The sequence below is a fragment of the Mesorhizobium sp. WSM3868 genome, from assembly GCF_002294785.1.
Classification (GTDB): domain Bacteria; phylum Pseudomonadota; class Alphaproteobacteria; order Rhizobiales; family Rhizobiaceae; genus Mesorhizobium.
Genome location: NZ_NSGB01000016.1, coordinates 1 through 111,825 on the forward strand (window position 1 = coordinate 1; position 111,825 = coordinate 111,825).

The window sequence follows — 111,825 nt, forward strand, 5'->3', positions numbered from 1 at the left end:
ATCCGCAGGCTCGCCCAAAACATCTTGGCTGCCCATCCCCTCGACAAACCAATCGCCAGCAAGATGCGCAGGGCCAATTGGAGCAAAGACTTCTTCTATGAACTCTTTACTCATATGCGATAGCCCTGCCGTTCTACGGGGAGTGTAGCCGGCGGGTGAGGGGCAGCGCCAGCTTGCGCGATTTAGTTCAGACGCTGCCTGAGGTTCGGGAGCCAGAGCCAATTGTGAGGCGCTTGCACTGCCCCGCCCTTCGGGCACCTTCTCCCCGTGTAACAGGGAGAAGGGAAGACGCTCACCCCTTCGACCGCAGCGCGTCGTTCAATCCCCACATGTCCTTTTCCTCCGGTGCGGTCTCCAAGTTCAGCACCGGCACCTGCCTGCGCAGATGGCCGTGGTGGGTGCGCACGCCATATTCGAGGTCGGAGAGGTAGAAGCCCCCGAACGCCTCGGAGAGCATGGATTCGTTCGACCAGACGGAGAGCTGGACATCCTCGTTCATGGTGTCGCGGTCGATGCGGTAGGCAAGGTAGCGCGCCGCCGCCTGCTCCCGCGTCTCGTCCTTGTAGCGATAGATCGCGCCGCGCAGCAGCGTCTCGCCGGTGGACAGCGGGAACTCCTGATAGAACTGCACCGATTCCGGCATGATCGACAGCGCGTTGTTGGGGAAGATGCCGTAATAGATCCAGGCTTTGCGCAGATGCTCCGGCAGGTGCGTCGGCTCGGGCGCTATTTTGATGTACTGGTTGACGCTCCAGCGCCGCCCGGCATGCGGGTTGTAGGTGGCGAAGGACCGCGACACGCCGTTGACGAAGGGTTCGTCGAAATAGGTCGCGCCGTAGAGGTCCTGCAGCGCCGGATGCGCCATGGCGACGTGATAGCCCTCATTGTCGACGTCGCGCACCGATTTCCAGTTGACCGGTGATTTCTGGGTCCAGATGCCCAAGCACGGCACCATGTCGGCAACATTGTAATGGGCGATCTCCGCCTCGATCGGCTTCAAGAGTTCAGCCACGGAAGGCTGCGGGCCACCGTTGCGGAAGCGGATGAAGATGAAGCCCATCCAGACTTCGAGATCGAGCGGCATCAGCCCGAACTCGGTCTTGTCGAGTTCCGGGAAGGAGCGCGGACGGGCAGCCCCCCGCAGCGTGCCGTCGAGATTGTAGACCCAGCCGTGGAACGGGCAGATCAGCGCGTTCTTGCAGGTGCCCTGGCTGTCGGCGACGACGCGGCTGCCGCGATGACGGCACATGTTGTTGAAGGCACGCACGACGCCGTCCTTGCCGCGCACGACCAGCGCCCGCTCGCCAATGACGTCCATGGTCAGATAGTCGCCCGGATTTGGCACGTCGGAGACATGGCCGGCGATCTGCCAGTGATTGCGGAAGACGTATTCCTTCTCAAGCTCGAGAAGGGCGTTGGAGTGGTAACTCCACCCCGGCAGACCCCGCCGGTCCCAATCGTTGGGGATGGCCACGTCACGCAGGTGCGGGTTCATAAGAATGCTCTCGTTTTGTTGAATGCTCATTCAATAAAAGCATATTTTCCATTAAAATGCAATGGCTTGTGAAAATATGGAAATATCATGGCGACCGGCTTACAGTCATCCGAGCCAAGAAAATCCCGGAAAATCCGAGCCTTAACCAGGAGTGCAACACGGCGGTTCCAGCTTCGGATCCGCAGTTTGTGAGGGCACCGTTTCGACGCGCTTCGCGCATCGGACGATCGCGAGAGCCATGCCAATTCTGCGCCTGTGTGAGGTCGGTTACAGTCCGCCGCATCCGACAGGAGCAAAAGGAACAGAACGATCCCCGTTTCAGTCCTGTTACATGGGCCATCGCGCCCTATCATTCGGCTGTTACGTGGTGCGGTTAAGTTCGTTTCAAGGAAAAAAGAAAGATAACGAAGGGAACAGCCGATGTTTGCTAAAGTTCGGATCGCCGATGCCAGCCGCCGCTCTTACGGTCCCGAGCGCAATGATCGCCGTCCGAAGCTGGCGTTGCGCCAGCGCGCCAGCGACCATCCGATGGCGATGTTCATGCTGCTGGGTGTTGCCGCCTTCGCCAGCATGGTGCTTGCGCCAGCCGCGGGTCCCGCTTTTGCCTCGATCAATCCTCCGGCCAATGTCGTGGAGGGCGCGCCGACGACGCTCAAAACCGCGCGCCTGCCGCAGTCGCAAGTCGAATTCGCCTGCAAAGGGCAGAGCTGGGGCGCCGAGAACGCCGAATGCCTGCGTGCCATTGCCGAGCAGTCCGGTCAGCAACGGGCCCGAGCTGTGCGTATGATCGCCAATGCCGCGCCGCTGACCGACACCCCGAACGTGTTTTAGGCTCCCCTGAGCGCACCCTCCGCGCTCCAGTCAGGCTCCCGCCGCAAAGTCGGTCGGGAGCCTCTTTTTTCGAATCCGACGATATCCAGGTGAAGCCGCAGAGGGAGCGATTTCAGATATCGGCGCCGTTGTCGGCCGCCGCGACATCGGCAACGGTCGCAAGGATGCCGCGGACGTCGAGCGTCGAGAAGGGCTTCTCCAGGATCTGCGGCCGCTGCTGCGGCGGCAGTGCCTCAATCTCGGCCTTGGCGCCGATGAGGTCGCCGGTGACCAGCACGAAACGCTGCGCCAGCCCCGGCCGTTCGGCCAGCAATTCACGGTAGATCGATATGCCGCTGGTGCCCGGCATGCGCAGGTCGGAAAACACGATGTCCGGCGGCATCTGCCCGCTCAGCACCTCGCCGGCGGACGTCCAGCTTGGCACGAGACGCGACTTGAGCCCCATGAGCTCCAATATGTCGGACAGCGAACCGGCGACGTCGGGCTCGTCGTCGATGATCAGCGCATGGCGCAGCCCGCTCGACCGCGCCGGACCCTCGCCGGCCTTTGCCGCATTGCCGACAATCGCCGGCAACTGGACGACGAAGCGTGCGCCGTGCGGCTGCACCTCTTCGAACCAGATGTTGCCGTTGTGACGCTCGACGATCGATTTCGAGATCGACAGGCCGATGCCGGTACCGACGCCGACCGGCTTGGTGGTGAAGTAGGATTCGAAAATGCGTGAGCGGATCGCATCGGGAATGCCGGGTCCGTTGTCCTCGACCGAGAAGCCGGGATTGCCGCGCTCGCTGCGAAAGGTCCGCACTTTGATGCGCCGCTCGCCGGTGATGCCGGCCAGCGCATGTTGGCTGTTGATGAGGAAGTTGGCCGCGACCTGCGTGACATGGTCGGCGTCGGCCATGGCGAGCAGCGGGCCGTTGGCGAAGTCGGTGTCGATGATGATGCCGCTGGAGCGCGCACCATAGGCGGTCACTTCGAGCGCCGAGCGCATCACCTGGTTGAGGTCGGTTTCGGCCTGCTCGGTCGGATGCAGGCGCACCATCGACAGGAAGCTCTTGACGATGCGCCCGCAGCGTTCGGCGGCCGCGCGCACCTTTTCGGCGCGCACCTTGGTCTGCGGGTCGGCCGCGAATTCATGCAGCAGGGTCGATTGCGCGACCACAACCGCCAGCGGGTTGTTGAGCTCATGCGAGACGCCGGCGAGCAGCGAGCCCATTGCCGCCATCTTCTCATTCTGGTGCAGCTTCTCGCGCTGGCGGTTGATCTCTTCTTCGGCGTGCAGCTTCTCGCGCAGGTCGCGGATCGAGCCGAAGATGAGCCGGCGGTCGGCAACCCGCATCTCCGTCGCGGTCAGCTCGATCGGAAAGATCTCGCCGGCCGCGTTCTGGGTCACTGTCTCCAGCCGCTGGCCAACCATCGGCGCGCCCCGTCCGGCCATGTACTCGGCGCCCGACGAATAACCCTTGCGGTAATAATGCGGCACGATCGTGTCGATCAGATCCTTGCCGAGGATGTCGCTGCGCTTGAAGCCGAACATCTTCTCGGCGGCCGGATTGAATTCGATGATGGAGCCGGCCTCGTCGATGACGATGATGGCGTCGAGCGAAGCCTGCAGCATGGTGCGGCGGATAACCTCGCTGGCATGCGCCTCTGAGGGCGAGCGCTCGATGGCGTCGCCGATGGCGAGCGCGATGATGTGAAGCGTCGCCTCCTCTTCATCCGTCCATTCGCGTTCGGCCGCGCAGTCATTGACCGCCAGAGTGCCCCAGAGATGGCCGTGGGCGAAGACCGACACCGAAATGAAGGATTTTATGTTCTGCTTCTCGAAGTCGGCCCGCAGGAAACCATCGAGGTCGCGCGTGTGGCCGGCGAAGACCTTGCCCTGGCGCTCATCCTCCTGCAACTGCTCCAGGAGCGGATCGGAGTTGATGATCGACTGCATGATCACGGTAGGCGATGCGAGCTCGCCGCCAAAAGCAGGGTCGATCCAATAGGAGGCCACGGACTGGGCGAAGCCCTCGCCCGGCAACTCGCGCAAACGGAAGAGAATGCCGCGCTGGCAGTCCAACGAACGGCACAGTGCCTCCAGTATGCTGTCCATCTCGCGCTGCCAGTCGCCTGCTTCGCGCAAGCGGCGAACGACATGGACGGCCGCCATCGCGGCGCCCTGGCGGGAGCCGTGCATCTCTGTCCGTGCGGCCTCAGCTGTCATCGTCGAACGTCAATCTCCGGGGCCATATCGGTAAACCATGAAATCCAGCACACAAGCCCGAAAATCGACGACGAATTTTCTGGGGTCATGCGCCGGACCGGAATGCTACAGCGTCAATTGCGTATCCGGAAGGTGCGCGGCGCCGGAGTCAGTTGCCGTCGCCAGCCGGCAGCGAGAAGATATAGCCCTCGCCACGAACCGTGCGCAGGAATTTAGGATTGGCGGGGTCCGCCTCGATCTTCTTTCTCAGACGCATGATGCGGATGTCGACAGCGCGCGACGATTCCGGGTCTTCCACGAAGCCGATCGCCTCCGAGATCGCCGCCCGCGTCAAAAGCCGGTTGGCGCGGGTGAGGAAAACTTCCAGCACGTCGAACTCGCTCTTGGCCATCTCGATGACCGCGCCATTGGCGCCGGTCACCAGCCTGCCGTCGAAATCGGCCTGGAAGCTGCCGAAATTCATGAAGCGGCGCGTGCCGGCCTCGGTCTTCGTGGCCTGCGGGGCAACCGGCTGCGGCACGCGGCGCAGCACACTGCGGACCCTCGCCAGCACTTCGCGCAACTCATAGGGCTTGACGATGTAGTCGTCGGCGCCGAGCTCCAGGCCGACGATGCGGTCGAGCGCGGTGCCGGCGGCGGTGGCGTAGATGATGCCGATCTGCGTCTTGGAGCGCAGCCAGCGGCCGAGCGACAAGCCGTCCTCGCCGGGCATGGCGATGTCGAGGATGGCGAGGTGGAAGGGTTGCGCCTCGAGCAGGCTGCGCGCCGCCGCGGCATTCTCGGCCGTGGCAACGTCATAGCCGCTGGCGCCGAGATACTCGGCGACCGCTTCCCTCAGATCCGGCTCGTCCTCGACGACAATGATGCGCGCCTTCACAATGGTCTCGCTCCCGCTTTCAGCGGAAAGTAGATTGGGTATAAACATGATGTCCAGCGCTCATCTCGAGTTGTCCGTGGCGGAGTGGAGAAAATGGCAGCACGATCCGTCGTCGCGCTTGTGTCCGTTGCCGAAGTGGTGGCCGGCGACCTGGCCGACCATCTCGAGCGGCGCGGGCACGACGTGCGTCAGGCGCGCCAGCCCTGGGAGGCGGAGTCGCTGCTTTCGGCAGGCGGCATCGACGTGGTGGTCGTCGGTGACGACGTGACCCAGGCGGAGGGGCGCGAACTGCTCAAGCGCTATAGTAGCCAAGGCGGGGGCGGCGAGGGTGGCTGCGACTTCATCCTGATCTGCCGGCCCGCCGATCTCGTCGACAAGGTGCTGGCGCTGGAGCTCGGCGCAGCCGACGTGATCGAAAGCCCGCTCAATGTGCGCGAGCTGGCGGCGCGCATCGGCCGCCTGCTGACGCGGCGCGGCCGCAACCCCCAGGAACTGATCGTGCTGGAGAATGCGACCGTCGACTTGAGGTCGGCCATGGTCATGCATCGTTCCGGCGCCGAGGATCAGCTGTCGCCGGGGCAGGTGGCGCTGTTGAGATTGTTTCTGGCGAGCCCGCGAAAGGTGCTGACGCGCGACGACATCATTGCCGCCGCGCCCGCCGAGAATGCCGACGCTTTCGACCGCTCGATCGATTCGCGCATCGTGAGGCTGCGCCGTAAGCTCGATACGGAGACCATCACCACGATCAGGGGTGCCGGTTACCGGTTCGATCCGCCGACGCCGCGCACCGACTGAGGCGAGGGCCACCAGGTCTTTTCCTCGATCTTGCATCGGATTTCCAAAACCGCTTCGCACTTTTGGATCCGACGCCGGTGCCTAGCGCACCACGAGGATCGAGGGGCCAGACGGCAATTCGGCGCTGGCGGCGATCTCGGCGTGGGCGCGCTCCTTGAGCAGCACCGTTGCAAGCGCGGCAAAGCCAAGCAGCCCCTGGGCATAAAGCAGTGCGGACAGCACCGAAGCGGCAAATTTCGTCTTCATAACTCAATCCCCAATTCGATAGTCGTCGATGCTTCAGGAGACTCCCGAAGCGCCCGCGCCGCTTACGGAGCCCCCCGCTGCGGCGCGGGCCTTCGGTCCTCTCGGCAGCAAGTAGCCGGAGGGGCCGCGCATCCCTATCAGCCGAAGACCGACCCGCCAGAGGGCCCTCAGCCGGTTGACGCGCAGGCTGGAGATGATCCAGACCGTGGCGATGAACAGTGCAGTGTGCAGTGTCGAAACCTCGCCGGAATTCATGGCGCCAAGCGCCGTCACAGGGTTCCCGGCGACAGAGCCGACAGCACCGAGGATGACTGCCGAGACGCCGATCCTGAGAAACCAGGTGCGAACTTTCGATTTCCTGCCCATTTTCGTTTGCTGATGTCTGTTCCCGTGACCTCGACATTGCCGCGGGCCTGTATCCGCATCATGCCGCGCAAGTCGCGCTTTGTTGCAATTCGGTTTCGAGATTAGGAGAAAGGCTTTCATATCAAAGCCATATACGCTTTGCCCGCCGGTTTCGGCCTGCTTGGTATTGCCGGCAGCCGGTCTAAGGGAGTGTGTTCTCTGGAATTAGGCCGTTAACTTAGAGAAACGAATTCGAAACATTAACGCATATTAAGCGAAATAGGCCTGAAACAGGTGATCGCGATAAGACGATCCATCGAAATTGCAGCCGGCCCGACCGGCATAAGAGAGAGAGGGATCGTCATGCATACCGCCATTTCAGCCAAGCTCATCCACGTCACCGCCGCCGCGCTCACCGGCGCGGCTCTGCTCTTCGGCAGCAACGCCGCTCATGCCAACCAGCTCGTCGCCCGGGTTTCGCTGTCGCAGCAGATCATGGAAGTCACGGTCGACGGCCGGCCGACGTTCACCTGGAAAGTGTCGACGGGCGACAGGGGGCACATCACGCCGACAGGGTCATTCAAGCCGACCCGCATGCATGAGATGTGGTATTCGAAGAAATACGACAATGCGCCGATGCCGCATTCGGTCTTCTTCAGCGGCGGCTATGCGGTGCATGCGACCTATGCCATCAAGCATCTTGGCCGGCCAGCCTCGCATGGCTGCGTACGCCTGCATCCCGATGCCGCGGCCGACTTCTATCAGCTCGTCGAGGCCTTCGGCCCGGGCAACACCAGCATCCTCATCGTAAAGTAACGGGTCAAGTAGCGGGCGGATTGCCGCCTTCAAGCCAGGTTCGACGCAATTCCGGACGGAAGGCCAGGCGAAGTCGCTGAGCAACCGTTCCACACTTTTCCTGGAATTGCTCTGGCGCCGAAGCCGTGGGGCGACCGCCTAAAAAAGAGGCCGGGATTTTCCGGCCTCTTTTTGTTTTTGGAGCAGTCCTGGATTGCTTCAGGTGGGCAGCGCCGGCATCAGCTTCGGATCGGGCTTCTCGGCGAGATGCGGCAGATCCTTGCTGGCGATGAAGGTGTAGAACATGGGCACGACGAACAGCGTGAACATCGTGCCGACCAGAATGCCGGTGAAGATGACGAGGCCCATCGAGTAGCGCGCCGCGGCGCCGGCGCCGCTGGAGATGATCAGCGGCACGACGCCGAGCGCCATCGCGGCCGTCGTCATCAGGATCGGCCGCAGGCGCACCTTGGCCGAGGCGATGATGGCATCGCGGCGCCGCATGCCATGGATTTCGCGCTGCTGGTTGGCGAATTCCACCAAAAGGATGCCGTGCTTGGTGATGAGGCCGATCAGGGTGATCAGTCCGACCTGCGTGTAGATGTTGAGCGTTCCGAGGCCGATATTGAGCGGCACGATGGCACCGAAGATCGAAAGCGGCACCGCCATCATGATGATCAGCGGATCGCGGAAGCTCTCGAACTGAGCGGCCAGAACCAAGTAGATCACGATCACGGCGGCCGCGAAGGCGATCAGGATGGTGTTGCCCTGCTCCTTTTCCTGCCGCGATTGGCCGGAATAGTCGATGAAGAAGGTGTCGGGCAGCGTTTCCCTGGCCAGATCCTCCAGCACTTTCAATCCGTCGCCGGTGGTCACGCCGGGCAAGGGCAGGGCGGAGATGGTGGCCGAGTTCAGCTGGTTGAACTGCTCGATCGCTGCCGGCGAGGCGTTGGTCGAGATATGCACCACCGCCGACAGCGGCACCATCTTGCCGTCGACGCTGCGCACGAAATACTCGCCGAGCTTCGCCGGATTGTCGCGGAACTCCTGCGGCACCTGTGGGATGATGTCATAGCTGTTGGAGTCGCGATCGAACTGCGCCACTTCGGCGCCGCCGACCAGCAGCGTCAGCGTGTTGCCGATGTCGGCGATGGGCAGGTTCAGCGCCGCTGCGCGCTCGCGGTCGATGGTGACGGTGACCTGCGGCGCGTCATAGGACATCGAGTTCTGCACGACGATGAAGCGGCCTGAAGCCTGCGCCTTGTTCTTGATCTTCTCGGCCTGGTCGAAGACTTCCGAGGGATCGCCGGTCGAGCGAACCACCATCGAGATCGGCAGGCCGCCGCCCGAGCCGGGCAGCGTCGGCGGCGCGAAGACGAAAGCCTCGACGCCGGCGACCTTGGCCAAGCGACCGGTGATGTCGGCCTGGATCTCCTTCGAGCTGCGCTGCCGTTCGGCCCAGTCCTTGAAGGCAAAGCCGACAAAGGCGCCGTTGGTGGCGCCGCCGAAGGCGACCGCCGAGAACTGCGCCCGCGTTTCCGGAATGTCCTTAACAAGACCGAGGATCTGGTTGACGTAGGTCTCGGTGTAGTCCGAGGTCGCGTAGCGCGGGGCGGTTACGATGGAAAGCAGGAAGCCCTGGTCTTCCTCCGGCGCCAGTTCGGTCGAGGTCTTGGTGAACATGAAGCCGGTGAGCGCGACCAGCGCGACGACGATGATAAAGGTAACCGGCCTGTTTCTGAGCGAAGCGGTCACGGCCCGCTCGTAGACACGCTCGACACGGCTGAAGGTGCCGTCGACGATGCGCTGGAAGCGGCCGTGCGCGCCAGCCTTCAAGAGGCGAGCCGACATCATCGGCGTGATGGTCACCGCAATCAGGCCGGACAGCACCACGGAGCCGGCCAACGTGACCGCGAACTCGCGGAACAGCGCGCCGGTCAGACCGCCGGTGAAGGCAAGCGGCGCAAACACGGCGGCCAGCGTAATGGTCATGGCGACGATTGCCGAGAAGATCTCGCGCATGCCGTTGAAGGCCGCCTGCATCGGCGACATGCCGTCTTCCTCCATATGGCGGTGGATGTTCTCCACCACCACGATGGCGTCGTCGACGACAAGGCCGATCGCCAGCACCATGGCAAGCAGCGACAGAAGGTTGATCGAATAGCCTACCGCAAACAGAATGAAACAGACGCCGATCAGCGACAGAGGGATGGTCACGATCGGCATCATCACCGAGCGGAAGGATCCGAGGAAGAGCAGGATGACGAGAATGACGATGGCGACAGCCTCACCGATGGTCTTGAACACCTCCTCGATCGAGGCGCTGATCTGCTCGGTGGAATCGTAGACGATCTCGATCGTCATGCCCTTCGGCAACGTATCCTGGATCACCGGCACGATCTTGTGGATCGCCTCGGCCGTCGTCAGCGGATTGGCGGCAGGCGTTGGGAAGATGGCCAGGAAGGTGCCCGGCTTGCCGTTGAAGCTCACCCTCGTGTCGGTGCTGGCGGCGCCAAGCTCGACCCGAGCCACATCGCGCAGCCGCACCACCTGGCCGTCGGTCGAGCGGATGGGGAGCTGCGCGAAGGCTTCCGGCGTCTGCAGGGTCGAGTGAACCGCGATCGAGGAAACCACATACTCGTTCTGTGTGTTGCCGGGCGCGGACAGGAAATTGGAATTGTTGATCGCAGTCAGCACGTCGGCGGCCGTGGCGCCGCGGGCTGCGAGCCTGACCGGGTCGATCCAGACCCGCATCGAATATTCCTCGGCGCCGAAGATCTGGACGTCGGCGACTCCTTCCACCGTCGAGATGCGCGGCCGCACGACGCGCTCGATGTACTCGGTCAGCTGCTCCTTCGTCATGTTCGGATTCTGCATCGAAATATACATCATCGCGAACTGCTGGCCGGTGCCCTTGACGATCACCGGATCCTTGGCGGCATCCGGCAAGGTGCCGCGCACGCCCTGAACCTTGGACAGCACCTCGGTCAACGCAACATCGGGATTGGAGCCGAGCTTCATCTGGACGGTCACCGTGCTCGAAGACGGGCGGCTCGACGAGGTGACGTAGTCGATGTTTTCCGTCGAGGCGACGGCGCGCGCGATCGGCGCGGAGATGAAGCCCTGAATCAGGTCGGCGCTGGCTCCGGGATAGGCCGTGGTGATGGTGATCGCCGTCTCGTCAACCTTCGGATACTGGCGGATCGACAGGTTGAAGATGGCCTGGAAACCCAGGAGCAGGATCATGCAGGCCAGCACCGTCGAGAGGACGGGGCGGCGAATGAAGATATCGGAAAAGCTCATTGCTGAACCTGCTTGTTTGCCGATTTGCTGGGATCAACGGTGTTGTCGACCGCAACGGACATGCCGTTGAAGAGCCGGTTCTGACCGGCGGTCACGACCTGGTCACCAGCCTTCAGGCCTTCGACGATCTCGACCATGCCGTTGTTGCGGCGGCCGAGCTTGACGAAGACCTGCGACAGAACGAGTGCCGGCTGTTGCCCGGTTTCGGCCGGCTTTTGAGCGTTCTCAGCCGGCTTCGCAGCTCTGTCGGCGGCGTTTGCCGTATCGGAGACCGGCTTCGAGGCATCGGCTTGCGGCTTGGCTGCATCGCCGGCAGGCTTCTCCGCGCCGGACTTCTGGTCTTCCGGTTTTGCTGGCGCGGCAGCGCCGGCCTCAGCGGGCTTGGGCGGCACCACCACGAAGACATAGTCGCCGTAGAGGCTCGAGGTCACCGCCGTCTGCGGCACCGAGATGACGTTGCTTTCCTCCGGCAACTCGACGCGGATTTGCACGAACTGGCCCGGGGTCAGCTTGCCCTCCGGGTTGGCGACCTCGCCGCGGATCGACACCAGCCGGCTTGCCGGGTCGATCTTGGGATCGATGCCGCGGATCGAGCCGGCAAAGGACATGTCGGCAGCATTGCTGCCGATCCGCACCGTCTGGCCGATCTTCAGCAGCGGCAGCTGCTGTTCGGGCACGGTGAAGTCGACCCGCATCGTGTCCAGATCCTGGATCGTGACGACTGAGTTGCCGGGCGCCAGATACTGGCCGATATCGATCTTAGGAATGCCGACCGTCCCGGTGAAGGGAGCTGCGAGTTGCTTTTGGTCGAGCACGGCTTGCAGCTTGTTCACTTGCGCGGCCGATGCGGTCGCCGCCGCGCGCGCGGCATCAAGCGTAGCGTCGGTGCCGACGCCACGCCGCTGCAATTCCAGCGCGCGGGTCAGCGCCGCCTGGTCGGATGCGGCCTGAGCCTTCTGCGCCACCAGATCGGCCTTCTCGACAGCATCGTCGAGCTGCAGAAGCACAGCGTCGGCCGCGACCTTCTGGTTGGCGTGGAAGAGGATGTCCTTGACGATGCCGGCCGTCTCGACGGTCAGGTCGACGCCGCGCACGGCGTTGACGGTGCCGATCGCCTCGACGCCGGGCGTCCAGTTCGAAGGCTTCGCCACGATGGTCGACACTGTCGCCGCCGGCGGTTTCATGGTGGCGAAAAACTGCTTGATCGCATTGTCGCGAAACAGGTTGAAGCCGACGATGCCGGCGCACACCACGGCGAGCAGCAGCAGAATTCCGGTGATGATGAAGAAGCGCTTCACGGATAGTTCCCCTCGAGCCGGCAACCGGCAACGTCAATTGCCGGGACACATATCGACGATAAATCCCGATTTCAAATTGCGGGCGCCTTACTGTACCGTCTGGACGGTCTTGTCAATTCCACAAGGCCTAATGTAAGGGAAGGCGTGATGAAAGCTCGCAGGGCAAACTCGCGCGACAGGATACTTGCAGCGGCAGCCGACGTGGCGCGCGAGGCGGGCCCGGGAAGCCTGTCGCTCGACGCCATCGCCAATCGGGCCGGCGTGTCGAAGGGCGGTCTGCTCTACAATTTCCCGACCAAGGCCAAGCTGATGCAGGGGCTGGTCGAGAATTACCTCAATGCTTTCGAGCAAGCGCTCGAAGAACGCACGGCCGAGGCAAGCGATGAAAGCGCGCTCGCGGCCTACATACGGCTCTCGGCCGATGATTGCGAGAAGCCGAAACCTTCGGCCTCCTGGATGTTCTCCGCGATCGCCGAGGATCCGGAATTCCTGACGCCGATCAAAGCCTTCAAGCGGCAGCTGTTCGAACGGCTGAAGGGGGAAACGGACGACCTCGGCTCGCTGCTGGTTTGTTTCCTCGCCATCGAGGGGCTGCGCAGCATGAATCTTTTCGATTCAGACGTGCTGTCGCAGCAGGAGCACAAGCTCCTGGTTTCCTCGCTTCTCAAGATAGCCGGATAGGTCGCAGGCTCACATCAGCGGCGGCAAAGACGCTGAGACAAAGACGGCGCCTTTCGCGGCGCTCTCTTCATTTGTATCCAGTGCGTGGAGCGAGCGCTCACCGGTACGCAAAAAGACCGCCGGATTTTTCCGACGGCGTGGTCATAGTTGCCGAATGAAAGATATCAGGTCGGGTCTTCGCGATGCAGGTCGTGGATGGCGACGCCTTCGACATTGGTCGGCAGCATCAGCCACTGCTTGTGGCGCAGCGTCCGTTCGGTGTCCTCGAGGCCCATCTCCCAGTGCTCGCGCATCGAGGTCCCCGAGAACTCATAGTCCTTGGCGTGGCCTTCGTAGCCTTTGTGCTGGTAGATCAGGTGGACGATGTTGACCACGCCGGCGTCGGAATAGTCGGCAATCAATTCCTTCTCGCCCTCTATCAGAAATTCCGGCGGAACGCGCTTCAGTGCATCGAGCAGCTTCATCTTCAGCGCATGGATGCGCTGGAAATTGTCGGTGTTCTGGCGCGTGCGGCTGGAATACATGATGTCCTTGTGACGCGACAGCACGTCGGCCATGCCGCGCGGCAGCACGCCGCGAGCGCTGAACAGATCGACCTGGAAGACCAGCGAGGTGCGGTCCTCTTCTTGGTCGAGCAGATATTGCAGCGGCGTGTTGGAGACGATGCCGCCGTCCCAGTAGTACTCGCCCTCGATGCGGATCGAGGGGAAGGCCGGCGGCAGCGCGCCGCTCGCCATGATGTGCTCCGGTCCGATGCGCACCTTGTCGGTGTCGAAATAGACGAAGTTGCCGGTCCTGACATTGACGGCGCCGACACTCAGCCGCTTTTTGCCGTCGTTCAGAATGTCGAAGTCGATCAGGCTTTCCAGCGTGTCCTTCAGCTCGGCGGTGTCGTAGAAGCTGGTAGCGCCTTCCGCCCCCGGCAGCTGGAACCAGGGATTGGGATGGCGTGGCTTGAAGAAGCCGGGCTGGCCCATAGTCATCGTCATCCACGAAGAAGTGCGGTTGCGGATGTCGCGATAGATGTCGCCTTCGGGCGTATAGGCCCAGATCTTGCGGCCCGAGACCGTCTGCCAGAACTGCTCCAGCCGCTGCAGGCGCCGGCTCGGCTCGTTGCCGGCGATGATCGATGCGTTGATCGCGCCGATCGAGACGCCGGACAGCCAGGTCGGCTCGCAGCCGGCGTCGGACAGCGCCTGATAGACACCGGCCTGATAAGCGCCCAGCGCGCCGCCCCCCTGGAACACCAGGGCGATGCGGTCGTATTGCGCCGTTATTTCCTCGATGGTGGCGGCTGCCGCCGTTTTTGGGGTGCGTTCAAGCACGAGCCTTCTCCGGCTGGATTGCGCTGGTCGCGGACCGGCCGGCGAGATAGTCGTGAACGACCTCGCCCAGTCCGAGCGTCAGATCGGCGGTGAAGTGGACGGCCGAAACCACCTCCAGTACCGGCAGCTTGGCGACGTCGGCCGTGACATGCGGCCGAAGGTCGAGCGCGGCCGGCGCCGTCCAGGCTTCCTTCAGCGTCACGTCGGTGAGGTAGTAACGGACCAGCTCGCAGATGCGCGTGCTGCCGTCGACATGCGGGATGACCTTGAACAGAAAGTTTGGCGCGGCGAGCGAGGCGAGCACCTGGTCGTGGTCGGCCTCGCGGTGCTTGTAGCCCATGGTGCCGGTGGCGCAGAGCACGCTGCCATAGTGGAGGGTGCCGACCACGACCTCGCCCTCATGCACGATCTTGGGGCTGGCCAGCTTCTTCGGGAATCCCCAGAGCTCGCGGCCGCCGGCGATCGGCGCGTCGTCGTCGAGATACATGGAATGGACATAGCCGCCATGTTGTCCGCCGAAGCGCACGGGGATCACCTGACCGGTCTCGGTATAGTCGCCGAAGCCGGTCGAATCCGGCATGCGGATGAACTCATACTTGACCAGCGGCTCATCGATCTCGAGTGGCTTCGGCACGACGGCTTCCAGCGCCTCGCGCGTCGTGCGGTAGGTGATGATGATGTATTCGCGGTCGAAGAAACGGTAGGGGCCTGGCGGAAAAGAAGGGTTGGTAAGCGGCATCGCATAGGCGCGCTTCACGACTTCGGCGATTTCCAAGCTGTTCACCCTTCAGGAATGACACACGCGGCTCGCACAGGGGATTATGTTGCACGGCACCATGACAGTGCCATGTACGCCCTAGGACCGCCAGCTTCCTGTCGCTCGAACTGCATCACAACATTGTAATCGCGCCGAAATACGGGCATGGCATTGTTATGTTGCGGCGCACAAACTATGTGGTCAACAGTCCCTCCCTCCACGTGCGAGATCTGCCATGGGTTCCCTTTCTTCCAAGAATGCGCTCGTCACTGGCTCGACCAGCGGCATCGGCCTTGCAATCGCCCGCGCCTTTGCCGCCGAGGGCGCCAACGTCACCATCAACGGCCTGGGCGATGCCGCGGCGATCGAAAAGGAGCGCGCCGGCATCGAGAGGGATTTCGGCGTCAAGTGCCGCTACTCCGGCGCCAACATGATGGACGGCGCGGCGGTCACCGCCATGATCCGCGAGGCCGAGGAGGCGTTCGGCAGCCTCGACATCCTGGTCAACAATGCCGGCATCCAGCATGTCGCGCCGATCGACGAGTTCCCCGACGACAAGTGGGAAGCAATCATCCGCATCAACCTGCTTGCCGCCTTCTATGCCATCAAGGCGGTGCTGCCGGGCATGAAGAGCCGCAAATGGGGCCGCATCATCAACACGGCCTCGGCGCATGCGCTGGTCGCCTCGCCGTTCAAGTCGGCCTATGTCTCGGCCAAGCACGGCATTGCCGGCCTGACCAAGACGGTGGCGCTGGAAGTCGCGCAGGATGGCATCACCGTCAATGCGATCGCGCCCGGATATGTCTGGACGCCGCTGGTCGAGAAGCAGATCCCCGACACGATGAAGGCGCGTGGCATGACCGAGGAACAGGTCAAGCACGATGTGCTGCTTGCCGCGCAGCCGACCAAGGAGTTCGTCAGCGTTGAGGAACTGGCGGCACTGGCGCTGTTCCTGTGCTCGGATGCGGCCAAGCAGATGACCGGCACAACCCTGCCGATGGATGGCGGCTGGACGGCGCAGTAGGTGGAGCTTCCAAAGAAGGTGCGGGGCCGCGCCTTCCTCGACAAGAATTCTTGACAATCGTGGGGGAGCGTTCCAGCATCCTGGCTAAGGGGTTCCCCGCGACGACCCCGTGAGGCGTCAGCCCAACGATCGCGTCCAAACTCTCTTCGTTCAGGAGGTGGACGCCATGCCGTCAACAACTCAGATCACAGTGCCGCAGCTTGCCCGACTCGTCGGCCTGCCGGATGCACCTCGCGTCGTCGACGTACGCATCGACGACGACTTTCAAGCCGATCCGCGGCTGCTGCCGGCTTCTTACCGGCGCGACTTCAGAACCGTCTCGACCTGGGCGGCCGACTTCTCCGGATCCAAGATCGTGGTCATCTGCCAGCGCGGAGAGAAGCTCTCGCAAGGCGTTGCCGCGTGGCTGCGCCACGAGGGCATTCCGGCGGAATCGTTGGAAGGCGGTTTCGCGGCCTGGGCCGCCGCCAAGGCGCCGTTAGTCGCGGCCGACGCCATTCCGCCCCGCGACGGGAAGGGTCGCACCGTATGGGTCACACGTTCCCGGCCGAAGGTCGATCGCATCGCCTGCCCCTGGCTGATCCGACGATTTGTCGATCCTGGCGCCGTGTTCCTGTTCGTCGACCCGGCCGAGGTGCCCCTGGTCGCGGACCGCTTCGCCGCGGTGCCCTTCGACATCGAAGGCGTGTTCTGGAGCCATCGCGGCGATCATTGCACCTTCGACACGATGATCGAGGAGTTCGGCCTGCGCACCGAGGCGCTCGATCGTCTGGCGCTGATCGTGCGCGGCGCGGATACAGCGCGTCTCGACCTGGTGCCGCAGGCTGCCGGGTTCCTCGCCGCGTCGCTCGGCCTGTCGCGCATGTTCCGCGACGACCTGGAACAGCTCGAAGCCGGCATGCTGCTCTATGACGCTTTCTTCCGCTGGTGCCGCGACGCCACGGACGAGACGCATAACTGGCCGGCGGGGGGTAAGCAACAATGACAGTGCTTGCCAAGGACAGCGCCGCGCAGCCGGCCGATGTCCCGGCTGTGCCGACCTTCAGTGATGCGACGCGGCTGTGGGCCAAGATCGGCCTGCTCTCTTTCGGCGGGCCGGCCGGGCAGATCGCCCTGATGCACAAGGAACTGGTCGAGGAGCGCCGCTGGATCGGCGAGGAGCGGTTCCTGCATGCTCTGAACTACTGCATGCTTCTTCCGGGTCCCGAGGCGCAGCAGCTTGCCGTCTATATCGGCTGGCTGCTGCACCGGACGGCCGGCGGCCTCGTCGCCGGGACATTGTTCGTGCTCCCGGGAGCACTGGTCATGCTTGCCCTGAGCAGTTTCTACATGCTCTATAACGACGCGCCGGTCATCGAGGCGCTGTTCTTCGGCATCAAGGCGGCGGTGCTGGCGGTCGTCGTCGAAGCGGTGATCCGCATCGGCAAGCGGGCGCTGAAGAACCGGGTCATGGTGGCCATCGCGGTGGCGGCCTTTCTCGCCATCTATGTCCTCAAGCTGCCGTTTCCGCTGATCGTGCTTGCGGCGGGACTCATTGGCTGGGTCGGCAATCGCTTTGCACCAGGGCTGTTTTCGGGCTCGGCACACGGCAAGGGCAACGCCGCCGCCGACAGAGGCGGCGTGGTCGACCTGATGTTCGAGCGCGGCGAGCTCGGCCACACCGTGCCGACCAAATGGCACGCGGCCCGGACCATCGCCATCTGGCTGCCGGTCTGGCTCGGACCGGTGGCGCTGATCGCGGTGTTGGCAGGGCCGGGGAGCGTGTGGGCGCAGATCGGCGGCTTCTTCAGCCTGATGGCGGTCGTCACCTTCGGCGGAGCCTATGCGGTTCTGGCCTATGTCGCGCAAGCCGCGGTGACCTCGTTCGGCTGGCTTTCGCCCGGAGAAATGGTCGACGGGCTCGGGCTTGCCGAGACGACGCCCGGACCGCTGATCCTGGTGCTGCAATTCGTCGGCTTCGCCGCCGCCTATCGCCATGCGGGCACGCTAGCCCCTCTGCTTGCAGGGTCGCTTGGGGCGGCGCTGACGCTCTGGGCTACCTTTGCGCCCTGCTTCTTCTGGATATTCCTCGGAGCGCCTTACATCGAGCAGCTGCGGCAGAACAAGGCGTTGTCGGCGGCGCTCGGTGCTATCACGGCAGCGGTCGTCGGCGTGGTGATGAACCTTGCGCTGTGGTTCGCGCTGCATGTCGTCTTCGGCAAAGTCGAGAGCGTCGGCTGGGGCGTCGAGGTTCCGGTCGTTTCCTCGCTCGACTGGCGCGCGGCGCTGCTGTCGGCGGCGGCGATGGTCGCCATGCTCAGGCTGAAGGCCGGCATGCTGCCGACGCTCGCGGCATCCGCGCTGGCGGGACTGGCTCTACAGGCATTGTGAATTGTTTCCAGCCGCAGCCAAGCGTGATCGAGAGCTATGTTTACAACTAACATGTCAGTATGCTACGTCTGCCCGCGGATTGATGAATGGAGAATTGCAGGTGGGTTCGCGCTTTGGTCTGTCGGTTGCGCTCACAACGCCCTTTGATGCAGCCGGGCGGATCGCCGTTCCGGTGATAACCGAGCATGCTAAGGCCTGTCTCGATGCTGGCTGCAGCAGCGTAACGCTGTTCGGCACCACCGGCGAAGGCGCTTCCGTCGGTACGGCGGAGCGGCTGGCGGTCATCGATGCCATGCTTGCGGCGGGCATATCCGCCGACCAACTCGTTGCAGGCGTGCTGGTCGATGCGGCGGAGGACGCTGCCGAGCAGTGCCGCCAGGCGTTGCAGCGCGGCGCCCGCAACGTCCTTCTGGCGCCGCCGAGCTATTTCAAGAATGTCGGTGACGATGGGTTGTTCGGCTGGTTCGGCGCCGTGTTCGCCGCGCTCGGTCCGCTGGCCCGCGGCATGCTGCTCTACAACATCCCCTCGGTCACGACGGTGCAGCTGTCGCTCGACCTGATCGGCCGGCTTCGCAAGGCGTATCCGGGCGTGGTCGCCGGGGTCAAGGATTCCGGTGGAGACTGGCGCTACAGCGAAGCGCTGCTCAAGGCGCATGGCGACCTGATCATCCTCATCGGCGACGAACGGCATCTGGCGCCGGCGGTGCGGATCGGCGGCCAGGGCGCGATTTCCGGCATGGCCAATTTCGCCGCCGGCGAACTGCGCGCCATGATCGAGAGCGGACGCGACGACTCCCGCGTGGAAAGCTTCGTCCTCGAACTGCTCCGGCATCCGGTCATCCCGGCGGTGAAGGCCATGGTGGCGCGCCAAACCGGCGACGAACGCTGGCTGACGGTTCGGCCGCCGCTCGTGCCGGTAGCCTTGCAGGAACGGCAGCAGCTTGGCGCCGCTTACGACAGGCTGTTTGCGATACAGGCAGCCTGAACCGGGGAGGGCGCTGATCGGCATGGACGACACGAGCGAACCGGCAACCCTCAGGGAGAAGGCCTATGCCAGCTTCACGCGGCATCTGCTGGCCCGCGACCTCAGGCCCGGCCAGTTCGTTTCGCAGCGCGAGCTGGTCGCCTTCACCGGCCTGCCGCTCGGAGCCATCCGCGAGATCGTGCCGCGGCTCGAGGCCGAGGGACTGCTGACCACCATACCGCAACGCGGCATGCAGATCGCGCATATCGACATCAGCCTGATCCGCGAGGCTTTCCAGTTCCGCCTGTTCATGGAGCGCGAGGCGGTCGCGCTGTTTGCCGTCAACGCGTCCGACGCCGAGATTGCGGGTCTCAGGCGCGAGCACGAGGACATGCTCGCCCAAGCGCTGGCGCAGACCCCGACCCCCGAAATGGAAGCCAAGGCCCAGAACATCGACTGGGCTATGCATGACACCTTCATCAGCGCGCTGGGCAACGAGATCATCGCCAAGGCCTATCTGGTAAATTCGGTGAAGATCCGGCTCATCCATCAGGAGCGGTTCCGCATCGACGGTCGCGTCGTGCCGGTCATGCGCGAGCATCTTGCGGTGATCGAGGCCCTGGAGAAACGCGATCCGCAGGTGGCGGTCGAGGCGATCAGCCAGCACATCGACAATGCGCGCCGGCTGGCGCTGCAGATTTGAGGAAGCAAAACCGCGCCGCAATCGTCGTGGCGTAAATCGACAACGACAACCGGGAGGAAGAAATGTCGTCCAATCCATTCAGTCCAACCAGAAGGCAGCTGCTCCAGGGAACCGCGGCTCTCGCCGCCACCGGCCTCGTCGGTCTTCGTCCGAGCTTCGCCGCGGGCGTCGACTGGAAGCGCTTTGCCGGCACGACGCTCGACGTCAACCTGGTCAAGAGCCCGCGCAGCGACACCATCCTGAAGAATCTCGCGGAGTTCGAGGAGCTGACCGGCATCAAGGTCAATGCCGAGGCGACACCCGAACAGCAGCAGCGCCAGAAGACGGTGATCGAACTCAGCTCTGGCAAGCCGAGCTTCGACGTCGTGCATCTGAGCTACCATGTGCAGAAGCGCCAGTTCGAGAAGGGCGGCTGGCTGGCCGACATTTCCGGCTTCGTTGCCGATCCGGGCCTCACCGATCCAGGCCTGACCGAAAGCGACTTCGCCGAGGCGGGCATCCAGTTCGCCAAGGACGGCCAGGGCGTGCTGCGCTCGCTGCCATTCTCGGTCGACTACTGGATCCTCTACTGGAACAAGGAGCTGTTCGACGCCAAGGGTATAAAATATCCCGAGAGCTTCGAGCAGCTGGTGGCCGCCGCTGAAGCACTGACGGATCCCTCAAGCAACACCTTCGGTTTCGTCGCACGCGGTCTCAAGAACGCCAACACGCCGGTATGGACGTCGCTGATGCTCGGCTACGACATGACGCCGCTCGGCAGCGACGGCAAGCTGCGCACCACCTCGCCGGAGGCGATCGAGGCTGCCGCCCTCTACCAGCGGCTGATGACCAAGGCCGCGCCTCCCGGCGTCACCGGCTTCAACTGGGCCGAGGCGCAATCCGCCTTCCTGCAGGGCAAGATCGGCATGTGGTTCGATGGCGTGGGCTTCGCGCCGCCAATGGAAAATCCGGAAAAATCGCGCGTCGTCGGCAAGGTCGGCTATGGCGTCATGCCGAAGGGTCCCAAGGCGCATGCCGCAGGCACGTTCGGCGACGGCATCGGTGTCACGTCCGCCAGCGCGAAGAAGGAAGCGGCCTATCTGTTCTGCCAGTGGGCGGTCTCTCCGGCCATGGGCGCGCGCCTGCTGCAGGCCGGCGCCGGCGTGCCGTTCCGCAAGTCGGTGCTGGAAGACCCCAAGGTGCGCGAAGGCGTCACCATGCCGCCGAGCTGGCTGGATGCGGTGGTCGGCTCAGGCAATATCAGCCGGCTGGCGCTGCCGGTCATCATCCCGGTCACCGAGTTCCGGGACATCTATGGCGTGGCGCTGACCAACATGATTGCCGGCGCAGATCCCGCCGACGAACTGAAGAAGGCCACCGAGCAGTTCCAGCCGGTTCTCGACAGGAGTGAGCAAGGCTGATGTCCGCCATCGCCCCGGAACGCGCAGGGGTAACGGCGCAAGCCGTCGAAGAGAGCCAGCCGATCCGGCTGGCTCCAAACTACTGGCCTTTCGTCATTCCTGCGCTCGTCGTCGTCGGCGCCGTGATCGTCTTTCCCTGGGCCTTCACGTTGTGGATGAGCGTCAACAGCTGGACGCTCGGCCAATCGCGAAGCTTTGCCGGGATGGAAAATTATATGCGCCTGGCGAGCGATCCGCGGTTTTGGGAATCGCTCTGGCATACCTTGATCTATACTTTCCTGTCGGTGGTCGCGCCGATGTTTTTCGGTACCGTCGCCGCGCTCATTTTCGACGCCAGGTTTGCCTTGCGCGGCCTGCTGCGCGGCGTCTTCGTGATGCCGATGATGGCCACACCCGTCGCCGTGGCATTGGTCTGGACCATGATGTTCCATCCGCAGCTCGGCGTGCTCAACTATCTCCTGTCGCTGGTCGGCATTCCGGCGCAGGAGTGGATCTTCAACGCCAACACCGTCATTCCTTCGCTGGTCGCGGTGGAGACCTGGCAGTGGACGCCGCTGGTGATGCTGATCGTGCTGGGTGGGCTGGCATCCGTGCCGCGCGAGCCGTTCGAAAGCGCCGAGATCGACGGCGCCAATGCCTGGCAGCAGTTCCGCTACCTCACCTTGCCGATGATCGCGCCGTTTCTGATGATCGCGGTCATCATCCGCACGATCGATGCGCTCAAGAGCTTCGATATCATCTACGCGATGACCCAAGGTGGGCCGGGCACGGCATCGGAAACAATCAACATCTATCTCTACAACACCGCCTTCTCCTATTACGACATGGGCTACGGCTCGGCCATGGCGGTGGTGTTCTTCATCGTCATCGTGGCCCTGTCCTTCATCCTCCTGATGTTGCGCCAGCGCTCGCAATGGGTCGACACGGAGGGCAAATAGGTGAGCTCGCGGCTGCTCAACAAGATAGGCCTGTTCTTCGCGGCGCTGGTGCTGGTCTCGCCGGCGATCCTGTTCTTCCTCTGGATGATCTCGCTGTCGCTGAAGTTCGAGATCGACAACGGCGCCTATCCGCCGATCCTGATCCCGGAGCGCTTCGCCTGGTCGAACTACGCAAAGGTGTTCGAGGAGAACAATTTCCTGCTCTATCTGTGGAACTCGGTGCTGGTGACCGGCACGGCGACGCTGCTGGCGCTGCTGATCGGAGTGCCGGCCGGCTATGGCATCGCCAGGCTCAAGGCGGAACGCTCGGCGATCGTAATCATGATCGCCCGCATGACGCCCGGGCTTTCCTATCTCATCCCGCTGTTCCTCCTGTTTCAGTGGCTGGGCATCCTCGGCACGCTCTGGCCGCAGATCATCATCCATCTGGTGGTGACGGTGCCGATCGTGGTCTGGGTGATGATCGGCTATTTCGAGACGACGCCGATGGAATTGGAGGAGGCCGCCAACATCGACGGCGCCAGTTCGTGGCAGGTGTTTCGCCTGGTCGCGCTGCCGATCGCCAAGCCCGGCATCGTCGTCGCCTTCATCCTGTCGATCATCTTCTCGTGGAACAACTTCGTCTTCGGCGTCGTGCTCGCCAGCCGCGAGACGCGGACACTGCCGGTCGCGGTCTACAACATGTTGTCCTACGAGCAGGTGAGCTGGGGGCCGCTCGCCGCCGCCGCGCTCGTGGTGACGCTGCCGGTGCTGGTGCTGACCATGTTCGCGCAACGGCAGATCGTCGCCGGGCTGACCGCCGGCGCGGTCAAGGGTGGCTGAGCGCCTGATCCGCTTTCATTCTTTCGGAGATACGCAATGGCATCGGTAAGCATCAACAACGTGCAGAAGGCTTTCGGAGCCACTCGGATCATCCACGATGTCAGCGTCGATATCGCCGATGGCGAGTTCGTCATCCTGGTCGGACCGTCGGGCTGCGGAAAGTCGACGCTGCTGCGCATGATCGCGGGGCTGGAAACGATCTCGGCCGGAAAGATCGCAATCGGCGAGCGCACCGTGAACAACCTCAGGGCCCGGGACCGCAACATCGCAATGGTGTTCCAGAACTACGCGCTCTACCCGCACATGACGGTGGCGGACAATATGGGCTTCGCGCTCAAGATCAAGAAAGCCGATCCGGCCGATACCGCGAGCCGGGTGAAGCGGGCAGCCGGCATTCTCGGCCTCGAGAAGCTGCTCGACCGCTATCCGCGCCAGCTTTCCGGCGGCCAGCGCCAGCGCGTCGCCATGGGCCGCGCCATCGTGCGCGACCCGCAGGTGTTTCTGTTCGACGAGCCGCTCTCCAATCTCGACGCCAAATTGCGCGTGCAGATGCGCGGCGAGATCAAGGCGCTGCATCAGCGGCTCGGCACCACCACCATCTATGTCACGCATGACCAGATCGAGGCGATGACCATGGCCGACAAGATCGTCGTGCTGCATGACGGTCTGGTCGAGCAGATCGGCGCGCCGCTCGATCTCTACGACCGGCCGGCCAATCTGTTCGTTGCCGGCTTCATCGGCTCGCCGGCCATGAACTTCATCCACGGCCACATCGAGGAGGGCATCTTCCGCAGCGCCGGTGGGCTGACTTTGCCGCTGCCGCAAGGCATCCGGCCGAGCGAGGCCGCGGGAAGGGAACTGGTTTACGGCATTCGTCCCGAGCATATCCGGGCGACCGGCCAGGGTCTCTCCGGCACAGTCACGCTCATGGAGGCGACCGGCTCGGAAATCTTCGCCACGGTCGACTGCGGCGGAGAGGTGATCTCCTGCCTTTTCCGCGAGCGGCTGGCGCTGAAGCAAGGCGAGAGCGTGCGGATCGAGATCGACCGCGCCTCGGCGCATCTGTTCGACGCCAAAACCGGCCGGCGCATCTGATTGCCCTGCCCGCGCTCTCACCGCGGCGGCCAGGGAGTGCTTGAGATTCGAGCGAACGGAAAGCAACGGGAGCCCAGTTGCAAGAAAATGCAACATGGAAGCATTGCAAAAGTCAGCCAATCCTTTGATTTAGTTGGTGATCCCGACAGGAATCGAACCTGTGACCTACAGATTAGGAATCTGCCGCTCTATCCTACTGAGCTACGGGACCACGCGGCCCGACACATAAACGCTTCGGGCCGGTTCGCCAAGAGGCGTTACCGGCCGATCGGCGGCAATCGGCCGGGAAGGTCGCCTCCGTGCAAATCGGTCAGGCGGCGAGCGCCGTCTCCGCCAGCCTCACCCAATAGCTCATGCCGTGCGGGATGACCTCGTCGTTGAAGTCATAGGCCGGATGGTGAAGGCCGGCGGTGTCGCCGTTGCCGATGAAGATGAAGGCGCCGGGGCGCGCTTCCAGCATGTAGGAAAAATCCTCACCGCCCATCACCGGCTGGATGGCGCGGTGGACATTCGCGTCGCCGGCGACGCCGGCGGCAATATCGCTGGCGAAGGCCGTCTCTTCCGGATGGTTGAAAGTGACGGGATAGTTGGGGTCGTAGTCGACCTCGATCGTCGCGCCGAAGGCTGATGCGAGGCCAGCGCAAATGGCGCGGATTTTCTCTTCCGCTTTCCTGGCCACTTCCTTTTTCAGCGTGCGCACCGTGCCGGCGATCTCGGCTTTTTCCGGTATGACGTTGTAGGCATCGCCGGCATGGAATTTGGTCACCGACACGACGACGGCCTCGACCGGATCGGTGCTGCGTGAGGCAATGGTTTGCAAAGCGCTCACCAATTGGCTGGTAATGACGATCGGGTCGATCGTGGCGTGCGGCATCGCCGCATGGCCGCCATGCCCCTTGACGGTGATGGTGAATTCGGCGGTCGCCGCCATGATCGGGCCGGGCTTGATGGCGAACTCGCCGACGGGAAGGCCGGGCATGTTATGCATGCCGAACACCTTCGAGATGCCGAAGCGGTCCATCATGCCGTCCTTGACCATTTCGTTGCCGCCGCCGCCGCCTTCCTCGGCGGGCTGGAAGATCACCGCCACGGAGCCGGCGAAATTGCGCGTTTCGGCGAGATATTTGGCTGCGCCGAGCAGCATGGCGGTGTGGCCGTCATGGCCGCAGGCATGCATTTTGCCGGGAACGCTCGACGCGTAGGGCTTGCCGGTGATCTCGTTGATCGGCAAAGCGTCCATGTCGGCGCGCAGGCCGATGGCCGGACCCTCGCCCTTGCGGCCGCGGATAATGCCGACGACGCCGGTTTTGCCGAGGCCGGTCACAACCTCGTCGCAACCGAAAGCCTGCAGCTTGGCGGTGACGAAGGCGGCGGTCTGGAAAACGTCGAAGTTCAGTTCCGGCGTCTGGTGCAGATGGCGCCGCCAGCCCGCGACTTCTTCCTGCATTTCCGCGGCACGGTTGAGAATTGGCATAATCGTTCCATTTCTTTGTTGGGGCAGGCAGTTCAGGGCCGCTGCCCGGCAAGTGTGATCGTCTGGCGCTTTGCCATTTTGACGTCACATAGGGTAAATAGCACCGCATAATGCGGCCCGGAGTCGAGGGTCGGTCCGCAGTATGCTGGCCATCGCGCAGCGAAATCTTACGGAGCCAGCGGCAACTACGGCAAGAGGCGATTTCGGAATTGATCATGCGGCAAAGGCATTTCCTCAACCTATTGCTTGCGGGGGCGCTGGCGCTGCCGATGCTTTCCGGCACTGCGCGCGCCAATCCGGTGGTGCTGTTCGACCTGAATAGCGGCAAGGTGCTGGAGCATCAGGACGCCTTCAAGCGCTGGTATCCGGCCTCGCTGAGCAAGCTGATGACGGCCTATGTGGCGTTCCGGGCGATCGCCGCCGGCGAGGTGGCGCTCGATTCGCCGATTAAGGTGACGAAACATTCGGCCGGCGAGCCGCCGAGCAAGATGGGCTTCAAGCCCGGATCGGTCATGCGGCTCGACAATGCGCTGAAGATGATGCTGGTCAAGTCGGCCAACGACATCGCCATGGCCGTCGGCGAGAACATCGGCGGATCGCAGGCCGCCTTCGCCGACCGCATGAATGCCGAGGCCGCCAGGCTCGGCATGGTCGGAACGCATTTCGTCAACCCGAATGGGCTGTTCTCGCCCGACCAGTACACGACCGCGCGCGACCTCGCCGTCCTGGTGACGGCGCTTCGCAACGACTTCCCGCAATATGCGCCGTGGTTCTCCATCGAGGGTCTTGCCGTCGGAAAGAAGGCGATCCCGAACTACAATCTGCTGATCGGGCGCTATCCCGGCGCCGACGGTATGAAAACCGGCTTCGTCTGCTCCTCGGGCTTCAACATGATCGGCTCGGCGACGCGCGATGGCCGCACACTGGTTGCCGTGGTGCTCGGCGAAAAATCCGCCATCAGCCGCGCCGAAGCGGCGGCGAAGCTGCTCGACCAGGGTTTTGACGCGCCGGCGGCCGGGTCGACGACGCTCGCGGCGCTCAAGCCATATGGCGACACGCTGTCGCCCAACGACCTGCAGGACGAGATCTGCAAGAAGAAGCCGAAGGAACAGCAGTCGGAGGCGGCGCCTGCCGTCGCCGCCAAGGACAAGGCCAAATCGCCCTATCAGGTGAAACTCGATCACCCGACGTTGATCGCGGTCGGCCTTGGCGGGGCCACCGGGCCGGCGCCCAAGGCTTTCGTCGACCAGACCGATCAGAACTATGCCGATGTGCCGCTGCCCAGCTGGCGGCCCGACAAGCCTCTGCCGGCCGGCGCCACACCCGCCGCGACCGCTGCCGCTGCAGCGCAGGGGGATCAGCCGGCCAAGGCGGCAAACTCGCCATGACCGGGCGCAGCGGCTTTCCCATACCCGTCTCGGTGCTCACCGGCTTTCTCGGGGCCGGCAAGACGACGCTGCTCAACCGGCTGCTCAAGGATCCGGCGCTTGCCGACACGGCCGTCATCATCAACGAGTTCGGCGAGGTGGCGATCGACCATCTGCTCGTCGAGCAAGCCTCAGACGGCATCATCCAGCTTTCCGACGGCTGCCTTTGCTGCACGGTGCGCGGCGAACTCGTCGATACGCTGGCCGACCTCGTCGACCGGCTGCAGACCGGACGCATCGCCAGGCTGGCGCGCGTCGTGGTCGAAACCACCGGCCTTGCCGATCCTGCACCGGTGCTGCAGTCGATCATGGCGCATCCGGCGCTGGTGCAGGCTCTCCGGCTCGACGGCGTCATCACGCTGGTCGACGGCGTCAACGGGGCGGCCACGCTCGATAACCATGTCGAGGCGGTGAAGCAGGCGGCCGTCGCCGACCGCATCGTGCTGACCAAGACCGATCTCGCCGAGGCAAGCGACGCCGAGGCCCTGCGGGCGCGACTTCATCAGATAAATCCGAGCGCGGTCCTGCTCGACGTCAATGACCCCGCTACCGGGGCAGCGTCGCTGTTCGATTGCGGCCTCTACAATCCCGAAACCAAGAGCGCCGACGTGCGGCGCTGGCTCGGAGAGGAGGCGGCGCATGATCATCATCACCACGACGATGGTCATGATCACGCCCCCCATCATCACGACCACCGCCACGACGGCCGCGTGCGCTCCCACTCGCTCGTCCATGACGGGCCGGTGCCGTTCTCGGCGATCGAGATGTTCCTCGATTTGTTGCGCTCGACGCATGGCGAGAAACTGCTGCGCATGAAGGGCGTCATCGAACTTCAGGAGGATCCGTCACGGCCGCTGGTGATCCACGGCGTGCAGAAGATCCTGCATCCGCCGGCCAGGCTGCCGTCGTGGCCGGACGGACGGCGCGGCACGCGGCTGGTGCTGATCACGCTCGACATGCCGGAAGATTATGTCCAGCGGCTGTTTTCCGCCTTCACCAACAAGCCGTCGATCGACACGCCCGACCGGGCGGCGCTCGAGGCCAATCCGCTGGCGATCGCCGGGCTGTAGTTCCAGAGGTCCGATTGGCCTATGCCGCGCCGCCGCGCTCGACCAGGAAGCGATGGCCGCCGTCGACCGCCGCCGTCTCGATCAGCTGATGGCCGGCATCGGCGCAGAAGGCCGGAATGTCGATCACGGCCAGCGGGTCGGTGGTTTCCAGCCACAGACGGCTGCCGGGCCGCATCGCGGCCAGACGCTTGCGCGCCTTCAGCACCGGCAGCGGGCAGTTCAGCCCCTTCAGATCGTAGGTAGCGGCGGACCCGGCCAAGATCGAGAAATCTCAGCCGCCGAACATGCCGAGCAGTTTCTTCTTCAGCTTCGAGACCGTGCCTTCGTCGGCACTTGCCGCCTGCTGCGTTTCCAGCGCCGGTTGCGCGGAAGCCGCCTCGACGCCTGCGGTGACCACCGGCTGCTGAGCCGCCTGCTTGGCGGCTTCCTTTTCGGCCAGGGCCTGCGCCTTGGCGGCTGCCTTTTCAGCCTGCGCTTGCGCCTTGGCGGCCTTGGCCGCCTCGATCGCCGCAAGCCGCTGCTCCTCGGCCTTGCGCTTGGCCTCCTTCTCCGCGTCGAGCGCGGCCATCTTGCGGCCGAGCGGGGAATCGATGCGGCCCATCCGCGTCGTCTCGGTTACCGAGCCGTCGGCATTCATCGACGGCGGGTCGATCGGCACACGCTCGCCGCGGGCGCGGCGCTTGGACCAGTCGGAAACGATGCTGGCTTCCTTGATGCCGGCGATGGCCGGCTTAGGCGGTAGTATGCTTCCCTTGACCGCGGAGTTGAAGGCGGCGTCGTAGCGCTTTTCGTAGTCGGCGTAGGCCGTTTTCAACGAATCAGGCTGTGTCATTGCCGGGCAGGCACCTGTCGGGTCGAAGGTGGTGCCTTCTGGCGCTACTTGATTGAAGACGTAGCGCTTCTCGCAGACGTCGACTTTCGGCGGCACCTTGGTGATCTCGAAATTGTCGTAGCCGACCTTCAGCATCTTCCAGAACTCGTAGTTCGGGTCGTTGCGGTAGCGCGCCATGTTGGCGGCGGTCATGCGAAACGGGAAGGCCTGGATCTGGAACTCGGTCTGGCCGCCCTGGAAGGCATCGCGGCCGAAAGCATAGATCTGCTCGATCTGGGCATCGGTCATCGAATAGCAGCCGGACGAGGAGCAGGCGCCGTGCACCATCAGATTGGAGCCGGTGCGGCCGTTGGCCCTGTCATAGGCGTTGGGATAGCCGATGTTGAAGGACAGATGGTAGTTCGAGCGCGGATTCATCTGCGACGGACGCACCGTGTAGAAGCCTTCAGGCGCCTGGCGGTCGCCCTCGGTGTATTTGGGGCCGAGCTTGCCCGACCATTTGCAGATGTCGTAGCTGGCGACGAGATCGTAGCGGCCGTTGGTCTTGGCCTTCCAGATCTCCAGCTTGCCTTCTTCCTTGAAGATGCGCGCCATCACCGAGGAGGTGCGCACCATGCCTTTGGCCTTCATGTCGGCGAGGATCTTATCCGGCAGGGGCTTGTTCGCCTCCGGCGCAAAATCCTTCATCGACGAATCATTGCAGCCGGCGATGCCTATCGCGGCGACAAGGACTCCGGTGCGGGCAAGCTTGGCAAACATCGATACGGCTTTGTCTTTTCTCTCAGGCCAACGGCCTCGGCATGGCCGGCCCGCAGGCTCAACACCAATGGACCGTAAGCCCGTTAACCTTGAAAATTCCTTACCGCAAGCAATAGCCAACCCCTCGCGGATATTTTCATTGAGCCGAATGCGGCGGCATTTTTGTGGCGAAAATGTTAACAGCCGCCATAGTTGCGGCGCGCGGCCGAATTAAACGGGTGGCGCTGGGGCAGACTCACGTGCTTTGTTTTCATGCATGTCGCTTTCGCAAAACCACTGCACAGTTTTGTGCGACATGCATTAAAGGCTGCGGCCCATCGCTAAATATTTCTCGCGGCGCTGCTCGCGGAAATCGGTGTTGGCGCCGGCAAAGTCCTTCATCGTCTTGGCGATCAGGTCGCCGGTGGCGGCAATCACCGTTTCCGGCGCACGCTGGGCGCCGCCCATCGGCTCGGGAACGATGGCATCGATGATCTTCATTTCGAGAAGATCCTGGGCGGTGATCTTCATGTTGGTCGCCGCGTCCTTGGAACGGGTGGTGTCGCGCCAAAGAATAGAGGCCGCGCCCTCGGGCGAGATCACCGAATAGATGGCGTGTTCCAGCATGTAGACACGGTTGGCGGTGGCGATCGCGATGGCGCCGCCGGAGCCGCCTTCACCGATGACCACCGAGATCGACGGCACTTTGAGCGCCAGGCAGGCTGAGGTCGAGCGCGCAATGGCCTCGGCCTGGCCGCGCTCCTCGGCGCCGACGCCGGGATAGGCGCCGGCGGTGTCGACCAGCGTCAAAAGCGGAATGTTGAAGCGGTCGGCAAGCTCCATCAGCCGAACCGCCTTGCGGTACCCCTCGGGCCGTACCGAACCGAAATTGTGCTTGATGCGGCTTGCCGTGTCGGAGCCCTTCTCCTGGCCGATCACCGCCACCGGCTCGCCGCGGAAACGGGCAAAACCGCCGACGATCGCCTGGTCGTCGCCGAAATTGCGGTCGCCGGCCAACGGCGTGAAATCGCTGAACAAGCCCTTGATGTAGTCGAGGCAGTGCGGCCGGTCCGGATGGCGGGCCACCTGGACCTTCTGCCAAGGGGTGAGCGCCTTGTAGAGATCGCGCAGCGCATCGCGCGAACGCTTCTCCAGCCTGCCGATCTCGTCGGCGACATCGACCGCCTCGCCGTTCTCCGCGAGCTTCTTCAGCTCAAGGATCTTGAGCTCCAGATCCTGCACCGGCTTTTCGAAATCGAGGTAATTATACATGCTGGGGCGGACCGATCCGTCGGAAGGCAATGGCTGGCGGAACCCTGGAAATGCTGGCTCCGGGCGGTGGAACGTCGCCCTCACATAGCGATATGAAGCCTAGTCGGCAAGCGGATGATGATCGTTGACCAGCCGCACCAGCCGCTCCTCCAGCACATGAGTGTAGATCTGCGTGGTGGAGATATCGGCGTGGCCAAGCAGTTGCTGCACGGCCCTGAGATCCGCACCGTTCTGCAGGAGATGGCTCGCGAAGGCGTGGCGCAGGACATGCGGCGAGATCTTGGTCGCGGCGATGCCGGCTCGCGCCGCCAAGCCTTTGAGATCGCGTGCGAAAACCTGCCGGGAGAGATGACCGCTGTCGGAAGAGGCTGGGAACAGGAACGGGCTGTCGGCATAGGCCGGCACCCCCGCCCTGGCGGCAAGCCACGCCCGCATCGCGGCGCGCGCCTTGGCCGACAGCGGCACCATGCGCTCCTTGTCGCCCTTGCCGCGCACCATGAAGAAACGGTCGTCGCGCAGCGCCACCGTCACCGGCAGACCGACAAGCTCGGAAACGCGCAGGCCCGTGGCATAGAGCACCTCGACCAGCGCGTGCAGGCGCAGCGCCGCCAACCGGTCGCCGTCGGGCGCAGCCCCGCCCGCCTCCTCAGCCGCGCGGTCGACCAGGCGGCCCGTCTCAGCCTCGGTCATGGTCTTCGGCAGCGGCCGGCCCTTCTTCGGGCTGTCCAGCGTGCCGGTCGGGTCGTCGCCGCGCAGGCCCTCGGCATAGAGGAATTTGAAGAATTGGCGGATCGTCGACAATTTGCGCGCCTGCGAGGTCGGCGCAAAGCCACGCGCCGCGATGTCGTCGAGATAGGCGCGGATGTCGGCAGCTGCCGCTCCGGCCAGCCCGCCACCGATAGCTTCGGAGGCGTCTTCGAGGTCGCGGCGGTAGGAGGAAAGCGTGTTCTCGGCCGCACCCCGCTCGGCGCTCATCATCTCCAGAAAGGCTTCGATGCGGGCCGTGCTGTTCATTTGGCCGGGTCAGTTCTTCTTCGGATTGAGCTTTTCCGCGGGAATGCGCACGCTCATTTCGGCCTTTTTCGGCTCCACGAACATCGCCAGCGCGAACATCGCGCCATAAGCGACGCCTGCAAGAACCGCCAGCGTCACGACAAAGCGAAACAATGTCGGCATTCAGTCTTTGCCCGTCTTCTTGTTCTGCGATTCCAAACCCTGTGCCCTTATGGGACGCCATTCCGGCCAATTCAAGGACGAAGGGCTGGGGCAGAGGATTTGTCGAGGAAGCTTCTCGACGGAAGAGGGGCGATCTGGCCCGCCTGCGGCGGCCCGCTTGACGCAAACGGGCTTTTGATGTCGATACGGCGCAAAGAGGGTTCCGCATGAACGCGCTGCCAGCAAATCCGCCGGACGAAGGCCGTGTCGCGCTGCTCGAGCGGCTCGGCAGCCGCTCGATCGTCTTCGTCGGCCTGATGGGCGCCGGCAAGACCGCAATCGGCCGCAAGGTGGCGACAATGCTTTCCCTGCCCTTCATCGACAGCGACCAGGAGATCGAGAGCGTATCGCGCATGACCGTGCCGGAGCTGTTCGAGCGTTATGGCGAACCTGAGTTCCGGGCGCTGGAGCAGCGGGTCATCTTGCGTCTGCTCGAAAACGGCCCGCAGGTGCTTTCGACCGGCGGCGGCGCCTTCATGAACGCGCAGACGCGCGAGTCGATCGATGCGCATGGCGTCTCGGTCTGGCTGAAGGCCGATCTCGATCTGCTGATGGAGCGGGTTTCGAAAAAACAGAACCGGCCGCTGTTGAAGAATCCGGATCCGCGCGGCGTGCTGGAGAAGCTGATGAGCGAGCGCTACCCGGTCTATGCCACCGCCGACCTCACGGTTTCGACCCGCGACGACCGCAAGGAAGTCATCGCCAGCGAGGTGGTATGCGCGCTTTGTGCTTACCTCGGGATCGCGCCAATCGCCACCAGCGACGACGAGGTGGAGCCGTGAGCCATACCGAACCGGTGAAGGTCGAGGTCGGGCTCGGCGACCGTGCCTATGACATACTTATCGGGCCCGGCCTGCTTTCCGGCTCAGGAACCGAAATCGCAGGCCGCCTTCCCGGCACGCGCGCGGCCATCGTTACCGACGAGAACGTTGCCGCAGCGCATCTCGAAACGCTGCAGGCCGGCCTTGAAAAAGGCGGCATCGAGGCCGCCGTCATCACCCTGCCGGCCGGCGAAAAGACCAAGAGCTTTACCCACCTCGAGGAGGTCGTCGACGGCGTGCTCGCCGCCAAGCTCGAACGGCGCGATGTCGTCGTGGCACTTGGCGGGGGCGTCATCGGCGATCTTGCCGGCTTCGCCGCCGGCATCGTGCGGCGCGGGATGAACTTCGTGCAGGTGCCGACATCGCTGCTGGCGCAGGTCGATTCATCCGTCGGCGGCAAGACCGGCATCAACAGCGCGCGCGGCAAGAACCTGATCGGGGTCTTCAACCAGCCAAAACTGGTGCTTGCCGACACCGGCGTGCTCGACACTTTGCCGATCCGCGAATTCCGCGCCGGCTATGCCGAGCTCGCCAAATACGGGCTGATCGACCGTCCCGGCTTCTTCGCTTGGCTGGAGGAGAATTGGCAAAAGGTGTTCGCCGGCGGCCCGGAGCGGACCGAAGCCATCGCCGAGGCTTGCCGCGCCAAGGCCGATGTGGTCGCCCGCGACGAGTTCGAGACCGGCGACCGGGCGCTGCTCAATCTCGGCCACACATTCGGGCATGCTCTCGAAGCCGCCACGAATTATGACGGTGCCCGTCTCGTCCATGGCGAGGGGGTCGCGATCGGCATGGCGCTGGCGCACCGCTTCTCCGCGCGCCTCAATCTGGCGAGCCCGGACGACGCGGAGCGCGTCGAGGCGCACCTTCGCGCCGTCGGCCTGCCCTGGCGGATGGCCGACATAGCGGGCCAACTGCCGGATGCCGAGACGCTGCTTGGCTTCATCACCCAGGACAAGAAGGTGTCGCGCGGCGCGCTTACCTTCATCCTGACGCGTGGCGTCGGCCAGGCCTTTATCGCCAAGGACGTGCCGCCCTCCGAAGTGCTGTCCTTCCTCAAGGCGAGCCATCCCGGATGATCGACTTCGGCTGGATCGCCGCAGCCGTCCTTGCCGCCGTGATCGTGCTGGCGTTTCTCTTGCGCACGCGGCTCTTCGCGGCGCTCGGCTACAGTCTGCGGCCGATCGAACCGACGGAGCCCGAGCAGGATGAGCCGGACGAGAACGGCGACGAGACCCGCCGCAACGGGCAGGCGCGCGAGGATCGCAACCGGCTGGGCGCGCTTTTCGAACTCGAGGAGCTCGAGGTTTCGGACGTGATGGTCCACCGCACCAACATGCGCTCGGTCAACGCCGACGATCCGCCGGAAATGGTGGTGCGCGAGATTCTGCAGAGCCCGCATACCCGCATGCCGCTCTGGAAAGGCTCGCTCGACAACATCGTCGGCGTGCTGCATGCCAAGGATCTGCTGCGGGCGCTCAACGAGGTCGGCAACGACTTTTCCAAGATCGACGTGACAAGGATCGCGTCGAAGCCATGGTTCGTGCCCGACACCACCACCTTGCAGGATCAGCTCAACGCCTTCCTACGCCGCAAGGCGCATTTCGCCATCGTCGTCGACGAGTATGGCGAGATGGAAGGGCTGGTAACACTGGAAGACATTATCGAGGAGATCGTCGGCGAGATCGCGGACGAGCACGATGTCGACATGCAAGGCGTCAAGCAGGAGTCCGACGGCTCGGTCGTCGTCGACGGCACGGTGGCTATTCGCGACCTCAATCGGGCGCTCGACTGGGATCTGCCGGACGAGGAGGCGACGACGATCGCCGGCCTGGTCATCCACGAGACGCAGACGATCCCAGATGAGAAGCAGGCCTTCACCTTCCACGGCAAGCGTTTCGTGGTGATGAAGCGCGACAAGAACCGCATAGCAAGGTTGAGGATCCGGCCCGCCGGCGAAGGTTAGGGTGTGCCGATTTTCAGGTGAGACCGGCCTGCAAAGGGCGGCTTCCTGCGTCTCCGGTGCTCAGAGTTCCTTGGTCGAGCGCTCGCTGAGCACGGCGCCGGTTTCGGCATCCATTGCCGCCAGGCTGACGTCATAACCCCAAAGGCTCCGGATGTGGCGCAAGGTCGCGTCGCGGCTTTCGTCCTCTAGCTGGATGCCGTCCTTGACCTTGTGCTGCAGCCGCAAATGCCGGTCTCCCAGAAGATCCACGTCGACCACCTGGATGTCGGGCCGGCTCGCCCCCACATCGTAGCTTCGGGCCAGCGCGGACCGTATCTTGCTGTAGCCGCGCTCATTATGGATCGAGGCGACCTCGTAATGCGGCTCGTCGGCGCCGTCGGCCAGCACGAAGAGCCGCCATTTCCGGATCAAAGCGGGGCTCAGATACTGGCGGATGAAGGATTCGTCACGGTGGTTGGCCCAGGCATCGAGCAAGGTGTCGCGCCAGTCGCCACGGCCGGCGATGTCCGGAAACCAGTCGCGGTCCTCCGCGGTCGGCTCGGTCGAGATGCGCTGGATGTCCTGCATCATGCCGAGGCCCAGCGCATAGGGATTGATCCCGGAATAACGCGGATCGTCATAGGCCGGCTGGAAAACCACGTTCGAATGGTTTCGCAATATCTCGAGCATGGCGCCTTCGCTAATGCGGCCGCGATCGAAAAGCATGTTCATCAACGTGTAGTGCACAAAGGTGGCGCAGCCTTCGTTCATCACCTGGGTTTGCCGCTGCGGGTAAAAATATTGCGCAATCACACGCACGATCCTGATGATCTCGCGCTGCCAGGGCTCAAGCACCAGGCTGTTCTTCTCGAGGAAGTAGAGCAGGTTCTCCTCGGGCAGATTGAGCGATTTCTTCCGCTCGGCCAAGCTTTCGTCCCCTGCCTCCGGCTTGTTCTTGTCCTGCGCGGTCGGCAGCGTGCGCCACAGATCATTGTAGGAACGCTCCTCATATTCGAGGCGCTCGCGAAGGCCTTCGCGCTGCTGTTCCGACGACAGCTTCGGCGGCCGATGGTAGCGGAACACGCCTTGCTCCATCAGCGCGTGGGCGGCATCGAGCACCGCCTCGACGGCCTGCAGTCCGTGCCGTTCCTCGCATCGGGCGATGTAGCCCTTGGCGAAGTCCAGATAGCTCAGGATGCCTCCGGCGTCCGTCCATTGCCGGAAGAGATGATTGTTTTTGAAGAAATGGTTGTGGCCAAGCGCGGCATGGGCGGTCACCAGGGCCTGCAAGGCCATGGTGTTTTCTTCCATGAGGTAGACGATGCAAGGGTTGGAGTTGATGACCAGTTCATAGGCCAGACCGCGCGCGCCCTTGCGGTAGAGAAGCTCGTTGTAGAGGAAATGCTTGCCGAACGACCAATGCCGATACATCAGCGGCATGCCGACCGAGGAATAAGCGTCGAGCATCTGCTCGGAGGAAATGACCTCCATCTGCACCGGATAGATGTCGAGGTGAAGCTCTTCGACCCCGATCGCCTCGATCTCGTCGTAGACCCGAGACAGTTTCGCAAAATCCCAGTCCGACCCGGAAAATAACAGTTCGGATTTGCGCGCCTGATTGACCATCGGCCTATGTCCCATCCGCCCGCGTTCTCACGCGCTCTTGCGCAGACTAGGCTGCCTTGCGAAGAGCTCGCGAAAGACCGGATAGATATCGGCGGGAGCCGCGATGCGCCTCATCTGAAAATTCGGCCACTTTCCGTCGACCGCGTTGTAGGCGCGCCAGAGCGACGTTCCGTTCTCGGTGGAGCCGAAAATGTGGCTTTCGCGTTCGTCGATGATTTCCACATAGGCGAAATACTGGCAGAGGCGCATGAGCTTGCGGTCGAGGAGTTCTATGCAGCGCTCGGAATCGGTGGCGAAGTTGTCGCCGTCGGAAGCCTGAGCGGCATAGATATTCCATTCCGCGACCGGATAGCGCTGCTCTATGATGCGGTGCATTTCCTCAAGCGCCGTCGAGACGACGGTACCTCCGCTCTCGGTGTGGTAGAAGAAGGTGTGCTCATCCACCTCCTTGGCCTCATGGGTGTGGCGGATGAAAACGATGTCCGTCCTTTCGTAGCGCCGCGTCAGGAACAGATGCAGCAGCACGAAAAACCGTTTGGCCAGATCCTTCTCGCGCTCTCCCATCGATCCCGACACGTCCATCAGGCAAAACATGACGGCGCTGGCATTCGGCACCGGCTGGGGGTCGAAGCGGTTGAACCGAATGTCGACCGGATCGACATAGGCGATCCGCCTGCGCCGGCGTTCAAGCCGATCAACTTCCTCGCGCAGAGCAGCGATGCGTTCGCGCGTTGCCTCGGTTGGCGGCTTCGCTTCCAACTCGGCGATCTGCGTTGAGATGGCGTCCAGCTCCGCCTGCTTGGGACGCCTGAGCGCGATGCGGCGGCCGTGGCTGTTTCGCATGGTGCGTCCGACATTGACGTTGGTCGGCGCCCCGCTTGCCGTGAAGCCCGCCCGTCTTGGCTTGAAGCTCAGTATCTGCTTGAGATTGAGCTTGACCAGATCGGGCAGTTCGAGATCTTCGAAGAAGAGGTCGAGCACTTCCTCGCGCGACAGCACGAAGCGAAAGTCATCCTCGGATTGCTTGGTTCCCGGCGCCGAAGAGCCAGTGCCGCCGCCGCCAGGCTTGGGTATCAGATCACCGGGACTGAACGATTTGTTGCCAGGCAGTATGTGCTGGCGCTGCCCACTGTCCCTGGCGTCGCTGAAGGTCGGTTCGCTGGTGCCTTTGCGGGGCATCGGCACGGCATGCTCGCGGTCGACCTCGGCGATGCGGCCTGTCCGGACATGGTCGCGGATGCTGCGCTTGAGCTCTTCCCGAGCGCGCTTGAGGAAGCGCTGGCGATTGCTCAGGCTCTTGTCCTTCGGATTCAGGCGGCGGTCGATGAAGATCGGCATGCGAACCCTTCGGGCTTTGCTCAGCCAGCCTTGTTCACGCGCATGTACCAGTCGACCAGCCGGCGCACCTGCCGCTGAGTGTAGCCGCGCTCAACCATCCGCTGCACGAATTCGTTGTGCCGCTTCTCGGTGACGCTGTCCTGCTTGGAGCCGAAGCTGATCACCGGCAACAAATCCTCGACCTGACCGAACATGCGCTTCTCGATCACCTCGCGCAGCTTTTCATAGCTCGTCCAGGACGGGTTGCGGCCATGGTTGCGCGCCCGGGCGCGCAAGGTGAACTTGACCACCTCGTTGCGAAAATCCTTGGGATTGGCGATGCCGGCCGGCTTTTCAACCTGCGACAATTCCTTGTCCAGGACCTCGCGATTGAGGATCTGGCCGGTATCGGGATCCTTGTAGTCCTGATCCTCGATCCAGGCATCGGCATAGGCGATGTAGCGGTCGAAAAGGTTCTGGCCGTACTCGCTATACGATTCCAGGTAAGCCTTCTGGATCTCGTGGCCGATGAACTCGGCGTAGCGCGCTGCAAGTTCCGATTTGATGAACTCGAGGTACGCGGCTTCGGTTTCCTTGGGGAATTGCTCGCGTTTGATCGCCTCCTCGAGGATGTACATCAAGTGCACGGGATCGGCTGCGACCTCCTTGGTGTCGTAGTTGAAAGTCTGCGACAGAATCTTGAAGGCGAAGCGCGTGCTGACCCCGGTCATGCCTTCGTCGACGCCGGCGGCATCGCGATATTCCTGGACCGACTTCGCCTTCGGGTCGATCTCCTTGAGGTTCTCGCCGTCATAGGCGCGCATCTTGGTGTAGAGCGGCGAGTTCTCGTGCTCGGCAAGCCGGGTCGAGACGGTGAAACGGCTGAGGATGTCCAGCACTTCGGGCGCGCAGGGACTGTTCGCCAGATCGCTCTCGCGCAGAAGTTTCTCGTAAATCTGCCTCTCTTCAGTGATACGAAGGCAATACGGAACCTTGACCACAAGGATGCGGTCGAGGAAGGCCTCATTGTTCTTGTTGTTCTTGAATTGCTGCCATTCCGATTCGTTGGAATGGGCAACGACGATGCCCTGATAGGGGAAGGAGCCGAAATTCTCGGTGCCGTTGTAGCTGCCTTCCTGGGTTGCCGTCAGCAACGGGTGCAGGACCTTGATGGGCGCCTTGAACATCTCGACGAATTCGAGCAGGCCCTGCGTCGTCCGGTTCAAGCCGCCGCTGTAGGAATAGGCATCCGGATCGGATTGGCTGAAATGTTCCAACTGCCTGATGTCGACCTTGCCGACCAGAGCCGAGACATCCTGGTTGTTCTCGTCGCCGGGCTCGGTCTTGGCGATGGCGATCTGACGCAGACGCGATGGCGACAGCTTGACCACGCTGAATTTGGAAATGTCGCCGGACAGTTCGTCGAGCCGTTTGGCCGCCCAAGGCGAGATGAGCCCATTCAGGCGGCGGCGGGCTATCCCGTATTTGTCTTCCAGCAGATCGCCCATCCGATCGGGGTGGAAAAGGCCAAGCGGCGATTCGAATATAGGGCTGATCTGGTTGCCGACCTTCAGCGTGTAGATCGGGCGCTGTTCCATGAGCTTCTTCAGCCGTTCGGCAAGCGAGGACTTGCCGCCGCCGACCGGCCCGAGCAGGTAAAGGATCTGCTTGCGCTCCTCGAGACCCTGCGAGGCATAACGGAAATACCCGGCGATGCGCTCGATCGTATCCTCCATTCCGTAGAAATCGGAGAAGGAGGGGTACACCTTGATGGTCCGGTTCGAGAAGATGCGCCCGAGCCGCTCATCCTTGCTGGTGTCGACCAGATTGGGCTCGCCGATGGCCTCGACCATTCGTTCGGGCGCCGAGGCATACATGGATTTGTCTTCGCGGCAGCCAAGCAGATACTGCTGGAGGCTCATCTCTTCCTGGGCCGCGTTGGAATATATCTCCGAAAACAGATCGAAGACGTCGGATTGGTTCTCTCGCATGATATTCTGCCCTCAGAGCCGCTCTGGTTGCCAGTCGGCCAGTCGGCTCGTCTCGTATTCAACTGCCGGAAAGCATTGTGGTTCCCTCATATGAGAGAGAGCGCCTGCAATCGGGCATTGACGACTCACAGCACCCGATGCGGACGGAATGCTCACCCATGATGATTAGGTGGTGATGGCCGGGAGAGCTTCAAGGAAAATCTTAGGTTTTCCACTCACATGTCGTGATCGGGAACGTAGAGGCAGAAGGAATGCTGAGAATTCGCGTCGCCTCCGGGCTTACACTCGTGAAAGAACTCGTCACGCGAACGCCTGATCCGACGATCGGAGTAGGGAATGAGCTCTCCGGTGGAGAGCTGGTACCCATATTTCGTTTCCTTCACGTCGGCCGCGGGTGCTTGGTAGCAGTCCATTCCCGAGCAGCATGAGCTGTCATACTGCCAGCCCTTGGGCGCCTGATGCGCAGCCGCCGGAGCCGAAAGGAGTACCGCCAGTGCAATTGCCGGAAACAGGCGCAGAGGTTCTGAGCGGCTTGAGCGCCCATTGGGCGGCGCGGCTGGAGGTCGATACGTCTTCCTCATTGGTGGTCACCGTTCGGAAGCGCCGGCCGAGGGCATCGGTTCTCCGGTCCGACTAGCAATCCGCCCAGCATGGACGAGGCAAGGGCCGAGCCTGCATCAAACCGCCAGATCAGGCAAATGTTCCATGGTGCCCCCCCCGGGGCGGCGGAGCGCGCCGGCCCATGCAGCCGCGGCCCACGATCTCGCGAACCGGCCGCGACCAGGGAATCCGAGGTAACCCGATTCGACGGCGGCGCCTATTGGCATATGGCGATCAACCACCGCTTCGGGGAGGACGGCGATGCGCTGACTGCCGCCGTCATGGCTTTCCTGAAGGCGAGGGTCGCCTGAACGCGCCGGCACTCCTGAAACTGGATCACTTCAAAGTCGTTGACCGGACATTGCGGCATGAAGACTTGTCGGCTCAATTGTCCGGGGGCAATCGGACGAGAGGGAACGCGATGAATGGCGCCGATGTGCTTTGCGATGTGCTACTGGCGAACGCCGTGAATGTCTGCTTCGCCAATCCCGGTACCTCGGAAATGCACTTCGTCGCCGCGCTCGACCGCAAGCCGGAGATGCGCTGCGTGCTCGGTCTTGCCGAGGGCGTGGTGACGGGTGCCGCCGACGGCTACGCCAGGATGACCGACCGGCCGGCTGCGACGCTGCTCCACACCGGCCCCGGACTGGCCAATGGCCTGGCCAACATCCACAATGCCCGGCGCGCCCGCGTGCCGATGATCAACATCGTCGGCGACCATGCCTCCTATCACCTGCCGCTCGACGCGCCGCTCACCAGCGACATTGAAGGTCTCGCCGCGCCGATGTCGAACTGGGTCCGCCGCATCGCCGGTCCGGACGACATCGCGCCGGCCGCGCAGGCGGCCTTTCGCGCTTCGCTGACGCCTCCCGGCATCGCTACGCTGATCCTGCCGGCGGACGCGGCGTGGGGAGAGGCCAGTTCGCTCCTGTCGGCCAAGGTGGAGCTCGCGGCGCCGCGTTCGGTCGACGCAGCCATCGTGCGCAAGATTGCCGGAGCCATTCGCGCCGCGCCCGGTCGCGTCGGCATGATCCTGCGTGGGCCGGCCGCGCGTGAGGATGCCTTGGAAATCGCCGGACAGATATCGGCGGTTTCGGATGTCCGGCTGTTCAGCGACGTTCTGATCGCCCGGATGCAGCGCGGCCGCGGCCGAGTTGCGCCTACCCGCGTTCCATATCCGATCGACGCCGCGCGCACTCTCCTTGCCGACATCGATCTCCTGATCCTCGTTGGAGCCAAGGAACCGGTGGCGTTCTTTGCCTATCCCGGAAAGCCGAGCCGGCTTGTGAGCGAAGGCTGTGAAGTGATGTCATTGGCCGAGCATGGCGAGAATTTGAAGGCGGCACTCGCTGCGCTTCGCGACGAACTGGGCATCAAACCGTCCCAGCCGGTGCCCGTCGCCACGGCCTTTCCCGATGAGCCGGCCCCGCGCGGCAAGCTGACGGACGACGCGGTTGCACTTTCGGTAGCCCGGAAGCTGCCGGAGAATGCGATCGTCTGCGACGAGGCCGTCACCTCGGCGCGGCGCTATTTTGCGCTCTCGGCCTTTGCCGCCCCGCACGATTACATGATGGGCACAGGCGGATCGATCGGCGGCGGCATTCCAATGGCGACTGGCGCGGCCATCGCCTGTCCTGGCCGCAAGGTGCTGAATCTGGAAGCGGACGGCAGCGGCATGTACACGGTGCAGGGATTATGGACCCAGTCGCGGGAAAAGCTCGACGTGGTGACGATCGTCTTTTCCAACCGGACCTACGCCATCCTGCACGGCGAGATGCGCAATGTCGGGGTGAACGCGATCGGCGAGAATGCCAGGCGAATGCTCGACCTTGATCAGCCGGCTCTGGACTGGGTTTCGCTGGCAAGCGGCATGGGGGTGGAAGCAGCCCGCGTTGACACATGCGAGCGGTTCGACGCGCTGCTCGACAGCGCGCTGTCGCGTCCGGGGCCGTTCCTCATCGAAGCGGTGATCTGAGCGGCCCCCGGCCCGCCGAGCTTACCAGCGTGTCTTCTCACCAGGTGCTGCAGGCTCGATCGCCAGCGCGTGCACGCCGGCCTTCAGTTCGTCGGCAAGCAGGCGATTGACGGCGCGGTGGCGCTCGATGCGGTTCATGCCGGCAAAATCCTGCGAGACGATACGGACGCGGAAATGGGTCTCGCCGGTGCCGTCGAAGACGGCCTCGTGGCCGTGCTCGACGTGGTGATGGCCGGCGTGAAGATGGCTTTCGTTGATGACGGTGAGCCTTTCCGGCGAAAATGCCGCCTTCAGCTTGTTTTCCATCGTCGACTGTATGGACATCGGGGCTTCCCTTCACCACATCTGCGGTACCGCCGCAAAATCTGTGCTTTCGACCGCTTTAGGCCGCGATTCAGCGGTTAGGGCGATCATCGGCGAAATGTCAATTCTTGTTTCGCGGTAGCGAACAGCCCATAAATGGGTGAGGATGAAACCGTATCCCAAATATTTCGAGAAAATTCGCATCCGGCCGGAAAAGGACGCGGAGCTGAAGTCGCGCGCGCCGATCTGCCAGTGGGACGGTTGCAGCGAGGCCGGTACGCATCGCGCGCCGGTCGGGCGCCTGAAGGAGGGCGAATATTTCCGCTTCTGCTTTGAGCATGTGCGCGAATACAACAAGAGCTTCAACTACTTCTCGGGCGTGTCGGACAGCGAGATCGCCCGCTTCCAGAAAGAGGCGCTGACTGGACACCGGCCAACCTGGCGCATGGGCGCCAATGGCGGCGGCATGCGTTCGGCACCCGACTTCGCGCAGCAGCGCTCCGGGCGTGCAGGCTACTACAACCGCATGCGCGATCCCTTCAATCTGTTCGGCGGCGGAACGCGCGAAGTGCGCGAGCGCAAGGCAAAGCCGCTTGAGGCCAAGGCGCTGGAAACGCTTGGCCTTGATACAAAGGCGACTGGCAAGGATATCAAGGCACGCTATAAGGAACTCGTAAAGCGCCACCATCCGGATGCGAATGGCGGCGACAGAGGTTCGGAAGACCGGTTCCGCGATGTGCTGCAGGCCTATCGCGTGCTCAAGCAAGCAGGATTGTGCTGAGCGACCCTACGGTCCATGTCGTTTTCCAACTTTCATAAGGTTGGAAAAGGCTCTAAGACCGCCCCCGAACAAATCGATTGCCGGCGAAACGCGGCGTTTCGCCCGTGGAGACGTTGATAGAGATGAACAAGGTCGATCGCGACATCGCCAACCTGCCCGATACGACGGTGCCGGTGAAGGAGAAATTCGGCTTCGACTCCAAGATGGTGGTTCCGGCCTATTCGGCGGCGACTGAGCACGTGCCCGACATCGACCCGGACTATCTGTTCGACAAGGCAACGACTTTGGCGATCCTCGCCGGCTTCGCCTACAACCGCCGCGTCATGGTGTCGGGCTATCACGGCACCGGCAAGTCCACCCATATCGAGCAGGTCGCTGCGCGCCTGAACTGGCCCTGCGTGCGCGTCAATCTCGACAGCCATGTCAGCCGCATCGATCTCGTCGGCAAGGACGCCATCGTCGTCAAGGAAGGCCTGCAGGTCACGGAATTTCGCGACGGCATCCTGCCCTGGGCCTATCAGCACAACGTCGCGCTCTGCTTCGACGAGTACGATGCCGGACGCCCGGACGTGATGTTCGTCATCCAGCGCGTGCTGGAATCGTCGGGCCGGCTGACGCTGCTCGACCAGAGCCGCGTCATACGCCCGCATCCGGCCTTCCGGCTGTTCGCCACCGCCAACACGGTGGGTCTCGGCGACACCACCGGCCTCTATCACGGCACGCAGCAGATCAACCAGGCGCAGATGGACCGCTGGTCGATCGTCACTACGCTCAACTACCTGCCGCACGACAACGAGGTGTCGATCGTGCTGGCCAAGGCCAAGCACTATCGCGACAGCAAGGGCAAAGAGATCGTCAACAAGATGGTGCGCGTCGCCGACATGACGCGCTCGGCCTTCATCAATGGCGACCTTTCGACGGTGATGAGCCCGCGTACGGTCATCACCTGGGCCGAGAACGCCGAGATCTTCGGCGATATCGGCATGGCGTTCCGGCTCACCTTCCTCAACAAATGCGACGAGCTGGAGCGTTCGGTGGTCGCCGAATTCTACCAGCGCGCCTTCGGTGAGGATCTGCCGGAGAGCGCCGCCAACGTGGTGCTGGGGTAAGGCGCGTGCCGGAAGGCTGGGCCTTTCGGACCACAACGCGCAGGGAATGATCGATGGCGGGTCCGGGCGACAACACGCGCAACAAGCCGAAGAACGGGTCTGAAGCGGACAGCTTCAAGCGCGCGGTCACCGTCTGTATGCGCGCCGTTGCCGGCGACAAGGACCTCGAGGTCGGCTTCGCCAAGGACCGGCCGGCGCTGGCCGGCAACCGCGCCCGCCTGCCCGAACTGCCGAAAAAGGCGTCCCGCACCGACATCGCGATCACCCGCGGCATCGGCGATTCCATGGCGCTGAAGCGCGCCTGCCACGATCAGCGCATCCACAGCAAGCTGGCGCCGGAAGGCAAGCTCGCGCGGGCTATTTTCGATGCCGTCGAGCAGGCCCGCGTCGAGGCGATCGGCAGCCGCGCCATGCAGGGCGTGGCCGACAATATCGGATCGATGCTCGAGGACAAATACGCCAGGGCAAACCTCGTCGACGTCAAGGACAAGGCCGACGCTCCGCTCGAGGAGGCGGTTGCGCTGATGGTGCGCGAAAAGCTTACCGGACGCACCGTGCCGAAGAGCGGCGAGCGACTGGTCGATCTGTGGCGGCCCTGGGTCGAGGAAAAGGCCAGCAGCGACCTCGACGGCCTGTCGTCCAGGCTCGATGACCAGCAAGCCTTCGCCCGCATCGTGCGCGACATGCTCGTCTCCATGGAGATGGCCGAGGAACTCGGCGACGACCAGGAGACGGAAGACTCGGAGGACAACGAGGAAAACGAGCAGCAGGGCGAGGAGCAGAGCGAGGAAGGCGGCGAGGACGATTCCGGCTCCGAACAGTCGCAGTCCGAGGACGCGGAGGCTTCCGCCGACGAGGAAGAGTCGGCCGAAACGGAGGCGACCGACGCCACATCGGACGACCTTTCCGACGAGGATGATTCCGACGCCGAGACGCCAGGCGAGGCGCGCCGCAACGACAATCCGTTCCTCAACCTGCCTAACGAAATCGACTACAAGGTCTTCACCACCGCCTTCGACGAGACGGTCGGGGCCGAGGACCTTTGCGAGGAAGAGGAGCTCGACCGGTTGCGCGCCTTCCTCGACAAGCAGCTCGCCAATCTCTCCGGCGTCGTCGGCCGCTTGGCCAACCGGCTGCAGCGCCGCCTGATGGCGCAGCAGAACCGTTCCTGGGATTTCGACCTGGAGGAGGGCTATCTCGATCCATCCAGGCTGGTGCGCGTCGTTATCGATCCGATGCAGCCGTTGTCCTTCAAGCAGGAGCGCGACACCAAGTTCCGCGACACGGTGGTGTCGCTGGTGCTCGACAATTCGGGCTCGATGCGCGGGCGGCCGATCACGGTTGCCGCGACTTGCGCCGACATCCTGGCGCGCACTCTGGAGCGCTGCGGGGTTTCGGTGGAAATCCTCGGCTTCACCACACGCGCGTGGAAAGGCGGGCAGGCGCGCGAGAAGTGGCTGAAGGACGGCAAGCCGCCGAATCCGGGCCGGCTCAACGATCTGCGCCACATCATCTACAAGTCCGCCGACCATCCGTGGCGGCGCGCGCGCCGCAATCTCGGCCTGATGATGCGCGAGGGCCTGCTCAAGGAAAACATCGACGGCGAGGCGCTGCTTTGGGCGCACAACCGGCTGATCGGCCGGCCGGAACAGCGCAAGATCCTGATGATGATCTCGGACGGCGCGCCGGTCGACGATTCCACGCTCTCGGTCAACCCCGGCAACTATCTGGAGCGCCATTTGCGCGCGGTGATCGATCTCATCGAGACGCGCTCGCCGGTGGAGCTTTTAGCCATCGGCATCGGCCACGACGTCACGCGCTACTATCGCCGCGCCGTCACCATCGTCGATGCCGAAGAGCTGGCCGGCGCCATGACGGAGCAATTGGCCTCGCTGTTCGGCGAGGAGAGCGCGCGCGACACGCGGCGCGGTGGCTTGAGGCGCGCCGGATGATCCTTTCGCGGGGCGGATTCCGGCGGACGGCTTTTGTTTGCGCGCTGGCCTGTTCGGCCGCCTCTCCGGTCTTCGCCGAGGGAGGCGCTGTGGTCGAGGCGATCGAAGTTTCAGCGCGGCCGATCACCGAGTTCCATATCGGCCGCGACAGGAAACAGTTCGGGTCGCTAGAGTTCGTCGGCGGGCTGGAGATGACCTCGCCGTCGCGCGATTTCGGCGCGCTGTCGGCTTTTCGCTTCCTCAAATCAGGCAGCGATTTCATCGGCGTCACCGATACCGGCTTCTGGTTCTTCGGCACCATCACCCACGATGCCGACAAGCGCCCTTCGGGCGTGTCGAATTTCCGCATGCAGCAGATGGTCGACGCCTCGGGCCAGCCGATCGCGAAGAAATGGGAGGTCGACGCCGAAGGCCTCGCGGTCAAGGACGGTATCGCCACCGTCGGTTTCGAGCGAGACCAGCGCGTCGTCCAGTTCAAGGTCGAACCGAACAATATGAAGGCGCCGTTCAAGACGCTCGACTATCTGGTCCCGGCGCGGGAGCTGCGCCAAAACCGCGGCTTCGAGACAGTCACCCACGCCAATCCTTACGGCCAGCACGAGGGCGGCCTGGTCGTGGTGTCGGAAAAGAGCCTCGACAAGGCCGGCAACATCTATGCCGCCATCATCGAGGGACCGAGGAAGGGCGTCTTCACCGTCAAGCGCAACGGCAATTTCGACATCACCGACGGCGCCTTCCTGCCCGATGGCGACCTGCTTCTACTCGAACGCAGCTTCTCGATGGCGCGCGGGGTGAAGATGCGGCTGAGGCGTATCTATGGCGAGAGCATCGAGAAGGGCGCGGTCGCCGACGGCCCGGTGCTGATCGACGCCGATATGGGCTACCAGATCGACAATATGGAAGGGCTCGACGTCTGGACCCGCGACGACGGCTCGCTGATGGTGTCGCTGGTGTCGGACGACAATCAATCGATCCTGCAGCGGAACCTCTACCTGGAATTCATCCTGCACCAGGACTGAGCGGCGCTTGGTTTCGTCCAATTCGGAACGGAAAACCGCTGCGCATTTGTCCCGAAGTTGCCCGCCCTCAGCGGACTCTGTAGATCTCGACCGGCTTGCTCGCCGTCGCGCTGTCCAGTTCCAGCCAATCGGGAACGTCCCGCTTCAGCAGCCTCGCGGCCAGGCCCTTGGGAGCTTGGGCGGCGAGCGAAAGCTCTTCCGAATTGCCGCGGCATATGGCGACCAGCCCGACATGCTCGCGCTCAATGATGGCGCGGGCGGCATCCGGCGTTCCCATGAAGGCGTCGAGCATGGCGAGATTGCCGCCGACATTGCGATGATAGGGGCCGGCCAACGCCCTATGGCCGGTAAACATCAAGATGGGGGAGCCGAGATTGGAGGACGCAAGCACCGTCGTTGCCGGCATGCCGGCCAGGTCGCCGAAGTCCGAGGCCTTGCCGCAGGTCAGCGCATGATCGGCATCGGAATTGATCTTTGCGGGTGCCTTTTGGACCACGGACTGCGCGGCGACGGCGACGCCGGCCCAGGTCGCATTGAGCGACACCAGCCATGCCGCCGCGATGCGGGTGGAGACGCGCCACGGCTGCGCGGCGCTTGCCTGCAGGCGAACCCCGGCGATCCAGGTCGAGAGCGGCAGCACCGCGAAGGCAACCGAGAAGGTCGAGCCGCGCACCTGCCATAGGCTGACGGCGAAAGCGACGATCAGCAGCACGGCGGTAAGGGCTTCCTCCCGGCGCAGGCGGCGGCTGCGCAGCTGAAGGCCAATCAACAGGATTGCGATGAAGGGCGTCACATAACGCGCCGCCATCAGCTTCGGCTCGTTCACGGCCACGCTGAGGAACGGCTGCGCCTCAACGACGTCGTTCAGCCAATAGGTGCGAATGCGCTGATCCATGCCGGCATAGGGCGATGCCAGGCATTGCGGGAAGAACAGGAGCGCAACGGCCGCAATTGCAACGGCCAACGCGGACATTGAGAGGAACCGCCTCTTAGCCGTCGACTGTCCGGGTAGACCCGCAATCGCCGCGAGTCCAAAGCCCGACAGCGCCGCGATGACGAATTGGAAAGCCGAGAAGGCGTCGCACTCGGCCACGCCCCAGGCCGACGGCGGTATGGTGGCAACAAGAACCACCAAGGCTATCGCGGCAAATCCGATGCCGAAGCCGCGCGCGGTCTGGCGTTCCCTTTCATCGAAGATGAAGAGCACGGCGGCGCAGGCGCCAAGTGCGGCCACATAAGGCGCCGTCTCCATGCCGACGGCAAGGGTGAGGCCTGCGCATAGGCCGGACAGAAGGGCGGCTGACCGCCGGAAGGGAGCCTCAGTCATAAGCCAGAGACTGGCTGCCGTGAGCAGGAGCTGGACGTTGTGGTGGTCAAGCGTGCCAGGGTGGAAGATGCCGATAAAGAACAGCGCCGCAGTGGATAGGACCAGCGCAGGCATCGCCACGTCCGTACCGGCGAAACGCCGGGAAGCGCGCAGGATGACGAATATGGTCAGTCCATACAGGGAAAGCGGCCAGATGATCTGCGCTGCCTTTTCAGCGGCAGCCGTGCTGGCGCCCAGCGCCTGGAAGGTGAAGATGATCAGCGCGATCGGGGTGTCGACCAGCCGCGACCAGTGCATGACGAAGCCGCCGGTCAGGCCCATCCTGTATTGATGAAGATCGAACCAGCCCTGTCCAGCCAGGAGGTCGCGAACTTCGACCAACCTCAGCATGCTGTCATTGTCGGCGCCAAGGTCCGCGATGGTCGGGAAGCCGGAGATCGCATTGATCCCCAGCACGAGCAGCGTCGCGCAGAGCGCAAGCAGAAGGTCATGTTTCCAACCGGTGCCCTGGATGGTCATGCTGATGGCAATGTCCTGGATCGTTTTGGCGATCCTGCACCAATGGCCGTAACAAAGCGTAAAGCCGCGAAGGGCCGCTAGAAGGGTCAGGCGATGGCCGGCTGGCTCCAGCGGGCGGCAAGCAGCCGGTAGGGGATCAGCGCCACCACCGCGATGATCAGCTTGACCGAGAGATCGCCCAGCGCCCAGGACACCCAGCGCATGGTTTCGACAGGCAGCACGCCCATCAGCGGTGCCGTCTCCAGCGCGAAGCCGTCGTTCGGCCCGACAAAGGCGAAGGCGGCGGAGAAGCCGACGCCGAAGAAGACCACCGTGTCGAAGACAGAGCCGACCAGCGTGCCGACGATCGGCGCGCGCCACCAGCTTTGCCGGCGCAGACGATTGAACACCGTTACGTCGAGCAGTTGTGCGGCGAGGAAGGCGGCGCCGGACGCGGCCGCGATTCGCACCAGCCGGTCAGCGGCGGTCTCGAACGCGATCAGACCGTGGCGGAACAGGAAGGGCGGAACAAGGATCGAGCAGACGACCGCCGTCATGAAGCCGACGAAGACCACTTTGCGCGCCACCGCGGGGCCGTAGCGACGATTGGCAAGATCGGTGACCAGGAAGGAGAAAGGATAGGTGAAGGCGCCCCAGGTGAGCAGGTCGGCCAGCGACAGGCCGCCGATCTGGCCCTGCATCGGGAACTGGACAAGGATATTGGACGCCACGACGACAAGCGCCATGGCGGCCACGAAAGGCAGGTATCGTGAAAGGAAGTTCATTTTTTTATCCTGGGTAATGGAACCAGCCGAGCGTCATGACGGCGCTCAGGTCCGAGCACCAGTTTGGAGCCGGTGCTCGAGGCGGTCGTCCCCCGCCTGAAAAGAGAGTTTTAGGCGGCCGACTGCTCGGCGAGCTTCTTCGCGATCTGCTTCTTCAGCAGGCGAGCGCGCTGCGACAGCTCCTTGGCGTCGGCCTTGGCCAGGAACGCGTCGAGCCCGCCGCGATGCTCGACCGAACGCAGCGCGTTGGCCGAAATGCGCAGGCGAACGTTTTGGTTCAGCACTTCGGAAATCAGCGTCACATTGACCAGGTTCGGCAGGAAGCGACGCTTGGTCTTGTTGTTGGCATGGCTCACATTGTGGCCGGTCTGGACTGCCTTGGCAGTGAGCTCGCAGGTGCGGGACATCTTGTCTAACCTTCAGTTCTAAACCTGCCAAACCATTCTGCCCGCGCCAGGCGGCGCGCGGTCTCGGTCAGGCGGCCTTTGGAAAAAGTTGGCGTTCCATAGTTGCATTTCGCCACTACGTCAAGCTCCGGCACCTACGCGGCGGCCAAGCTCGCTCCATATAAAGGCCGGAATTCGTCGTATAAGCCCTGCGCGAAGGGATTGCCAGGCTGGAACCGTTGCGTTTCCGCCAGTATCAAGGACCTGCCGCCGCCATGCTTCGCCCATCCCACGCCCTTGCCGCGCTGCTCGCCGTCGCTGTGCCTTCAACCGCCTTCGCTGCTGCCTCGCCGCAGTCCTTCAAGGGCGAATACACCGTGTCGTTCCTGGGCCTTTCGGTCGCCAGGGCGACGTTTTCCAGCCGTTACGACGGCGACACCTTTGCCATCAATGGCACCGTCTCGGCCGCCGGCATCGCCAAGCTGTTCGACGATACGAAAGGCACGATCTCGTCGAAGGGTACGATTTCGGGCCAGCAGATGCGGCCGCGGGCCTTCCGGGCCGACTATACTTCCGGCAAGAAGGCATCGGTGGTCGACATACGCTTCGCCGATGGCGACGTCTCCTCGACGAAAGTCGTTCCGGAGCCCGGCAAGCGCGATCCCAAGAATTGGGTGCCGGTCGGCTCCGGCGACCTGAAATCGGTGGTCGATCCGATGGCCGCGACCGTCGTCCATGCCGACAGCCTGGACAAGGTCTGCGGGCGGACCGTCAAATTCTACGATGGCGAGATGCGCGCCAACCTGTCGCTGACCTATGCGTCGAAAGGCTCGATCTCGGTGCCGGGCTACAAGGGCGACACCGTCACCTGCAAGATGGGCTTCGAGCCGGTGGCGGGCTATCGCAAGGGCCGCAAGGCGCTGGACTTCCTGAAGAACAAAAGCCGCATGATGGTGACATTTGCACCCGTGGGCCAATCCGGCGTATATGCGCCGATCCGCGCCACGGTCGGGACCCAGATCGGCCCGCTGACCATCAGCGCAAGACGGTTCGAAGCAGCCGAATAAGTTAGGCGCCACGGCGCGCCGCCGAGGATAGGCATGGGGCGCGCAACACTGATCGGTTTCTCGGCGGTCGCCCTGTGGGCGCTGCTTGCACTGCTCACCGACGCCTCGCGGCTGCGCAAGACCGGCGGAGCGCGCGCATGATGCCGTTTCCGGGCGGCATCGACGCCAATCCCAATGCGACGCTTTTGTTCTCGATCGCCGCCGCCGCGATTTACGTCCTTGCGCTCGAGCTGCCGCCACGCCTCGCCCGTTCCGCCGCCAAGACGCTGGCCGTGGCCTTGCTGGCGGCGCTCGCCGTCATGCAAGGCGGTCCGCCGCTGCTCGTCGCAGCGCTGGCGCTCAGCGCCGCCGGCGACGCGTTCCTCTCCCAAGACGGTGAAAAAGCCTTTCTTGGAGGGCTGGCGAGCTTTCTTGCCGCGCATGTCGCCTATGTCGCCTTGTTCCTGAACGCCGGTGGCGGAATCGGCCTGCTCACCGCCGAGTCCTGGCGCGGCGCCATTGCGCTGGCGCTGGCGGTTTTCGTTAGCACGATGCTCGCCGCGCTTTGGCGGCGCGTCGGACCTGCCCTGCGCGTTCCGGTCGCCGTCTATGCCGGGGCGATCCTCGCCATGGGTGTTTCGGCGCTCACGACCTTCCATCCCTGGGTTATCGCCGGAGCCGTGCTGTTCATCATATCGGACGGGCTGCTGGCGGCAGAGCGCTTCCTGCTGGCCGCGAGTTCGCCGCATCGCGTCTGGATGCGCTATGCGGTCTGGGTGCTCTATTATGCGGCCCAGTTGGCGATCACGCTTGGTTTCCTGCTGGCTTAGGCTGTTTTCGGCTGCCAGCCCGGCTCGGCCAGATCGAAGGCGGCGAAATCGAAGCCCGGTGCCACCGTGCAGCCGACCAGCGTCCATTCGCCGAGGCTGCGCGCCGACTGCCAACAGCCGGCCGGGACCACGATCTGCGGGCGCTCGCCGGCGGCGAGTGCCGCGCCCAATAGATGTTCGACGACGGTGCCGGAGCCTTCCTCATGCATGGCGAGCGCCAGCGGCGCGCCGGCATAGAAATGCCAGACCTCCGCCGCGTCCTTGACCCGGTGCCAGGCCGAACGTTGGCCTTCCTCCAAAAGGAAGTAGATCGCGGTCGAATGGCCGCGCGTGCCACCTTCCGCGTCGCGAAACGTCTCGGCATACCAGCCGCCCTCGGGGTGCGGCTCGAGGCCGAGCGCGGCGATGATTTCGACGGCGCTGGTCATAAAGGAACGCTCAGAAGTTATCCTTGCGCTTGCGGATCTCGGCGAACACGTCCGTATCGCTCGCCCTTTCCATGCCGAGATGCCTGCGGATCGCCGGGTCGTGCCAGCGCAGGAACGGATTGGTCGACAGTTCCTCGCCGATCGTCGTCGGCAGGGTCGGCTTGTTGTCGGCGCGCAGCTTCTCGATCCTGGCGGCGCGCTCTTTCAAAGCTGAATTGCTGGGGTCGACGGTCAGCGCGAAACGCGCGTTGGCCAATGTGTATTCGTGGCCGCAATAGATGACGGTCTCGGCCGGAAGGGCGGCAAGCTTTTTCAGCGATTCGTGCATAAGCGGCGGCTTGCATTCGAAGAGCCGGCCGCAGCCCAGCGCAAACAGCGTGTCGGCGGTGAAGGCCACCTTCGAGGCCGGCAAATGGTAAGAGACATGGCCGGCGGTATGGCCGGGCGTCTCGATGACCTCGATCTCTTCCTCGCCGAGGCGGATGACGGAACCCTGGCTGACCGTCTCGTCGATGCCGGGGATCTTCGCCTTTTCCGCTTCCGGACCGACGATGGTGAGCTTGAAGCGCTCCTTCAGGGCCAGATTGGCCTCGACATGGTCGCCATGATGATGCGTGGTCAGGATCATCGTCGGGGACCAGCCGGTGCGCTTGATCGCAGCCAGGATCGGCGCTTCTTCCGGGGCATCGATGATCGCCGTCTGCCTGCTTCTGGGGTCATGCACCAGAACGCCGAAATTGTCGGTGCGGCACATGAACTGTTCGATTTCGACCGGCATCTCGTCGCTCTCCGTTGTGGCCGCAGACATAGGGCGCCCGGCCGCGGATGTCATCCGCCTTTGTTGAACTCGCCGGATATCGCGGCTACCGTCCGGCGCATGCATTCCGATATCGTCGATCTCCGGTCCTTCTATTCGACCACGCTCGGGCGCCTCGCCGAGCGCGCGATCACCATGTCGCTGTCGTCGATATGGGCGCCCGTTCCGAACGAGCGCCTGGTCGGTCTCGGCTACACGCTACCGTGGCTGGAGCGGTTCGGCGCCGATGCCGAGCGCGTCTTTGCCTTCATGCCGGCGACGCAAGGGGCGGTGGTCTGGCCGGCGACGGGGCCGACGGCGACGGCGCTGGTCTTCGACGAGGAGCTGCCGCTGGTCGATTCCTGCATCGACCGCATGCTGCTCGTCCACTCGCTCGAACATGTCGAAAATCCGCGCGAGACGCTGAACGAGATCTGGCGCGTGCTGTCGCCGGCGGGCAGGGTCGTCATCGTCGTGCCCAACCGGCGCGGCGTCTGGGCGCGTTTCGAGCACACGCCCTTCGGCAACGGCCGGCCGTTCTCGCGCGGCCAGCTCACCGAATTGCTACGCGAGGCCAATTTCACGCCGGCCGCATGGTCGGACGCGCTGTTCTTCCCGCCATCGCCGCGGCGCTCCATGATGCAGTTCCACAACGTGCTGGAGCGAGCCGGCCGGCGGCTCTGGCCGATCTTTTCCGGGGTCATCGTCGTCGAGGCGCAGAAGCGGCTCTACCAGGGCGTGCCTGTCGCGCAGCGCGCGTCGCGCCGCGTCTTCGTGCCGGTGTTCTCGCCGCAGGGCGCAACGACGCTCGGGCGTCGGGGCGACGACCCGGTGCCGCAGGCAGGCGGATGACGCGTTCGTGATCGGGGCCAAGCCTTGCGTCATACGGCAATCGTCACCCTATCTCAGAGGCGGGTTCGGGGTGCGGCATCGCCGCCAATGACCGTTCCTGGCAGCAGGGATCTCGCATATGGACCACACGCCCAGTATCGAACAGGCCGCGTTCTCAGTCGAGACGAGCCGCCTCTCAGACCAGCTGGCGGCGATCAGGCTGGCGCTGAAGGTATCCCCAGTGCGCAGGCGGCTCCTGTGGGCCTCGATCGGCATTGTCGGCGTCATCGTCGCGACCTCGATCGGGCAAGTGCTGCTCAATCGCTGGAACCAGCCTTTCTACGATGCCCTGGCGCGGCGCGACCTGCCGGGCTTCCTGCATCAGCTGATGGTATTTGCCGCAATTGCCGGCAGCCTCCTGGTGCTCAATGTCGGCCAGACCTGGCTCAACCAGACGATCCGGCTGAAGTTGCGCGAGGCGCTGACGCTCGACCTGATCGATGAATGGATGCGGCCGGCGCGTGCGTTCCGGCTCACCCATGCGGGTACGATCGGCGTCAATCCCGATCAGCGCATGCAGCAGGATGCGGGGCATCTCTCCGACCTGTCGACCGATCTCGGCGTCGGCCTGCTGCAATCCTTCATCCTGCTTGTATCCTTCATCGGCGTGCTGTGGGAGCTCTCTTCCGGCTTCGTCTTCCATGTCGGCGGCCATTCGCTGGAAATACCGGGCTACATGGTCTGGGCGGCGATCCTTTATGCCGGCATCGCCTCCTGGCTGAGCTGGCTGGTAGGCCGGCCGCTGATCCGCTTCAACAGCGATCGCTACACGCGCGAGGCCGTGCTGCGCTCCTCCGTGGTCCGCGTCAACGAGAATGTCGACGCCATCGCGCTCGCCCATGGCGAGGCGGACGCCAGGCGGCAGCTCGAGCTCGACCTCGGCGGCGTGCTCGACGCCATGCGGCGCATCTACAGCGCCCAGATCAACCTGTCCTGGGTTACCGACGCCTATGGCTGGATCACCGTGGTGGCGCCGATTCTGGTCGCCGCACCGGTCTATTTCGCAGGCGACATCAGCTTCGGCGGTTTGATGATGGCGGTCGGCGCCTTCAACCAGGTGAATTCCTCGCTGCGCTGGTTCATCAACAACATCGGCGCCATCGCCGATTGGCGGGCAACGCTGATGCGCGTTGCCGACTTTCGCATTGCGCTCGGCGAAACGGACATCCTGCATGCCAAACAAAAGCGCATCGCGTTCGGCGAAAACGCAAATGGCACGCTGACTTTCGACAAGCTCGAAGTCGCCTCGCCCGACGGCTGCACCAGGCTTGCGGAGACGGAGGTCGAGATAAAGGCTGGCGAGCGCGTCATGATCACCGGCGATCCGCGCGCCGGCAAGACGCTGTTCTTCCGCGCCATCGCCGGCCTCTGGCCGTGGGGCGGCGGCCGCATCGGCATGCCGGCCGGAGAGACACCGTTCTTCGTGCCGCGCACCCCCTATTTCCCGCTCGGCACGCTGCGCGACGTGCTCAACCATGCCGAAGGCACCAAGATCGACGACGACGAGATTTCCGCCGTGCTCGGTGAAGTCGGCCTCGAGCGCCTCTCGTTCCAGCTCGACCGCTCGGCGCGCTGGGAGCATGAGCTGGCCGACGACGAGCAGCGGCTGCTCGCCTTTGCCCGGCTGGCGCTGAGGAAGCCGAAATGGGTGATCATCGACGAAGCGCTGGATACGTTCGACGGCGCCACGCTTCGGCGCGTGCTGGCGATGCTGCAGGCCAGACTGCCGCACGCCGCTATCCTCAATATCGGGCGCGGTCTGCACAACAACCAGTTCTTCCCGCGCGCGCTCACCATCGTCAAGGACAGCAGCGGATCGGCGCTGAAGCCGGCCCGTCTCCGCGCCGGGGCGATCGAACCCCCGCCTGTTGCCGCGCGCGCCAAGAAATACTTTATTTCGCCGCGATCGCCGGGAAGAATCCCGGCGTGGTGGAGCCTGCCATGCTCAAGCTGTTCAGCCTGCTTGCATGCCTTGCCTGCGCCGAGGCAGCGCCAATGCCTGCAATCGGCGGCACTGCCGTCGATGTCGAACTCGTGCTGGCCGTCGACATCTCGCAATCGATGGACGAAGAAGAGTTCGCCCTGCAGCGCGCCGGCTATGTCGAGGCGCTGCGCCATCCCGACTTCATCAGCGCCGTGCGCTCGGGCCCGAGGGGCCGCATCGCGCTCGCCTATTTCGAATGGGCGGGCGTCGTGCGCGACGACGGCGTGATTGGCTGGCAAGTGATCGACGGCGCGGACAGCGCCAACGCCTTCGCCGACAAGATCGCGGGTCGTCCATTCCGGAGCTTTCGCGGCACGTCGATTTCAGGCGCTCTCGGATTCGGCGCCGGACTTCTGGAGAAAAACAGCTACTCGGCGCCGCGCCGGGTCATCGACATATCGGGGGACGGACCCAACAATGCCGGGCTGCCCGTCGCGATGATCCGTGATGCGGCTTTGGCCAAGGGCATCGTGGTCAACGGCCTGCCGATCCTGATCAGTCCGTCGCCGAGCGTCATTCGTCTCGACCGCTACTATGCCGATTGCGTCACCGGCGGCCCCGGTTCGTTCGTGTTGCCGATCTATGCGGCGTCGGAATTCTCGACGGCTATCCGCCGCAAGCTGATCCAGGAGGTGAGCGGGATCGGCGACGCCGGAAGCATCCGCGTCGATTCGGAGGCGCCGACCGACTGCCTGCTTGGCGAACGGCTGCGGCAGCGGTTTTCCGATCCTTATTTTCCGGAGCTGGATCGGTGAAGTCCCCATTTGCACTGTTTCGGCCAGAGCGCCGCGCTGTGCCTCAGGCCGCCCGGGCGCCGTATCTGGCGCGGAACTCGTCATAGCAATCGCGGCGCCAGCGCCGGCCGACGACATAGCCGCGCAGCAGTTCGGTCGGCGAGTAGCCGAGCGCCTTTGACGACCGATTGGCGAGATAGCCCGAAAAGGCCTGTGGCAGCCTCCCCTTCAATATGTCGGCGATGATCTGCCGCGCGATCATATAGGGCGGCACGTCGGGATAGCGGTCGGCAATATAAGGATGTTTGCCGATCAGGTTGGCGTAGGCCTCGACATAGCCGTCGCGCCGGCCGGAGATCGAATTTTCCGAATTGTATTTCTTCCAGTCGATATCATCCGACAGCAAGGCGCCGCTGCGGTTGGCAAAACGCAGCAGCAATTCGCGGTCCTGCATGCGCGTGATATCGCTGTCAAAGCCGCCGATCGCAAGCAGCGATTCGTGCCGGGCGGTGATCGCCGAGCCAGCGATGAAGATCGTCTGCGAGACCAGGGCGCGCTGCAGCCTGCTCTTGTCGAGCAAGGCCTGACGATTGATGCATTTGGTGCTGCGGCCGCCCTTGACCGAGATGAAGGAACTGATCAGCACTTCGAGCGAGGGGTTTCTGTCGAAGTGCGACAGCGTCCGGTCGAGGCGGTCCGGCAGATAGACATCGTCCGAATCGAGAAAGGTGACGACCGGCGCCCGCGCGCGCTCGATGCCCGCGTTGCGCGCTGCATTGGCGCCGCGCCATTTCGCGCCGACATAGATCAGTCTGGGATCGCGAATCTCGGCCAGCGCCAAGGCCGTTCCGTCGGTCGAACCGTCGTCGACAACGATGTGCTCGAAGCGGGTAAGTGTCTGAGCAAGAACACTTTCCACCGCGCGCACAACCTGGCTTCGCCGGTTGTGCGTCGGCGTGATCACGGTGATCAGCGGAGCTGGGTCGGAGGCAGTCGGCATCTAACTTTCGTTATGGGCAGATAAACGATGACCGTAAGATACTCGCACCACCTGCCTCCATGTCCGCCCCCGGATGGATTCGGCAAACGCTACAGAAAAGAGCCGCCTATGTCACCTGAGGTGTCGCATCGGGGTCAAGTTCAGAGCGTGTTTCCTCAAAGTCATGCGGTTTGAAAGCAACACTTCGCGGCGGTTTATCCTTCAACTATGCCCGACATAGTCAGGCACGGTTTCGATTTTGTCGCTTACGAGACCGGCAGCGAGGCTGAAATGACCAAGAAATGCCAGGGTATAAAAGGCCAGGCCTACCACCAGTGAAAACGGAATCTGCCAAAGAGGCATACCCGTTTGCGCCGCGTGGCTGAGCACGCGTCGCGTCGTGCGCCACGACATGGTCCACCAGCGACTGAACGACTTGACGATCCGCTGGCTGCGACTGGGGGCATGAAGCGCGACGAACTTGCGGTCGGCGTCCCTGCCGGTCACCAACGCGCGCCAATAGAAGAACCGCCAGCCGCGCGGAGAGTAGTGGTAGACGCGCGCATCAACGTTGACGATCTTGTGGCCCTCGCGCCGAAGCTGGTGCATCAGCAACGTGCAAGACACCTTGAAGCCGTTATGTGCCGGGAAAGGGTGGCTGACGATCCAATGGCGCCGAAAGGCGACATTGTTGGCATTGATCGCCCGCTTCGAGGCGAATCTTTCATCTCCGCGGGCCATCGGGAAGAACCAGATCAAGGCGAAGGTTCTCGAGAAGAAGTCGTCATAGGACAGATAGGTATGGCCGTTCACGCAGACGGTTTGCGGCTGTTGAAACGGCTGCAGCAGATTTGAAAGCCAACCTGGCTGAGGGACCGTGTCCGAATCCAGGAAAACGACGATGTCTCCTTCGGTCAAAAGCACGCCGTTGTTCTTGAGTTCGTAATACCGACCGTCGGGGCAAGCTGTGATTGTCAGGTCGGTAACCTGCATCAATTCAGGCGCTTCAGCTTCAATGCTCGCTTGCAGCAAGCTGCCGTCCGAATCGGGCCCGCCATGCGACACGACAACTTTTGGCCTTGTAAAACCGCTAGCGGAAACAGCCGCGATTTCGCGCGCCAGTGACTTCAGCCCCAGGCCGATCTCGTCCCAGTCGATGGATTTGGCGTTCTCCATCTCCATGACGATCGAATAGATCGGGTGTTCAGCCATAGATAATCACCACCAGTTTTGCCGGTACAGTCGCGGTAGCCGTGCGGAGTATGCCGTCAAACGATTCTCGGTGCCATTCTATTTGCAAGTCTGCGCTTCAATCGCATGAAGCCCCAGTTTCTAGATCTTCAGGAAGCCACGCTTTTTTCTGTGCTGGAAGCTGGACGGGTCGGCATATTCAGACAGGAAACGTTTTCGCCATTCGTCATTGGTCGCGTCGCGTTGGATTTCGAGGCCCGACACGAGATTCGTTCCCCAGACAGGCTCGACCCCGGCCAACTGGGCAATTTTCTCGAGGCTTCCTCTCGGGTCTTGCTGGACCTGCTCGTAAGTTAGCGCAAGGACGGACAGCCCGTTTTTCGCGAACCACCGGTCCCAAGCCAGAGTCTCCATCAGAATCTTTTCAAGCGATTCGGCGATAGCCTCGCCGTCATAGCGTGGGGATGCGCGATTGACCTCGCTAGAGCGGAATCTGCGGGTTTGGCGCGCACGCGCCCATGAGATAGCCTGACCCAGCAGATCGCTGCGCGTCAGGCGCACATAGTGAAGGTTGGGAAGACTGGCGGGGAGGTTCACCTTCTTGGCAACTTGAGCGAATTGACTCGCAAAAAGCTTGATCGCGTAGATTCCGCAAGAGGACCGTCCTTCCGTCAGCGCCCTCAGAAGCTGCCCTCTGGCATCGCGCGGATAGCCTGGCTGTTCGAGCAGCCGGCGCCCGCCAAACCACTCCAGTGGATTGCCCAGCCCGGCGGAAGCCATCAGTCCTGCAAGATGATTGCTGCCGGTACGCGGCGAAGTGCACACAAGAATCCCTGTGCTTATCTCCGACAGAATTTCCGACGGGATTTGAACCACGGCCGGCCGGCGTCGAAAGAGATCGAGCGAGATCATCGTTTCAGCAAGAACACCGCCTGCTGGCCGAAGAAGTTCCAGAACCACCAGGGCATCGATAGGCCGATCTTCTGGCCGTTGGCGTCGAGCGCGGTCGCCTTCTCGACCGTCGCGCCGAGCTCCTCGCACAGATTGACGAAGTCGCGAATCGTGCAGAAGTGGATGTTCGGCGTGTCGTACCAGGAATAGGGCAGGTCCTTGGTGACCGGCATCCTGCCCTTGATCAGCAGCGAGAAGCGCACGCGCCAATGGCCGAAATTGGGGAAGGAGACGATCGCGCGGTTGCCGATCCGAAGCAGCTCGTCGAGCACAAGCTTCGGGTTGCGGGTCGCCTGCAGCGTTTGCGACAGGACGACGAAATCGAAACCTTTGTCGGGGTAGAATTCGAGGTCCTTGTCGGCATCGCCCTGGACGACGGAAAGGCCGCGCGCCACGCATTCGTTGACGCCGCGCTGTGACAGCTCCAGGCCGCGGCCATCAACCTGCTTGGTCGCCTGCAGAACCTCCAGAAGCACGCCATCGCCGGAGCCGACATCGAGCACGCGCGAATGCGGCGGGATGAGATCGGTGACGACTTCGAGGTCGACGCGCTGGGCGCGATTAACGCTCATGGGCACACCTCCGGCCTTTGAGCATTTGCGGCCAATGGGAATCTCGGCGCCTCAGAAGTGCGGCCAGGACACAGAGATCGCGCGCCGTTCATAGGCTGAGCCCCCTTGCGCGCGCGGCCGAGGCTATGAAGCCGTTGATGGCCGCGAACAATTCCGGTTCGTCGAGCAGGAAAGCGTCATGGCCGCGATCGGTCTCGATCTCGACGAAGGAGACGGACGCGCCGGCGGCGTTCAGCGCATGCACGATCGAGCGGCTTTCCTCGGTCGGGAACAGCCAGTCGCTTGTGAACGACACGAGGCAGAAGCGTGTCTTGGTGCCGGCGAAGGCATCCGCCAGCCGTCCGCCGTGGTCGGCTGCAAGGTCGAAATAGTCCATAGCGCGGGTCAGATAGAGGTAGGAGTTGGCGTCGAAACGGTCGACGAAGGTCATGCCCTGATGGCGCAGATAGCTTTCGATCTGGAAATCGGCGTCGAAGCCGAAGGTCAGCGCCTCGCGATCCTGCAGGTTGCGGCCGAACTTGCGGTGCAGCGCTGCTTCCGAGAGGTAAGTGATGTGCGCGGCCATGCGCGCCACGGCGAGGCCCTTTTCCGGCCGCCTGCCGAAATCGAGATATTTGCCGCCGTGCCAGTCCGGATCGGCCATGACGGCCTGCCGCCCGACCTCGTGGAAGGCGATGTTCTGCGAGGAATGGCGGGCGCCGGTGGCGATCGGCAACGCGGAGAAGACGCGTTCCGGGTAGCTTGCGGCCCATTGCAGCACCTGCATGCCGCCCATCGAGCCGCCGAGCACGCAGAACAGCTTCTCGATGCCGAAATGATCGACCAGCATCAGCTGCGCCCGCACCATGTCGCGGATGGTGATGATCGGCAGGTCGAGCCCATAGGGCCTGCCTGTCGCCGGATCGGTCGAGGCCGGGCCGGTGGAGCCGAGGCAGCCGCCGATGACGTTGGCGCAAATGACAAAAAAGCGGCTGGTGTCGATGATCTTGCCGGGGCCTATCAGCACCTCCCACCAGCCCGGCTTGCCGGTCACCGGGTTGGTGCTGGCGACATGCTGGTCGCCGGTCAGCGCGTGGCAGACGAGGATGGCGTTGGAGCGGGCGTCGTTGAGGGCGCCGTAGGTCTGGTAAGCGACCTGGAACGGCGACAGCACGGTGCCCGCATCGAGCTTTAGCGGCTTGTCGGGACCGAACTGCAACACCGGGCTCGACGGTTGGTCGGCCTCGTGGTTGGTCCTTGGAGCGCGCTGAGCGGCCATTGCATTCCCCATCCAGTCCGCATCGATTTCGATACGGTGTCCGGCCGGCAACGGACAACAAAAAACCGGCCTGCCTTCGCAAAGCCGGTTACAGGTTGCAAACGGCCCTTTAGCGAATTGTTTAACGTGGCTGCAAGCCGACCGGCCAAATCACCACGGGAGATCCGGCTGTTCTTCTAGGGCCAGCGCCGCGCTTCGTCAACGGTCTGCCTACGCGCGAGCGCGCCGGCCCTCGACATTCGGGGCCACGGCCTGTATTTCCGCTGCGGCCTCGAACCAGGGCCTCTCGACGGATTTGTGACATGAAGCAGGATCAGCCACGTCCGACGCCCCGCGCGGGCATCATGGACATCGAGGCCTATGTGCCGGGAAAAAGTACCGCGCCGGCCGGCGTGACGAAGGTCTACAAGCTGTCGTCCAATGAGAATCCGCTCGGGCCCTCGCCGAAGGCGATCGAGGCCGCCCGGGAGGTGGCTGCCAAATTGGACGTTTATCCCGACGGCTCCGCCCGCCGGCTGCGCGAGGCGATCGCCGATGTGCACGGCCTCAATCCGGCAAACATCGTCTGCTCCAATGGCTCCGACGAGATCCTGGGGCTGCTGGCGCAGACCTATCTCGCGCCAGGAGACGAGGCCGTGTTCACCGAACACGCCTTCATGGTTTACAAGATCTATATCCAAGCCGCCGGCGCCAAGCCGGTGGCGGTCAAGGAGACGGACGAGCGCGCCGACATCGACGCAATCCTCGCCGCGGTGACGCCGGCGACGCGGATCGTGTTCCTCGCCAACCCCAACAATCCGACCGGCACTTATGTGCCGTTCCAGGAGGTGCGCCGGCTGCATGCCGGACTGCCCAAGAGCGTGCTCCTGGTGCTCGACGCGGCCTATGCCGAATATGTGCGGCGCAACGACTATGAAGCCGGCATCGAGCTGGCCGGGAGCTCGGAGAACGTGGTCATGACCCGCACCTTCTCCAAGCTCGGCCTCGGCGGCGCACGCATCGGCTGGATGTACGGACCGGCGCATATCGTCGATGCCATCAACCGGGTGCGCGGGCCCTTCAACGTCAATGCGACCGCGATCGAGGCCGGTATCGCGGCCATCCGCGACCGCGCCCATATTGAACGCAGCGTGGCGCATAACGAGAAGTGGCTTGCCTGGGTCAGCGAGGAACTGACCGGGCTCGGGCTGCGCGTGACGCCCAGCGTCGGCAATTTCGTGCTGATCCACTTCCCCGACAACAAAAAGCATTCGGCAGCGGCCGCGGACGACTATCTCAGTGCGCGTGGCTACATCCTGCGGCGCGTCACCGGCTACGGCTTTTCCAACGCGCTGCGCATGAGCATCGGCATCGAGGAGGCCAATCGCGGCGTCGTCGAGGCGCTCCAGACATTTCTGAAAAGCTGAAGCACCATGACAGCACCGATGTTCGGAAGAATAGCGCTGGTCGGCATCGGCCTGATCGGTTCGTCGCTCGCCCGCGTCATCCGCCGCGAAGGCCTGGCGCGCCACATCGCTATCGCGACGCGCAGCCAATCGACGCTCAAGCGCGCCGAGGAACTGGGTCTCGGCGATTCCTACACGACCGAGGCCGAAGACGCAGTGCGCGACGCGGATCTCGTCATCGTCTCGGTTCCGGTCGGCTCGTCCGGCGAGGTCGCGGCCGAAATCGCGCCGGCGCTGAAGAAAGGCGCGATCCTTACCGATGTCGGCTCAACCAAAGCTTCGGTGATCGCGCAAATGCAGCCGCATGTGCCCGTCGGTGTGCATTTCATCCCCGGGCACCCGCTGGCGGGCACGGAAAAGTCCGGGCCGGATGCCGGGTTCGCCGATCTCTTCGACAACCGCTGGTGCATCTTCACGCCGCTGCCGGGCACGGATCCGGAGGCGCTGGAAAAGCTCTCCGAATTCTGGCGGCGCTGCGGCTCCAACATCGACACGATGGACCCGCAGCATCACGACATGACCCTGGCCATCGTCTCGCATCTGCCGCATATCATCGCCTACAACATCGTCGGCACCGCCGACGACCTGGAATCGGTGACCAAGACGGAAGTCATCAAGTATTCCGCTTCCGGTTTTCGCGACTTTACCCGACTGGCCGCTTCCGACCCGACCATGTGGCGGGACGTGTGCCTGCATAACAAGGACGCGATCCTGGAAATGCTGGCGCGCTTCTCGGAGGATCTGGCCTCGCTGCAGCGGGCGATCCGCTGGGGCGACGGCGAAAAGCTGTTCGACCTGTTCACCCGCACGCGCGCCATCCGCCGCTCGATCATCGAGGCCGGCCAGGATATCGATGTCCCGGATTTCGGCCGTCAGGCCGTAGAGCACCCGCGGGCCAAGCCCTAGGCCTTCTGCTCGATCTGTCCCGATGGGGGCCAGTGCGCCGCCATCATGGCCATTGTCTCGGCTCTGTTCGGAGCGCCGAGCCGGCCGCCGAAGCGCAGGCATTTAAGCGCGGCGGCGGCGCTGGCAAAGCGCAGCGCCTGCTCGGGCGGCATGGCTTCGGCAAGCCCGACGGCGAAGGCGCCGTGGAAGACGTCGCCGGCGGCGAGCGTGTCGACCGCCTTGACCTTCGGCGCCTCGACATGCCGGACGCGACCGGTTCCCCGGTCATGCCACCAGGTTCCGGCAGCGCCGCCCGTTACCGCAACGAAGGCGTCGGTGCGCGAGGCGAGATCGGCGCATGCGCTTTCCGGATCGAGCGCATGGCCGCAGACGATCCGCGCCGCCGGCTCCGAGGCGACGATGTGCGAGGCCAACGGCAAAAGCCGCTCGAGCACGTCGATCGGCGCCGTGTCGGCGTCGAGGATCGCCGGACGGCCGGCATCCCGCGCGGCTGCCAAGGCAAGTGCGGCGGCGCCCGGCCAGCGGACGTCCACCAGCACGGCGTTGAAGGCGGAAAATTCGGCAAGCGGCAGCGTGTCGGGATCGGCTTGCGCCCTGCTGTCATAGAAGGGCACGATGATGCGCTCGCCATGGGCATCCACCAGGATCGCGGCCAGCGCCGAGCGCGCGCCGGCGACGCGGCGGACCAGGCTGCAGTCGACGCCTTCCGCCTCGATCTCGGCGATCAGCCGGTCGCCGACCGCATCGTCTCCCGCGCTCGCCCAAAGCGACACATCGGCGCCGAGGCGATGCGCGGCGCAGGCCGCACTCGTCGCCATGCCGGAGGCGATCTGGACACCGTCGCTGGCGATGAACTTGCCCTGATGCGCGGGCAGCATCTCGACACGCAGGATCGTGTCGAGGGTGAACGCGCCGACGCTGAGCAGTTTGATCGGTCCGGCCATCGCAGTCTCAATCGACCGGCTTGATCTTGCCGAGCGGGATGAAGCCAAGCGAAGCTTTACCCTTCACGATCTTGAGCGGCATGGACGGTTGGTTGCCGAGCATGGCAATGCCGGCAAAACCCTGCTCGATCTCGCTCTTGTGCTCGGGAATGGCGCCGGCGAGGATCGCCGCTACGGCCTTCGGGTCCTTTAGCTTGATCGACAGATTTGCATCGATCAGGCCGTCGGCGTCGATCGAGATCGGCCCGGACACAGTTACGCGCGCCGTGCCTGATGACACGTCGAGGCTGGCAATCTCGACCGACTGGCCGCGCAGGCTTTTCGGCGGCGCCTTAATCAGCGCGACGCCGTTCTTCACTGTCGCTTCGCCGGCGCCGTCGAGTTCCGGCAGCACGCGTCCGCCGACAGCTTCCGCGTCGATCTTCAGGTCGCCAAAGCTGCCGGTATAGACGAGGTCCTGGCCGTTCGGCTGCAGCTGGCCGGCCGCCTGGCCGGCGCTGAACAGTTGCACGGGATCGGTGTCGTCGGCCGGATCGGTCTGTCCAGACAAGCCTTCCGCCTGAAGCGAAATGCGGCGCGGAAGCGGCCATGACAGCTTGACCGTGGCGTGCAGCTTGTCCCAGTCGAGCCAAAGCGGCGGCATGCCCGGCGCCACAGTCCGCAACGGCCCGCGCAGGTTCGCCACGGGCGACAGAGGCTGGGTGATGCGAGCGACGACGTTCATATCGCCGGTCGAGGCCGCTACATTCCTGGCATCGTCCTGATAGGCCAGGCTGTCGCAGGCGACCGTGAAGTCCAGTGGATAACCGCTGACCGTGAGATTGGCGCAGTCGGCCTTGATGCCCTTGCTTCCAAGCTCGGCCACGGCCCGCTCGGCCTCGGTCTTGACCTTGCCGGCGAGATAGAACCATCCGCCGCTGTAGAGCGCGAACAGCACCAAGATGAACGCCGCAAGCCAGAACAGCCGGCGGCGAGGTTTGCGCGATCGCTCGTCACTTGACGTCATGCTGCGGCTCTCGTTAACCCCTCATGCGGCGAGCGGGTGGTTGTTCTTACGCACGACAAGCGGGGACAGAAGAAGCACCTTACCGGTGTGGTGTCGTCACTCGAATGCAATCAGGCTTGGCGATATGGGCGATTTTTGGGTTTTTGGCTACGGGTCGCTGATCTGGCGGCCCGGTTTCGCACATGTCGAGACGCGGCGCGCCCGTCTTTACGGCTTCCGCCGGTCGCTCTGCGTCTATTCCTTCGTCCATCGCGGTACGCGTGAGCGGCCGGGCCTGGTGCTCGGCCTCGACCGCGGCGGCTCCTGCGTCGGGCTCGCCTTCCGCGTGCCCGGCGATTTGCGTGACGAAGTGCTTTCCTATCTGCGCGAGCGCGAGCTGGTGACCAGCGTCTATCTCGAACGCACTCTCGATGTCCGGCTGGATGGGGCGGGACAAGGCGGAACGGTCGAAGCGGTCGCCTACATCGTCGACCGCGCGCATGAGCAATATGCCGGCGGGCTCGACGCCGACCATGCGGCAAAAGTCGTGCGCGGCGCCGTGGGCCAATCGGGCAGGAACGAAGACTATGTCCTGAGCACAGTGGAGCATCTGAGGGCGCTCGGCATCCGCGACCACTGGCTGGAAGAGGTGGGGCGGCAGGTCGCGCCTTCGTGAAGATCTGGCCCGATCAAAAAGCAGAACCATGCCTTTGACCTGGGCAAGGCAAGACCTAGCTTAGCCGCAATCCATCCCGACAATTCCAATCCCTGGGCATCCAGGCCCTTCCCAGCATCACGGAGATCAGTCTTGCAGAAACGCCGTCTCGGTCGCACCGACCTTTCCATCGCGCCGCTGGTCCTTGGAGGCAACGTCTTCGGCTGGACCGCCGACGAGAAGACCTCGTTCGACCTGCTCGACCGCTTTGCCGAGGCCGGCTTCAACGCAGTCGACACGGCGGACGCCTATTCGCGCTGGGCGCCGGGCAACAAAGGCGGCGAATCCGAAACCATCATCGGCAACTGGATGAAGAGCCGCGGCAACCGGGACAGCATCGTCGTCATCACCAAGGTCGGCTCCGACATGGGACAGGGCAGGCGGGACCTCTCCGCAGCCTATATCGAAAAGGCGGTCGACCAATCGCTCAAGCGGCTGCAGACCGACGTCATCGACCTCTATCTGTCGCACTGGCCGGACCCGGCCACGCCTTACGAGGAAACGCTCGGCGCCTATCAGCGCCTGCTCGAGAAGGGCAAGATCCGCTATCCGGGCTGCTCCAATCTCGATGCGGGGCAATTGCGCGCGGCCCTCGATGTCGCCAGCCTGCGGGGCCTGCCGCGTTACGAGGTTCTGCAGCCCGAATACAATCTGTACGATCGCTCTTCGCTGGACGGCCCGCTGCTCGACCTGTGCAAGGCTGAAGGCCTCGGCGTCATCACCTATTTCAGCCTGGCCAAGGGGTTTCTCAGCGGCAAATACCGCAGCAAGGCCGACCTTGGCCGGAGCGAGCGTGGCGAAGACGTGGCCGAGTATCTCAACGAGCGCGGCATGCGCATTCTCTCCGCGCTCGATGCCGCGGCCGGGCGCCATTCGGCCAAGCAGGCCGAAGTGGCGCTCGCCTGGATCATGGCGCGGCCGGGCATCACCGCGCCGATTGCCAGCGCCACGACGCCCGCACAGATGGAAAGCCTGATCCGCGCCGCATCGCTCAAGCTTTCCGCCGACGACATCGCAGCGCTCGATCGCGCCAGCGCTTAAGGCGTGTCGATATTCAGGGGATGCCGGCCCTGACCTGGATCCGACATGTGTTAGTGCAGTAGGTCCCACGCACGATCGTTCAAGACCTTTTCGGTACCTCGCGATAATTCCTGCCCGATCGCGGCAGGAATTGAGGTTCGGGATGACCGGAGACGTTCTGTCTGAAGCGCAGCCCTGGCAGCAGGTGCTGGCGTTCGTCGTGGCGGCGACCGTTGTCAGGGGTAGCCCAGGTCCGGCGACGATCAGCGTCACCGCCGTCGGCGCCGCTTTCGGGCTGCGGCCTTCGCTGGGTTATACGTCCGGCATCGTGCTTGGAACGACGGCCGTGCTCCTGGTAGTGGCCGCCGGGATATTCGGCATGCTCGCCTCGGTGCCTGGGCTGGCGCCGCTGCTGACCGTCGCTTCGGCCATCTACATCCTCTACCTTGCCTTCAGGATCGCGACAGCGCCGCCGCTTGCCCAAGGCGGAAATGCGACGGCGCGTCCCACCTTTTTCGGCGGCTTCATGCTCGCCGTCGCCAACCCGAAAGCCTATGTGGCGATCGGCGCGGTCTTCGCGGGAGCTTCATCGACGGTCGACGGGCTCGGGATGTCGGCCAAACTTTTGGTGCTGGCAGCGATGATCGTCGCCATTCATGTGCTCTGGCTTCTCGCTGGGACGATTTTCGCGAGGCTGCTGCGCGATCCATTGGCGTCGCGGATCATCAATCTCGTCTTCGCGGCGACGCTGGTGCTGACGACTGCACTGGCGGGGCTGCCGTAAGGGGAGCTCAGGCCTTCGCCGCAGCGCCGAGCTCCGCCAGCCGCTTCACCGCCGTCGGCGGCATCGGCGGCGGGTTCGGCGCGCGCGAGGCCTCGACCAGCAGCTCGTCGCAGGCGGTCTCGGTCTCGCCGATCAGCCGCTGCATGAACTCCTCCTTGTCGAGCCCCGGAGGAATCGGCGGCAGAAAACGGGCCTTGATGGTGCCCGGATATCGCATGAACTTGCGGCGCGGCCAGTAGAGGCCGGCGACATGGGCGACCGGCACCACGGGAACGCCCAGCTGGGTATAGAGCTCGACGATGCCGTATTTGTAGGACGGCTCGGCGCCCGGTGGGCGACGAGTGCCTTCCGGGTAGATGATAAGCTGACGCGGGTTGCGCGCCATCTCCTGCCTTGTCGCGGCAACGACAGCTTTCAGCGCCTTGGAGCGGCTGCCGCGGTCGACCGGGATCATGCGCATCTTCATGATGTACCAGCCGAAGAAGGGGATCCAGGTCAGTTCCCGCTTCAGGATATACAAGGCGTCGTCGAGATAAGGGAAAAAGGCGATCGCGTCCCAGAAGGACTGATGCTTCGGCGCCAGGATGAAGGACCCCTCAGGCAGGTTCTCGGCGCCCGTGATTTCGCTCCTGGTGCCGGCGATCTTGTCGTAAAGCCACATCGAGGTGCGCGACCAGAATTTCGGCACGAACCAGGCGCGGTGGCGGGGCGACAGGAAATAGAAGGGCGTCCAGAAGATCATCTGAACGACCAGGCTGAGATAGAAGGCTAGGTTGAACGCCAGCGAGCGGATAATGAGCATGCGGGAAAGGGCCCGGTGTGGAAGTGAGCGTTGGTTACACCAAGCGCGGGCAAAAAGGAAACGGCGCGACGGTGGGGCGCATCACAGCGAGCGCGCCAGCCGCTCCTTCAGGCGGGGCGCCGCGAAATCGAGGAAGGCGCGCAGCTTCACCGGCAGCAGGCCCTGACCGGCATGCAGGAGATTGACCGGCCATGGCGGCGGCTCGAACGGCTCGAGCACGACATGAAGCGCGCCGGCGCGCACCGCGGCGTCCGCCTGATAGGAGAGCACCCTCGTCAGGCCGAGGCCGGCGATCGCCGCATCGATTGCTGCCTCGGCGGTGTTGAGCTGCAGCCGCGAGCGGACCGGAACCACGGTTTCGCTCTTGCCGGTGCCGAAGCTCCACGTCGCGGGAGAGGCAAGCCCTTCGAAGGTGATGCAGTTGTGGCCTGAAAGGTCGCGCGGTTCGAACGGCGTGCCATGCTTCGCAAGATATGCCGGGCTGGCGCAGACGATGCGGCGGATCTGGCCGACGCGCGCTGCGACCATGGCCGAATCCGGCAGCTCGCCGATGCGCACGGCAAGATCGATATGCTCCTCGATCAGTTGCGTGATCCGATCGGACAGCGTCAGGCGGATGTCGACCTCGGGATAGGCGGCCAGAAAATCTGTGACGACCGGCAGCACATGCAGGCGGCCGAAGACGACCGGCGCAGTGATCACCAGCTCGCCGGTCGGGCTCAAATATTCGCCAGCGGCGGCTCGTTCGGCTTCGCCCACCTCATCGAGAATACGGCGGCAGGCGGCGAGATAGGAACGACCAGCGTCCGTCAAGGTGAGGCGCCGCGTCGAGCGGTTGAGCAGACGCGTCTTGAGGTGCCTCTCCAGTTCGGAGAGCTTGCGGCTGACGGTGGCGAGCGGTACGCCGGCGTGTCGCGCGACGGCGGAAAGGCTGCCGGCCTCCACCGTGGCTACGAACAAGGACATGGCGTCGAGGCGGTCCATCTATTCTTCCGAAATGTGGAAGGATGGATTGCAACTATGCCTTCTATCTCCGGATTTCGGAAGGGGCTACATGTCGTTCCACTTTGGCAGAGGACCGCCGCCATGGACGCCTTCACCAGCGACGTCGCCTTTACCCCTACGGTCAAGGCCATCCAGTCCCGCAAGGGCTCGCGCGCATCTTATGCGCGGGTCGAGGAGCGCGGCGGCTGGCGGGGGATGATCACGCCCGACCTCGCTGCCTTCATCGAGGCGCAGACCAGCGTGTTCCTGGCGACAGCCAATGGCGGAGGTCAACCTTATGTTCAGCATCGCGGCGGGCCAGCCGGCTTCCTGAAGGTGCTGGACGGGCATACGATCGGCTTTGCCGATTTCTCGGGGAACCGGCAGTTCATCACCCAGGGCAATCTTGCGGACAATTCCCAGGCTTTCCTGTTCCTGATCGACTACATGCTTCGGCAGCGCATCAAGATCTGGGGCACGGCGCGCGTCGTCGAGGACGATGCGGAGCTGACGGCGAGGCTGATGCCGGCCAACTACAAGGCGCGGCCGGAGCAGGCGATCCTGTTCAGCGTCACGGCCTGGGATGCAAATTGCCCGCAGCACATTCCGCAGCGCTTCGAGGCGGCGGATGTGGCCGCGGCGCTCGCCGAGCGGGATAGACGCATTGCCGGTCTGGAGCAGGAGATCGCACGCCTGCGCAACAGCGCGTCTGGCGAAACTTAGTTCTTGCTCACCGTAGAGGCTTCGGCGAGCGTGACGCCCTCGGTGGTCGGCCGAAGCGGGACGATGCCGCGCGCCAGCGCCAACACATATTTGCTGTATTCGGTGAGCAGCACGCGCAGCGCTTCCGGCTTGGTCAGCCAGCTGCCATTGCCGAGCTTGTTGTTGACCACCGGATAGGGCTCAAGCCGCGCGCCATGCAGCAGCCGGCCCATCTCGAGCAGGCTGCGCGGCATGTGGTAGTTGTTGGTGACGACGATGATGCTGCCATAGGCGTGGCTTTCCACCCATTTGGCGCTCTCCTCGGCATTGCCGATCGTGTCGAGCGCGGCGCGGTCGATGTCGACGCAGCAGGAGAACAGCTGCTTGTCGCCGCCCATTGCCGCTTGCAATTGGCGGCGGCTCGCAGTGGGGTGAACACCGCTGATCAAGAGCCGCTCGCCCTTGCCTGATGCCAGCAGATCCATGGCGGCGTCGAGCCTCGACTGACCACCGGTGAGCACGATGATTGCGTCGGCCCTGGCCGGATTGACCGGCGTCGTCATGTTGCTGACCTTGTCGGCAAACCAGCCGAAGCCGCCGGCGAAAAGCGCCAGCAGGGCAAGCACGAAGAAACCGCAGAAACGAAGCGCAAATCTGAGACGACCGGTTCTTGCAGACGCAGCACCGCGCGTAAGCGCCGCTGGCATCCGTCCAGCCGTTCCGATCGAGTCCCGCGCGTCCATCATCCCCAGGTTAATCCTGAAAACATCCAATGGTTAACTCTGAAACGTCGCCTTTCATAGATAGCACGGCGCACATTGCGTTACGGCAGTTTCCCTTGCGTGATCATGCACTTGTAAGGTCCGGGTCGCATTGGAACCCAACTTGCCAACTCTTGCATTCGCGCCACACTTGGTTTCGCGTCATGATCAGCTTGCCTCCGGCTGCCGGATGTCGATCTCACTGAGATAGGCGACGACCGTGGCATGTGAGGTCGCCGCGGTCAGCGCGCCGATCACCAGCACCATCAGGGCGACGCCGAGATAGCCGGTCGAGCCGATCGCGAAATTGCCGAACAGCGCGGTCGCCTGGTCGGCCTCAGGCGTCGCCATGTTGCGCGACGACCACCAGGAAAAGACGATGAAGACCAAGATAGCGGCGGCACCTCCGGCGGCGGCGCCCTTCATGCCGGTGACCAGGAAATGCCAACGGAATTCGCGCGCGATGAAGCGGGCCTCGGCGCCGACAAAATGCAGGACCTCGATGATGTGGCCGTTGCCGGCCATGGCGCCGCGCGTGGCGAACACCACCGTCAGCACCGTCGCCGATAATATCAGCGCCAAAACGGCAAAGCCGATCGTCACTGTCGTATGCGCCATGGCGACCAGCCGGTCGACCCAGGTGCGATGGTCGTCGAGCGCGGCGCTCGGCAGCTTGGGCGTGATCGCGGCGCGCATGGCCGCGAAGTCGGGCGGATTGGCTTCGTCGATGGTCACGACGATGAGGCGCGGCACCGGCAGTTCATCGATGTTGAGGCCGGTGCCCAGCCACGGCTCCAAAAGGCGCGCCGTCGCATCGCGGTCGACGATCCTCGTACCCTTCACACCCGGGAACTCGCTGGCGATCTCAGAGGCCTGCGCGAGGGCTGCTTCCATGTCGAGACCCTCAACGGGCTTGATCTGGATCGTCGCCTCGCGCGAGATCTGGTTCTCCCACACCGAGGCGGTGTCGCGCACCAGCGTCACGGCGCCGAAGGTCAGGCAGGACAGGAAGGTCATGATGGCGATGACCAGCACCAGCGCCCGGCCGGCGATGTTGTGCGCCGGCACGATCGGCGCCATCTTGCGCTGAACGCGCCGAACGGCAGCCGGCGTCTCGGCGGCTTCCTCGTGCAGGTGATCGGCCGGAAGTTCAGTCATAAACGTCCAGCCTTCCGCCGGCGAGAATCATGCGCCGGGCATCGACCTGCTCCATCAGGCCGAGGTCGTGGGTTGCGATCACCACGGCGGTGCCGAGCCGGTTGAGCTCGATGAAGAGCCTCAGCAGCCGGCGCGCCAGCGGCGGATCGACATTGCCGGTCGGCTCGTCGGCAAGCAGGATCTCGGGCTGCTCGATCAGCGCGCGAGCGATCGCAGCACGCTGCTTCTCGCCGCCCGACAGCACCGGCGGCAGCACATGCATGCGCTCCCCGAGGCCAACCCATTTCAGGAGCTCGGTGACGTCGGTGCGATAGCTCGCCTCCTCGCGCCCGCGCACGCGCAACGGCAGCGCCACGTTCTCGTAAGTGGTCATGTGGTCAAGCAGGCGGAAATCCTGGAACACCACGCCGATGCGGCGCCTGAGCAGCGGCAACTCGCCGCGCGAGATGCGCGAACGATCCTTGCCGAAAATGGTGATCAGGCCGCGCGTCGGCTTCAGCGACATGAAAAGCAGGCGCAGCAAGGTGGTCTTGCCGGCGCCCGAGGGGCCGCTCAGGAACTGAAAGGAGCGCTCCGGAATGTGCAGGGAAATGTCGCGGAGGATCTCCGGACCCATGCCATAGCGGAGGCCGACATTTTCGAAGCGGATCACGTTCGGCGACCTGAAACCTTAGGCGGCATCCCGCCAGCCTGTTCTCTGCCAAGACCATCGGCCGGCATGGTTAATCGTTGGTTAATTTCTGCGCGCTTTCGACGTTTCACAGCAGTTCCGGTGGGGAAGCGTTAACCATTTGCGTTTACCCAAAAGCAACGAAGATTGCACTGGGGCCGTAATGGCTGAGGATAGAACCGCGCGCTCTGTTTCCGGCGAAATCATGACCGGCACGGCGACAAAGGCCGCGCCGGAGCGCGTCATCCTCGACAACGATGTCGTCGATGCCGACTATGTGGTGCTGCCGCGATTCGCCGCCCGTTCGGAACCGATTGCGGCGCCGTTGCCGCCGCAGGCGCCCTCGACGCCGTCCATCGCGGGTATGGGCATGCTGCGCAAACCGGAGGCTGCGCCGGCGCGGCCGGCCTCGCGTGGCGGTCCGATCTTCTGGGCCGCCGGAATGGGCGCCGCACTCGTGGCTTTCTGGGTGTCGGGCGGACATGCCCTGGTGCGTCAGAGCCCCTTCTGGGCGGCTGCGCAGCCGGCAAGCGCGCTCAGCATTTCCGGTGTGACGTCGCGAATCGATACCTCGGGGCTGAAGCCCATCCTGTTCATCGACGGCGAGGCCGCCAATGACGGCGTACGGGCGGAGTCGCTGCCGCCGCTCGAGATCCGCGTCACGGACAATGCCAGCAACGTCATCCGCTACAGGCTGGGGACATCCAACCGCTCGCTGGCGCCCGGCGAAAGATTCGGCTTTTCCAGCCGGCTCGATGTGCCTAGAAACGGCGTGAGGGCCGTATCGGTCACCTTCGCCGGGTAGGTGCATCGATGTTCAGCTAATGCCGGCCTGCAAATAGTGGTTTCCTGCGCTTGGGCGCTCAGGTGCCCGCTCCGCTCCGGTTCTCGGAACCCGCTATTTTGGGCTCGGCCTGACCTGAATATTGATGCACCTAGCCCCTCCGGCGTTGCAGGCGATTCTGAAGGAAAAAGCTATGCCAGTTGTACGCGGCAAGGACATCGAGGTCCTGTTTTCGGCGTCGGCGATCGCCCGGCGCAATCTCGAGCTCGCCAAGGAAATCGCCGGGCGCGACTATCACGACCTGCTTGTGATATCGATACTGAAAGGCTCGTTCGTCTTTGCCGCCGATCTTATCCGCGCCATGCACGATGTCGGCCTGTCGCCCGAGGTCGAATTCATCTTCATCTCCAGCTATGGAGCCGGCACCACAAGCGGCGAGGTCAAGGTGCTGCGCGACATCGACAACGAGGTCGCCGGCCGCGACGTTCTTTTGATCGACGACATCCTCGAATCCGGCAAGACGCTTTCCTTCACCCGCGACCTGATGCTGTCGCGCGGCGCCAGGAGCTGCGCCATCGCGGTGCTGCTCGACAAGCGCATGCGCCGCCAGACCACGCTCAACGCCGATTATGTCGGCTTCGACTGCCCCGATTATTTCGTCGTCGGCTACGGCATGGACGTCGCGCATGCTTTCCGGGAATTGCCGTTTGTCGGGGTCGTGAAAGGCGACAAGTAAGGTCGCGCCGAAATAGGCCGCATAGACGTTTCAAATTTTCAGAAAACGTCAACGTTTCGGCGGCATCTATCTCGGCATGGCAAAGCTTTTGATCGTCGAGGACGATGAATCCGTCCGCACCCTCGCTGCCCGCGCGCTGGAGCGTGATGGGCACAGTGTCACCATCGCCGCCGATGGCGCGCAGGGGCTCACCCTGATCCGCCAGCAGCGCGGCAGCTACGATCTCGTGGTATCCGATATCCGCATGCCGGAGATGGACGGCATCGAGATGGCGACCGCGGCGGCAAAACAGTTTCCGGCCATGAAGATCATGCTGATGACCGGCTATGCCGACCAGCGCGAGCGCGCCGAGGAATTGAACGGCATCATCCTCGACGTCGTGCAGAAGCCGTTCACGCTTGCCGAAATACGCGCCCGCGTCGGACGGGCATTAAGCTGCTTCGCTTGATCGTTTAGACGGCATCGCCGGTCGCTGCGATTGCAGGTGCTGCGCCGCGTCGGCGCTCACCGTTGAGTGCAACCAGACCGGCGCCGATGATCAGCGCCGCGCCCAGCACCGTCGTTGACCGCGGGACCTCGGCGAAGAACAGGAAGCCCCACAGCGGCGACCAGAGGATGCCCGTGTATTCGAAGGTTGCGACCCGGTTGGCGGGCGCCATCCGGTAGGCCTGCGACAGCAAGATCATGCCGGCGGAGGCAACGAAGCCGCAGGCCGCCATCTTCAGGAAGTCCGGCAGCGCCGGCCAGACCCAGGGCCGCACCAGGAAGTCGAGGCTCGGGTGGCCCGCATGGGTGATGCCGGCAAGATGAAACACCGCGGCGACCGCCACAGCGCCGGTGAGATAGGCGCCGTTCTGGTAGAAGGCCATCACCGTCGAGGATTCGGTCTCGCCGATCCGGCGCGCCATCAGCTGCGAGAACCCGTAGAGGAATGCCGAGCCGAGCGACAGCAGTGCCGCCCAGTCGAACAATCCGGCGCCCGGACGCAACATCACGACCACGCCCACGAGGCCGATCAGCACCGTCGTCAGCGTCCGCCCGGAGACGTGCTCGCCGAGATAAGGCCCGGCAAGCAACATGATAAAGAGCGGCGCCATGAAATAGAGCGCTATCGCGTCGGCCAGCGAGAGGGCGGCAATCGCCAGATAGTAGACGGTGTAGGAGCTGAATTGGATGAAGCCGCGCAGCGTCAGCATGCCCGCTCGTTTCGACAGCAAGGCTGTCAGGCCGACATCGGCCTGGACGATAACGACCAGGATCGGCAGCGCCACGAGGGCGCGGATCGCCATCACTTCCGTCACCGGATAGCTGCCCGAAACCGCCTTCACCAGCGGGTCCTGCAACGAAAAGACAAGAACGCCGAGGCAGAGGCTCAAAATGCCAAGCACCATCCGGTTCTGCATGTTCGTTCCAGTGAAAAAGAGCCCGCCACCGTTTCGGGCAGCGGGCACGAGTGAGGACTCTTCGAATTGGTCCGCGGCCGAATCTCACGGCCGCATATCCAATGGGTAGAGCAACTATCCTGCGGCGTTTGACATGTTGCAAACGAATTGGAATGATACCAGCAATCAAAATTTCTTATGGCGGCATCGATGAAGCCCACCCTCGACAGCGACCTCCTGCGCACCTTCGTGGCGGTGGCCGAGACCGGCAATTTCACCAAGGCGGCGGAAAAGGCCGGACGCACCCAGTCGGCGGTGTCCATGCAGATGAAGAAGCTGGAAGACATGGTGGGCGACAGCCTGTTCGAGCGCGGCTCTCGCGGAGTGGCGCTGACACGTCGCGGCGGCGAGCTGATCGCCAACGCCCGCCGCATCGTCTCGCTGCTCGACGAGACGGCGGCATCGCTGGTCGCGCCGCCGCTCGGCGGGCTAGTGCGCATCGGCATTCCTGCCGAATACGGACGGTCGATCTTGTCGCGGGCACTTGGCGAATTCGCCAAACGCCACCCGCGCGTGGAGGTCACGGTGCGTTACGCGCATTCCGACTCGCAGGTGAGGGCGCTTGCGGCCGGCGAACTCGACCTTGCGGTGGTGTTCGAGTGGGAAGGTTTTTCCGGCGGCGATGTGCTGATGCACGATCCCACGGTATGGGTGACGTCAACGCTGCATCACATGCATGAGGAACGGCCGGTGCCGATCGCGCTTTACAGCCGCAATGGCTGGTGCCGGGACTTCGCGATCAAGTCGCTGCAGCAGCGCGGCCTCGACTACCGCGTCGCCTACACCAGCGACACCAATGGCGGCCTGACGCTGGCGGTCACTTCTGGCCTGGCGATCGCACCGATCTCGCGCAGCAACATCCCGCTCGATTGCCGCGAGCTGACCGCCGCCGACGGCTTCGGCGACATCGATTCCTCGAATGTGGTGCTGCACCGCAATCCGCTGGCGACGGGCGAAGCGATCGACGGGATGGAAAACGCGATCCGCGAGGCTTTTATGCTGACCAGGCAGGCACAGGCAACAGTCAGTCTTTGACTTACGAAACGGTCCGCTCAATCCGGCGGTCCGCTCTCCATCTGCTTGAGCCAGCGCATGGCATCCTCAAGGCGATCGTCGCCCCAGAACAGCTCGCCGTCGACGACGAAGCTCGGCGAGCCGAAGATGCCGAGCGCCTTGGCCTGCTCCGTCGCGGCCGCGAGCTCGGCCTTGGCGTCATCGCTGTCGGCCCGCCGAAGAACCGGCTCCGCTTTCTGTCCGGCCTTCTCGATGCTCGCCGAAATGTTTGGCTCGCTACCCGCCGGCTCACCCATTTCGAACCAGCGCCGGTAGCTTTCCCGGGCATAGGCTTCGCACCAGCCCTCGCGCGCCGCGATGAGAGCCACGCGATTGGCGCGTTCGAGCTCGGCCAGCGGGTAGGGGGCCGGCAGTTTCGGCACCATCCTGTACATCGCCGCTCGGCGCTCGATGTCGCGCCACATATAAGCGGCCTTCGCCGGCTTCTTGGCAAAGGGAATGTTGTCCATCTCGATCATGATGGCGCGCACATTGAAGGGTCGCCAGCGGAACTCGATGCCGGTCTCAGCCGCAACCTCGGCGAGACGCATCACCGAAAGATAGGTGTAGGTGCTGCCGATGGAGAACCAGAAGTCGATCATCGCCATTCTCCCTTGACGATGACGATACCGGCAGGCAGCGCGCCCTGCAATGCGTGTGCCGAGAGCGACCTGCGGCTGCCCGCTGGCTCACTCTCCTTCGAAAAAGGTCAGGCGATTCCCGAATGGATCGATCACCGTGACCTCCTTCGTCTGCCAAGGCGTCGTCTCAAGGCCCGGCCTGTTGAAGCGGTAGTTCTTGGCCTTGAACTCGCGATGCAGCTCAGCGATGCCGTCCGTTTCGATGCGGACATGGGCACCGGGCGAGCCGTCGCCATGATGCTCGCTCAGATGCAGCTCGCAGCCGTCGCGGGCGATGCCCATATAGAGCGGCGCGTCGTCGTCGAAGCGATGCTCGAAGCGGACCTCGAAACCGAGGAAGTCGAGATAGAACTCTCGCGCCTTGACGATATCGAACATGCGCAGAATCGGGGTGACGGTTCCAAGCTTCGGCATGTCGGCGGTGACCGGTGTGGGCGCTATTTCAGTTCGAGCAGGCGTTCGAGGTAGCTGCGCTCGATGTCCGGGCTGAGCGCGTTGCCGAGGCGCTTGCGGATCGCTTCGAGGATCTGGCGGGCGCGCTGCACGTCGATCTCGTCGGGCACCTTGACGGAGTTGCCGTCGTCGGGGCCCTTCGTGGCGCGCGGCCGGCCAAGCGGGTCGCGGTCAGCGTCCTGCTGACGTCCGCCCTGTTCGCTGCCGCCCTGGTCGCCCTGCATGGCCTGCATCTGCTTCATCATCTCCTTGGCGCCGCGGCGCAGCGCCTCCAGCGCGCGGCCCTGGTGGCCGACCGCCTGGTCGCCTTCGCCTTCGCCCAGCGCCTGCTCGGCATCGCCCATGGATTTGCCGGCCTCGCCAAAGCCCTCATTGGGCTGCATGCCCATGCCTTCGAGGCCCTTCTTCAGCTTGTCGAGCTCGCTCTGCAGCTGGCCCTGACCTTCCTGCAGCTGCTTCAGCGCATCCGCGAATTCCTGCGGCGTCATTTGCTTCGGCCGGCCGAGCGGGTCGCGGTCATCACCGGGCTTCTGCCCATCCTGCGACTGCTCGCCATCCTCGCCCAGCTGCTCGTCGCGATTTGCACCGCGCTGCCGATCGCCGCGCTGCATCTGGTCGAGGCGGAAGGTATCGTTCATCATCTCCTGCTGGCGCCGCATGATCTCGCCCAGCTTGTCCATCTGCTGGCGCATCTCGCTGTCCTGCTCGCCGGCCTGCTGCTGGCGCCCGGCCTGCAGGTTGTTCATCATGTCCTGCAGTTCCGACAACAACTGCTGGGCCCGGTCTCGGTCGCCAGATTTGGCGAGATTCTCGATCTCGTCCATCATCCGGTTGATGTCGCTCTGGCGCAGTTCCCGACCGTTCTGCTGCATCTGCGGCGCGTTCGGGTTCTGCTGGGCGCGCTGGGCGAATTCCTGCAGGAACTGGTTCATCGCCTCGCGAAGTTCCTTCATCGCCTTTTCGAGCTCTTCGTCGCTGGCGCCGTTTTTGATGGCGTCCTGTAGCGCCTGCTGCGCCTGGCGCAGCCGACGCTCGGCGGCCGACAGATTGCCTTCCTCGATGCCGAGCGCGATCTCCCACAGATAAGCCACCTCGTTGCGTAGCTGGTCGTCGTTCTCGGCAAGCTTCAGCCGGCTCCTCGCGCTCATGATCGCCAGGTAATGCGACATGTTGTCGAAGGTATCCTCGGGGCGCAGGGTGATCGCGTCCATCAGGTCGAGCACGCGCGGCTTGGCGTTGGCGTCGAGCGCCAACAGGCGGCGCTGCTCGATCACAGCGCGGGCCAGCGGATTGGAGAAGGGCCGCTCCGGCATCACCAGCGTCTTGGTCTCACTGGTGGCGGTATGGCCGGCATCGTCGGTGGCGGTGAGCGTCAGCTTGATGGTGCTGCCGGCCCAGACATGCTCGGTCAGATCCTTGGTCGTCTTGGCGGCGTTCGCCTTGCCGCCGCGGCGCGGCAGCGTCAGCGGCATGTCGGGCGGGCCATAGAGCGGATGCGCATTGGCCGGCGGCGGCTCAGACAGCTCGAAGACGGCCTTGGCGGAGGCCGCGCCATAGTCGTCGTCGATCTGGTAGTTGAGCTCGATAGCGCCATTGACGGCACGCTTGGGCTCGCCGACGAAACGGATCGTCGGCGGTTTGTCCGGGATGATGGCGAAGGCCCAGTGGCCGAGGTCGTCCTCGCCGGACTTGAGCCGCAGCGTGCCGTTGGTGTTCAGCTTGCCGGAGAACTGGCGCACTTTGAGCCCGGCTGGGGACCCCGGCTGTGCCGCGGCTGGCGTGGCGCCCTTCGGCGCAACCGGCTCGATGGCGCGATCATTGCCGTTCGCGTCGGCATAGCTCAGCGTCTCTTCGCCGGTTCCGCCAGTGACGCGCAGCGAGACGTCGCTGCCCTCAGGGACGCTGAAGACCTGCGCGGCCTGGTTGACGTCGGCGGTCAAGAACAGCGGCGGCTTGCCGGTATAGGAAGGCGGCGTCACCCAGGCATCGATGCGCGGCGGCACGCTATCGCGCGCGGCGCTGGCGACGAAGCCGTCGCTGATCCTGCCGCCGAAAGGTCCGAACGAGAAGGCAAAAGCGGTGACGAACAGCAGCCCCACCACAGCCCGCAGGCCCCAGCGGTCGTAATCCGGCACGCTTGTGCGCGGCCTGTCGGCGCCCAGGTCGGAGAGCCGCTCGGCCATGCGCTTCTGGTGCTCGCGCCACAGCGCCTGCGAGAAGAGGCTCTCCGCGCCGCTCGGCCGGTCGGTCTGCACCTGCACGGGGCTGTGCAGCAGCTCGTTCGCTGCCTCGATGCGCCGGTCGACCTCGGCGGCGGAAGGAATGCGGAAGAAGCGCAGCGCAAAGAGCGCGGCGAGCGCCGAGATGGAGAAGAGGATCAGGAGGCCGATCCGCGCCAGATCCGGCAGGCGCTGGAACAAGCCCAGCCACGAGACACTGAGGAACAGGCCGGCGACCACCGCCAGCGGCAGCAGCAACGGCCAGCCGCGCTCGAAGACCATCGAGGCCCGCGTCGCCAGCCGGCTCAAGGCAAGTCGCCGGGCCAGACCGCGTTCGCCGCTGGAAATGGGTCGTTCCGTCATCGGCCCTTCCTGCCCGGGCAGGATCGCCCGGACCTCATGAGCAGAGGATAACACCAAACACGGCGAAGGCGAGGCGGGTTCCAAAATCTGTGAAGGGTTCGCCGCCTTTACGATCAGAAATTCGCGGGATTCGTGTTGGAGCCGCAGACCAGGACGGCCGCGCGCTCGCCGAGAGCCGGCGCGTAGCGACCGGAAAGCATCGCCGCAAAGGCAGCGGCCCCGCCCGGCTCGGCGATGATTCGCGTGCGGTCCCAGAGCGCTTTCTGCGCCGCCACGATGTCGTCGTCGCTGACCAGGATCGAGCGCTCGACGAAGGCTTTCGCGATCGGGAACATCATTTCGCCGACGCGCTTCGGCGCCAGCGAATCGGCGGCGATGCCCTCGGCCGGTGCATCGACCGGCTTGCCGGCCTCGAAGGCGCGATGAAGCGTCGGCGCGCCCTCGGGCTCGATGGCGATGATGCGGATGCGGCCAGCGAACCAGGCGGCGATGCCGCCGATCAGGCCGCCGCCGCCGACCGCGACAAGCAGCGTCTCGATCTCCGGCAGATCGGCTTCGATCTCGAGCCCGAGAGTCCCTTGCCCGATGAGCGTCTCTTCCTGGTTGAACGCGTGGATCTGCAGGGCGCCGGTTCGTTCGGCAAAATCCTCGCTGGCGGCCAGCGCCTCGGCATAGCGCGCACCGCCGACCACCAGCTCAGCGCCGTAGCTGCGGATGCGCTCGAGCTTTGCCGGCGGGCTGACCTCGGGCACGAAGATGGTGGCCTTGTGCCCCAGCTTCATGGCGGCATAGGCGACGGCGGCGCCATGATTGCCGCCGGAGGCGGCGACCACACCCGCTGCGGGCACCTGCCGCTCGAGCAGGTTGGTGAAGGCGCCGCGCGCCTTGAACGAACCGGAATGCTGCAGACATTCGAGCTTCAGATCGACCGGAAAGGCCGGCCGGCCGAAGTCAGCCATGTCGACGCGCATTACCGGCGTGTGGCGGACGAACGGGCGGATGTGCGGTTCCACCGCGGCGATGCGATCCCGCGTGATAGCTCCAGTCTCCAGCATGGCTTGCTCCTTTGAGCGCGGGACCCTCGTGCTTCTATTTCAGCCACTCGGGCAATGAATCCAGCCCGATCAGCTCCTCATAGGTCGGGCGCGGCCGTACGACGTGAAAACGGTCGCCGTCGACCAGCACTTCGGGCACCAGGAGCCTTGTGTTGTAGGTGCCGGCCTGCACCGCGCCATAGGCGCCGGCCGTGGAGACGGCGATGAGGTCGCCGGCCTTCAGCCTGGGGAGATCGCGGTCGAGGCCGAGGAAATCGCCTGTCTCGCAGACGGGGCCGACGATATCGACCTTCATGCGCGGCGTGGCAGCCGGCGGCTGCACCACCGGTCTGATGTCGTGGAAGGCGTCATAAAGCGTCGGCCGGATCAGGTCGTTCATGGCGGCATCGACGACGAGGAAGTTCTTGGCGTCGCCTTCCTTCACATAGATCACTTCCGAGACCAGGATGCCGGCATTGCCGACGATCAGCCGGCCAGGCTCGAACATCACCTTCAGGCCGAGCCGGGTGACATGCTTGCGGACGATCTCGGCATAGGCGTCGGGCAAGGGGGGCGGGCTGTTGTCGACGCGGTAAGGAATGCCGAGGCCGCCGCCGAGATCGACATGCTCGATTGAATGCCCGTCGGCGCGCAGCACGCCGACCAGTTCCACCAGCAGCGCGAAAGCGTCGTCGAAAGGCTGCAGCTCGGTAATCTGGCTGCCGATATGGGTGTCGATGCCGGTGACCTTTATGCCCGGCAGCTCCGCCGCGCGGGCATAGACCTGGCGCGCCCGCTGCCACGGGATGCCGAACTTGTTCTCGGCCTTGCCGGTGGAGATCTTCTTGTGGGTCCTGGCGTCGACATCCGGATTGATGCGCAGCGAGACGGGCGCCACCTTGCCGAGCGCTGTGGCGCGCGCCGACAGCAGTTCGAGTTCGGGTTCGGACTCGACGTTGAAGCAGAGGATGCCGGCATTGAGGGCGAAGTCCATTTCCCGCGCGGTCTTGCCGACGCCGGAAAACAGGATCTTGCTCGCGGGGATGCCGGCGGCCAAAGCGCGCCGCAGTTCACCTTCCGACACCACGTCGGCGCCGGCGCCTTGTCTTGCCAGGGTCTTCAGGACGGCCTGGTTGGAATTCGCCTTCATCGCGTAGCAGACCAGCGCGTCGAGACCGGCAAAAGCTTCCTTGAAGACCCGGAAATGCCTGGTCAGGGTCGCAGTCGAATAGCAGTAAAACGGCGTGCCGACGCTGGCGGCGATGTCGGGGATTGCCACATCCTCGGCGTAGAGAACGCCGTCGCGGTAGTCGAAATGGTTCACGGGGAGAGGTCCGAAAATTGGAGCGCGATGAGATCGGATGATCTCCTCGGCTCTAGAGCAAGGGGTCGAGAATGAACTTCTTGTCCTTGACCGGTTTCTCAGGCTCGGGCGGCAGCGGCTGTTTGGCTCGCTCCGCATCCTTGCGCGCCTGCACGGCAGCCTCGTAAGGCGTATCGAGGCCGCCTCTCCTGCCGCAGGCCGTGACGGTGACAACCGCCGCCAGCAGCGCGAGCGTCACCAAAATCCTGCCTCGGGTCATCGATCCATCCGTTCGAAACTGTTTTGTCCAGCCGCGCTTTTAGCCGAGTTTTCGGCGCATTGCATCCCGGCATCACGCCTTGGCGAGCCGCTTTTTCCAATAGCGGATCTGCTTCTTCACCTCCGACGGCGCGGTGCCGCCGAAGCTGGTCCGGCTCTTCACCGAATTCTGCACGGCAAGCACGGAGAAGATGCCGTCGGTGATGCCGGGATGGATCGAGCGCAGGTCCTCCAACGAGAGCTTTTCCAGCCCGACCTTCTTCTCCTCGGCGAGCGCGACGGCGCGGCCGGTGACGTGATGGGCCTCGCGGAAGGGCAGGCCGAGATTGCGCACCAGCCAGTCGGCGAGGTCGGTGGCGGTGGCGTGACCGGCGCCGGCGGCCTTCTTCATGGCGGCCGTGTTCACGGTCATGTCGCGCACCATGCCGGTGGTCGCCGCCAGCATCAGGTCGAGCGTCTCGGCGGCGTCGAAGACCGATTCCTTGTCCTCCTGCATATCCTTGCCATAGGTCAGCGGCATGCCCTTCATCACCGTCAGCAGGCCGACCAGATGGCCGTTGATGCGGCCGGTCTTGCCGCGCACCAATTCGGCGGCGTCCGGGTTCTTCTTCTGCGGCATGATCGAGGAGCCGGTGGAGAAGCTATCCGAGAGCCGGACGAAGCCGAATTGCGGCGTCGACCAGATGATGATCTCCTCGGCGAGCCGCGACAGATGCGTGCCGCAGATCGCGGCGATGGACAGGAATTCGAGCGCGAAATCGCGGTCCGACACGCTGTCGAGGGAATTGCGCATCGGCTCGCGGAAGCCGAGCGCCTTCGCCGACATATGGCGGTCGATGGAAAAGCTCGTGCCGGCCAGCGCGGCGGCGCCCAGCGGGCTTTCGTCCATGCGCTCGATGGCGTCGCGGACACGCGACAGATCGCGGCCGAACATCTCGACATAAGCCATGCAATGATGACCGAAGGTCACCGGCTGCGCGGCCTGCATATGAGTGAAGCCGGGCATGACCGTCGCGGCGTGCTCCTCGGCGCGCTCGAGAAAGGCGCCGATGAGGTCCTTCAGTGCCTGGGCGACGCGCTGGCATTCCTCCTTGACCCAGAGTCTCAGATCGACCGCCACCTGATCGTTACGCGAGCGGGCGGTATGCAGGCGGCCGGCAGCCGGCCCGATCAGATCGGCCAGACGCGCCTCGACATTCATGTGGATGTCTTCGAGCTTGGTCGAGAATTCAAATTTCCCAGCCTCGATCTCTTTCAGGATCGTGTTCAGGCCGTGAGCGATTTTCTCTTGATCGGCCGCCGAAATAATGCCCGTTTCAGCCAACATCTCGCTGTGGGCGATCGAGCCGCGGATGTCCTGCGCGTAGAGTTTGCGGTCGAAGGCGATCGATGCGTTGATCGCTTCCATGATCGCGGCCGGACCCGAGGCAAAACGTCCGCCCCACATCTGGTTGCTGGCCTTCTTGTCGCTCATCGCTATAACCCGTGCTCCGGAGCAGTTTTTAAGAAAATGGCAGACGGCAATAAATTCTTCCCGGCCCCGCGCCTCATCCTCGCCGCGCTTGTAGCGGGCGTGCTGGCCGGCGCGGTCGCGGTATATGTCAGCGAGAGCGGTTCTGGCAACAACACGCCGGATCAGGTTGCCGCGGCCGGCACCGGCAAGGACGACATCGCCTGCAAGGCGAAGGTCGAACGGGCCAAGCAGGTTGCGGCAAAGGCAGTCGGCCAGGTCGCGGCGCTGCAGCCGGCGGATCCGCCGCAATCGCTGAAGGGCCTCGCCTTCAACGGACCCGACGGCAAGCCGACGACGATCGCCGGTCATGCCGGCAAGACGGTGCTGCTCAATCTGTGGGCGACATGGTGCGCGCCCTGCCGCGCCGAAATGCCGGCGCTCGATGCGTTGCAGAAGGAAAAGGGCGGCAACGCTTTCGAGGTCGTCGCGGTCAATGTCGACACCGGCGACGACGCCAAGCCGAAAAAGTTCCTGAAGGAGATCGGCATCGAGACGCTCGGCTACTACCGGGATGCGACGATGGGCCTGTTCAACGAGGCCAAGACGCGCGGGCTGGCGCTTGGCCTGCCGGTGACGATGCTGATCGACGGCGAAGGCTGCCTGATCGCACATATGAACGGCCCGGCGGAATGGTCGAGCCCCGACGCCAAGCGATTGGTGGAGGCCGCGCTCAGTCCGTCAAGCTGAGCGCAGCGCGGCGGCCGGCTCGAGCATCAGGATGCTGCCGCCGCGGGCCTCGACAGCATCCATGGCCGCCGGCACGCCGGTCAGCTCGCTGAAGGTTTCGATCGGGCCTGGCCTGCCGAGATAGTATCCCTGGCCGATCTCGCAGTCCTCGGCATCGAGGAAGCGCAATTCGTCCAGCGTTTCGACGCCTTCGGCCAGAACAGGCAGGCCGAGGCCGCGCCCCAGACCCAGCACGGCGCGCACGATGGCCGCGACCTGGCCATTCCTGTCGACCGACTTGATGAAGGAGCCGTCGATCTTGATCTTGTCGAAAGGGAAGGCGCGGAGATTGGAAAGCGATGAATAGCCGGTTCCAAAATCGTCCATCGCGACGCGAATACCAAGCGCCTTGACCTGCCGCAGGGTCGCCAGCGCCCGCGGCATATCCTTGACAAGCGCCGTCTCGGTCACTTCAAGCTCCAGCCGTCCGGCCGGAAGTCCCGAACGCAGCAGAATCTCGTGCACTTTGCGGCTGAAATTCGGGTTGTGGAGCTGCACCGCCGAGACATTGACGGCGATGGTCAGCGGATTTTTCCAGCGCACGGCTTCCTCGCAGGCCGTCGCCAGCACCCATTCGCCGATCTGGGCGATGGCGCCGCTGTCTTCGGCGACCGGGATGAAGAGCGACGGCGGGATGTTGCCGCGCTCCGGATGATGCCAGCGGATCAAGGCCTCGAAACCGATCATCTTGCCGCTGCTGATCTCCTTTTGCGGCTGATAGACCAACCGGAACTCGCCGCGCGCAACCGCCTGGCGCAGATCGTGCTCCATGGCGCGCCTGTCGCGCGTCTCGGCGCCCATCGAAGCCTCGAAATAGCGATAAGTGTCCTTGCCCTCGGCCTTGGCGCGGTAGAGCGCGGTGTCGGCATGGCTTACCAGCGCCGCCTGCTCGTCGGCGTCCAGCGGGAAAAGAGCAATGCCGATGCTGGCCGACACCAGCTCGCCGCCGGGCGACAATTGGCTCTCCTGGCGCAGCTTGGAAAGCAACGCCTCGGCGATGCGGCCGGCGGCCTGCGGGTCGGGAAGGTTCGCCGCGATGATGGCGAACTCGTCGCCGCCGAGGCGGGCGAGCATCTGCCCATGGCGGAGCACGCCCGAAGCGCATTGCGCCACCCTCTGCAGCACGGCGTCGCCGGCCGCATGACCGAACAGGTCGTTGACTTCCTTGAAGCGGTCGAGATCGAGAAGCATCAGCGCGAGCTGCCCGCCCTTGCCGCTTGCCGTGGCGATCTCGGCCTCGAGGCGGCTGGTGAAGCTGCGGCGATTGGCAAGCCCGGTCAGCGGATCGAAATGCGCCAGGCGAAGGATCTCCTGCTCGGCCTTCTTGCGCTCGCGCATGTCGCGGACGGCGACGACGTCGTGAGGCTTGCCGCAATAGTCGATGCTGCGGGCGATCAGCTCGACCGGGATGCGGGTGCCGTCCTGGCTGCGCAGCTCGGCTTGCTGCGCCTGGCCGCTGCCGCCGGCGATGGCTGAGGCGATGCGTTCGCCGAAGAGGTCGCCAAGCGTCATCACGTTCAGCGTGCCGGGCGCGATGCCGCTCAGCGCCGCGATGCTGTCGTTGGCGCTGACGATGCGGCTGCCGTCGCAGACGATCAGCCCCTCGACCGCCGCGTTGGCCAGGCCGTGCATGCGCTGCGCTTCCGCCTGGTGGCGTCGGAAGCGCAGGTCGATGCGGAGCGCCGCGGCCGAGAGCACCAGGATGACCAGGCTTGCCGCCGCGGCGGCAAAGGCTTGCGACATCGGCGCGATGGTGAATTTTGAGATCTCTATCGAGGAGTCCGGATAGATCGAGACCGCCGCCATGGCGATAAAATGCAGTGTGCAGATGGCCAGTGTGAGCAAGACGGCGGCAGCGATCGTCGTAAGCGTCGACGGGCGGCGAAGCACGACGAGCAGCGAAAGCGCGGCAAGCGTGACGCCCGCCGCCAGCGAAAGAGCGACGAGCAGCTCGTTCCAGACGATCCGGCCCTGGACCTCGAACGCCGCCATGCCGGTATAGTGCATCACGGCGATGCCGACGCCGAGCACGGCGCCGCCGACAAGGTAGTGATCAATGCCGCCGCGGATGGTGGCGATCCACATTCCGGCCGCTGTCAGAACTACGGAGGCGGCCAGCGAAAGCGCTGAAAGCTCCGCGTCATAGGCGTTGGGTATTCCCGGCGTGAAGGCGATCATGGCGACGAAATGCGTCGCCCAGATGCCGAATCCGGTCGCCGTGGCTGCAATCAATAGCCATGCGTAGCGATTTCGACTGGTCGATTGCTCGACATGGCGAAGAAGATTGACCGCCGAGAAAGAAGAAATTCCGCAGATGAGCGCCGCAAGCGCGACCAACCTCAGATCGTGCTCGTGCACGATGCAATTATAGACGGTCAACATTTGGCCCCACCTGATCTTCCCGCATCAATCAAGTTAAGATTGCTTAAGGCCCGACGGCTGAAGAATCGATTAGTGGACCTGCAACCGACGCGTGTGTCTCGGGTTGTAAGGGCGGATAAGGTTGGGCCGGCTGTCGCACACGATGGTTGGAGTCGCTCAAATCCTAAGCCGGCAAGCAATCTGCCCGGCCGTGACTGATGCACGTTATTTTAGGATCAGTTGATGTTCATCGACGCATAACAAAACCGTTGTCCGATTGTCATGCGCAACACATACTGGTTTCTGCGGAAGCCCCCTTTCGCCAATCACAACGGGAGATGAAAACATGAAGCTCTTCGGCTTCGCGGCAGGTGTTGCCGCTACCTTGACCCTGCTTTCCACCACGTCGGCTTTCGCTGTCACGCAGATCAGCTGGTGGCATGCGATGACGGGCGCCAATGCGGAAGTCGTCGACAAGATCTCGAAGGACTTCAACGCCAGCCAAAGCGACTACCAGATCGTTCCGGTCTTCAAGGGCACCTATCCCGAGACGCTGAATGCAGGCATCGCCGCGTTCCGCGCCGGCCAGGCGCCGGACATCATCCAGGTGTTCGATGTCGGCACCGGCGTCATGATGGCGGCAGAGAGCGCGATCAAACCCGTGGCCGAAGTTTTGACGGGCGCGGGGATGACGTTCGATAAGAGCCAGTATCTGCCCGGCATAGTCGGCTACTATTCGAAGCCGGACGGCACCATGTTGTCTTTCCCTTACAATTCCTCCTCGCCGATCCTCTACTACAACAAGGACATCTTTCAGAAGGCCGGCCTCGACGTGAACAACCCGCCTAAGACCTGGAACGAGGTATGGGAAGCGGCGAAGAAGATCAAGGCGAGCGGCGCGGCCCCTTGCGGCTACACCTCGACCTGGCTGACCTGGATCCATCTGGAAAATTTTGCCGCCTGGAATAATGTTTCTTGGGCGACCCAGCAGAACGGACTGGCCGGCGGCGACGTCGAGCTCAAGATCAATGCGCCGATTTTCGTCAACCACTTTCAGGCGCTGGCTGACCTCGCCAAGGATGGCACTTTCAAATATGGCGGGCGCACCTCCGAGGCCAAGCAGATATTCCTTGCCGGGGAATGCGGCATCTTTACCGAGTCGTCGGGCGGGCTCGGCGATATCGTCAAGTCGGGAATGAACTACGGCATCGGCCAACTGCCGTATGACAGCGATGCCAAGGGTGCGCCGCAGAACACGACGCCCGGCGGCGCAAGCCTCTGGGTTTTCAGCGGCAAATCCGATGCGGAGTACAAGGGCGTCGCTGCCTTCTTCGCCTATCTCTCCAAGACCGAGGTGCAGGAATATCTGCACCAGAAGTCGGGCTACCTGCCGGTGACGCTGGCAGCCTATGAGGCGACCAAGAAGTCCGGCTTCTACGACAAGAACCCGGGCCGCGAGACACCGATCCTGCAGATGACCGGCAAGGCGCCGACCGAAAATTCGAAGGGTGTGCGCCTGCCCAATCTGCCGCAGGTGCGCGACATCCAGAACGAGGAGTTCGAGAAGATGCTGGCCGGCCAGGAAACGGCCCAGCAGGCGCTCGACAACGCCGTCTCGCGCGGCAACGCGGCCATCAAGGACGCGTTGGGCAACTAGACCTGGCCGAGGATGAAACTTCGCCCGTGCGGATCCGCGCGGGCGATCCTTGCTTGACGAGGAAACCAAGCTGACCCCGCGCGTCGTTTTCCCCAACAAAGTCCTGCCTTACCTGCTTGTGGCGCCGCAACTCGCCATAACACTGGTTTTCTTCTACTGGCCGGCCGGGCAGGCGCTCTACCAGTCCATGCTCAGACAGGATCCATTCGGGCTGAAGAGCAAGTTCGTCTGGTTTGCCAATTTCCGCAAAGTGCTTGCCGACCCGGCCTATCTCAACTCGATCAAGGTAACGGTGGTATTTTCGCTTGCCACCGCAATCGTGGCCATGGCAGTGGCGTTGCTGCTTGCCGTAATGGCGGAGAAAGTGGTGCGCGGGAAAGCGCTCTACCGTACGCTGATGATCTGGCCCTATGCAGTGGCGCCGGCGATCGCCGGCATGTTGTGGCTTTTCCTGTTCAACCCTTCGATCGGCTCGCTATCCTACGTGCTGAGAAGTCTCGGCATAGCCTGGGACCCGTTGCTCAACGGCAGTCACGCCATGATCCTTTTGGTTTCCGCCGCCGCTTGGAAGCAGATCAGCTACAATTTCCTGTTCTTCGTCGCCGGGCTGCAGGCGGTGCCGAAGACCCTGATCGAGGCGGCGGCGATCGACGGCGCCCGCGAGACCAAGCGTTTCTGGACCATCATCTTCCCGCTGCTCGCGCCGACGACCTTCTTCCTGCTGGTCGTCAACACTGTCTATGCCCTGTTCGACACGTTCGGCATCGTCCATGCCGTCACCGGCGGCGGACCGGGCAAGACCACCGAAACGCTGGTCTACAAGGTCTACAATGACGGCTTCGTCAACCTGATCCTCGGCGACTCGGCGGCGCAGTCGGTGATCCTGATGGTCATCGTCATCGCGCTCACCGCCATCCAGTTCCGCTATGTGGAACGCAAAGTCCACTACGGCTGAGGCAAAGCGATGATCGGCCAGTCCCCGTTGCGTGTCCTGATCGCCCATGCCGCTCTCATTCTCGGCATTTTGATCGTTGCATTTCCCATCTACTACACATTCGTGGCCTCGACACAGACGCTGCAGACGATCCTCAAGCCGCCCCTGCCGCTGCTGCCCGGTGACCAGCTCTGGAACAATTACAGCGAGGCGTTGTTCGGCGGTGTCGGGCGCATCGGCGCCGTCAGCGTCGGCAGGCTGCTTCTCAACACGACGGTCATGGCGCTCGGCGTCGCGGTCGGAAAGATCTTCATCTCGATCCTGTCGGCTTATGCCATCGTGTTCTTTCGTTTCCCGCTGCGCATGACCTTCTTCTGGCTGATCTTCATCACTCTGATGCTGCCCGTCGAGGTCCGCATCCTGCCGACCTACAAGGTGATGGTCGATCTCGGCATGATCGACACCTATGCCGGTCTGATCATTCCGCTGATCGCCTCGGCCACGGCCACGCTATTGTTCAGACAGTTCTTCATGACCATCCCGGGCGAGCTCGTCGAGGCGGCGCGCGTCGATGGCGCCGGCCCGTGGCGCTTCTTCTTCGACATCCTCCTGCCGCTGTCGCGCACCAACATCGCGGCGCTGTTCGTCATCCTCTTCATCTATGGCTGGACGCAATATCTGTGGCCGCTGCTGGTCACCAACAGCAACGACATGAACACCATCGTCATCGCGCTGAAAAAGATGGTTTCCTTCGCCGATGCCGATACCCAGTGGCACCTTGTGATGGTCACCGCGATGCTGGCCATCGTGCCGCCGATCCTTGTCGTGGTGCTGATGCAGCGCTGGTTCGTGCGCGGCCTGGTCGAATCCGAGAAGTGAGGGGCGATGGCGACGGTTGATCTCAATGATGTGAGGAAGGTCTATGCCGGCGGCGTCGAGGCCGTGAAAGGCGTTTCCATCGCCATTCCGGACAAGCAGCTTTGCGTGCTGGTCGGTCCCTCCGGCTGCGGCAAATCGACGTTGCTCAGGATGATCGCCGGACTCGAGACCATCTCGTCCGGAACGGTTGCGATCGACGGCAAGATCGTCAATGCCGTCGGTCCGACCGAACGCGACATTGCCATGGTCTTCCAGAATTACGCGCTCTACCCGCATATGAAGGTCTACGACAACATGGCCTATGGCCTGCGCAATCGGGGCACGCCGAAGGCCGAGGTCGACAGCAGAGTGCGTTCAACTGCCAAGGTGCTGGAATTATCGGGACTGCTCGACCGGCGCCCACGCGAGCTTTCCGGCGGCCAGCGACAGCGCGTCGCCATGGGCCGGGCGATCGTGCGCAATCCGAAAGTCTTCCTGTTCGACGAACCGCTCTCCAACCTCGACGCCAAGCTGCGCGGCCAGATGCGGGTCGAGATCAAGAGCCTGCAGCGCAGGCTCGGCGTCACTTCGGTCTATGTCACGCACGACCAGCTCGAGGCGATGACGCTAGCCGACATGCTTGTCGTCATGAATGCCGGGCTGGTCGAGCAGATCGGCGCTCCTCTCGACATTTACGAGAAGCCGGCCTCGACATTCGTCGCGTCCTTCATTGGCGCGCCGCCGATGAACCTGCTCTCACTGAGCACAGAAAGTTCTGCAAATGAGCTGGAAGGAAAGTTGCTTGGGCTTGCCCCGCCCGGCGGGCAGGCGGCAATGCTAGGCTTCAGGCCCGAGGACGCCGAACTCGTCGCCGATGCCGAGGACCGATCCGGGGCGCTGATGCTGTCCGCAACGGTCGAGGCCGTGGAGCCGGTCGGCGCGGAAACCTTCCTGCACTGCTCGGCCGCCGGCAATCGTATCGTGATACGGGTTGGCGGCCGCACGGCGGCAAAGCCCGGCGACAAGTTGCGCATCACCGCCACAGCCGAGAAGTTGCACTGGTTCGATCGGGGCGGCAGGCGCCTCGACAGCACAAGCCCCTCCTCTTGACCCAGCTTCAGGCAAACACATGCGCCTTGCCGGTCACGGTGAGGCGCACGATCTCGCCGACCTCCGGCACGTCCATGCCGGTCTTGCGCAGGATGAGCGGTGTGTTGCCGATCGCGGCCGCATCCGGCGGATCCGGGCTGTTGAGCAGCCGCACGGCGATGGTGCAGACCGAGCCGGCGAATTCGGAGTCCGTCACCTCGCCGAACAGCATGTCCGGCGTCCCCGACATGCCTTCGCGGGAGGTTCGTTTAAGCACCACTTGCTCGGGCCTGAGCATGATACGGGCGACGTCGCGCCGCTCGGTGATGTCGACCGCGATGCGGCCGAGTGGCGATATGGCAAAGCCGTCGGCGATCTTGGCCGGCACGATGATGGCGTCGCCGAGGAACTCGGCAACCATCCTGTCCCTGGGCTGGAAGTAGAGCTCGCGCGGCGTGCCGACTTGCGAGAACAGGCCGTCGCGCATGACGGCTACCTGGCTGGCGAAGGACAGCGCCTCGGCCTGATCATGGGTGACCAGGATGGTGGTGATGCCCGCATCCTCCAGAAGCTCGGCCACAGCTTTGCGCATCGAGGCGCGCAGGCCGGTGTCGAGCGCCGAGAACGGCTCGTCGAGGAGCATCAGCCGGGGTTTCATCGCCATGGCGCGGGCAAGCGCGACACGCTGCTGCTGGCCGCCGGAAAGCTCGTGCGGACGGCGCTTCAGGATCGCCTTGTCCAGCCCGACGATATAGGCGAGCTCGACAATGTGCTCGGCGCGCTTCTCGGCGCTTCGGGGCATGCCGAAGCCGATGTTGTCGGCGATGGTGAGATGCGGGAAGAGGGCGCCGTCCTGCGCCACCACGCCGATGCCGCGGCGATGCGCCGGCACCGCCGCCCCGCCATTGGCGAGCAGCTTGCCGTCGAGCGCGATGCGGCCGCGATCTGGCGCCTCGAAGCCGGCGATCAGCCTCAGCAAGGTGGTCTTGCCGCAGCCGGAGGGTCCGACGATCGCGGTGCGGCTGCCGCTTTCGACGGTGAGGTCGACGCCGGCAAGTGCTGCCACCGGCCCATAATGTTTTGCTACGTCGCGGAGCTCGAGGAAGCTCATCGGCCGGCCATCCGCTTTGACTGGACGTAGAGCACCCAGGTCATGGGCAGCGACATCGCCACCATGATCAAGGCGTAAGGGGCGGCCGAGGCGTAGTCGATCTCGCCGCTGTAGGACCAGAACGCCATCGCAAGGGTGCGGGTGCCGTTCGGCGCCAGCATCTGCGTGGCGGTCAATTCATTGGTGATGCCGAGCGCCACCATCGCCATCCCGGCCGCCGCGCCCGGCGCCGACAGCCGGATCGTGGTCGACCATAGCGCCCTGAGCGGCGGGCGGCCGAGGCTCGAGGCCGCGCGTTCGAGTTCCACCGGCGCCTGGGCGATCGAGGCGCGCAGGCTGACCAGCGCGCGCGGCAGGAACATCAGCGCATAGCCGAAAAGGATGGTGAAGAGCGTCTGATAGAGCGGCAAGGCGATGCGTACGGTGATGGTCACCAGCGCCAGCGCGACGACCACACCCGGCAGCGAGCCGACGATGTAGTTGCAGCTCTCGAGCAGGCGCTGCAGGCGGCCGGGCGCACGGATCGAGATCCAGGCCATGGGCATCGCGGCGACCGTGGCAAGCAGCGCGCCGGCGACGGCGAGGACCAGCGTCTGGCCGAGCGCCAGGCTGATCTCGTCCCAACGCCAAACGTCGGCGCCACCGGCAAGGAGCCAGCGGCCGACGGTCACAAAGGGCACGCCGAGCGTGAGCAGCGCAGTGCCGGCGGGCAGCAGCAAGCAAGGCAGCGTGGCGCGGCCGAGGGCGACACGCTGCTGCTGGCGCGCCGCCCCGGAGCCGACGCGGGCATAACGCTCCTCACCACGCACGATCACCTCCACGCCAAGCAGCACGAAGCAGCAGGCGACCAGCACGGCGGCGAGCATGTTCGCCGCCGCGCCGTTGAAGGTCGACTGGAATTGGTCGACGATCGCGGTGGTGAAGGTATCGAAGCGGATGAAGACATAAAGCCCGTATTCGGCAAGCAGGTGCAGGCCAACCAGCAGCGAACCGCCGCAGATGGCCAGCCTCAACTGCGGCAGCACGACACGCGCGAAGACGCGCCAGGGTCCGAGGCCCAGCGCTGCGGCGGCATCTTCCAGCGCAGGGTCAAGCCGGCGCAGCGCCGCTGCGATCGGCAGATAGAGGAACGGGAAATAGGCGATGACGGAGACGAGCACGCCGGCCCAGAGCCCGTGCAGGCCGGCGATCAGGCTGATCCAGGCGTAACTGTGGACGAAGGCCGGGATAGCCAGCGGCGCTACCGACAGCCACGACCACCAACGGTTGCCGGGAAGGTCGCTGCGCTCGGTCAGCCAGGCAAGCGCCACCGACAGCACGATGGCGATCGGGACGGCCAGGACGACAAGCAGGATGGTGTTGACCAGGAGCGCGCCGACGCGAGGCCGAAAGATCAGCGCCACCACCGTGTCCCATCCCGTCTGGATGCCCACCCAGACGATGAAGGCAAGCGGCAGGAGAGCGATCAGCGAGACGATGGCGGCCGCAAGCGTAATCCACGACGTGGACCGCCGGCTCTGCCTTGCGGCAGCCGGCGGCCCCGAATGCGTGAGGTCGATCGCGGACATCAGCCGGAATGCACCGCCTGGAGACGATCTGATGAACCGCGAACGCGGTCGGAAACGCAGATGATCGTCATCGACGAGGCCATCTCCAAAACAAAAGCGCTCCCGCGGAAAGCGAATTCCGGCGGGAGCACGGTCGGTTGTCCTTTTAGGACGAACGCGGACTAAAGCAAGCCGGCTTGCGTCATCAGGTCGATGACCTTCTTCGAGTTCAGGTGCGTCGGATCGATCTTGGGCGCCTGCAGATCGGCCAGCGGCACGAGCTTCGGGTTCGACATGGCATCCTTGCCGACCGCGTATTCATAAGAGGTCCCGGTTTTCAAAACCTCCTGGCCGGCCTTGCCGGTGACCCACTTCAAGAAAGCCTGGGCTTCCTTCGGATGCTTGCTCGAGGCCAGCACGCCGCCGCCAGAGATCGACACGAACGCGCCCGGGTCCTGGTTCTTGAAATAATGCAGGCCGACATTCTTGCTGTTCTCGCCGGTCTTCGCCTGGTCGCCGAAATAGTAGTAGTGGTAGATCACGCCGCCATCGATCTCCCCGGCATTGACCGCCTTCATCACCGTATTGTTGCCCTTGTAGGCGGTGAAGTTCTCCTTCATGGCCTTCAGCCAGTCGGAAGTCGCGGCTTCACCTTTGAGCTCGAGCATCGCGCTGACGATGGCCTGGAAATCGGCGCCGGACGGCGAGGCGGCCCACCGGCCCTTCCAGCTCGGATCGGCAAGGTCGAGCAGCGACTTGGGCAGTTGGCCTTCCTTGAGCTTGTCCTTGCTGTAGGCAAAGACGGTGCTGCGCGCGGCGACGCCCACCCATTTGCCGCTCGAAGGCTGGTATTCCTGCGGAACCTGAGCGAGGGTGTCGGCATCGACCGGCGCGAACAGGCCGGCCGCCTCGACCAGCGCCATTGCAGGCGAATTCTCTGTCAGGAACACGTCGGCCGGCGAGGCAGCACCCTCGGCGACGATCTGGTTGGAGAAATCGCTGTCGCCGCCGTTGCGCAGCGTGACCTTGATGCCGGTTTCCTTGGTGAAGCCCTTCGCCCATTCCTTGGCCAGGCTTTCATGCTGGGCGTTGTAGACGATGATGCCTGCATCCTCCGCCATGGCCGGTCCGGCAATCAGGCCGAGCGCCAGCGCGGCGGCGCCGGCAAGAGTGGAAAAGGCAGTTTTCATGGGCATCGTCCTCAAATCTGGAGACAGGGGTTCGGGCTCAGGCGCACCTATAAATACCTGATTACGATAGTCAACATTCCGGCCTGCTTCAATCGGTCGCCGTGCCGCAAACTTTCGTGATTTTCCGGTACTTTGGCTTGGACATTATTTCGCCGGACACGTAACAAACCAGGGCCGAGACGCGAACATCGGGGGTAAACTCTTGTGACCGGCAAGGACGAGGCCGAGCTTTCCCGGCTGCTCAGGGCCGCGATCGCGGGAGACGAAAGGGCTTACGCCGACTTTCTTCACCGGATAGCCGCTCTCGTTCGTGGCTTCGTCCGGCGCAAGATCGTCCAGGGCGGGGTCGACCCCGAGGATGTCGTGCAGGAAACCTTGCTGGCCATTCACGTCAAACGGCACACGTGGCGAGAAGACGCGCCGGTGCTGCCATGGGTCTATGCGATCGCCCGCTTCAAGCTGATCGATGCATTCCGCAGGCGCGGCCGTCGCATCGAGGTCGAGATCGACGAGATCGCAGAGACGTTCGCCGAGCCGGAAGCGGAGACGGTGAGCGAGCGCGACATAAACCGGGCCCTGGACGGCTTGCCGCCCTCGCAGCGTTCCGTGGTTTCCTCGATCTCGGTCGACGGCCATTCGATCGGCGAAACGGCGGTCAAACTCGGCATCAGCGAGACGGCGGTGCGCGTGTCGCTGCATCGCGGCCTTGCCGCGATCGCCAAAAGGTTCGGACGACGGTGACATGAGAACCGAGGACCTCATAAAGGCGCTCGACGCCGATGCCCGCAACAAGGCGATGCCGCTTGGCCTCGCCTGGTGGCTGGCCGTCGGCGTGGCGGTTGTGGTCGCGGCGGTGGTCTTTTTCATGACCATCGGTCCGCGCCCGGACATCATGCCGGCCATGCATGCGATGCGCTTCATGTCGAAGTTCGTCTTCACCTTGGCGCTCACGACCAGCGCATTCGCTCTGATCCGAGCCCTGTCGACGCCCGGTGCGGCGAGCAGGCGAGCGAAACTATGGACGCTCGCCGCGCCCGCGCTCGTCGTGATCGCGGTCATCCTGGAGCTTTTCGTCGTGCCGGAGGCGGACTGGGGCAGGCGGCTCGTGGGTTCCAACATGATGATCTGCATGAGCTTCATCCCGTTGATCGGCATCGGTCCCCTGGCGATCTTCCTCGGTATGCTGCGCTATGGCGCGCCGACGCGGCCGGTGCTGGCCGGCGCGGTCGCGGGCTTGCTCGCGGGCGGCTTGGCGGCGACCTTCTATGCCGCGCATTGCTTCGACGATTCGCCGCTGTTCGTCGCCACGTGGTATACGATCGCGATCGCTTTCCTCACCGCGCTCGGCGCGCTTGGCGGACGGTTTTTCGTCCGCTGGTAGGATTACACACCGATCCTTAATCATGCCGGCAATTGCTTTGCCGGTTAGCCGCGTGGCCGCCGCAGCTTACAACCATTCCTTAAAATCGATCCGCCAGGGTTGTGGCAGTTGCGCATGGGGTGGGATCGCATTGTGGCGTGGTTGAGTTGGAAAGGTCCGCGGGCCGGCAAGCGCGCTGTGCTCGCCTTGATGGCGGCAGGGCTTATCACCCTGATGGCATCGGTCCTGTTGCCGGCGCTGGAGCTCGGTGCGGACGCGCTGAAGTTCTGCCTGCAGATATCGGTCGCCGTCACCGCCGTGACGCTCTTTGTCTCGGCGCTGTTCATCCGCAGGATCATCGACGACCGCCGGCAGATTGCCGAGAGCGAGCAGCGCTTTCGCCGCGCGATGGAAGATTCGGCGATCGGCGTCGCCATCGTCGGCCTCGACGGCCGCATCCTTCAGACCAATCCCGCCTTCGCGGCGATGCTCGGCTACAGCCGGGCGGAAATCGAGGCGCTGACCTTCTTCCAGATCACGCATCCCGACGACCTGCAGATCGGCCGTGAGACGATGATCGCGCTGAAAGAAGGAAAGATCGATTCCTTTCATTTCGAGAAGCGCTACCTTAAGAAGGACGGCACTCCGGTCTGGGCGCAGCTTGCGGGCTCGGTCATTCGCGAAGACGAGACCGGCAAGCCGCTCTATCTTGTGTCGCAGATCGAGGACATCGATGCGCGCAAGCAGGCCGAAGCGCGCATCGCCGAAGCCGAGACGCGCTGGAATTTCGCGCTGACCAGCGCCGGACAAGGCGTCTGGAGCCTCGACATGCGCAAGGGCGGCACGACTTACTCCGAAACCTGGGTCAGAATGCTGGGCTATGAGGATGGCGAGCTGGACGGGGACCCCGACCGCTGGCTGACGATGATCCATCCGGACGACCGCCAAATTGTCGCCGACGCGGACCGGGCGCATCTTGCCGGCGAGACGGCCTTCTTCGAGGCCGAGTTCCGAATGCGCCACAAGGACGGCCATTGGGTCTGGATCCTCGACCGCGGCAAGGCGATCGAACGCGACGGCGAGGGCCGGCTGATCCGGGCGATCGGCAGCTTGACCGATATCACGGAGCGCAAGGAGGCCGAAGAACGGCGCAAGGTCTCGGCGGCGATGCTCGCCGACGAAAAGGAGCGGCTCAGGGTGACGCTGCAGTCGATCGGCGACGCGGTGATCTGCACCGATGCCGCCAACCGCGTCAGCTTCATGAATCCGGTCGCCGAAAAGCTCACCGGCATTGCCAGCGGCGAGGCGCTTGGCAAGGTGCTCGGCGATGTCTACTGGGCGGTCGACGAGGAAACCGGGCAGAGGATCGGCCTGACGCGAGCTTCGGCCGCCGACCGCCATCATTGCGATCAGAACGCCCGCGCCGTGCTCATCAGGCGCGACGACACGCGCTGCAGCATCCGCCAAATGGTGTCGCCGATCATGAACGACCACGACGAGTTCTGCGGGCTCGTCATCGTCTTCCAGGATTTCACCGACGCGCGCGCCCTGCAGCGCCAGCTCGCTTATGCCGCGGCCCATGACGCGCTGACCGGGCTCGCCAACCGCCCAAGCTTCATCCGCACGATGGAGGAGCTGGTCGATTGGTGCCGGTTGAATGGCGGCGAGCATCAGTTCATGTTCGTCGACCTCGACCACTTCAAGGCGGTCAACGACACTGGCGGCCACGCGGCGGGCGATGCGCTGCTGAAGCGCGTCGCCGACGCCATCCGCAACGTGCTCGGGCCGGAAGATATCGTCGCCCGCCTGGGCGGCGACGAGTTCGCGGTCATACTGAAATCGGGCGCGCCGGCGCGAGCGACGGTCGCGGCGCGTTGCATCATCGAAGCCATCCGCAACCTGGGCTTCAGCTGGGACGGTCGTCCGCATTCGATCGCCGCCAGCATCGGGCTTGCGCCGATCCGCGCCGGCTGCGGCGAGGTGGATGAGATCATCGCCCGTGCCGATGCCGCCTGCTATGCCGCCAAGGCGGCCGGCCGCGGCTGCGTTTCGGCAGCACCCGATGAAGTTTCGAAGGACGAGGCGGCACCGCTGCCGCTTGCCGCGGCATCCTGAACGCCGGCTGGGAGAGCGTTCAGTCGCGGGCGGCTCAGCGTGTCGGCACCGGATGATCGCCGCGATAGTCGTAGAAGCCGCGGCCGGTCTTGCGGCCGAGCCAGCCGGCCTCGACATATTTCACCAGCAGCGGGCAGGGGCGATACTTGGAGTCCGACAGGCCCTCATGCAGCACCTGCATGATCGACAGGCAGGTGTCGAGACCGATGAAGTCGGCCAGCTGCAGCGGTCCCATCGGATGGTTGGCGCCGAGCCGCATGGCGGTGTCGATGGCGTCCACCGTGCCGACGCCCTCATAAAGCGTGTAGATCGCCTCGTTGATCATGGGCAACAGGATGCGGTTGACGATGAAGGCCGGGAAATCCTCCGAAACGGTGATCGTCTTGTCGAGCCTGTTCACGAAGGTCTTGGCGGCCTCGAACGTCTGGTCCTCGGTGGCGATGCCGCGCACCAGCTCGACCAGCTTCATCACCGGCACCGGGTTCATGAAATGTATGCCGATGAAGCGCTCAGGCCGGTCGGTCTGCGCGGCGAGCCGGGTGATCGAGATCGAGGAGGTGTTGGTCGCGAGAATCGCCTCCGGATTGAGCTGCGGGCAGAGTTGGGCGTAAATCTTGCGCTTGACCGTCTCATCCTCGGTCGCCGCCTCGATGACGAGGTCGGCGGCGGCGAGATCGGCCATGGCGGACGCCGATGAGATGCGGGCCATCGCCTCGTTGCGCGCCTTCTCCTCGAGCTTTCCCGAACCGACCTGACGGGCCATGTTGCCGCTGATGGTGGCGATGCCCTTCTCGACCCGGTCGGGCGAGATGTCGTGGATCAGGACCTTGTAGCCGGCCAGCGCCGAGACGTGGGCGATACCGCCCCCCATTTGACCTGCGCCGACAATGCCGATCGTCTCGATCTTGCTCATTACCCCAATCCCGTCTGGAGCATTTCCGCTTCTGCGAGGCACGGAAGCGCTCCCTTCTCTTGTTTCCCGCAATTCCGGACGCAAAGTGGCTCGGCACTTTCCTGGAATTGCCTTTTTTGTTTATCGCAATTCCGCAGGGAAAACCGCTATGGACTTTTCCTGGAATTGCGCAAGCCTTTACCGGCCTGCTTTTTGTGCAGTGCAAACTAAAAGGGCGGGGCGACTTCGTCTACCCCACCCTTCGGATTTTAATATGCCAGAGCAGAAAGCGTCAAAGCGCCTTTTGCAGCTCCGGCAGGATGACGAAGAGATCGCCGACGAGACCGTAATCGGCAACCTGGAAGATCGGCGCTTCCTCGTCCTTGTTGATGGCGACGATGACCTTGGAATCCTTCATGCCGGCAAGATGCTGGATGGCGCCGGAGATGCCGACGGCAATGTAGAGATCGGGGGCAACCACCTTGCCGGTCTGGCCGACCTGCCAGTCGTTGGGCGCATAGCCCGCATCGACCGCGGCGCGAGAGGCACCGACAGCGGCGCCGAGCTTGTCGGCGACCGGCAGGATGACTTCCTGGAACTTCTCCGACGAGCCGAGTGCACGACCACCCGAGATGATGATCTTGGCCGAGGTCAGCTCGGGACGGTCGTTCTCGGAGAGCTTGTTCTCGACGAAGGAGGAGAGGCCGGGATTGGCGGCGGCGTTCACCGTCTCGACCGGGGCCGAGCCGCCCTCTGGCGCCCCTTGGAAGGAGGCGGTGCGCACGGTGATCACCTTCTTGGCGTCGGTCGACTGCACGGTCTGGATGGCGTTGCCGGCATAGATCGGCCGCTTGAAGGTGTCGGGCGAGACCACCTCGATGATCTCCGAGACCTGCGCGACGTCGAGCAGGGCCGCCACGCGCGGCGCGACGTTCTTGCCCGCTGAGGTGGCGGGGGCGACGATCGCGTCATAGGAGCCGGCGAGCGAGACGACGAGCGCAGCCAGCGGCTCCGCCAGGCGCTCGGAGAGCTCGTCGGCCTCGGCCAGCAGGACTTTGCGAACACCCTTCAGCTTGGCGGCCGCGTCGCTTGCCGCCTTGGCGCCTTTACCGGCGACCAGCACATCGACATCCGAGCCGATCTGCAGGGCCGCCGCGAGCGCCTTGGCGGTCTGGTCGGAAAGGCTTGCGTTGTCGTGTTCGGCGATGAGGAGAATTGCCATTTTCCTGTTCCTTTCCTGACCGCTTAGAGCACGCCGGCTTCGTTCTTGAGCTTCTCGACCAGCTCGGCGACACTCTTGACCTTGACGCCCGCCTTGCGGCCGCCGGGCTCCTCGGTCTTGATCACCCTCAGGCGCGGCTTGACGTCGGCGCCGTAGTCGGCCGGGCTCTTTTCGTCGAGCGGCTTCTTCTTGGCTTTCATGATGTTGGGCAGCGATGCATAGCGCGGCTGGTTCAAGCGAAGGTCGGCGGTCACGATCGCCGGCATTTTCAGCTCAACCGTCTGCAGGCCGCCGTCGACCTCACGCGTCACCTTGGCATGATCGCCGGCGAGCTCGATCCTGGAGGCGAAGGTGCCTTGCGCCCAGCCGAGCAGCGCCGCCAGCATCTGGCCGGTCTGGTTGCTGTCGTCGTCGATCGCCTGCTTGCCGAGGATGACGAGGCCGGGCTTCTCGGCCTCGACCACGCCCTTCAACACCTTGGCCACACCCAGCGGCTCGGTCTGCTCGTCGGTCTTGACCAGGATGGCGCGATCGGCGCCCATGGCGAGCGCGGTGCGCAGCGTCTCCTGCGCCTGCTGCGGGCCGATCGAGACGACGATGATCTCCTCGGCCTTGCCGGCTTCCTTGATCCGGATCGCTTCCTCGACCGCGATCTCGTCGAACGGGTTCATCGCCATCTTGACGTTGGCAAGCTCGACGCCCAGTCCGTCGGCCTTGACCCGGACCTTGACGTTCGCGTCCACAACCCGCTTCACGGGCACAAGGATCTTCATTTTCCTGTCACCTCTCCTGAGATAGTCGGGCGCGCTATAGCAGTGTGCGCCTTGTCAGAGTTGTCGAAAGCCGACATTCCGGGCGGAATTCTGGTCTCCAACGGCCAAGAAGCTGTTCCACCCCGATGTTTCGGTTGAGCATGATCGTTCCGAAAAGCGGTTCCCACTTTTCGGGATCATGCTCTGTGGTGGCGTTCCGTAGTGGCGGCAATCCGGCGCGTCAATATGCACGTCGCACTCAAATCGGTTCAGTCTGGCGGTGACGCCGCGCCGCGGCCCCATCGAGGCGCCGTCTGTGCCGGCGCCTCGGGCGCTGGTCCGGGCTCGATCGGGAGAGGGACGTTCTGGACCTTCGGCGTCGGGTCCGGCTCGCCGTCTGCGCCGGCAAGCAGCGGCACGCCGCGGCTGCGCAGCACCAGGACGAGAACGGCGCCGGCAATGATGCCGCCGATGTGGCAGGCCCAGGAAATCTGATCCTCTCCGCCGGCGGCAAACATCACGATCTGGAACAGGATCCAAAGGACGAGCGGGATGAAGGCCGGGATGCGCAGAGGAATGCGCGCAAAGACCAATACCCACACCTTAACCCTCGGATAGAGGATCAGATAGGCCGCCACCACGCCGGCGATGGCGCCGGAGGCGCCGATTAGCGGCACCTGGGAATCCCAGCCGACCAAGCCTTGAAAGAAAGCGCCCGCCGCCGCGCAGGCGAGGTAGAAGATCAGGTAGCGTATGTGGCCGAGCGCGTCCTCGACATTGTCGCCGAACACCCACAGGAACAGCATGTTGCCGCCGAGATGGAAGATGTCGGCATGCAGGAAGGAATAGGTGAGATAGCTGAGGCTTTCGGGAATGACGACGAATTCGGGCGACAGCTCCACCTTGTCATGGACGACAGAGGGGATGAAGCCGAGGCCAAGCACTGCGGCATTGGTGAAGCTCTCGCCGCCAAGCGTGGTCGCGAGATAGACCAAGGCATTCGCGGCGATCAGGCCGATCGTCACATATTGCAGGCGGATGTGGCGGAGCCTGTTGGTGTCGTAGAGCGGGATGAACATCGGACCCTCCCGCCATACCCGGTTGTCAGCGGTTCTTGCCGGGAACCCATAGCACGTCGGCAATTCCGTTGTCATTGACCGCCCGGGCGGCGACGAACAGGAAGTCGGAGACGCGGTTGACGTATTTCAGCGCTTCGCGGTTGACGTGCTCGGCCGGGTCCTGCGCCAGCGCCACCATGAGGCGCTCGGCGCGCCGTGTTACGGTGCGCGCAAGATGCAGGGCTGCCGCGGCAGGCGTGCCGCCGTTCAGCACGAAGGATTTCAGCGGCTGCAGGTCCTTGTTGAGAGCATCGATGTCCTTTTCGACGCGCCCGGTCTGCGCGGCGACGATGCGCAGCGGCTCGTAGCCGAGCGGTTTGCCGTTGTCCGGCACCGCAAGGTCGGCGCCGAGGTCGAAAAGATCGTTCTGGATGCGGGAGAGCATGGCGTCGATCGCCGGATGATCGGTTGCGGTGTGGACGCGCGCCATGCCGACGCAGGCATTTGCTTCGTCCACGGTGCCGTAGGCTTCGACGCGCAGATCTGACTTCAGGCGCCGCTCGCCGCTGCCCAGACCGGTGGTCCCGTCGTCGCCGGTACGGGTATAGATCTTGTTGAGCTTGACCACGTTCTCCTCCCGGCCCGTTACTTACGGGTGAAGTAGACGGTCAGCATGATGAGCACCAGAGCTATGAACTGCAGCAGCACGCGGGCCTGCATCAGCTTGTTGGAGGTGAAGCCGGAGCCGCCGCGCATCATGTTGACGAGGCCGCGGATCAGCACGACCACGACGGCAGCCATGACGACTATGGCGAGGATGTTGAAGACGGTTGCCATGGGGCTGGCTCCAGTTGGGTTTCGGTCAGGCCCGCCTGGCGAGCACGCGGTAGAGCATCGAGGCCGGCAGGATGCGCTTAAGCGCCACGCCGATTCTGGCCGGCACCGTTACCACATAATGCGGGTGGGGGCGCTGTGACAGAAGCGCGTGGCGCAAGGCAGCATGGACCACCTCAGGTCCGGGCTTCAGACGCGAGACGCTGCCGCCGGCCTTGAGCCGCGCGAGCTGCGCCTGGTAGTCGGCGCGGTGAACGGAGTTCTCGACGTCGATGTTCTTCAAGAACCATACCAGGCCGTTGCTGGCGATCTTCGAGGTCACCGGCCCCGGCTCGATCAACGAGACATGAATGCCGCTGCCTTCGAGCTCCTGGCGCAGGCAAAGCATCAGGCCTTCGACGGCATGTTTCGACGCCGAATAGGCGCCGCGAAAACGGACCGGGGCGAGCCCCAGGATCGAGGAGCAGTGGACGAGGCGACCGTGCCCCTGGCGGCGCATGACCGGCACGACGCGGCGGGTCAGGTCGTGCCAGCCGAAGAAATTGGCTTCGAACTGCTCCCGCAGCGCTTCGACCGGCAGGTCCTCGACGGCACCGGGTTGCGCGTAGGCGCCATTGTTGAACAGCGCGTCGAGCGTGCCGCCCGTGCGCTCCAGCACGGCCTCGGCCAGGGCGGCGATGGACTCGGGCTCGCGGTAGTCGAGATAGAAGGCTTCGATGCCCTCCGCCTCGAGCGCGGCGATGTCGGCCGGTGCGCGAGCCGTGGCGAACACGCGCCAACCTTCCGCCTTCAATGCCCGCGCGCAATAGGCGCCTATGCCGGAGGAGGTGCCGGTGACGATGATGCTGCGCAACTGTTCAGCGGTGGGCAACGTTGTCGGACCTGGGGTTGCCATTTGCCGCAATCCCTTCCCATATTCGCGGCGTCGACACAATCGAGCGGAGCGCGGGTCCTTGCTCAGGAATATCGTCGCGGTCAAGCGCGTGCTCTACGATGCGATCGGCCATTTCACCACCGACGACGGCTGGGCAATGGCCAGCCATCTGGCGATCACCTCGCTGATGGCGCTGTTTCCGTTCCTGATCTTCGCAACGACGTTGGCCAGCTTTCTCGGCGCGCGCGCCTTCGCCGACACGGCCGTGCATCTGGTCTTCGACACCTGGCCGGAGCAGATTGCCAAGCCGATCGCGCGCGAGGTGCAGAATGTGCTCACCGTGCGGCGCAGCGACCTCCTGACCTACGGCGTGCTCTTAGCCGCGTACTTCGCCTCGAACGGCATCGAGGCGCTGCGCACCTCGCTCAACCGCGCCTATCGCGTTACCGAGACGCGCGGCATCATCCATCGCCGGGTGCAGAGCATCGTCTTCGTGCTGATCGCAACGGCCTGTTTTCTCGCCGTCAGCGTGCTTCTGGTGCTCGCGCCCCTGCTCGCGCGGCTGGCCGAGGCGCATCTGGAATGGATCAAGCCCTATATGGGCACGATCACCATATGGCGTTACGTGATCGCCTCGACGGTCATCGTCATCGGCCTGTTCGCGGTGCATATCTGGCTGCCGGCCGGCAAGCGCCGCTTCGTTTCCATCGTTCCGGGCATCGTCTTCACGCTGGTCGCGTGGCTGGCCGGCTCGACCATCTTCGCCACCTATCTCGACCATTTCTCGTCCTATGTGACGACCTATGCGGGGTTGGCCTCGATCATGATCGCGGTGGTGTTCCTCTACATCATCTCGGCCATTTTCATCCTTGGCGGCGAGCTCAATGCCGCGATCAGCCGCTATCTCGAGGCGCGCGCCCGCGTGGGTTGAGCTCTGTCCTGACGGGCGGTCGCGAGCCCGACGCCCAAAGTGGCGATCGCCATGCCGGCGATCTGCAGCAGAGTGAGCTCTTCGCCGAACAGAGCCCACGCGATGACGGCGGTTACGGCGGGCACAAGATAGAACAGCGATGCGACCTTCGACATCTCGCCGTCCCTGATCATCACCATCAACAGGAAGATGGCGCCGAGAGACAGCACCAGGACCAGCCATGCCATGGCAAAGATGAGCTCGCCGCTGACGGTGATGGTGCGCGTCTCGAAGGCGAGCGACCCCAGGATCGTGACGACCGAGCCTCCGACATACTGCCACATGGTCGCCGAGACGAGGTCGCCGCCGGAGGCGAAGCGCTTTTGCCAGATCGTACCAGCGGCCATGCCGAGCACCGAGACCAGCGAGGCCGTCAGCGTTGCCGCGGTAACACCGCCGCCAATCATGCCGAGCTTCGGCCACAGCACGATGACGACGCCCAGAAGCCCGACGGCAAGTCCCGCCCAATGGCGCGGCAGGATCGCCTCGCCGAGAAATTTGCCGGCGAGCACCGCCGTGATCAGCGGCTGCAGGCCGACGATCAGCGCCGAAAGCCCGGCCGGCATGCCTCTGTGGATCGCCCAGAAGACGCCGCCCAGATAGACGCCGTGCATTAGGACGCCGGCCACCGTCGCATGAAGCGCCTCCTCGCGGGTGGCCCGTCGCGAGCCGATAAGGACGGTCAGTCCCGCAAACAGGATCGCCGCCAGCACGAAGCGGATGGCAAGGAAGGTGAACGGCTCCGCCCATGGCATTGCATAGCGCGCGCCGATGAAGCCGGTCGCCCACAGAACGACGAAAGAGGCGGGGATGAACCGCTTGATGCTGTGCATTGGAAGGAGGGCTCTGGCTGCGCGTGAAAAGTTGATGTCGGCAATTGCTCTAATGCCGATCAATTCGGCAAGCAAAACGAAACGGTTGATCCATAAGCTCATCCGAATTCAACAAACGGTGCCAAGAGGGGCATGGCGTTAAGGCACGCCATGAGCAGGCATGCTTTTGCATCTCGGGACGACATGGCTGCTGTTCGCGGTCGCCACCGTCGCGGTCTTCGGATTCTTCTTCGGCACCGCGCTCGATGCCATCATGAAGGACGACGGCTTCGGCTCGACCGGCAACACGCTGCTCTTCACGCTGGGCTTCTTCGTTGCGGTGATGATCGCCAACGAGCACGGCATCACCTTCCGGGATATCAAGCTAGCTGTGGCATGGGGATTGAGCGGCGCCTTCGTCTTCATCAGCGTGATGGCGCTGATCAAGGCCGGACTGGCTCGCTTGTAGTCAAAGCCCAACCAGCCGCATGACATCCTGCGGCGACACGCCTGCCTGCCTGAGTGCGGCAAGGCCGGTGTCCTTGAAACTCTTGGACAGCTTGCGGCCGTCCGAGCCGAGGATCAGCCGATGGTGGAAGTAGCGCGGTGCGGGCAGACCGAGCAGGTCCTGCAACAGGCGCTGCACGCTGGTCGCCGCGTAAAGGTCCTGACCACGCACGACATGGCTGACGCCCTGCAGCGCGTCGTCGACGACGACTGCGAGATGGTAGCTGGTCGGGTTATCGCGGCGCGCCACGACGACGTCGCCCCAGGCCTGCGGCGTTGCGTCGACCGTGTGCGTCGCGGCCATAGCCTCGTCAGTGAACTCGACCCATGACAAGGCGCCCGGCACGCGTGCCATTGCTGCCTCGATGTCGAGCCGCCAGGCAAAAGGCGTGTTCTCGGCAATGCGCCGCCTGCGCTCCTTAGACGGAAGTGCCTTGTCGAGCGGCGGGTAAAGCGGCACGCCGTCGGGGTCGCGCGGCCAGTCGCGGCCGCGTTTCTCGGTCTCGGCAATGAAGGCGCGGATCTCGCCGCGGCTCATGAAGGCGGGATAGACGAGTTCCTCGGCGATCAGCCGGTCGAGCACGGCCCTGTATTCGGAAAAATGTTCGGACTGGCGCCGCACGGGCTCTTCCCATTCGAACCCCAGCCATTCCAGGTCGCGGAATATGCCGGCCTCGAATTCCGGCGTGCAGCGGATGACATCGATGTCCTCGATGCGCAGCAACAGCCGTCCTCCCGCCCGCGCCGCCATTTGCCGGTTCAGCAGGGCCGAATAGGCATGGCCGAGATGCAACTCGCCATTGGGGCTCGGCGCGAAGCGGAATGTCAGGAGCGTCATGTCTCGGACGGCATTCGGGTTGAAAGGCGCTTCCGCCGGTTGATAGTTAGCATCAATTGCCACTTCATGAGCGCCCTGGGAACAAGCAAACGTGCAACGCATCGCCTCGCTCGACGACATTGCGGCAGGACTCGACGCGCTCTGCCTGCTCGATCCACGGCTGGAGAAGGTACGCGGCATGGCCGGCGAGGTGCCGCTGAGGCTCTCCGAGCCGGGATTCGGCAGCCTCGCGTCGATCATCGTCTCGCAGCAAGTGTCCCGCGCCAGCGCCGATGCCATTTTCGGCCGGCTGATCAGGCTGGTCGATCCGCTGACGCCGGAAGGCATCCTTTGCGCCGGCGAGGATATTTTCCGCGAGGCCGGCCTGTCGCGGCCGAAGCAGCGCGGGCTGATCGCCATCGCGCGAGCCGTGGCCGGCGGGCTTGACCTCCACCATCTCTGCTCGCTCGACGCCGACGAGGCGATCGCGGCGATGACGGCGGTGCCGGGCATCGGACCGTGGACGGCGGAGTGCTACCTGCTGTTCGCCGCCGGCCACCCCGATGTGTTTCCCGCGCGCGACGTCGCGCTGCAGACGGCGGTCGGCCATGCCCTGGGCATCGACCCTCGTCCGCCGGAGAAAACTCTGATTCGACTGGCCGAATCATGGAGCCCGTGGCGAGGGGTCGCGTCGCGGCTTTTCTGGGCCTACTATCGGGAATTGAAGGGCAGGGACGCGGCGCCACCTGTCGAGATGGCCGAAAAAGCATGAAAATCATGCGTTTTTGAACGTTTCGCCGAACGACAATCCGCTTCACATCCCTGTCATGTCGGGCTTACAGTATCCGTGGCGTTCGGTTTGGAACGAAGGAGGCCAACTACGTGACGGTTGCCGTATCTCCGGATGGGCTTCCCGCGCTGGTGCTGAATGCGGATTACCGTCCGCTCAGCTATTACCCCCTGTCGCTCTGGTCGTGGCAGGACGCCATCAAGGCTGTCTTCCTCGACCGGGTCAATATCGTCGCCGAATACGAACACGCCGTCTCCTCGCCGACCTTCTCGATGAAGCTGCCGAGCGTGGTGAGTCTGAAGGCCTATGTGAGGCCGTCGCGGCATCCCGCCTTCACCCGCTTCAACGTCTTTCTGCGCGACCGCTTCCAGTGCCAGTATTGCGGCACGACCGACGATCTCACCTTCGACCATGTCATCCCGCGCCATCGCGGCGGGGCGACGACCTGGGAGAACGTCGTGGCCGCCTGCTCGCCCTGCAATCTCAGGAAAGGCGGCATGATGCCGGCGCAGGCCAAGATGTGGCCGCTGCAAAAACCCTATCAGCCGACCGTGCACGATCTGCACAATAACGGCCGCCTGTTCCCGCCCAACCATCTGCATGAAAGCTGGATGGATTATCTCTACTGGGATGTCGAATTGGAGCCGTAGAGTTCGGCACAATCGACCGGCCATGCAACGACAAATTGCCGATCTTCGGCGTTGCCCTCATCCGGCTGGCGCCACCTTCTCTCCGTTTAGTTACGGGGAGAAGGAATTGTGCGCCGCGACGTCGCCCATTCTGCACGTCGATCATTGACGAAGCCATTGATGACGGCCTCTTTTCTCCCCGTCACTACGGCTGTGTAGCTCAGTCGCGCGCGAGCGCGCAGCGTAAGGCGACGGCGGCCAGGATGAGGCTAGCGATGGCGTTCCAGCCGGCGAGCGACAGGCCGAGAATGCGAAGCGCGGCCTTGTCGCAGGAGGGCGGCACGAACTTGTCCAGCGCATCGAGCACGCCCTTGCCGCCGGTGTCGACCGGACCGGCGCTGGCCGTGCAGTCGGCGGGGCCAGGCCACCACGCCCACTCGACGCCCGAGTGGTAGACGCCGAGATAGAGGCCATAGAGCATCAACAGGCCACCGATCGCCAGCAGGCCGCGCGTCAACCAGGCCGGCGCGCGCAGCATCGAGGCAGCGGCCGCGACCAGCATCAGCGGCGCGCCGATATAATAGGGCGTGCGCTGCTCCAGGCAGAGATGGCAGGGAATGTAGCC

At 63.9% G+C, this 111,825-nt stretch carries 108 protein-coding genes, 1 tRNA gene, 1 pseudogene and 1 riboswitch (1 of these 111 only partly in view); of the genes and pseudogenes, 51 read left to right on the forward strand and 59 right to left on the reverse strand.

Annotated elements, in window-relative coordinates:
* Window positions 1-292: 292 nt before the first annotated feature.
* Complete coding sequence (locus CK221_RS22420) at window positions 293-1,495, reverse strand: aromatic ring-hydroxylating dioxygenase subunit alpha (protein ID WP_095779308.1); 1,203 nt, start codon at window positions 1,493-1,495, stop codon at window positions 293-295.
* A gap of 420 nt (window positions 1,496-1,915) precedes the next feature.
* Between CK221_RS22420 and CK221_RS22425 the strand changes: the two genes are divergently transcribed.
* Window positions 1,916-2,326, forward strand: a complete 411-nt coding sequence (locus tag CK221_RS22425) for a hypothetical protein (RefSeq protein WP_095779309.1) — start codon at window positions 1,916-1,918, stop codon at window positions 2,324-2,326.
* 112 nt (window positions 2,327-2,438) lie between these two features.
* On the opposite strand, the gene CK221_RS22430 is transcribed toward CK221_RS22425, so the two are convergent.
* Together CK221_RS22430 and CK221_RS22435 are read right to left on the reverse strand one after the other, a co-directional pair.
* Window positions 2,439-4,538 carry a sensor histidine kinase gene (locus CK221_RS22430; protein ID WP_170950282.1) on the reverse strand — a complete coding sequence of 700 codons (2,100 nt, stop codon included), beginning with the start codon at window positions 4,536-4,538 and terminating at the stop codon, window positions 2,439-2,441.
* A gap of 148 nt (window positions 4,539-4,686) precedes the next feature.
* Entirely contained in the window at window positions 4,687-5,415 is a 729-nt protein-coding gene (locus CK221_RS22435) for a response regulator transcription factor (RefSeq protein ID WP_245430708.1), read from the reverse strand.
* 93 nt (window positions 5,416-5,508) lie between these two features.
* Between CK221_RS22435 and CK221_RS22440 the strand changes: the two genes are divergently transcribed.
* Entirely contained in the window at window positions 5,509-6,210 is a 702-nt protein-coding gene (locus CK221_RS22440) for a response regulator transcription factor (protein WP_066990432.1), read from the forward strand.
* Between the two features lie 81 nt (window positions 6,211-6,291).
* Here the strand turns inward: CK221_RS22440 and CK221_RS22445 are convergent, their stop codons facing one another.
* A complete protein-coding gene (locus CK221_RS22445; RefSeq protein WP_082953640.1) occupies window positions 6,292-6,456 on the reverse strand; it encodes a hypothetical protein in 165 nt (54 codons plus the stop codon).
* A gap of 33 nt (window positions 6,457-6,489) precedes the next feature.
* Window positions 6,490-6,822: a hypothetical protein gene (locus tag CK221_RS22450; RefSeq protein WP_095779311.1), complete on the reverse strand. Its 333-nt coding sequence runs from the start codon at window positions 6,820-6,822 to the stop codon at window positions 6,490-6,492.
* Window positions 6,823-7,164: 342 nt separating this feature from the next.
* Between CK221_RS22450 and CK221_RS22455 the strand changes: the two genes are divergently transcribed.
* Window positions 7,165-7,617 (forward strand): L,D-transpeptidase, encoded by a 453-nt coding sequence (locus CK221_RS22455; RefSeq protein WP_066990426.1) that lies wholly within the window; start codon window positions 7,165-7,167, stop codon window positions 7,615-7,617.
* A 198-nt stretch (window positions 7,618-7,815) separates the two neighbouring features.
* On the opposite strand, the gene CK221_RS22460 is transcribed toward CK221_RS22455, so the two are convergent.
* Both CK221_RS22460 and CK221_RS22465 read right to left on the reverse strand, forming a co-directional pair.
* Window positions 7,816-10,899 carry an efflux RND transporter permease subunit gene (locus tag CK221_RS22460; protein ID WP_066990424.1) on the reverse strand — a complete coding sequence of 1,028 codons (3,084 nt, stop codon included), beginning with the start codon at window positions 10,897-10,899 and terminating at the stop codon, window positions 7,816-7,818.
* A complete protein-coding gene (locus tag CK221_RS22465) occupies window positions 10,896-12,197 on the reverse strand; it encodes an efflux RND transporter periplasmic adaptor subunit (protein ID WP_095779312.1) in 1,302 nt (433 codons plus the stop codon). The genes CK221_RS22460 and CK221_RS22465 overlap by 4 nt, the downstream gene beginning before the upstream one ends.
* Before the next feature lie 147 nt (window positions 12,198-12,344).
* On the opposite strand from CK221_RS22465, the gene CK221_RS22470 reads away from it, so the two are divergent.
* Window positions 12,345-12,878 (forward strand): TetR/AcrR family transcriptional regulator, encoded by a 534-nt coding sequence (locus CK221_RS22470; protein ID WP_066990416.1) that lies wholly within the window; start codon window positions 12,345-12,347, stop codon window positions 12,876-12,878.
* 164 nt (window positions 12,879-13,042) lie between these two features.
* Here the strand turns inward: CK221_RS22470 and CK221_RS22475 are convergent, their stop codons facing one another.
* Entirely contained in the window at window positions 13,043-14,203 is a 1,161-nt protein-coding gene (locus tag CK221_RS22475; protein WP_095779313.1) for a patatin-like phospholipase family protein, read from the reverse strand.
* Window positions 14,196-14,978, reverse strand: a complete 783-nt coding sequence (locus CK221_RS22480; RefSeq protein ID WP_095779314.1) for an acetoacetate decarboxylase — start codon at window positions 14,976-14,978, stop codon at window positions 14,196-14,198. The genes CK221_RS22475 and CK221_RS22480 overlap by 8 nt, the downstream gene beginning before the upstream one ends.
* Before the next feature lie 217 nt (window positions 14,979-15,195).
* Here CK221_RS22480 and CK221_RS22485 point away from each other — a divergent pair, with 217 nt between their 5' ends.
* From CK221_RS22485 to ugpC, 9 genes are all read left to right on the forward strand, one after another.
* Window positions 15,196-15,984 carry a 3-hydroxybutyrate dehydrogenase gene (locus tag CK221_RS22485; protein WP_095779315.1) on the forward strand — a complete coding sequence of 263 codons (789 nt, stop codon included), beginning with the start codon at window positions 15,196-15,198 and terminating at the stop codon, window positions 15,982-15,984.
* Window positions 15,985-16,150: 166 nt separating this feature from the next.
* Window positions 16,151-16,969, forward strand: a complete 819-nt coding sequence (locus tag CK221_RS22490) for a sulfurtransferase/chromate resistance protein (protein WP_095779316.1) — start codon at window positions 16,151-16,153, stop codon at window positions 16,967-16,969.
* The gene (chrA, locus tag CK221_RS22495; protein ID WP_095779317.1) at window positions 16,966-18,354 is read left to right on the forward strand and encodes a chromate efflux transporter; all 1,389 of its coding nucleotides are present in this window, start codon (window positions 16,966-16,968) and stop codon (window positions 18,352-18,354) included. The genes CK221_RS22490 and chrA overlap by 4 nt, the downstream gene beginning before the upstream one ends.
* Before the next feature lie 100 nt (window positions 18,355-18,454).
* Window positions 18,455-19,339 carry a dihydrodipicolinate synthase family protein gene (locus tag CK221_RS22500; protein ID WP_095779384.1) on the forward strand — a complete coding sequence of 295 codons (885 nt, stop codon included), beginning with the start codon at window positions 18,455-18,457 and terminating at the stop codon, window positions 19,337-19,339.
* 22 nt (window positions 19,340-19,361) lie between these two features.
* Window positions 19,362-20,021, forward strand: a complete 660-nt coding sequence (locus CK221_RS22505) for a GntR family transcriptional regulator (protein WP_095779318.1) — start codon at window positions 19,362-19,364, stop codon at window positions 20,019-20,021.
* 62 nt (window positions 20,022-20,083) lie between these two features.
* A complete protein-coding gene (locus tag CK221_RS22510) occupies window positions 20,084-21,421 on the forward strand; it encodes a sugar ABC transporter substrate-binding protein (protein WP_095779319.1) in 1,338 nt (445 codons plus the stop codon).
* Window positions 21,421-22,359 (forward strand): sugar ABC transporter permease, encoded by a 939-nt coding sequence (locus tag CK221_RS22515; RefSeq protein ID WP_095779320.1) that lies wholly within the window; start codon window positions 21,421-21,423, stop codon window positions 22,357-22,359. Before CK221_RS22510 ends, CK221_RS22515 begins: the two co-directional genes overlap by 1 nt.
* Entirely contained in the window at window positions 22,360-23,181 is an 822-nt protein-coding gene (locus CK221_RS22520; RefSeq protein ID WP_082953638.1) for a carbohydrate ABC transporter permease, read from the forward strand. It abuts the gene before it with no gap.
* A 36-nt stretch (window positions 23,182-23,217) separates the two neighbouring features.
* On the forward strand, window positions 23,218-24,276 hold the full coding sequence (ugpC, locus tag CK221_RS22525; protein WP_066990385.1) for a sn-glycerol-3-phosphate ABC transporter ATP-binding protein UgpC: 1,059 nt from the start codon (window positions 23,218-23,220) through the stop codon (window positions 24,274-24,276).
* A gap of 134 nt (window positions 24,277-24,410) precedes the next feature.
* On the opposite strand, the gene CK221_RS22530 is transcribed toward ugpC, so the two are convergent.
* A tRNA-Arg gene (locus CK221_RS22530) sits at window positions 24,411-24,487 on the reverse strand.
* Between the two features lie 99 nt (window positions 24,488-24,586).
* Window positions 24,587-25,750: a M20 aminoacylase family protein gene (locus tag CK221_RS22535; protein ID WP_095779321.1), complete on the reverse strand. Its 1,164-nt coding sequence runs from the start codon at window positions 25,748-25,750 to the stop codon at window positions 24,587-24,589.
* A 215-nt stretch (window positions 25,751-25,965) separates the two neighbouring features.
* Between CK221_RS22535 and CK221_RS22540 the strand changes: the two genes are divergently transcribed.
* Together CK221_RS22540 and CK221_RS22545 are read left to right on the forward strand one after the other, a co-directional pair.
* Window positions 25,966-27,138 (forward strand): D-alanyl-D-alanine carboxypeptidase family protein, encoded by a 1,173-nt coding sequence (locus CK221_RS22540; RefSeq protein ID WP_095779385.1) that lies wholly within the window; start codon window positions 25,966-25,968, stop codon window positions 27,136-27,138.
* Complete coding sequence (locus CK221_RS22545; protein WP_095779322.1) at window positions 27,135-28,247, forward strand: GTP-binding protein; 1,113 nt, start codon at window positions 27,135-27,137, stop codon at window positions 28,245-28,247. The genes CK221_RS22540 and CK221_RS22545 overlap by 4 nt, the downstream gene beginning before the upstream one ends.
* 19 nt (window positions 28,248-28,266) lie before the next feature.
* Here the strand turns inward: CK221_RS22545 and CK221_RS22550 are convergent, their stop codons facing one another.
* The 5 genes from CK221_RS22550 to CK221_RS22570 form a co-directional block, all read right to left on the reverse strand.
* A complete protein-coding gene (locus CK221_RS22550; protein WP_066990371.1) occupies window positions 28,267-28,506 on the reverse strand; it encodes a sulfurtransferase TusA family protein in 240 nt (79 codons plus the stop codon).
* Window positions 28,507-28,518: 12 nt separating this feature from the next.
* Window positions 28,519-29,838, reverse strand: coding sequence for a murein L,D-transpeptidase family protein (locus CK221_RS22555; protein WP_066990368.1), 1,320 nt, complete (start codon window positions 29,836-29,838; stop codon window positions 28,519-28,521).
* Between the two features lie 300 nt (window positions 29,839-30,138).
* The gene (locus tag CK221_RS22560) at window positions 30,139-31,089 is read right to left on the reverse strand and encodes an acetyl-CoA carboxylase carboxyltransferase subunit alpha (RefSeq protein ID WP_066990365.1); all 951 of its coding nucleotides are present in this window, start codon (window positions 31,087-31,089) and stop codon (window positions 30,139-30,141) included.
* 99 nt (window positions 31,090-31,188) lie between these two features.
* Window positions 31,189-32,103, reverse strand: a complete 915-nt coding sequence (locus tag CK221_RS22565) for a site-specific tyrosine recombinase XerD (RefSeq protein ID WP_095779324.1) — start codon at window positions 32,101-32,103, stop codon at window positions 31,189-31,191.
* 9 nt (window positions 32,104-32,112) lie between these two features.
* The gene (locus CK221_RS22570) at window positions 32,113-32,265 is read right to left on the reverse strand and encodes a histidine kinase (RefSeq protein ID WP_066990358.1); all 153 of its coding nucleotides are present in this window, start codon (window positions 32,263-32,265) and stop codon (window positions 32,113-32,115) included.
* 206 nt (window positions 32,266-32,471) lie between these two features.
* On the opposite strand from CK221_RS22570, the gene CK221_RS22575 reads away from it, so the two are divergent.
* From CK221_RS22575 to CK221_RS22585, 3 genes are read left to right on the forward strand one after another with little or no spacing between them, the layout of a single operon-like run.
* Window positions 32,472-33,086 (forward strand): shikimate kinase, encoded by a 615-nt coding sequence (locus CK221_RS22575; RefSeq protein ID WP_095779325.1) that lies wholly within the window; start codon window positions 32,472-32,474, stop codon window positions 33,084-33,086.
* A complete protein-coding gene (gene aroB, locus CK221_RS22580; protein ID WP_095779326.1) occupies window positions 33,083-34,204 on the forward strand; it encodes a 3-dehydroquinate synthase in 1,122 nt (373 codons plus the stop codon). Before CK221_RS22575 ends, aroB begins: the two co-directional genes overlap by 4 nt.
* The gene (locus CK221_RS22585; RefSeq protein ID WP_095779327.1) at window positions 34,201-35,091 is read left to right on the forward strand and encodes a transporter associated domain-containing protein; all 891 of its coding nucleotides are present in this window, start codon (window positions 34,201-34,203) and stop codon (window positions 35,089-35,091) included. Before aroB ends, CK221_RS22585 begins: the two co-directional genes overlap by 4 nt.
* Window positions 35,092-35,151: 60 nt before the next feature.
* Here CK221_RS22585 and CK221_RS22590 read toward each other — a convergent pair whose 3' ends face one another.
* From CK221_RS22590 to CK221_RS22600, 3 genes are read right to left on the reverse strand one after another with little or no spacing between them, the layout of a single operon-like run.
* A complete protein-coding gene (locus CK221_RS22590) occupies window positions 35,152-36,696 on the reverse strand; it encodes a SpoVR family protein (protein ID WP_066990347.1) in 1,545 nt (514 codons plus the stop codon).
* A gap of 27 nt (window positions 36,697-36,723) precedes the next feature.
* On the reverse strand, window positions 36,724-38,034 hold the full coding sequence (locus CK221_RS22595) for a YeaH/YhbH family protein (RefSeq protein ID WP_066990345.1): 1,311 nt from the start codon (window positions 38,032-38,034) through the stop codon (window positions 36,724-36,726).
* Window positions 38,035-38,054: 20 nt separating this feature from the next.
* Window positions 38,055-40,004 (reverse strand): PrkA family serine protein kinase, encoded by a 1,950-nt coding sequence (locus CK221_RS22600; RefSeq protein ID WP_066990342.1) that lies wholly within the window; start codon window positions 40,002-40,004, stop codon window positions 38,055-38,057.
* Between the two features lie 698 nt (window positions 40,005-40,702).
* Here CK221_RS22600 and CK221_RS30385 point away from each other — a divergent pair.
* The gene (locus CK221_RS30385; RefSeq protein ID WP_176477940.1) at window positions 40,703-40,915 is read left to right on the forward strand and encodes a hypothetical protein; all 213 of its coding nucleotides are present in this window, start codon (window positions 40,703-40,705) and stop codon (window positions 40,913-40,915) included.
* A gap of 110 nt (window positions 40,916-41,025) precedes the next feature.
* Window positions 41,026-42,579, forward strand: a complete 1,554-nt coding sequence (locus CK221_RS22615; protein WP_095779328.1) for an acetolactate synthase large subunit — start codon at window positions 41,026-41,028, stop codon at window positions 42,577-42,579.
* A gap of 21 nt (window positions 42,580-42,600) precedes the next feature.
* Here the strand turns inward: CK221_RS22615 and CK221_RS22620 are convergent, their stop codons facing one another.
* The gene (locus CK221_RS22620) at window positions 42,601-42,903 is read right to left on the reverse strand and encodes a BolA family protein (protein WP_066990338.1); all 303 of its coding nucleotides are present in this window, start codon (window positions 42,901-42,903) and stop codon (window positions 42,601-42,603) included.
* Window positions 42,904-43,048: 145 nt separating this feature from the next.
* Between CK221_RS22620 and CK221_RS22625 the strand changes: the two genes are divergently transcribed.
* The 4 genes from CK221_RS22625 to CK221_RS22640 all read left to right on the forward strand — a co-directional run bounded on the left by CK221_RS22625 (window position 43,049) and on the right by CK221_RS22640 (window position 47,743).
* A complete protein-coding gene (locus CK221_RS22625) occupies window positions 43,049-43,663 on the forward strand; it encodes a J domain-containing protein (RefSeq protein ID WP_066990335.1) in 615 nt (204 codons plus the stop codon).
* 122 nt (window positions 43,664-43,785) lie between these two features.
* Window positions 43,786-44,772 (forward strand): cobaltochelatase subunit CobS, encoded by a 987-nt coding sequence (gene cobS, locus CK221_RS22630; protein WP_066990333.1) that lies wholly within the window; start codon window positions 43,786-43,788, stop codon window positions 44,770-44,772.
* A gap of 53 nt (window positions 44,773-44,825) precedes the next feature.
* On the forward strand, window positions 44,826-46,724 hold the full coding sequence (cobT, locus tag CK221_RS22635) for a cobaltochelatase subunit CobT (protein ID WP_095779329.1): 1,899 nt from the start codon (window positions 44,826-44,828) through the stop codon (window positions 46,722-46,724).
* Window positions 46,721-47,743 carry an esterase-like activity of phytase family protein gene (locus tag CK221_RS22640; RefSeq protein ID WP_095779330.1) on the forward strand — a complete coding sequence of 341 codons (1,023 nt, stop codon included), beginning with the start codon at window positions 46,721-46,723 and terminating at the stop codon, window positions 47,741-47,743. Before cobT ends, CK221_RS22640 begins: the two co-directional genes overlap by 4 nt.
* 67 nt (window positions 47,744-47,810) lie before the next feature.
* On the opposite strand, the gene CK221_RS22645 is transcribed toward CK221_RS22640, so the two are convergent.
* From CK221_RS22645 to rpmB, 3 genes are all read right to left on the reverse strand, one after another.
* On the reverse strand, window positions 47,811-49,589 hold the full coding sequence (locus tag CK221_RS22645) for a polysaccharide biosynthesis protein GtrA (protein ID WP_095779331.1): 1,779 nt from the start codon (window positions 49,587-49,589) through the stop codon (window positions 47,811-47,813).
* Window positions 49,590-49,675: 86 nt separating this feature from the next.
* Window positions 49,676-50,353 (reverse strand): queuosine precursor transporter, encoded by a 678-nt coding sequence (locus tag CK221_RS22650; protein WP_095779332.1) that lies wholly within the window; start codon window positions 50,351-50,353, stop codon window positions 49,676-49,678.
* Between the two features lie 110 nt (window positions 50,354-50,463).
* A complete protein-coding gene (rpmB, locus tag CK221_RS22655; RefSeq protein ID WP_066990317.1) occupies window positions 50,464-50,760 on the reverse strand; it encodes a 50S ribosomal protein L28 in 297 nt (98 codons plus the stop codon).
* A gap of 254 nt (window positions 50,761-51,014) precedes the next feature.
* Here rpmB and CK221_RS22660 point away from each other — a divergent pair, with 254 nt between their 5' ends.
* Together CK221_RS22660 and CK221_RS22665 are read left to right on the forward strand one after the other, a co-directional pair.
* Window positions 51,015-51,806, forward strand: a complete 792-nt coding sequence (locus CK221_RS22660; protein WP_095779333.1) for a DUF3108 domain-containing protein — start codon at window positions 51,015-51,017, stop codon at window positions 51,804-51,806.
* 137 nt (window positions 51,807-51,943) lie between these two features.
* Window positions 51,944-52,615, forward strand: a complete 672-nt coding sequence (locus CK221_RS22665) for a lysoplasmalogenase (RefSeq protein WP_066990310.1) — start codon at window positions 51,944-51,946, stop codon at window positions 52,613-52,615.
* On the opposite strand, the gene CK221_RS22670 is transcribed toward CK221_RS22665, so the two are convergent.
* Together CK221_RS22670 and gloB are read right to left on the reverse strand one after the other, a co-directional pair.
* Window positions 52,612-53,043, reverse strand: a complete 432-nt coding sequence (locus tag CK221_RS22670; protein WP_095779334.1) for a cupin domain-containing protein — start codon at window positions 53,041-53,043, stop codon at window positions 52,612-52,614. The genes CK221_RS22665 and CK221_RS22670 overlap by 4 nt on opposite strands.
* 10 nt (window positions 53,044-53,053) lie before the next feature.
* Window positions 53,054-53,821, reverse strand: a complete 768-nt coding sequence (gloB, locus tag CK221_RS22675; protein WP_095779386.1) for a hydroxyacylglutathione hydrolase — start codon at window positions 53,819-53,821, stop codon at window positions 53,054-53,056.
* 99 nt (window positions 53,822-53,920) lie between these two features.
* Between gloB and CK221_RS22680 the strand changes: the two genes are divergently transcribed.
* The 3 genes and pseudogenes from CK221_RS22680 (at window position 53,921) to CK221_RS22690 (ending at window position 57,469) form a co-directional block, all read left to right on the forward strand.
* Entirely contained in the window at window positions 53,921-54,691 is a 771-nt protein-coding gene (locus CK221_RS22680) for a methyltransferase domain-containing protein (RefSeq protein WP_095779335.1), read from the forward strand.
* Window positions 54,692-54,809: 118 nt separating this feature from the next.
* A pseudogene (locus CK221_RS22685) lies at window positions 54,810-56,612 on the forward strand (ABC transporter ATP-binding protein/permease); the annotation flags it as partial.
* 59 nt (window positions 56,613-56,671) lie between these two features.
* Entirely contained in the window at window positions 56,672-57,469 is a 798-nt protein-coding gene (locus tag CK221_RS22690; RefSeq protein ID WP_095779336.1) for a DUF1194 domain-containing protein, read from the forward strand.
* 43 nt (window positions 57,470-57,512) lie between these two features.
* Here the strand turns inward: CK221_RS22690 and CK221_RS22695 are convergent, their stop codons facing one another.
* The 5 genes from CK221_RS22695 to CK221_RS22715 all read right to left on the reverse strand — a co-directional run bounded on the left by CK221_RS22695 (window position 57,513) and on the right by CK221_RS22715 (window position 62,399).
* A complete protein-coding gene (locus CK221_RS22695; protein ID WP_095779337.1) occupies window positions 57,513-58,448 on the reverse strand; it encodes a glycosyltransferase family A protein in 936 nt (311 codons plus the stop codon).
* 201 nt (window positions 58,449-58,649) lie between these two features.
* Entirely contained in the window at window positions 58,650-59,639 is a 990-nt protein-coding gene (locus CK221_RS22700; RefSeq protein ID WP_095779338.1) for a glycosyltransferase, read from the reverse strand.
* Between the two features lie 120 nt (window positions 59,640-59,759).
* Window positions 59,760-60,530 (reverse strand): Stf0 family sulfotransferase, encoded by a 771-nt coding sequence (locus CK221_RS22705; protein ID WP_095779339.1) that lies wholly within the window; start codon window positions 60,528-60,530, stop codon window positions 59,760-59,762.
* On the reverse strand, window positions 60,527-61,141 hold the full coding sequence (gene metW / locus CK221_RS22710) for a methionine biosynthesis protein MetW (RefSeq protein WP_066990286.1): 615 nt from the start codon (window positions 61,139-61,141) through the stop codon (window positions 60,527-60,529). The genes CK221_RS22705 and metW overlap by 4 nt, the downstream gene beginning before the upstream one ends.
* An 88-nt stretch (window positions 61,142-61,229) precedes the next feature.
* A complete protein-coding gene (locus CK221_RS22715; protein WP_095779340.1) occupies window positions 61,230-62,399 on the reverse strand; it encodes a homoserine O-acetyltransferase in 1,170 nt (389 codons plus the stop codon).
* 89 nt (window positions 62,400-62,488) lie between these two features.
* Window positions 62,489-62,566: riboswitch (SAM riboswitch) on the reverse strand.
* Between the two features lie 135 nt (window positions 62,567-62,701).
* On the opposite strand from CK221_RS22715, the gene hisC reads away from it, so the two are divergent.
* Window positions 62,702-63,805, forward strand: a complete 1,104-nt coding sequence (gene hisC, locus CK221_RS22720; protein WP_095779341.1) for a histidinol-phosphate transaminase — start codon at window positions 62,702-62,704, stop codon at window positions 63,803-63,805.
* 6 nt (window positions 63,806-63,811) lie between these two features.
* On the forward strand, window positions 63,812-64,750 hold the full coding sequence (locus CK221_RS22725) for a prephenate/arogenate dehydrogenase family protein (RefSeq protein ID WP_176477939.1): 939 nt from the start codon (window positions 63,812-63,814) through the stop codon (window positions 64,748-64,750).
* Here CK221_RS22725 and CK221_RS22730 read toward each other — a convergent pair.
* Both CK221_RS22730 and CK221_RS22735 read right to left on the reverse strand, forming a co-directional pair.
* Window positions 64,747-65,694, reverse strand: a complete 948-nt coding sequence (locus CK221_RS22730) for a sugar kinase (protein WP_095779342.1) — start codon at window positions 65,692-65,694, stop codon at window positions 64,747-64,749. The genes CK221_RS22725 and CK221_RS22730 overlap by 4 nt on opposite strands.
* A 7-nt stretch (window positions 65,695-65,701) precedes the next feature.
* Window positions 65,702-66,700 carry a DUF2125 domain-containing protein gene (locus CK221_RS22735; protein WP_095779343.1) on the reverse strand — a complete coding sequence of 333 codons (999 nt, stop codon included), beginning with the start codon at window positions 66,698-66,700 and terminating at the stop codon, window positions 65,702-65,704.
* A 124-nt stretch (window positions 66,701-66,824) separates the two neighbouring features.
* Between CK221_RS22735 and CK221_RS22740 the strand changes: the two genes are divergently transcribed.
* The 3 genes from CK221_RS22740 (at window position 66,825) to CK221_RS22750 (ending at window position 69,198) form a co-directional block, all read left to right on the forward strand.
* Complete coding sequence (locus tag CK221_RS22740) at window positions 66,825-67,355, forward strand: gamma-glutamylcyclotransferase (protein ID WP_066990269.1); 531 nt, start codon at window positions 66,825-66,827, stop codon at window positions 67,353-67,355.
* A gap of 132 nt (window positions 67,356-67,487) precedes the next feature.
* Window positions 67,488-68,435: an aldo/keto reductase gene (locus tag CK221_RS22745; RefSeq protein WP_095779344.1), complete on the forward strand. Its 948-nt coding sequence runs from the start codon at window positions 67,488-67,490 to the stop codon at window positions 68,433-68,435.
* 142 nt (window positions 68,436-68,577) lie between these two features.
* Window positions 68,578-69,198 carry a LysE family translocator gene (locus tag CK221_RS22750; protein ID WP_095779345.1) on the forward strand — a complete coding sequence of 207 codons (621 nt, stop codon included), beginning with the start codon at window positions 68,578-68,580 and terminating at the stop codon, window positions 69,196-69,198.
* A gap of 7 nt (window positions 69,199-69,205) precedes the next feature.
* On the opposite strand, the gene CK221_RS22755 is transcribed toward CK221_RS22750, so the two are convergent.
* Window positions 69,206-70,000: a 1-acyl-sn-glycerol-3-phosphate acyltransferase gene (locus CK221_RS22755; protein ID WP_095779346.1), complete on the reverse strand. Its 795-nt coding sequence runs from the start codon at window positions 69,998-70,000 to the stop codon at window positions 69,206-69,208.
* A gap of 81 nt (window positions 70,001-70,081) precedes the next feature.
* On the reverse strand, window positions 70,082-70,984 hold the full coding sequence (locus CK221_RS22760; protein ID WP_066990257.1) for a LysR family transcriptional regulator: 903 nt from the start codon (window positions 70,982-70,984) through the stop codon (window positions 70,082-70,084).
* Between the two features lie 102 nt (window positions 70,985-71,086).
* On the opposite strand from CK221_RS22760, the gene CK221_RS22765 reads away from it, so the two are divergent.
* The gene (locus tag CK221_RS22765; protein ID WP_095779347.1) at window positions 71,087-71,707 is read left to right on the forward strand and encodes a pyridoxamine 5'-phosphate oxidase family protein; all 621 of its coding nucleotides are present in this window, start codon (window positions 71,087-71,089) and stop codon (window positions 71,705-71,707) included.
* Here the strand turns inward: CK221_RS22765 and CK221_RS22770 are convergent.
* The 3 genes from CK221_RS22770 to ftsE all read right to left on the reverse strand — a co-directional run bounded on the left by CK221_RS22770 (window position 71,704) and on the right by ftsE (window position 74,257).
* The gene (locus CK221_RS22770; RefSeq protein ID WP_095779348.1) at window positions 71,704-72,432 is read right to left on the reverse strand and encodes a YdcF family protein; all 729 of its coding nucleotides are present in this window, start codon (window positions 72,430-72,432) and stop codon (window positions 71,704-71,706) included. The two genes, CK221_RS22765 and CK221_RS22770, sit on opposite strands and share 4 nt — an antisense overlap.
* A gap of 183 nt (window positions 72,433-72,615) precedes the next feature.
* Window positions 72,616-73,605 carry an ABC transporter permease gene (locus tag CK221_RS22775; RefSeq protein ID WP_095779349.1) on the reverse strand — a complete coding sequence of 330 codons (990 nt, stop codon included), beginning with the start codon at window positions 73,603-73,605 and terminating at the stop codon, window positions 72,616-72,618.
* The gene (gene ftsE / locus CK221_RS22780) at window positions 73,598-74,257 is read right to left on the reverse strand and encodes a cell division ATP-binding protein FtsE (RefSeq protein WP_066990245.1); all 660 of its coding nucleotides are present in this window, start codon (window positions 74,255-74,257) and stop codon (window positions 73,598-73,600) included. The genes CK221_RS22775 and ftsE overlap by 8 nt, the downstream gene beginning before the upstream one ends.
* Window positions 74,258-74,438: 181 nt before the next feature.
* Between ftsE and CK221_RS22785 the strand changes: the two genes are divergently transcribed.
* The 3 genes from CK221_RS22785 (at window position 74,439) to CK221_RS22795 (ending at window position 76,243) form a co-directional block, all read left to right on the forward strand.
* Window positions 74,439-75,080, forward strand: coding sequence for a hypothetical protein (locus tag CK221_RS22785; RefSeq protein WP_095779350.1), 642 nt, complete (start codon window positions 74,439-74,441; stop codon window positions 75,078-75,080).
* Between the two features lie 172 nt (window positions 75,081-75,252).
* Window positions 75,253-75,795 (forward strand): hypoxanthine phosphoribosyltransferase, encoded by a 543-nt coding sequence (gene hpt / locus CK221_RS22790; protein WP_067319657.1) that lies wholly within the window; start codon window positions 75,253-75,255, stop codon window positions 75,793-75,795.
* A 76-nt stretch (window positions 75,796-75,871) separates the two neighbouring features.
* Window positions 75,872-76,243: a response regulator gene (locus CK221_RS22795; RefSeq protein WP_067319126.1), complete on the forward strand. Its 372-nt coding sequence runs from the start codon at window positions 75,872-75,874 to the stop codon at window positions 76,241-76,243.
* Window positions 76,244-76,247: 4 nt separating this feature from the next.
* Here the strand turns inward: CK221_RS22795 and CK221_RS22800 are convergent, their stop codons facing one another.
* The gene (locus CK221_RS22800; protein ID WP_066990236.1) at window positions 76,248-77,198 is read right to left on the reverse strand and encodes a DMT family transporter; all 951 of its coding nucleotides are present in this window, start codon (window positions 77,196-77,198) and stop codon (window positions 76,248-76,250) included.
* Window positions 77,199-77,387: 189 nt separating this feature from the next.
* Between CK221_RS22800 and CK221_RS22805 the strand changes: the two genes are divergently transcribed.
* On the forward strand, window positions 77,388-78,272 hold the full coding sequence (locus tag CK221_RS22805; RefSeq protein ID WP_066990494.1) for a LysR substrate-binding domain-containing protein: 885 nt from the start codon (window positions 77,388-77,390) through the stop codon (window positions 78,270-78,272).
* 17 nt (window positions 78,273-78,289) lie between these two features.
* Here CK221_RS22805 and CK221_RS22810 read toward each other — a convergent pair whose 3' ends face one another.
* From CK221_RS22810 to argH, 7 genes are all read right to left on the reverse strand, one after another.
* Window positions 78,290-78,892 carry a 2-hydroxychromene-2-carboxylate isomerase gene (locus tag CK221_RS22810; RefSeq protein WP_245430709.1) on the reverse strand — a complete coding sequence of 201 codons (603 nt, stop codon included), beginning with the start codon at window positions 78,890-78,892 and terminating at the stop codon, window positions 78,290-78,292.
* 87 nt (window positions 78,893-78,979) lie between these two features.
* Complete coding sequence (locus CK221_RS22815; RefSeq protein WP_095779352.1) at window positions 78,980-79,345, reverse strand: glyoxalase superfamily protein; 366 nt, start codon at window positions 79,343-79,345, stop codon at window positions 78,980-78,982.
* A 23-nt stretch (window positions 79,346-79,368) separates the two neighbouring features.
* Window positions 79,369-81,966 (reverse strand): TIGR02302 family protein, encoded by a 2,598-nt coding sequence (locus tag CK221_RS22820; protein ID WP_095779353.1) that lies wholly within the window; start codon window positions 81,964-81,966, stop codon window positions 79,369-79,371.
* A gap of 113 nt (window positions 81,967-82,079) precedes the next feature.
* Entirely contained in the window at window positions 82,080-83,021 is a 942-nt protein-coding gene (locus CK221_RS22825) for a threonine/serine dehydratase (protein WP_066990228.1), read from the reverse strand.
* A gap of 34 nt (window positions 83,022-83,055) precedes the next feature.
* Window positions 83,056-84,324, reverse strand: a complete 1,269-nt coding sequence (lysA, locus tag CK221_RS22830; RefSeq protein WP_066990225.1) for a diaminopimelate decarboxylase — start codon at window positions 84,322-84,324, stop codon at window positions 83,056-83,058.
* Between the two features lie 52 nt (window positions 84,325-84,376).
* Complete coding sequence (locus CK221_RS22835; RefSeq protein ID WP_066990222.1) at window positions 84,377-84,583, reverse strand: lipoprotein; 207 nt, start codon at window positions 84,581-84,583, stop codon at window positions 84,377-84,379.
* A gap of 72 nt (window positions 84,584-84,655) precedes the next feature.
* Window positions 84,656-86,056: an argininosuccinate lyase gene (gene argH, locus CK221_RS22840; RefSeq protein WP_095779354.1), complete on the reverse strand. Its 1,401-nt coding sequence runs from the start codon at window positions 86,054-86,056 to the stop codon at window positions 84,656-84,658.
* 36 nt (window positions 86,057-86,092) lie between these two features.
* Here argH and CK221_RS22845 point away from each other — a divergent pair, with 36 nt between their 5' ends.
* Window positions 86,093-86,782 carry a TlpA disulfide reductase family protein gene (locus tag CK221_RS22845; protein ID WP_066990216.1) on the forward strand — a complete coding sequence of 230 codons (690 nt, stop codon included), beginning with the start codon at window positions 86,093-86,095 and terminating at the stop codon, window positions 86,780-86,782.
* On the opposite strand, the gene CK221_RS22850 is transcribed toward CK221_RS22845, so the two are convergent.
* Window positions 86,774-89,203 (reverse strand): EAL domain-containing protein, encoded by a 2,430-nt coding sequence (locus CK221_RS22850; protein ID WP_095779355.1) that lies wholly within the window; start codon window positions 89,201-89,203, stop codon window positions 86,774-86,776. The genes CK221_RS22845 and CK221_RS22850 overlap by 9 nt on opposite strands.
* A 325-nt stretch (window positions 89,204-89,528) precedes the next feature.
* Between CK221_RS22850 and ugpB the strand changes: the two genes are divergently transcribed.
* From ugpB to CK221_RS22870, 4 genes are all read left to right on the forward strand, one after another.
* Complete coding sequence (gene ugpB, locus CK221_RS22855; protein ID WP_066990210.1) at window positions 89,529-90,839, forward strand: sn-glycerol-3-phosphate ABC transporter substrate-binding protein UgpB; 1,311 nt, start codon at window positions 89,529-89,531, stop codon at window positions 90,837-90,839.
* A 70-nt stretch (window positions 90,840-90,909) separates the two neighbouring features.
* Window positions 90,910-91,794, forward strand: coding sequence for a sn-glycerol-3-phosphate ABC transporter permease UgpA (gene ugpA, locus CK221_RS22860; RefSeq protein WP_095779387.1), 885 nt, complete (start codon window positions 90,910-90,912; stop codon window positions 91,792-91,794).
* Between the two features lie 9 nt (window positions 91,795-91,803).
* Complete coding sequence (ugpE, locus tag CK221_RS22865) at window positions 91,804-92,652, forward strand: sn-glycerol-3-phosphate ABC transporter permease UgpE (RefSeq protein ID WP_095779356.1); 849 nt, start codon at window positions 91,804-91,806, stop codon at window positions 92,650-92,652.
* A gap of 6 nt (window positions 92,653-92,658) precedes the next feature.
* The gene (locus tag CK221_RS22870; protein ID WP_095779357.1) at window positions 92,659-93,741 is read left to right on the forward strand and encodes a sn-glycerol-3-phosphate import ATP-binding protein UgpC; all 1,083 of its coding nucleotides are present in this window, start codon (window positions 92,659-92,661) and stop codon (window positions 93,739-93,741) included.
* A 7-nt stretch (window positions 93,742-93,748) separates the two neighbouring features.
* On the opposite strand, the gene CK221_RS22875 is transcribed toward CK221_RS22870, so the two are convergent.
* From CK221_RS22875 to CK221_RS22885, 3 genes are all read right to left on the reverse strand, one after another.
* Window positions 93,749-94,831, reverse strand: coding sequence for an ABC transporter ATP-binding protein (locus CK221_RS22875; RefSeq protein WP_095779358.1), 1,083 nt, complete (start codon window positions 94,829-94,831; stop codon window positions 93,749-93,751).
* Window positions 94,828-96,399 (reverse strand): iron ABC transporter permease, encoded by a 1,572-nt coding sequence (locus CK221_RS22880; protein WP_095779359.1) that lies wholly within the window; start codon window positions 96,397-96,399, stop codon window positions 94,828-94,830. The genes CK221_RS22875 and CK221_RS22880 overlap by 4 nt, the downstream gene beginning before the upstream one ends.
* Before the next feature lie 161 nt (window positions 96,400-96,560).
* On the reverse strand, window positions 96,561-97,568 hold the full coding sequence (locus CK221_RS22885; protein WP_095779360.1) for an iron ABC transporter substrate-binding protein: 1,008 nt from the start codon (window positions 97,566-97,568) through the stop codon (window positions 96,561-96,563).
* Window positions 97,569-97,772: 204 nt separating this feature from the next.
* On the opposite strand from CK221_RS22885, the gene CK221_RS22890 reads away from it, so the two are divergent.
* The 3 genes from CK221_RS22890 to CK221_RS22900 all read left to right on the forward strand — a co-directional run bounded on the left by CK221_RS22890 (window position 97,773) and on the right by CK221_RS22900 (window position 101,043).
* Complete coding sequence (locus CK221_RS22890) at window positions 97,773-98,309, forward strand: sigma-70 family RNA polymerase sigma factor (protein WP_066990192.1); 537 nt, start codon at window positions 97,773-97,775, stop codon at window positions 98,307-98,309.
* A gap of 1 nt (window position 98,310) precedes the next feature.
* Window positions 98,311-98,949, forward strand: a complete 639-nt coding sequence (locus tag CK221_RS22895; RefSeq protein ID WP_095779361.1) for an NrsF family protein — start codon at window positions 98,311-98,313, stop codon at window positions 98,947-98,949.
* A gap of 132 nt (window positions 98,950-99,081) precedes the next feature.
* Window positions 99,082-101,043 (forward strand): PAS domain S-box protein, encoded by a 1,962-nt coding sequence (locus CK221_RS22900; RefSeq protein WP_245430710.1) that lies wholly within the window; start codon window positions 99,082-99,084, stop codon window positions 101,041-101,043.
* A 34-nt stretch (window positions 101,044-101,077) separates the two neighbouring features.
* Here the strand turns inward: CK221_RS22900 and CK221_RS22905 are convergent, their stop codons facing one another.
* The 7 genes from CK221_RS22905 to CK221_RS22935 all read right to left on the reverse strand — a co-directional run bounded on the left by CK221_RS22905 (window position 101,078) and on the right by CK221_RS22935 (window position 106,696).
* Window positions 101,078-101,956 (reverse strand): 3-hydroxybutyryl-CoA dehydrogenase, encoded by an 879-nt coding sequence (locus CK221_RS22905; protein ID WP_066990182.1) that lies wholly within the window; start codon window positions 101,954-101,956, stop codon window positions 101,078-101,080.
* Between the two features lie 271 nt (window positions 101,957-102,227).
* Complete coding sequence (locus tag CK221_RS22910; RefSeq protein WP_095779363.1) at window positions 102,228-103,157, reverse strand: electron transfer flavoprotein subunit alpha/FixB family protein; 930 nt, start codon at window positions 103,155-103,157, stop codon at window positions 102,228-102,230.
* A 23-nt stretch (window positions 103,158-103,180) separates the two neighbouring features.
* A complete protein-coding gene (locus tag CK221_RS22915; RefSeq protein ID WP_067319088.1) occupies window positions 103,181-103,930 on the reverse strand; it encodes an electron transfer flavoprotein subunit beta/FixA family protein in 750 nt (249 codons plus the stop codon).
* A gap of 248 nt (window positions 103,931-104,178) precedes the next feature.
* Entirely contained in the window at window positions 104,179-104,988 is an 810-nt protein-coding gene (locus CK221_RS22920) for a rhomboid family intramembrane serine protease (RefSeq protein ID WP_066990173.1), read from the reverse strand.
* Window positions 104,989-105,013: 25 nt separating this feature from the next.
* Window positions 105,014-105,595, reverse strand: coding sequence for a cob(I)yrinic acid a,c-diamide adenosyltransferase (locus CK221_RS22925; protein WP_066990170.1), 582 nt, complete (start codon window positions 105,593-105,595; stop codon window positions 105,014-105,016).
* 17 nt (window positions 105,596-105,612) lie between these two features.
* On the reverse strand, window positions 105,613-105,804 hold the full coding sequence (locus tag CK221_RS22930; protein WP_066990167.1) for a twin transmembrane helix small protein: 192 nt from the start codon (window positions 105,802-105,804) through the stop codon (window positions 105,613-105,615).
* Window positions 105,805-105,829: 25 nt separating this feature from the next.
* Window positions 105,830-106,696, reverse strand: a complete 867-nt coding sequence (locus CK221_RS22935; protein WP_095779364.1) for an SDR family oxidoreductase — start codon at window positions 106,694-106,696, stop codon at window positions 105,830-105,832.
* A gap of 58 nt (window positions 106,697-106,754) precedes the next feature.
* Between CK221_RS22935 and CK221_RS22940 the strand changes: the two genes are divergently transcribed.
* Window positions 106,755-107,606: a YihY/virulence factor BrkB family protein gene (locus CK221_RS22940; protein ID WP_066990164.1), complete on the forward strand. Its 852-nt coding sequence runs from the start codon at window positions 106,755-106,757 to the stop codon at window positions 107,604-107,606.
* Here CK221_RS22940 and CK221_RS22945 read toward each other — a convergent pair.
* Window positions 107,576-108,478, reverse strand: a complete 903-nt coding sequence (locus CK221_RS22945) for a DMT family transporter (protein WP_095779388.1) — start codon at window positions 108,476-108,478, stop codon at window positions 107,576-107,578. The genes CK221_RS22940 and CK221_RS22945 overlap by 31 nt on opposite strands.
* Window positions 108,479-108,638: 160 nt before the next feature.
* On the opposite strand from CK221_RS22945, the gene CK221_RS22950 reads away from it, so the two are divergent.
* Window positions 108,639-108,926, forward strand: a complete 288-nt coding sequence (locus tag CK221_RS22950; protein WP_066990158.1) for a hypothetical protein — start codon at window positions 108,639-108,641, stop codon at window positions 108,924-108,926.
* Here the strand turns inward: CK221_RS22950 and gluQRS are convergent, their stop codons facing one another.
* Window positions 108,927-109,802, reverse strand: a complete 876-nt coding sequence (gluQRS, locus tag CK221_RS22955; RefSeq protein ID WP_095779365.1) for a tRNA glutamyl-Q(34) synthetase GluQRS — start codon at window positions 109,800-109,802, stop codon at window positions 108,927-108,929.
* 91 nt (window positions 109,803-109,893) lie between these two features.
* On the opposite strand from gluQRS, the gene CK221_RS22960 reads away from it, so the two are divergent.
* Window positions 109,894-110,553: a DNA-3-methyladenine glycosylase gene (locus CK221_RS22960; protein ID WP_095779366.1), complete on the forward strand. Its 660-nt coding sequence runs from the start codon at window positions 109,894-109,896 to the stop codon at window positions 110,551-110,553.
* 110 nt (window positions 110,554-110,663) lie between these two features.
* Entirely contained in the window at window positions 110,664-111,221 is a 558-nt protein-coding gene (locus CK221_RS22965; protein WP_066990153.1) for an HNH endonuclease, read from the forward strand.
* A gap of 199 nt (window positions 111,222-111,420) precedes the next feature.
* Here CK221_RS22965 and CK221_RS22970 read toward each other — a convergent pair whose 3' ends face one another.
* On the reverse strand, window positions 111,421-111,825 hold the 3' portion of the coding sequence (locus CK221_RS22970; protein ID WP_066990150.1) for a disulfide bond formation protein B. Its footprint extends 114 nt past the window's final position; only the last 405 of its 519 coding nucleotides appear in the window; its start codon lies beyond the right edge, outside the window; its stop codon occupies window positions 111,421-111,423.

Excerpts from the sequence above, each read along its gene's own strand:
- CK221_RS22420 (WP_095779308.1), bottom strand. The coding sequence starts at position 1,495 with ATGAACCCGCACCTGCGTGACGTGGCCATCCCCAACGATTGGGACCGG.
- CK221_RS22425 (WP_095779309.1), top strand. The coding sequence starts at position 1,916 with ATGTTTGCTAAAGTTCGGATCGCCGATGCCAGCCGCCGCTCTTACGGT.
- CK221_RS22430 (WP_170950282.1), bottom strand. The coding sequence starts at position 4,538 with ATGACAGCTGAGGCCGCACGGACAGAGATGCACGGCTCCCGCCAGGGC.
- CK221_RS22440 (WP_066990432.1), top strand. The coding sequence starts at position 5,509 with ATGGCAGCACGATCCGTCGTCGCGCTTGTGTCCGTTGCCGAAGTGGTG.
- CK221_RS22445 (WP_082953640.1), bottom strand. The coding sequence starts at position 6,456 with ATGAAGACGAAATTTGCCGCTTCGGTGCTGTCCGCACTGCTTTATGCC.
- CK221_RS22450 (WP_095779311.1), bottom strand. The coding sequence starts at position 6,822 with ATGGGCAGGAAATCGAAAGTTCGCACCTGGTTTCTCAGGATCGGCGTC.
- CK221_RS22455 (WP_066990426.1), top strand. The coding sequence starts at position 7,165 with ATGCATACCGCCATTTCAGCCAAGCTCATCCACGTCACCGCCGCCGCG.
- CK221_RS22460 (WP_066990424.1), bottom strand. The coding sequence starts at position 10,899 with ATGAGCTTTTCCGATATCTTCATTCGCCGCCCCGTCCTCTCGACGGTG.
- CK221_RS22470 (WP_066990416.1), top strand. The coding sequence starts at position 12,345 with ATGAAAGCTCGCAGGGCAAACTCGCGCGACAGGATACTTGCAGCGGCA.
- CK221_RS22485 (WP_095779315.1), top strand. The coding sequence starts at position 15,196 with ATGGGTTCCCTTTCTTCCAAGAATGCGCTCGTCACTGGCTCGACCAGC.
- CK221_RS22490 (WP_095779316.1), top strand. The coding sequence starts at position 16,151 with ATGCCGTCAACAACTCAGATCACAGTGCCGCAGCTTGCCCGACTCGTC.
- chrA (WP_095779317.1), top strand. The coding sequence starts at position 16,966 with ATGACAGTGCTTGCCAAGGACAGCGCCGCGCAGCCGGCCGATGTCCCG.
- CK221_RS22505 (WP_095779318.1), top strand. The coding sequence starts at position 19,362 with ATGGACGACACGAGCGAACCGGCAACCCTCAGGGAGAAGGCCTATGCC.
- CK221_RS22510 (WP_095779319.1), top strand. The coding sequence starts at position 20,084 with ATGTCGTCCAATCCATTCAGTCCAACCAGAAGGCAGCTGCTCCAGGGA.
- CK221_RS22515 (WP_095779320.1), top strand. The coding sequence starts at position 21,421 with ATGTCCGCCATCGCCCCGGAACGCGCAGGGGTAACGGCGCAAGCCGTC.
- ugpC (WP_066990385.1), top strand. The coding sequence starts at position 23,218 with ATGGCATCGGTAAGCATCAACAACGTGCAGAAGGCTTTCGGAGCCACT.
- CK221_RS22535 (WP_095779321.1), bottom strand. The coding sequence starts at position 25,750 with ATGCCAATTCTCAACCGTGCCGCGGAAATGCAGGAAGAAGTCGCGGGC.
- CK221_RS22540 (WP_095779385.1), top strand. The coding sequence starts at position 25,966 with ATGCGGCAAAGGCATTTCCTCAACCTATTGCTTGCGGGGGCGCTGGCG.
- CK221_RS22545 (WP_095779322.1), top strand. The coding sequence starts at position 27,135 with ATGACCGGGCGCAGCGGCTTTCCCATACCCGTCTCGGTGCTCACCGGC.
- CK221_RS22555 (WP_066990368.1), bottom strand. The coding sequence starts at position 29,838 with ATGTTTGCCAAGCTTGCCCGCACCGGAGTCCTTGTCGCCGCGATAGGC.
- CK221_RS22560 (WP_066990365.1), bottom strand. The coding sequence starts at position 31,089 with ATGTATAATTACCTCGATTTCGAAAAGCCGGTGCAGGATCTGGAGCTC.
- CK221_RS22565 (WP_095779324.1), bottom strand. The coding sequence starts at position 32,103 with ATGAACAGCACGGCCCGCATCGAAGCCTTTCTGGAGATGATGAGCGCC.
- CK221_RS22570 (WP_066990358.1), bottom strand. The coding sequence starts at position 32,265 with ATGCCGACATTGTTTCGCTTTGTCGTGACGCTGGCGGTTCTTGCAGGC.
- CK221_RS22575 (WP_095779325.1), top strand. The coding sequence starts at position 32,472 with ATGAACGCGCTGCCAGCAAATCCGCCGGACGAAGGCCGTGTCGCGCTG.
- CK221_RS22585 (WP_095779327.1), top strand. The coding sequence starts at position 34,201 with ATGATCGACTTCGGCTGGATCGCCGCAGCCGTCCTTGCCGCCGTGATC.
- CK221_RS22590 (WP_066990347.1), bottom strand. The coding sequence starts at position 36,696 with ATGGTCAATCAGGCGCGCAAATCCGAACTGTTATTTTCCGGGTCGGAC.
- CK221_RS22595 (WP_066990345.1), bottom strand. The coding sequence starts at position 38,034 with ATGCCGATCTTCATCGACCGCCGCCTGAATCCGAAGGACAAGAGCCTG.
- CK221_RS22600 (WP_066990342.1), bottom strand. The coding sequence starts at position 40,004 with ATGCGAGAGAACCAATCCGACGTCTTCGATCTGTTTTCGGAGATATAT.
- CK221_RS30385 (WP_176477940.1), top strand. The coding sequence starts at position 40,703 with ATGTTCCATGGTGCCCCCCCCGGGGCGGCGGAGCGCGCCGGCCCATGC.
- CK221_RS22615 (WP_095779328.1), top strand. The coding sequence starts at position 41,026 with ATGAATGGCGCCGATGTGCTTTGCGATGTGCTACTGGCGAACGCCGTG.
- CK221_RS22620 (WP_066990338.1), bottom strand. The coding sequence starts at position 42,903 with ATGTCCATACAGTCGACGATGGAAAACAAGCTGAAGGCGGCATTTTCG.
- CK221_RS22625 (WP_066990335.1), top strand. The coding sequence starts at position 43,049 with ATGAAACCGTATCCCAAATATTTCGAGAAAATTCGCATCCGGCCGGAA.
- cobS (WP_066990333.1), top strand. The coding sequence starts at position 43,786 with ATGAACAAGGTCGATCGCGACATCGCCAACCTGCCCGATACGACGGTG.
- cobT (WP_095779329.1), top strand. The coding sequence starts at position 44,826 with ATGGCGGGTCCGGGCGACAACACGCGCAACAAGCCGAAGAACGGGTCT.
- CK221_RS22640 (WP_095779330.1), top strand. The coding sequence starts at position 46,721 with ATGATCCTTTCGCGGGGCGGATTCCGGCGGACGGCTTTTGTTTGCGCG.
- CK221_RS22645 (WP_095779331.1), bottom strand. The coding sequence starts at position 49,589 with ATGACCATCCAGGGCACCGGTTGGAAACATGACCTTCTGCTTGCGCTC.
- CK221_RS22650 (WP_095779332.1), bottom strand. The coding sequence starts at position 50,353 with ATGAACTTCCTTTCACGATACCTGCCTTTCGTGGCCGCCATGGCGCTT.
- rpmB (WP_066990317.1), bottom strand. The coding sequence starts at position 50,760 with ATGTCCCGCACCTGCGAGCTCACTGCCAAGGCAGTCCAGACCGGCCAC.
- CK221_RS22660 (WP_095779333.1), top strand. The coding sequence starts at position 51,015 with ATGCTTCGCCCATCCCACGCCCTTGCCGCGCTGCTCGCCGTCGCTGTG.
- CK221_RS22665 (WP_066990310.1), top strand. The coding sequence starts at position 51,944 with ATGATGCCGTTTCCGGGCGGCATCGACGCCAATCCCAATGCGACGCTT.
- CK221_RS22670 (WP_095779334.1), bottom strand. The coding sequence starts at position 53,043 with ATGACCAGCGCCGTCGAAATCATCGCCGCGCTCGGCCTCGAGCCGCAC.
- gloB (WP_095779386.1), bottom strand. The coding sequence starts at position 53,821 with ATGCCGGTCGAAATCGAACAGTTCATGTGCCGCACCGACAATTTCGGC.
- CK221_RS22680 (WP_095779335.1), top strand. The coding sequence starts at position 53,921 with ATGCATTCCGATATCGTCGATCTCCGGTCCTTCTATTCGACCACGCTC.
- CK221_RS22690 (WP_095779336.1), top strand. The coding sequence starts at position 56,672 with ATGCTCAAGCTGTTCAGCCTGCTTGCATGCCTTGCCTGCGCCGAGGCA.
- CK221_RS22695 (WP_095779337.1), bottom strand. The coding sequence starts at position 58,448 with ATGCCGACTGCCTCCGACCCAGCTCCGCTGATCACCGTGATCACGCCG.
- CK221_RS22700 (WP_095779338.1), bottom strand. The coding sequence starts at position 59,639 with ATGGCTGAACACCCGATCTATTCGATCGTCATGGAGATGGAGAACGCC.
- CK221_RS22705 (WP_095779339.1), bottom strand. The coding sequence starts at position 60,530 with ATGATCTCGCTCGATCTCTTTCGACGCCGGCCGGCCGTGGTTCAAATC.
- metW (WP_066990286.1), bottom strand. The coding sequence starts at position 61,141 with ATGAGCGTTAATCGCGCCCAGCGCGTCGACCTCGAAGTCGTCACCGAT.
- CK221_RS22715 (WP_095779340.1), bottom strand. The coding sequence starts at position 62,399 with ATGGCCGCTCAGCGCGCTCCAAGGACCAACCACGAGGCCGACCAACCG.
- hisC (WP_095779341.1), top strand. The coding sequence starts at position 62,702 with ATGAAGCAGGATCAGCCACGTCCGACGCCCCGCGCGGGCATCATGGAC.
- CK221_RS22725 (WP_176477939.1), top strand. The coding sequence starts at position 63,812 with ATGACAGCACCGATGTTCGGAAGAATAGCGCTGGTCGGCATCGGCCTG.
- CK221_RS22730 (WP_095779342.1), bottom strand. The coding sequence starts at position 65,694 with ATGGCCGGACCGATCAAACTGCTCAGCGTCGGCGCGTTCACCCTCGAC.
- CK221_RS22735 (WP_095779343.1), bottom strand. The coding sequence starts at position 66,700 with ATGACGTCAAGTGACGAGCGATCGCGCAAACCTCGCCGCCGGCTGTTC.
- CK221_RS22740 (WP_066990269.1), top strand. The coding sequence starts at position 66,825 with ATGGGCGATTTTTGGGTTTTTGGCTACGGGTCGCTGATCTGGCGGCCC.
- CK221_RS22750 (WP_095779345.1), top strand. The coding sequence starts at position 68,578 with ATGACCGGAGACGTTCTGTCTGAAGCGCAGCCCTGGCAGCAGGTGCTG.
- CK221_RS22755 (WP_095779346.1), bottom strand. The coding sequence starts at position 70,000 with ATGCTCATTATCCGCTCGCTGGCGTTCAACCTAGCCTTCTATCTCAGC.
- CK221_RS22760 (WP_066990257.1), bottom strand. The coding sequence starts at position 70,984 with ATGGACCGCCTCGACGCCATGTCCTTGTTCGTAGCCACGGTGGAGGCC.
- CK221_RS22765 (WP_095779347.1), top strand. The coding sequence starts at position 71,087 with ATGGACGCCTTCACCAGCGACGTCGCCTTTACCCCTACGGTCAAGGCC.
- CK221_RS22770 (WP_095779348.1), bottom strand. The coding sequence starts at position 72,432 with ATGATGGACGCGCGGGACTCGATCGGAACGGCTGGACGGATGCCAGCG.
- CK221_RS22775 (WP_095779349.1), bottom strand. The coding sequence starts at position 73,605 with ATGACTGAACTTCCGGCCGATCACCTGCACGAGGAAGCCGCCGAGACG.
- CK221_RS22785 (WP_095779350.1), top strand. The coding sequence starts at position 74,439 with ATGGCTGAGGATAGAACCGCGCGCTCTGTTTCCGGCGAAATCATGACC.
- hpt (WP_067319657.1), top strand. The coding sequence starts at position 75,253 with ATGCCAGTTGTACGCGGCAAGGACATCGAGGTCCTGTTTTCGGCGTCG.
- CK221_RS22795 (WP_067319126.1), top strand. The coding sequence starts at position 75,872 with ATGGCAAAGCTTTTGATCGTCGAGGACGATGAATCCGTCCGCACCCTC.
- CK221_RS22800 (WP_066990236.1), bottom strand. The coding sequence starts at position 77,198 with ATGCAGAACCGGATGGTGCTTGGCATTTTGAGCCTCTGCCTCGGCGTT.
- CK221_RS22805 (WP_066990494.1), top strand. The coding sequence starts at position 77,388 with ATGAAGCCCACCCTCGACAGCGACCTCCTGCGCACCTTCGTGGCGGTG.
- CK221_RS22810 (WP_245430709.1), bottom strand. The coding sequence starts at position 78,892 with ATGATCGACTTCTGGTTCTCCATCGGCAGCACCTACACCTATCTTTCG.
- CK221_RS22815 (WP_095779352.1), bottom strand. The coding sequence starts at position 79,345 with ATGCCGAAGCTTGGAACCGTCACCCCGATTCTGCGCATGTTCGATATC.
- CK221_RS22820 (WP_095779353.1), bottom strand. The coding sequence starts at position 81,966 with ATGACGGAACGACCCATTTCCAGCGGCGAACGCGGTCTGGCCCGGCGA.
- CK221_RS22825 (WP_066990228.1), bottom strand. The coding sequence starts at position 83,021 with ATGCTGGAGACTGGAGCTATCACGCGGGATCGCATCGCCGCGGTGGAA.
- CK221_RS22835 (WP_066990222.1), bottom strand. The coding sequence starts at position 84,583 with ATGACCCGAGGCAGGATTTTGGTGACGCTCGCGCTGCTGGCGGCGGTT.
- argH (WP_095779354.1), bottom strand. The coding sequence starts at position 86,056 with ATGAGCGACAAGAAGGCCAGCAACCAGATGTGGGGCGGACGTTTTGCC.
- CK221_RS22845 (WP_066990216.1), top strand. The coding sequence starts at position 86,093 with ATGGCAGACGGCAATAAATTCTTCCCGGCCCCGCGCCTCATCCTCGCC.
- CK221_RS22850 (WP_095779355.1), bottom strand. The coding sequence starts at position 89,203 with ATGTTGACCGTCTATAATTGCATCGTGCACGAGCACGATCTGAGGTTG.
- ugpB (WP_066990210.1), top strand. The coding sequence starts at position 89,529 with ATGAAGCTCTTCGGCTTCGCGGCAGGTGTTGCCGCTACCTTGACCCTG.
- ugpE (WP_095779356.1), top strand. The coding sequence starts at position 91,804 with ATGATCGGCCAGTCCCCGTTGCGTGTCCTGATCGCCCATGCCGCTCTC.
- CK221_RS22870 (WP_095779357.1), top strand. The coding sequence starts at position 92,659 with ATGGCGACGGTTGATCTCAATGATGTGAGGAAGGTCTATGCCGGCGGC.
- CK221_RS22875 (WP_095779358.1), bottom strand. The coding sequence starts at position 94,831 with ATGAGCTTCCTCGAGCTCCGCGACGTAGCAAAACATTATGGGCCGGTG.
- CK221_RS22880 (WP_095779359.1), bottom strand. The coding sequence starts at position 96,399 with ATGTCCGCGATCGACCTCACGCATTCGGGGCCGCCGGCTGCCGCAAGG.
- CK221_RS22885 (WP_095779360.1), bottom strand. The coding sequence starts at position 97,568 with ATGAAAACTGCCTTTTCCACTCTTGCCGGCGCCGCCGCGCTGGCGCTC.
- CK221_RS22895 (WP_095779361.1), top strand. The coding sequence starts at position 98,311 with ATGAGAACCGAGGACCTCATAAAGGCGCTCGACGCCGATGCCCGCAAC.
- CK221_RS22905 (WP_066990182.1), bottom strand. The coding sequence starts at position 101,956 with ATGAGCAAGATCGAGACGATCGGCATTGTCGGCGCAGGTCAAATGGGG.
- CK221_RS22910 (WP_095779363.1), bottom strand. The coding sequence starts at position 103,157 with ATGGCAATTCTCCTCATCGCCGAACACGACAACGCAAGCCTTTCCGAC.
- CK221_RS22915 (WP_067319088.1), bottom strand. The coding sequence starts at position 103,930 with ATGAAGATCCTTGTGCCCGTGAAGCGGGTTGTGGACGCGAACGTCAAG.
- CK221_RS22920 (WP_066990173.1), bottom strand. The coding sequence starts at position 104,988 with ATGTTCATCCCGCTCTACGACACCAACAGGCTCCGCCACATCCGCCTG.
- CK221_RS22930 (WP_066990167.1), bottom strand. The coding sequence starts at position 105,804 with ATGGCAACCGTCTTCAACATCCTCGCCATAGTCGTCATGGCTGCCGTC.
- CK221_RS22935 (WP_095779364.1), bottom strand. The coding sequence starts at position 106,696 with ATGGCAACCCCAGGTCCGACAACGTTGCCCACCGCTGAACAGTTGCGC.
- CK221_RS22945 (WP_095779388.1), bottom strand. The coding sequence starts at position 108,478 with ATGCACAGCATCAAGCGGTTCATCCCCGCCTCTTTCGTCGTTCTGTGG.
- CK221_RS22950 (WP_066990158.1), top strand. The coding sequence starts at position 108,639 with ATGCTTTTGCATCTCGGGACGACATGGCTGCTGTTCGCGGTCGCCACC.
- gluQRS (WP_095779365.1), bottom strand. The coding sequence starts at position 109,802 with ATGACGCTCCTGACATTCCGCTTCGCGCCGAGCCCCAATGGCGAGTTG.